Annotated in this window: 105 protein-coding genes and 2 pseudogenes (2 of these 107 only partly in view); 40 read left to right on the plus strand and 67 right to left on the minus strand. The window is 66.3% G+C overall.

What is annotated here, in order from left to right; all coding sequences use genetic code 11:
• Nucleotides 1-758, plus strand: the 3' portion of a protein-coding gene (locus ARTH_RS16545; protein WP_011693090.1) for an SGNH/GDSL hydrolase family protein. Its footprint begins 139 nt before the window's first position; the window shows 758 of its 897 coding nt (coding positions 140-897); the start codon falls outside the window, past its left edge; the stop codon is at nt 756-758.
• A 56-nt stretch (nt 759-814) separates the two neighbouring features.
• Here ARTH_RS16545 and ARTH_RS16550 read toward each other — a convergent pair whose 3' ends face one another.
• Nucleotides 815-1,423 (minus strand): GNAT family N-acetyltransferase, encoded by a 609-nt coding sequence (locus ARTH_RS16550; RefSeq protein WP_011693091.1) that lies wholly within the window; start codon nt 1,421-1,423, stop codon nt 815-817.
• A gap of 35 nt (nt 1,424-1,458) precedes the next feature.
• Between ARTH_RS16550 and ARTH_RS16555 the strand changes: the two genes are divergently transcribed.
• Nucleotides 1,459-1,899 carry an SRPBCC family protein gene (locus tag ARTH_RS16555; RefSeq protein ID WP_011693092.1) on the plus strand — a complete coding sequence of 147 codons (441 nt, stop codon included), beginning with the start codon at nt 1,459-1,461 and terminating at the stop codon, nt 1,897-1,899.
• A 39-nt stretch (nt 1,900-1,938) separates the two neighbouring features.
• Here ARTH_RS16555 and ARTH_RS16560 read toward each other — a convergent pair whose 3' ends face one another.
• From ARTH_RS16560 to ARTH_RS16580, 5 genes are all read right to left on the minus strand, one after another.
• On the minus strand, nt 1,939-2,811 hold the full coding sequence (locus ARTH_RS16560) for a 3-hydroxyacyl-CoA dehydrogenase family protein (RefSeq protein WP_011693093.1): 873 nt from the start codon (nt 2,809-2,811) through the stop codon (nt 1,939-1,941).
• 2 nt (nt 2,812-2,813) lie between these two features.
• Nucleotides 2,814-3,647, minus strand: coding sequence for an enoyl-CoA hydratase/isomerase family protein (locus ARTH_RS16565; RefSeq protein WP_011693094.1), 834 nt, complete (start codon nt 3,645-3,647; stop codon nt 2,814-2,816).
• Entirely contained in the window at nt 3,647-4,876 is a 1,230-nt protein-coding gene (locus tag ARTH_RS16570; protein ID WP_011693095.1) for a thiolase family protein, read from the minus strand. Before ARTH_RS16570 ends, ARTH_RS16565 begins: the two co-directional genes overlap by 1 nt.
• Nucleotides 4,877-5,004: 128 nt before the next feature.
• Entirely contained in the window at nt 5,005-5,691 is a 687-nt protein-coding gene (locus ARTH_RS16575) for a pentapeptide repeat-containing protein (RefSeq protein ID WP_011693096.1), read from the minus strand.
• Nucleotides 5,691-6,164, minus strand: a complete 474-nt coding sequence (locus ARTH_RS16580; RefSeq protein ID WP_043429993.1) for an SRPBCC family protein — start codon at nt 6,162-6,164, stop codon at nt 5,691-5,693. The genes ARTH_RS16575 and ARTH_RS16580 overlap by 1 nt, the downstream gene beginning before the upstream one ends.
• Nucleotides 6,165-6,344: 180 nt before the next feature.
• Here ARTH_RS16580 and ARTH_RS16585 point away from each other — a divergent pair, with 180 nt between their 5' ends.
• Both ARTH_RS16585 and ARTH_RS16590 read left to right on the plus strand, forming a co-directional pair.
• Nucleotides 6,345-6,521, plus strand: a complete 177-nt coding sequence (locus ARTH_RS16585) for a CsbD family protein (RefSeq protein ID WP_011693098.1) — start codon at nt 6,345-6,347, stop codon at nt 6,519-6,521.
• A gap of 122 nt (nt 6,522-6,643) precedes the next feature.
• On the plus strand, nt 6,644-7,393 hold the full coding sequence (locus tag ARTH_RS16590; protein WP_011693099.1) for a dienelactone hydrolase family protein: 750 nt from the start codon (nt 6,644-6,646) through the stop codon (nt 7,391-7,393).
• Nucleotides 7,394-7,528: 135 nt separating this feature from the next.
• Here ARTH_RS16590 and ARTH_RS16595 read toward each other — a convergent pair whose 3' ends face one another.
• From ARTH_RS16595 to ARTH_RS16630, 8 genes are all read right to left on the minus strand, one after another.
• Complete coding sequence (locus ARTH_RS16595; protein WP_011693100.1) at nt 7,529-8,989, minus strand: amino acid permease; 1,461 nt, start codon at nt 8,987-8,989, stop codon at nt 7,529-7,531.
• A gap of 206 nt (nt 8,990-9,195) precedes the next feature.
• On the minus strand, nt 9,196-9,513 hold the full coding sequence (locus ARTH_RS16600; RefSeq protein WP_011693101.1) for a Rieske (2Fe-2S) protein: 318 nt from the start codon (nt 9,511-9,513) through the stop codon (nt 9,196-9,198).
• Complete coding sequence (gene nirB / locus ARTH_RS16605; protein WP_011693102.1) at nt 9,510-12,050, minus strand: nitrite reductase large subunit NirB; 2,541 nt, start codon at nt 12,048-12,050, stop codon at nt 9,510-9,512. The genes ARTH_RS16600 and nirB overlap by 4 nt, the downstream gene beginning before the upstream one ends.
• A complete protein-coding gene (locus tag ARTH_RS16610) occupies nt 12,050-12,397 on the minus strand; it encodes a hypothetical protein (protein WP_011693103.1) in 348 nt (115 codons plus the stop codon). Before ARTH_RS16610 ends, nirB begins: the two co-directional genes overlap by 1 nt.
• Before the next feature lie 192 nt (nt 12,398-12,589).
• Complete coding sequence (locus ARTH_RS16615; protein WP_011693104.1) at nt 12,590-14,281, minus strand: ABC-F family ATP-binding cassette domain-containing protein; 1,692 nt, start codon at nt 14,279-14,281, stop codon at nt 12,590-12,592.
• A gap of 136 nt (nt 14,282-14,417) precedes the next feature.
• Nucleotides 14,418-15,293, minus strand: coding sequence for a metal ABC transporter permease (locus ARTH_RS16620; protein ID WP_011693105.1), 876 nt, complete (start codon nt 15,291-15,293; stop codon nt 14,418-14,420).
• A 3-nt stretch (nt 15,294-15,296) separates the two neighbouring features.
• Nucleotides 15,297-16,100 (minus strand): metal ABC transporter ATP-binding protein, encoded by an 804-nt coding sequence (locus ARTH_RS16625; protein WP_011693106.1) that lies wholly within the window; start codon nt 16,098-16,100, stop codon nt 15,297-15,299.
• Nucleotides 16,097-17,077, minus strand: a complete 981-nt coding sequence (locus ARTH_RS16630) for a metal ABC transporter substrate-binding protein (RefSeq protein WP_011693107.1) — start codon at nt 17,075-17,077, stop codon at nt 16,097-16,099. The genes ARTH_RS16625 and ARTH_RS16630 overlap by 4 nt, the downstream gene beginning before the upstream one ends.
• Before the next feature lie 137 nt (nt 17,078-17,214).
• Between ARTH_RS16630 and ARTH_RS16635 the strand changes: the two genes are divergently transcribed.
• From ARTH_RS16635 to ARTH_RS16655, 5 genes are all read left to right on the plus strand, one after another.
• On the plus strand, nt 17,215-17,976 hold the full coding sequence (locus tag ARTH_RS16635; RefSeq protein WP_011693108.1) for a CPBP family intramembrane glutamic endopeptidase: 762 nt from the start codon (nt 17,215-17,217) through the stop codon (nt 17,974-17,976).
• 147 nt (nt 17,977-18,123) lie between these two features.
• The gene (locus ARTH_RS16640; RefSeq protein ID WP_011693109.1) at nt 18,124-18,564 is read left to right on the plus strand and encodes a VOC family protein; all 441 of its coding nucleotides are present in this window, start codon (nt 18,124-18,126) and stop codon (nt 18,562-18,564) included.
• 21 nt (nt 18,565-18,585) lie between these two features.
• Entirely contained in the window at nt 18,586-19,539 is a 954-nt protein-coding gene (locus ARTH_RS16645) for a 1,4-dihydroxy-2-naphthoyl-CoA synthase (protein ID WP_011693110.1), read from the plus strand.
• A 25-nt stretch (nt 19,540-19,564) separates the two neighbouring features.
• Nucleotides 19,565-20,722 carry an AMP-binding protein gene (locus tag ARTH_RS16650; RefSeq protein WP_011693111.1) on the plus strand — a complete coding sequence of 386 codons (1,158 nt, stop codon included), beginning with the start codon at nt 19,565-19,567 and terminating at the stop codon, nt 20,720-20,722.
• A 103-nt stretch (nt 20,723-20,825) separates the two neighbouring features.
• Nucleotides 20,826-21,707, plus strand: a complete 882-nt coding sequence (locus ARTH_RS16655) for a 1,4-dihydroxy-2-naphthoate polyprenyltransferase (protein WP_011693112.1) — start codon at nt 20,826-20,828, stop codon at nt 21,705-21,707.
• A gap of 2 nt (nt 21,708-21,709) precedes the next feature.
• Here ARTH_RS16655 and ARTH_RS16660 read toward each other — a convergent pair whose 3' ends face one another.
• Nucleotides 21,710-22,039 (minus strand): DUF4229 domain-containing protein, encoded by a 330-nt coding sequence (locus ARTH_RS16660; protein WP_011693113.1) that lies wholly within the window; start codon nt 22,037-22,039, stop codon nt 21,710-21,712.
• Nucleotides 22,040-22,099: 60 nt separating this feature from the next.
• On the opposite strand from ARTH_RS16660, the gene ARTH_RS16665 reads away from it, so the two are divergent.
• Together ARTH_RS16665 and ARTH_RS16670 are read left to right on the plus strand one after the other, a co-directional pair.
• Nucleotides 22,100-22,564, plus strand: a complete 465-nt coding sequence (locus ARTH_RS16665; protein WP_011693114.1) for a PLDc N-terminal domain-containing protein — start codon at nt 22,100-22,102, stop codon at nt 22,562-22,564.
• Between the two features lie 380 nt (nt 22,565-22,944).
• Nucleotides 22,945-23,886, plus strand: a complete 942-nt coding sequence (locus ARTH_RS16670; protein ID WP_011693115.1) for a hypothetical protein — start codon at nt 22,945-22,947, stop codon at nt 23,884-23,886.
• A 170-nt stretch (nt 23,887-24,056) separates the two neighbouring features.
• On the opposite strand, the gene ccsB is transcribed toward ARTH_RS16670, so the two are convergent.
• The 5 genes from ccsB to ARTH_RS16695 are packed head-to-tail and all read right to left on the minus strand — an operon-like array spanning nt 24,057 to nt 29,100.
• A complete protein-coding gene (gene ccsB / locus ARTH_RS16675) occupies nt 24,057-25,202 on the minus strand; it encodes a c-type cytochrome biogenesis protein CcsB (protein ID WP_011693116.1) in 1,146 nt (381 codons plus the stop codon).
• Nucleotides 25,202-27,019: a cytochrome c biogenesis protein ResB gene (gene resB / locus ARTH_RS16680; protein ID WP_043429996.1), complete on the minus strand. Its 1,818-nt coding sequence runs from the start codon at nt 27,017-27,019 to the stop codon at nt 25,202-25,204. Before resB ends, ccsB begins: the two co-directional genes overlap by 1 nt.
• Nucleotides 27,019-27,774 carry a cytochrome c biogenesis CcdA family protein gene (locus ARTH_RS16685; RefSeq protein ID WP_011693118.1) on the minus strand — a complete coding sequence of 252 codons (756 nt, stop codon included), beginning with the start codon at nt 27,772-27,774 and terminating at the stop codon, nt 27,019-27,021. The genes resB and ARTH_RS16685 overlap by 1 nt, the downstream gene beginning before the upstream one ends.
• A gap of 16 nt (nt 27,775-27,790) precedes the next feature.
• The gene (locus ARTH_RS16690; RefSeq protein WP_011693119.1) at nt 27,791-28,393 is read right to left on the minus strand and encodes a TlpA family protein disulfide reductase; all 603 of its coding nucleotides are present in this window, start codon (nt 28,391-28,393) and stop codon (nt 27,791-27,793) included.
• Nucleotides 28,394-28,434: 41 nt separating this feature from the next.
• Nucleotides 28,435-29,100 carry a histidine phosphatase family protein gene (locus ARTH_RS16695; protein ID WP_011693120.1) on the minus strand — a complete coding sequence of 222 codons (666 nt, stop codon included), beginning with the start codon at nt 29,098-29,100 and terminating at the stop codon, nt 28,435-28,437.
• Nucleotides 29,101-29,320: 220 nt separating this feature from the next.
• Here ARTH_RS16695 and ARTH_RS16700 point away from each other — a divergent pair, with 220 nt between their 5' ends.
• The 3 genes from ARTH_RS16700 to ARTH_RS16710 all read left to right on the plus strand — a co-directional run bounded on the left by ARTH_RS16700 (nt 29,321) and on the right by ARTH_RS16710 (nt 32,070).
• A complete protein-coding gene (locus ARTH_RS16700) occupies nt 29,321-29,869 on the plus strand; it encodes a YceI family protein (RefSeq protein WP_011693121.1) in 549 nt (182 codons plus the stop codon).
• A gap of 236 nt (nt 29,870-30,105) precedes the next feature.
• Nucleotides 30,106-31,008 carry a hypothetical protein gene (locus ARTH_RS16705; RefSeq protein ID WP_011693122.1) on the plus strand — a complete coding sequence of 301 codons (903 nt, stop codon included), beginning with the start codon at nt 30,106-30,108 and terminating at the stop codon, nt 31,006-31,008.
• A 249-nt stretch (nt 31,009-31,257) separates the two neighbouring features.
• A complete protein-coding gene (locus tag ARTH_RS16710; protein WP_011693123.1) occupies nt 31,258-32,070 on the plus strand; it encodes a hypothetical protein in 813 nt (270 codons plus the stop codon).
• Nucleotides 32,071-32,078: 8 nt separating this feature from the next.
• Here ARTH_RS16710 and ARTH_RS16715 read toward each other — a convergent pair whose 3' ends face one another.
• Together ARTH_RS16715 and ARTH_RS16720 are read right to left on the minus strand one after the other, a co-directional pair.
• Nucleotides 32,079-32,774: a redox-sensing transcriptional repressor Rex gene (locus ARTH_RS16715; RefSeq protein ID WP_011693124.1), complete on the minus strand. Its 696-nt coding sequence runs from the start codon at nt 32,772-32,774 to the stop codon at nt 32,079-32,081.
• 78 nt (nt 32,775-32,852) lie between these two features.
• Nucleotides 32,853-33,107, minus strand: a complete 255-nt coding sequence (locus ARTH_RS16720) for a glutaredoxin family protein (protein ID WP_011693125.1) — start codon at nt 33,105-33,107, stop codon at nt 32,853-32,855.
• 84 nt (nt 33,108-33,191) lie between these two features.
• Here ARTH_RS16720 and ARTH_RS16725 point away from each other — a divergent pair, with 84 nt between their 5' ends.
• On the plus strand, nt 33,192-34,010 hold the full coding sequence (locus tag ARTH_RS16725; protein ID WP_011693126.1) for an HAD family hydrolase: 819 nt from the start codon (nt 33,192-33,194) through the stop codon (nt 34,008-34,010).
• Nucleotides 34,011-34,129: 119 nt separating this feature from the next.
• On the opposite strand, the gene ARTH_RS23590 is transcribed toward ARTH_RS16725, so the two are convergent.
• From ARTH_RS23590 to ARTH_RS16760, 8 genes are all read right to left on the minus strand, one after another.
• Nucleotides 34,130-34,228, minus strand: a complete 99-nt coding sequence (locus ARTH_RS23590; RefSeq protein ID WP_003792170.1) for a 30S ribosomal protein bS22 — start codon at nt 34,226-34,228, stop codon at nt 34,130-34,132.
• Between the two features lie 163 nt (nt 34,229-34,391).
• The gene (locus ARTH_RS16730) at nt 34,392-34,604 is read right to left on the minus strand and encodes a helix-turn-helix domain-containing protein (protein ID WP_043429999.1); all 213 of its coding nucleotides are present in this window, start codon (nt 34,602-34,604) and stop codon (nt 34,392-34,394) included.
• 168 nt (nt 34,605-34,772) lie between these two features.
• Nucleotides 34,773-35,945 (minus strand): 3-deoxy-7-phosphoheptulonate synthase, encoded by a 1,173-nt coding sequence (locus tag ARTH_RS16735; RefSeq protein WP_011693128.1) that lies wholly within the window; start codon nt 35,943-35,945, stop codon nt 34,773-34,775.
• 256 nt (nt 35,946-36,201) lie between these two features.
• Nucleotides 36,202-37,233, minus strand: coding sequence for an acetylxylan esterase (locus ARTH_RS16740; RefSeq protein ID WP_011693129.1), 1,032 nt, complete (start codon nt 37,231-37,233; stop codon nt 36,202-36,204).
• Nucleotides 37,234-37,384: 151 nt separating this feature from the next.
• The gene (locus tag ARTH_RS16745) at nt 37,385-38,884 is read right to left on the minus strand and encodes a rhamnulokinase (protein ID WP_011693130.1); all 1,500 of its coding nucleotides are present in this window, start codon (nt 38,882-38,884) and stop codon (nt 37,385-37,387) included.
• A gap of 5 nt (nt 38,885-38,889) precedes the next feature.
• The gene (locus ARTH_RS16750) at nt 38,890-40,932 is read right to left on the minus strand and encodes a bifunctional rhamnulose-1-phosphate aldolase/short-chain dehydrogenase (protein ID WP_011693131.1); all 2,043 of its coding nucleotides are present in this window, start codon (nt 40,930-40,932) and stop codon (nt 38,890-38,892) included.
• Nucleotides 40,933-40,936: 4 nt separating this feature from the next.
• Nucleotides 40,937-42,103, minus strand: a complete 1,167-nt coding sequence (rhaI, locus tag ARTH_RS16755; protein WP_011693132.1) for an L-rhamnose isomerase — start codon at nt 42,101-42,103, stop codon at nt 40,937-40,939.
• A 78-nt stretch (nt 42,104-42,181) separates the two neighbouring features.
• The gene (locus tag ARTH_RS16760) at nt 42,182-42,538 is read right to left on the minus strand and encodes an L-rhamnose mutarotase (protein WP_011693133.1); all 357 of its coding nucleotides are present in this window, start codon (nt 42,536-42,538) and stop codon (nt 42,182-42,184) included.
• Nucleotides 42,539-42,765: 227 nt separating this feature from the next.
• On the opposite strand from ARTH_RS16760, the gene ARTH_RS16765 reads away from it, so the two are divergent.
• The 4 genes from ARTH_RS16765 (at nt 42,766) to ARTH_RS16780 (ending at nt 46,998) form a co-directional block, all read left to right on the plus strand.
• Nucleotides 42,766-43,806 (plus strand): LacI family DNA-binding transcriptional regulator, encoded by a 1,041-nt coding sequence (locus ARTH_RS16765; protein WP_011693134.1) that lies wholly within the window; start codon nt 42,766-42,768, stop codon nt 43,804-43,806.
• A gap of 59 nt (nt 43,807-43,865) precedes the next feature.
• The gene (locus ARTH_RS16770) at nt 43,866-44,897 is read left to right on the plus strand and encodes an alpha/beta fold hydrolase (RefSeq protein WP_011693135.1); all 1,032 of its coding nucleotides are present in this window, start codon (nt 43,866-43,868) and stop codon (nt 44,895-44,897) included.
• Between the two features lie 298 nt (nt 44,898-45,195).
• Nucleotides 45,196-46,026: an oxidoreductase gene (locus tag ARTH_RS16775; protein WP_011693136.1), complete on the plus strand. Its 831-nt coding sequence runs from the start codon at nt 45,196-45,198 to the stop codon at nt 46,024-46,026.
• Nucleotides 46,027-46,029: 3 nt separating this feature from the next.
• Nucleotides 46,030-46,998 (plus strand): aldo/keto reductase, encoded by a 969-nt coding sequence (locus ARTH_RS16780; RefSeq protein ID WP_011693137.1) that lies wholly within the window; start codon nt 46,030-46,032, stop codon nt 46,996-46,998.
• A 35-nt stretch (nt 46,999-47,033) separates the two neighbouring features.
• Here ARTH_RS16780 and ARTH_RS16785 read toward each other — a convergent pair whose 3' ends face one another.
• The 6 genes from ARTH_RS16785 to ARTH_RS16810 form a co-directional block, all read right to left on the minus strand.
• A complete protein-coding gene (locus ARTH_RS16785) occupies nt 47,034-47,705 on the minus strand; it encodes a DUF1961 family protein (RefSeq protein WP_011693138.1) in 672 nt (223 codons plus the stop codon).
• Complete coding sequence (locus ARTH_RS16790; RefSeq protein ID WP_011693139.1) at nt 47,706-48,407, minus strand: rhamnogalacturonan acetylesterase; 702 nt, start codon at nt 48,405-48,407, stop codon at nt 47,706-47,708. It abuts the gene before it with no gap.
• A gap of 44 nt (nt 48,408-48,451) precedes the next feature.
• Complete coding sequence (locus ARTH_RS16795) at nt 48,452-49,324, minus strand: carbohydrate ABC transporter permease (protein WP_011693140.1); 873 nt, start codon at nt 49,322-49,324, stop codon at nt 48,452-48,454.
• A complete protein-coding gene (locus tag ARTH_RS16800; protein ID WP_011693141.1) occupies nt 49,324-50,298 on the minus strand; it encodes an ABC transporter permease in 975 nt (324 codons plus the stop codon). Before ARTH_RS16800 ends, ARTH_RS16795 begins: the two co-directional genes overlap by 1 nt.
• On the minus strand, nt 50,295-51,824 hold the full coding sequence (locus ARTH_RS16805) for an extracellular solute-binding protein (RefSeq protein ID WP_011693142.1): 1,530 nt from the start codon (nt 51,822-51,824) through the stop codon (nt 50,295-50,297). Before ARTH_RS16805 ends, ARTH_RS16800 begins: the two co-directional genes overlap by 4 nt.
• A 178-nt stretch (nt 51,825-52,002) precedes the next feature.
• Nucleotides 52,003-52,698: a YesL family protein gene (locus tag ARTH_RS16810; RefSeq protein ID WP_011693143.1), complete on the minus strand. Its 696-nt coding sequence runs from the start codon at nt 52,696-52,698 to the stop codon at nt 52,003-52,005.
• 308 nt (nt 52,699-53,006) lie between these two features.
• On the opposite strand from ARTH_RS16810, the gene ARTH_RS16815 reads away from it, so the two are divergent.
• The gene (locus ARTH_RS16815) at nt 53,007-55,109 is read left to right on the plus strand and encodes a DUF6807 family protein (protein ID WP_011693144.1); all 2,103 of its coding nucleotides are present in this window, start codon (nt 53,007-53,009) and stop codon (nt 55,107-55,109) included.
• Between the two features lie 57 nt (nt 55,110-55,166).
• Here ARTH_RS16815 and ARTH_RS16820 read toward each other — a convergent pair.
• The 7 genes and pseudogenes from ARTH_RS16820 to ARTH_RS16845 all read right to left on the minus strand — a co-directional run.
• Nucleotides 55,167-56,201: pseudogene (locus tag ARTH_RS16820) on the minus strand (ABC transporter substrate-binding protein); the annotation flags it as partial.
• A 12-nt stretch (nt 56,202-56,213) separates the two neighbouring features.
• Nucleotides 56,214-56,456 (minus strand): hypothetical protein, encoded by a 243-nt coding sequence (locus tag ARTH_RS24315; protein WP_232223540.1) that lies wholly within the window; start codon nt 56,454-56,456, stop codon nt 56,214-56,216.
• Between the two features lie 186 nt (nt 56,457-56,642).
• Nucleotides 56,643-57,920, minus strand: a complete 1,278-nt coding sequence (locus ARTH_RS16825) for an MFS transporter (protein ID WP_011693145.1) — start codon at nt 57,918-57,920, stop codon at nt 56,643-56,645.
• A gap of 59 nt (nt 57,921-57,979) precedes the next feature.
• Complete coding sequence (locus tag ARTH_RS16830) at nt 57,980-58,606, minus strand: hypothetical protein (protein ID WP_011693146.1); 627 nt, start codon at nt 58,604-58,606, stop codon at nt 57,980-57,982.
• 6 nt (nt 58,607-58,612) lie between these two features.
• Nucleotides 58,613-59,542, minus strand: a complete 930-nt coding sequence (locus ARTH_RS16835; RefSeq protein WP_011693147.1) for a carbohydrate ABC transporter permease — start codon at nt 59,540-59,542, stop codon at nt 58,613-58,615.
• Nucleotides 59,539-60,492 carry a carbohydrate ABC transporter permease gene (locus ARTH_RS16840; protein ID WP_011693148.1) on the minus strand — a complete coding sequence of 318 codons (954 nt, stop codon included), beginning with the start codon at nt 60,490-60,492 and terminating at the stop codon, nt 59,539-59,541. The genes ARTH_RS16835 and ARTH_RS16840 overlap by 4 nt, the downstream gene beginning before the upstream one ends.
• 45 nt (nt 60,493-60,537) lie before the next feature.
• Nucleotides 60,538-61,821, minus strand: a complete 1,284-nt coding sequence (locus ARTH_RS16845) for an ABC transporter substrate-binding protein (protein WP_011693149.1) — start codon at nt 61,819-61,821, stop codon at nt 60,538-60,540.
• A gap of 183 nt (nt 61,822-62,004) precedes the next feature.
• On the opposite strand from ARTH_RS16845, the gene ARTH_RS16850 reads away from it, so the two are divergent.
• Complete coding sequence (locus ARTH_RS16850) at nt 62,005-64,020, plus strand: beta-galactosidase (RefSeq protein ID WP_011693150.1); 2,016 nt, start codon at nt 62,005-62,007, stop codon at nt 64,018-64,020.
• 156 nt (nt 64,021-64,176) lie between these two features.
• On the opposite strand, the gene ARTH_RS16855 is transcribed toward ARTH_RS16850, so the two are convergent.
• The 3 genes from ARTH_RS16855 to ARTH_RS16865 form a co-directional block, all read right to left on the minus strand.
• Nucleotides 64,177-65,538, minus strand: a complete 1,362-nt coding sequence (locus ARTH_RS16855; protein WP_011693151.1) for an ABC transporter substrate-binding protein — start codon at nt 65,536-65,538, stop codon at nt 64,177-64,179.
• Between the two features lie 228 nt (nt 65,539-65,766).
• The gene (locus ARTH_RS16860; protein WP_011693152.1) at nt 65,767-66,711 is read right to left on the minus strand and encodes a carbohydrate ABC transporter permease; all 945 of its coding nucleotides are present in this window, start codon (nt 66,709-66,711) and stop codon (nt 65,767-65,769) included.
• A complete protein-coding gene (locus tag ARTH_RS16865; protein WP_011693153.1) occupies nt 66,701-67,645 on the minus strand; it encodes a carbohydrate ABC transporter permease in 945 nt (314 codons plus the stop codon). Before ARTH_RS16865 ends, ARTH_RS16860 begins: the two co-directional genes overlap by 11 nt.
• Nucleotides 67,646-68,026: 381 nt before the next feature.
• Here ARTH_RS16865 and ARTH_RS16870 point away from each other — a divergent pair, with 381 nt between their 5' ends.
• From ARTH_RS16870 to ARTH_RS16890, 5 genes are all read left to right on the plus strand, one after another.
• Nucleotides 68,027-69,295, plus strand: coding sequence for an ABC transporter substrate-binding protein (locus tag ARTH_RS16870; protein ID WP_043430001.1), 1,269 nt, complete (start codon nt 68,027-68,029; stop codon nt 69,293-69,295).
• Between the two features lie 82 nt (nt 69,296-69,377).
• Nucleotides 69,378-70,568 carry an acetylxylan esterase gene (locus ARTH_RS16875; RefSeq protein WP_011693155.1) on the plus strand — a complete coding sequence of 397 codons (1,191 nt, stop codon included), beginning with the start codon at nt 69,378-69,380 and terminating at the stop codon, nt 70,566-70,568.
• Nucleotides 70,565-72,676 carry a DUF6807 family protein gene (locus ARTH_RS16880; RefSeq protein ID WP_011693156.1) on the plus strand — a complete coding sequence of 704 codons (2,112 nt, stop codon included), beginning with the start codon at nt 70,565-70,567 and terminating at the stop codon, nt 72,674-72,676. The genes ARTH_RS16875 and ARTH_RS16880 overlap by 4 nt, the downstream gene beginning before the upstream one ends.
• Nucleotides 72,673-73,788, plus strand: a complete 1,116-nt coding sequence (locus ARTH_RS16885; RefSeq protein ID WP_011693157.1) for a M24 family metallopeptidase — start codon at nt 72,673-72,675, stop codon at nt 73,786-73,788. Before ARTH_RS16880 ends, ARTH_RS16885 begins: the two co-directional genes overlap by 4 nt.
• 408 nt (nt 73,789-74,196) lie before the next feature.
• Nucleotides 74,197-76,548 (plus strand): SulP family inorganic anion transporter, encoded by a 2,352-nt coding sequence (locus ARTH_RS16890; protein WP_011693158.1) that lies wholly within the window; start codon nt 74,197-74,199, stop codon nt 76,546-76,548.
• A gap of 11 nt (nt 76,549-76,559) precedes the next feature.
• Here ARTH_RS16890 and ARTH_RS24320 read toward each other — a convergent pair whose 3' ends face one another.
• The 6 genes from ARTH_RS24320 to ARTH_RS16920 form a co-directional block, all read right to left on the minus strand.
• Nucleotides 76,560-76,799 carry a hypothetical protein gene (locus tag ARTH_RS24320; RefSeq protein WP_232223541.1) on the minus strand — a complete coding sequence of 80 codons (240 nt, stop codon included), beginning with the start codon at nt 76,797-76,799 and terminating at the stop codon, nt 76,560-76,562.
• 215 nt (nt 76,800-77,014) lie between these two features.
• Entirely contained in the window at nt 77,015-78,484 is a 1,470-nt protein-coding gene (locus tag ARTH_RS16900) for an aldehyde dehydrogenase (NADP(+)) (RefSeq protein WP_011693160.1), read from the minus strand.
• Nucleotides 78,481-79,626 carry a mandelate racemase/muconate lactonizing enzyme family protein gene (locus ARTH_RS16905; protein ID WP_011693161.1) on the minus strand — a complete coding sequence of 382 codons (1,146 nt, stop codon included), beginning with the start codon at nt 79,624-79,626 and terminating at the stop codon, nt 78,481-78,483. The genes ARTH_RS16900 and ARTH_RS16905 overlap by 4 nt, the downstream gene beginning before the upstream one ends.
• The gene (locus ARTH_RS16910) at nt 79,626-80,531 is read right to left on the minus strand and encodes a 5-dehydro-4-deoxyglucarate dehydratase (RefSeq protein ID WP_011693162.1); all 906 of its coding nucleotides are present in this window, start codon (nt 80,529-80,531) and stop codon (nt 79,626-79,628) included. The genes ARTH_RS16905 and ARTH_RS16910 overlap by 1 nt, the downstream gene beginning before the upstream one ends.
• Entirely contained in the window at nt 80,528-81,496 is a 969-nt protein-coding gene (locus ARTH_RS16915; protein ID WP_011693163.1) for an NAD-dependent epimerase/dehydratase family protein, read from the minus strand. Before ARTH_RS16915 ends, ARTH_RS16910 begins: the two co-directional genes overlap by 4 nt.
• Nucleotides 81,497-81,531: 35 nt before the next feature.
• On the minus strand, nt 81,532-83,019 hold the full coding sequence (locus ARTH_RS16920) for a Gfo/Idh/MocA family protein (RefSeq protein WP_011693164.1): 1,488 nt from the start codon (nt 83,017-83,019) through the stop codon (nt 81,532-81,534).
• Between the two features lie 202 nt (nt 83,020-83,221).
• Between ARTH_RS16920 and ARTH_RS16925 the strand changes: the two genes are divergently transcribed.
• Nucleotides 83,222-84,244, plus strand: coding sequence for a LacI family DNA-binding transcriptional regulator (locus ARTH_RS16925; RefSeq protein ID WP_011693165.1), 1,023 nt, complete (start codon nt 83,222-83,224; stop codon nt 84,242-84,244).
• 9 nt (nt 84,245-84,253) lie between these two features.
• Here ARTH_RS16925 and ARTH_RS16930 read toward each other — a convergent pair whose 3' ends face one another.
• The gene (locus ARTH_RS16930) at nt 84,254-84,844 is read right to left on the minus strand and encodes a TetR/AcrR family transcriptional regulator (RefSeq protein ID WP_011693166.1); all 591 of its coding nucleotides are present in this window, start codon (nt 84,842-84,844) and stop codon (nt 84,254-84,256) included.
• Between the two features lie 273 nt (nt 84,845-85,117).
• Nucleotides 85,118-85,825 (minus strand): FadR/GntR family transcriptional regulator, encoded by a 708-nt coding sequence (locus ARTH_RS16940; RefSeq protein WP_043430996.1) that lies wholly within the window; start codon nt 85,823-85,825, stop codon nt 85,118-85,120.
• A gap of 118 nt (nt 85,826-85,943) precedes the next feature.
• Between ARTH_RS16940 and ARTH_RS16945 the strand changes: the two genes are divergently transcribed.
• Nucleotides 85,944-87,323 (plus strand): alpha-hydroxy acid oxidase, encoded by a 1,380-nt coding sequence (locus ARTH_RS16945; RefSeq protein WP_011693168.1) that lies wholly within the window; start codon nt 85,944-85,946, stop codon nt 87,321-87,323.
• 105 nt (nt 87,324-87,428) lie between these two features.
• On the opposite strand, the gene ARTH_RS16950 is transcribed toward ARTH_RS16945, so the two are convergent.
• Complete coding sequence (locus ARTH_RS16950) at nt 87,429-87,986, minus strand: ArsR/SmtB family transcription factor (RefSeq protein WP_043430998.1); 558 nt, start codon at nt 87,984-87,986, stop codon at nt 87,429-87,431.
• Nucleotides 87,987-88,146: 160 nt separating this feature from the next.
• On the opposite strand from ARTH_RS16950, the gene ARTH_RS16955 reads away from it, so the two are divergent.
• Entirely contained in the window at nt 88,147-88,647 is a 501-nt protein-coding gene (locus ARTH_RS16955) for a hypothetical protein (protein WP_232223542.1), read from the plus strand.
• A 60-nt stretch (nt 88,648-88,707) separates the two neighbouring features.
• Here ARTH_RS16955 and ARTH_RS16960 read toward each other — a convergent pair whose 3' ends face one another.
• A complete protein-coding gene (locus tag ARTH_RS16960; RefSeq protein ID WP_011693170.1) occupies nt 88,708-89,931 on the minus strand; it encodes an acetoin utilization protein AcuC in 1,224 nt (407 codons plus the stop codon).
• A gap of 104 nt (nt 89,932-90,035) precedes the next feature.
• Between ARTH_RS16960 and ARTH_RS16965 the strand changes: the two genes are divergently transcribed.
• Nucleotides 90,036-91,469, plus strand: coding sequence for a TrkH family potassium uptake protein (locus ARTH_RS16965; protein WP_011693171.1), 1,434 nt, complete (start codon nt 90,036-90,038; stop codon nt 91,467-91,469).
• 40 nt (nt 91,470-91,509) lie between these two features.
• Nucleotides 91,510-92,148 carry a potassium channel family protein gene (locus ARTH_RS16970; protein ID WP_198011609.1) on the plus strand — a complete coding sequence of 213 codons (639 nt, stop codon included), beginning with the start codon at nt 91,510-91,512 and terminating at the stop codon, nt 92,146-92,148.
• Nucleotides 92,149-92,168: 20 nt separating this feature from the next.
• Here the strand turns inward: ARTH_RS16970 and proC are convergent, their stop codons facing one another.
• From proC to ARTH_RS17015, 9 genes are all read right to left on the minus strand, one after another.
• Nucleotides 92,169-93,002, minus strand: coding sequence for a pyrroline-5-carboxylate reductase (proC, locus tag ARTH_RS16975; protein WP_011693173.1), 834 nt, complete (start codon nt 93,000-93,002; stop codon nt 92,169-92,171).
• 491 nt (nt 93,003-93,493) lie between these two features.
• Nucleotides 93,494-94,804 carry an RNA polymerase sigma factor gene (locus ARTH_RS16980; protein ID WP_011693174.1) on the minus strand — a complete coding sequence of 437 codons (1,311 nt, stop codon included), beginning with the start codon at nt 94,802-94,804 and terminating at the stop codon, nt 93,494-93,496.
• 18 nt (nt 94,805-94,822) lie between these two features.
• Complete coding sequence (locus ARTH_RS16985) at nt 94,823-95,164, minus strand: YciI family protein (RefSeq protein WP_011693175.1); 342 nt, start codon at nt 95,162-95,164, stop codon at nt 94,823-94,825.
• Nucleotides 95,165-95,277: 113 nt separating this feature from the next.
• Nucleotides 95,278-96,114, minus strand: coding sequence for a sugar phosphate isomerase/epimerase family protein (locus ARTH_RS16990; protein WP_011693176.1), 837 nt, complete (start codon nt 96,112-96,114; stop codon nt 95,278-95,280).
• Between the two features lies 1 nt (nt 96,115).
• On the minus strand, nt 96,116-97,162 hold the full coding sequence (locus ARTH_RS16995; RefSeq protein ID WP_011693177.1) for a Ppx/GppA phosphatase family protein: 1,047 nt from the start codon (nt 97,160-97,162) through the stop codon (nt 96,116-96,118).
• An 80-nt stretch (nt 97,163-97,242) separates the two neighbouring features.
• Complete coding sequence (locus tag ARTH_RS17000; protein ID WP_043431006.1) at nt 97,243-97,692, minus strand: SseB family protein; 450 nt, start codon at nt 97,690-97,692, stop codon at nt 97,243-97,245.
• A 121-nt stretch (nt 97,693-97,813) separates the two neighbouring features.
• On the minus strand, nt 97,814-98,938 hold the full coding sequence (locus ARTH_RS17005; protein WP_011693179.1) for a hypothetical protein: 1,125 nt from the start codon (nt 98,936-98,938) through the stop codon (nt 97,814-97,816).
• 134 nt (nt 98,939-99,072) lie between these two features.
• Nucleotides 99,073-101,808: a type I DNA topoisomerase gene (gene topA / locus ARTH_RS17010; RefSeq protein WP_011693180.1), complete on the minus strand. Its 2,736-nt coding sequence runs from the start codon at nt 101,806-101,808 to the stop codon at nt 99,073-99,075.
• A 107-nt stretch (nt 101,809-101,915) separates the two neighbouring features.
• Entirely contained in the window at nt 101,916-102,551 is a 636-nt protein-coding gene (locus tag ARTH_RS17015; protein ID WP_011693181.1) for an ArsR/SmtB family transcription factor, read from the minus strand.
• Between the two features lie 190 nt (nt 102,552-102,741).
• Here ARTH_RS17015 and ARTH_RS23595 point away from each other — a divergent pair.
• A pseudogene (locus ARTH_RS23595) lies at nt 102,742-103,911 on the plus strand (MFS transporter); the annotation flags it as partial.
• Nucleotides 103,912-103,965: 54 nt separating this feature from the next.
• Here the strand turns inward: ARTH_RS23595 and ARTH_RS24325 are convergent.
• The gene (locus tag ARTH_RS24325) at nt 103,966-105,609 is read right to left on the minus strand and encodes a DUF7059 domain-containing protein (RefSeq protein ID WP_011693183.1); all 1,644 of its coding nucleotides are present in this window, start codon (nt 105,607-105,609) and stop codon (nt 103,966-103,968) included.
• Between the two features lie 116 nt (nt 105,610-105,725).
• Between ARTH_RS24325 and ARTH_RS17025 the strand changes: the two genes are divergently transcribed.
• The 6 genes from ARTH_RS17025 to ARTH_RS17050 all read left to right on the plus strand — a co-directional run bounded on the left by ARTH_RS17025 (nt 105,726) and on the right by ARTH_RS17050 (nt 110,901).
• Entirely contained in the window at nt 105,726-106,910 is a 1,185-nt protein-coding gene (locus tag ARTH_RS17025) for an NYN domain-containing protein (RefSeq protein ID WP_043431010.1), read from the plus strand.
• A gap of 236 nt (nt 106,911-107,146) precedes the next feature.
• On the plus strand, nt 107,147-108,304 hold the full coding sequence (gene srmL / locus ARTH_RS17030; RefSeq protein WP_011693185.1) for a PheS-related mystery ligase SrmL: 1,158 nt from the start codon (nt 107,147-107,149) through the stop codon (nt 108,302-108,304).
• 40 nt (nt 108,305-108,344) lie between these two features.
• A complete protein-coding gene (locus tag ARTH_RS17035; protein ID WP_011693186.1) occupies nt 108,345-108,806 on the plus strand; it encodes a hypothetical protein in 462 nt (153 codons plus the stop codon).
• A 44-nt stretch (nt 108,807-108,850) separates the two neighbouring features.
• The gene (locus ARTH_RS17040; RefSeq protein WP_156810698.1) at nt 108,851-109,732 is read left to right on the plus strand and encodes a hypothetical protein; all 882 of its coding nucleotides are present in this window, start codon (nt 108,851-108,853) and stop codon (nt 109,730-109,732) included.
• Entirely contained in the window at nt 109,732-110,289 is a 558-nt protein-coding gene (locus ARTH_RS17045; RefSeq protein ID WP_011693188.1) for a hypothetical protein, read from the plus strand. Before ARTH_RS17040 ends, ARTH_RS17045 begins: the two co-directional genes overlap by 1 nt.
• Nucleotides 110,290-110,361: 72 nt before the next feature.
• Nucleotides 110,362-110,901 (plus strand): hypothetical protein, encoded by a 540-nt coding sequence (locus ARTH_RS17050; RefSeq protein WP_043430008.1) that lies wholly within the window; start codon nt 110,362-110,364, stop codon nt 110,899-110,901.
• 15 nt (nt 110,902-110,916) lie between these two features.
• Here ARTH_RS17050 and trhO read toward each other — a convergent pair whose 3' ends face one another.
• On the minus strand, nt 110,917-111,810 hold the full coding sequence (trhO, locus tag ARTH_RS17055; protein ID WP_011693190.1) for an oxygen-dependent tRNA uridine(34) hydroxylase TrhO: 894 nt from the start codon (nt 111,808-111,810) through the stop codon (nt 110,917-110,919).
• A gap of 143 nt (nt 111,811-111,953) precedes the next feature.
• Here trhO and ARTH_RS17060 point away from each other — a divergent pair, with 143 nt between their 5' ends.
• Together ARTH_RS17060 and ARTH_RS17065 are read left to right on the plus strand one after the other, a co-directional pair.
• Nucleotides 111,954-112,646, plus strand: coding sequence for a GNAT family N-acetyltransferase (locus ARTH_RS17060; protein WP_011693191.1), 693 nt, complete (start codon nt 111,954-111,956; stop codon nt 112,644-112,646).
• Between the two features lie 79 nt (nt 112,647-112,725).
• Nucleotides 112,726-113,536, plus strand: the 5' portion of a protein-coding gene (locus ARTH_RS17065; RefSeq protein WP_011693192.1) for a DEAD/DEAH box helicase. The gene runs 1,604 nt beyond the window's last position; only the first 811 of its 2,415 coding nucleotides appear in the window; it begins with the start codon at nt 112,726-112,728; the stop codon falls past the right edge of the window.

Genomic DNA, 113,536 nt, shown 5'->3' on the forward strand with positions numbered 1-113,536 from the left:
CCTACACCGCGGGAACCGGTGCGGGTGCGGCCGTCAGACCACCCGAAGCGACGTGCTGGCAGAGCAGCCCGGGGTATGTTGCCGACGTCGACAAAACAGGCCGAGTGTCCCTGGTGGTCAATGCCGCCTGCCACGGGGCACTCCTTTTTTCGGGCGATGACCCGCTCCAGAAACAAATCAGCGTCACCACCCAGCTCACGGGCCTCGTCGGCGCAGGGAAACTGAATCCCTCCACCGGAATAGTCACCATCACCGCCGGAGCCAACGACGCCGGGGTGAGTCAGGTGCTGGGTGCCTGCGCGGCCTACGGCGTTGAAGTGTGCGCCGGTGCTGTGGCGTCTTCCGAAAGCGGGATGGGTCAGGTGGGTGAGGCGCTCGCTTACATCTACGGGCAGATTCACACGGCGGCTCCGTCCGCGAAGATCGCTGTCCTGGGGTATCCGCGGCTGTTCGAGCCGGCTGACGGGAATCCGTACTTCTCCGTGGACGAACAGCGGCTGATCAACCAGGCCACGGACAAGCTCAATGCCGCCATCGCCACGGCAGTCTCCAGTGCCAATGCTTACGGGGCGAACGCGCAGTTCGTCGACGTCACAGCGAGGTTTGCCGGGCATGCCGTGAACTCCGCCGATCCGTGGATCGCGTACGACGGCGGGAATCCTCTGGCGGATTCCAACTTCCACCCCACTCCCACCGGGCACCGCGCCTATGCCACGGCCGTGATGAGCGACGTCAAGCCGGGCACCTTGGCGAGGTAGGGCCGGACCACGCCGGACCGCGCGGGCCAGGGCTCCCCGCCCCGGGGGCGCCGGCCCTAGCGTTGCTTGGCCAGCCTGAACTCCAGGCCGGCACGGACCATGGGCCACTCATGTTCGAGGATCGAGAACACCACAGTGTCCCGGAGCTGCCCGTCAGCCGTCCGGGTGTGGCTGCGCAGTACGCCGTCCTGCTTCGCTCCCAGCCGCGCGATCGCCTCCCGGGACTGGTGGTTGAGCCAGTGCGTCCGGAACTCGACGGCCGGGCACCCCAGCGTTTCAAAGGCATGCCGGAGCAGGAGCAGCTTGGAGTCCGCGTTCGTCCCCGTGCCGTGCGAAGAAGCCGCATTCCACGTGGAACCGATCTCCACGCGGGGAGTGGCGGCGTCGATATTCATGTACGTGGTCATCCCGATCACCCGGCCGGGACCACCGGCGGCGGGATCAAGGAGTCGCGTGGTGAACGGGAGCATGGAGCCGGCTTCCTGGAGCCGGAGGCGGCGGTCGATCTCCGCGGCCATGCCCTCCGGTCCGGGCACGGTTGTGTACCAGAGCTTCCAGAGTTCACCGTCGCGGGCAGCCTCCACCAGGCCGTCGTGGTGCGCGTGGCTCAGCGGTTCGAGAACGACGTGTTGACCGGTCAGCGTGATGGGATCGATGGAAGTCACCGGACCATCCTAGGGGCAGCGGCTAGGCTGTTGGGATGATCACAGTAGCGGGAACCGTCAGCTCTCCCCTCGGGGCAGAGGAAGCCTTCAACTACCTGTCGGCCTTCGAGCACACCGCGGAGTGGGATCCGGGCACCCCCGTGGTGAAGAAGCTCTCCGAGGGCCCCGTCGCCGTGGGCCACCGGTACCACGCCGAAGCGGAATTCCGTGGCAAGCGGCAGACCCTCATCTACGAGGTGGTGGAGCTGACCGGCAACCACATCAAGCTCCGGGGCGAAAACAAAACGGTCATATCCGAGGACTCGATCGACGTCTCCCCGGACGGGACCGGCTGCACGGTGCAATACACGGCCGAATTCCAGCTCAAGGGCGCGCTCAGGCTCATTGAACCGTTCATGAAGCCGGCGTTCATGTCACTCCGGGACCCCGCAATGAACGGCCTGAAGTCCGCCCTCGACGCGCGGGCCGGGCGCTAGGCCCGGACCCCTAAGGCCGCGGGCCCTTCGCCGCAGGCCCTAAGCCGGCCAGTCGAAGAATCCCTTGCCGGTCTTCCGGCCCAGTTCGCCGCGGGCCACCTTGTCGCGGAGGATCTGCGGCGGAGCGAAGCGCTCCCCCAGGGTGGACTGCAGGTACTCCGCGATGCCCAGCCGGACGTCCAGGCCCACAATGTCCGTGGTCCGCAGCGGGCCGGTGGGGTGCTTGTAGCCCAGCACCATGGCGTTGTCGATGTCCTCGGCGGACGCGACGCCTTCCTCCACCATGCGCATGGCTTCCAGGGCAATGGCCACGCCAAGGCGCGACGAGGCAAAGCCGGGAGCGTCATTGACGACGACGGCGGTCTTGCCGAGCGCCTCCACCCACCTTTTCGCCGCAGCGGCCAGGTCCGGGGACGTCTGCTCGCCGAGCACCACCTCGATGAGCGTGGACGCGGGTACCGGGTTGAAGAAGTGCAGGCCCAGGAAGTTCCCCGGGCGCTTGAGTTCGCGGGCCAGTCCGTTCACGGACAGGGACGACGTGTTGGAGGCGAGGTAGGCGTCGTCGGATAGTCGCGCCTCGATTTCCCGGAGGGAGGCGACCTTCAGCTCCCAGTCCTCCGGAACGGCCTCAACCACCAGCTCGCGGTCCTTGAAGTCGTCATAGTCCACCGTCACTGAGAGCCGCGACACCATTTCGTCCAGGTTGCCGTCCGTGGCGCCGCGCTCGATGCTCTTGGCGGCCGCGGACTCCACCCGTTCCCGTGCGGCTTCGGCCGAGGCCTCGTCCCGCTCCACCACCAGGACGTTGGCACCGTTGATCAGGAAGGCGTGGGCGATGCCCGCCCCCATCCGGCCGCCGCCGAGGACGCCCACCGTGGCGGGAAGGCCCGCCGGAAGTACGGAATTGCTCATGGTTACTTCGTCCCGTCTTGCTGGTCTGAATTCTTGGCGGTTTTCTTATCTGTCTTCTTGACTGTTTTCTTATCCAGGAAGGCCTGCATCCGGTCGAACTTCGCCTGGGATTCGAAAAGGATCCCCTGTGCCAGCTGGTCGATCAGCGGGTGTGCCTCGGCGGGGGCATGGAACACGGACTTGGTGATCCGCACGGCCAGCGGATCCTGCCGCGCAATGCGGTCCGCCAGGCTATGCGCGCCGTCCATGAGGACGGGGGCTTCGTGGATCTCGGTGATGAGGTTGACGGCGAGGGCCTGTTCGGCCCGCAGCACCAGGCCGGCCAGCAGGATCTGCTTGGCAACGGGTTCGCCCACAAGTTCCTTCAGCCGCCAGCTGGCACCGGCCGCGGCGAGGATGCCCAGGCCGGTTTCGGGGTTGCCGATGCGGACGCTGGGCGTTCCGATCCTGAAGTCCGCGGCGTACGCCAGCTCCGCGCCGCCGCCCAGGCAGTAGCCGTCCAGCGCCGCAATCACGGGCATGGGCAGCTTCGCGATCCGGACGAAGATCGTGGAGTTGATGCCCTGCAGGGCATCGTCCCGGCGACGTTCACGCAGCTGGGCGATGTCCGCGCCCGAGGCGAAGACGCCGTCCGGGCCCGCAATGATGAGCACCTTGGGGTTCTGTTCCAGCGCGGCGCAGACGATGTGGAGCTCGTCCACCATCTGCTGGTCGATGGCGTTCCGGACCTCGGGGCGGTTGAGGAGCACCACCACGCGGTCCTCCCGCTCCTCGACCAGGAGGGTTTTGAAGTCCAGCGTGCTCAAGTGTCCGTTCGCGCTTCCCGGGGCCGGCATTACACGCGCTCCAGCAGCATCGCGGTGCCCTGGCCGACGCCGATGCACATGGTGGCGAGGCCCAGCTTGGCGTCCTCGCGTTCCATCCGTCCCAGCAGGGTGATGGCGATCCGTGAGCCGCTGGAACCGAGCGGATGTCCGAGGCTGATGGCGCCGCCGTCGCGGTTCACAATCTCCGGATCCAGCCCGAGCCGGCGCATGCTGGCAAGCGACTGGGTTGCGAACGCTTCGTTAAGTTCGACGGCGCCGAGGTCGCCCACGCTGTAGCCGCTCCGGCCCAGGACTTTCTGGGTGGCGGGGACGGGGCCGATGCCCATGATCTCGGGTTCGCAGCCGGCGGAGGCGCCGTCAACGATGCGCGCCCGCGGGGTGAGGCCGAGCTTCCGGATGGCCGCCTCGGACGCCACGATAATGGCGGAGGCGCCATCATTCAGCGTGGAGGAGTTGCCGGCCGTGACAATCGAGCCGCCCTTGACCACGGGGCGCAGCCCGGCGAGCACGTCCATGGTGGTCCCGGCGCGGGGGCCCTCGTCCGTGTCAACCACGGTTTCGCCCTTGCGGGTCTTCACCGTCACCGGGACGATTTCGTCCTTGAACCGGCCGGCGGCGATGGCCGCGAGCGAACGTTCATGGGAGCGGACCGCGAAGGCGTCGGCGTCCTCTCGGGAAATGCCGTCCACCCGGCCCACTTCCTCGGCGGTTTCCGGCATGGAGTACGTCATTTTGCCGTCCCGGGACAGCTCGCCCTTCTGGAACAGCGGGTTGGCGAACCGCCAGCCGATGGACGTGTCGAAGATGGCGCCGGGCTTCGCGAACGCCGTCTGCGGTTTTTCCTGAACCCAGGGCGCCCGGCTCATGGATTCAACGCCGCCGGCAATGACGATGTCCGCGGCTCCTGATTTGATCATGTGGCTGGCCATGATGATGGCGCTCAGGCCGGAGGCGCACAGCCGGTTGACCGTGATGCCGGGGATGTGGAGGGGAAGCCCGGCCAGCAGGGTGGCCATGCGGGCCACGTTGCGGTTTTCCTCGCCGGCGCCGTTGGCGTTGCCGAGGATCACTTCGTCGATGGAATCCGGGTCAAGGCCGGCGCGGGCGACGGCCTCGCGGACCACGAGTGCGGCAAGGTCGTCGGGGCGGACCGCTGAAAGCGCCCCTCCGTAGCGGCCCACCGGTGTGCGGGCACCGCCCACCAAAAATGCCTGCGGTCCTGCTACTGCTGAGGCCATGGAAACACCCTTCACGCGATTAACGGCAATGTCATCTGCGGCGGCAAGAGCCTGGCGACTAATTTACCGACCGTTCGTTCTATAAAGATTACACTGCGGCCGCAAGGGGTCAACCAAGTTCCCGGTACTTACAGGACAGTGACGCCAAGGTGGGCTGCCAGCAGCGGCGCCAGCAGGCTCAGCTGGTAGTCGTCGATCACCACACCGGACAGGCTTCCGAGTCCGCTGATGGTGCGGAAATCCGTGCCGCGGAGGTCGAAGTCCTTGAGCTTGGCACCGGCGAGGTCGAGCGTGCCGATGGTGCAGTTCTTCAGCGCCACCCGGGTTCCCGTCACCGAGCCCAGGTCCAGCTCATTGATGATGCAGTCGCTGATCTGCACATCCGTGAGCCGTGAGCCGCGCAGGTTCACGTAGTCCAGCTTCCCGCCGTCGATCCGCACCGACGTCCAGCCGCTCTCGTACAGCTCCGCCGAACCCCACCGGGGATTGCCGATCTCCACATCCCGCAGCGTGGCCCGCGCCGCGGTCAGCACCGGGGAGTACATTTCGGCCAGGACGCAGTCCCGGAACGTCGCGCCGCGCAGCTGCGTCTCATTGAAGGAGACCCCTTCAAATGCGCACTCGGCGAAATCCGTGCCGCTGAGCTCGAGGCCGTCGGCATCGGCGCGGCTAAACCTGAGGCCGTCGTACCGCCCGCCCCGCTGGAAATCCGGCGCGGGATCGTCCCGCAACTCCTCCAGCCTGACCGGGGAAAGCCTGGGGGCCGTCACCTTGGGCGCCTTGGTTGCCCTTCCTGCCGCGCGACCGTCCGCCATCAGAGGGACTCGGCCTTCGCTGCAATCTCGGCGACGTCCTTGGCCAGCGCCTTCCGGGTGATGCTCATGCCGATCCTGCCGAACAGTGCCAGCATGACCTTGCTAAGAAGGGTGGGCCTGACCACTTTGGCGCCGAAGGTCAGCGTGAGGTCGGTCCCGCCGTCCCGCTCCGCGAGGATGAACCGCGTGGTGTAGTCGGCACCGCCCTGGAGCGCCTTGACCGTGGTGGTTCCGGCCCGCGTGGGCGACGGCGGCTCAGCCTGGGACACCCACATCTCGACGGTTTCCGCCCGGCCCATCATGGTCCGGGTTTCCTTCCACCGGGTCCCTTCACCGTATGCGCCCTCGCTGAGCATCTGGATGGAGTCGACTCCGGAGAGCGTGGCGGCGGAGCCCGGGATGTCCGAGATCACGGTCCAGACCTTGTCCGGACTGGCATTGACGTGATGCGTGAGCGTGGTCTTGTGGTCCATGCCTTCGAGCCTATCCGGGAGCGCCGACAAGCGTCAGCGGCGGCGCTGCACTGAACGCTGCGCGGACGCGCCGAAAGTGGCGGAGGGGCGCCCGCTCCGGCCCGCTTGATTTAGTAAGCATGCTTCGTGCTAGGGTGAATATGCTTAGTTTTTTACCGGAAACGAGAGGTGGAACACACCATGGGTATCGGAGACAAAATTCAGAACGAAGCAGAGCACCTTGGCGGCAAGGCCAAGGAAGCGGCCGGCAACGCCACGGACAATGACCGTCTGCGCGCAGAGGGTCAGAAGGACCAGGTTGTTGCCGACGCCAAGAAAGTTGGCGAAAACGTGAAGGACGAGTTCAAAAGAGACTAAAGCACCACAGGCGGCGGCCACGGCCACTGTCCTGGAAAAACGGCGGGCATTCCTTTGGGGGATGCCCGCCGTTTTTGTGAGATTCTCGGGTGGACAGCAACCGCCAACGGAAGGTCCGCACCATGACGATCATCGACCTCAGCGGTGCCGGCAGTACCGCGGCCACGCCCTCAGGCGCCGCCGGAACCGGATCCCCGAACCTGCGCGGGTACCTGGCCGAGCCACCGGGACCGGGCCCGTTCCCCGCCGTCCTGATGATCCACGAAGCATTCGGCCTCAACGACATTTCACGCCGCCAGGCGGACCGGCTGGCAGCCGCCGGCTACCTGACGTTGGCGGTGGACCTTTTCAGCAACGGCGGCATGCGGCGTTGCATAGTCTCCACCATGCGGTCGATGGCGTCCGGCTCCGGCCAGGCCTTCACGGACCTGGCCATTGCGCAGGCCTGGCTGGAGAAGTCCGGCCGGACCAACGGCAAGGTGGGCGTAATCGGCTTCTGCATGGGCGGCGGCTTCGCCCTGCTGCTCGCCAACAAAGGCTTTGACGCCGCCGCCGTCAACTACGGCAGGCTGCCGAAGAATCCGGAAGACGCCTTGGCGGGGGCTTGCCCCGTGGTGGGCAACTTCGGCAACGCGGACCGCTCCCTGCCCGGAGCCGCAGCGAAACTCGAAGCAACGTTGGAGAACCTGGGCATCGAGCACGACATCAAGGAATTCGACGGCGCCGGCCACGCCTTCATGAATGACGCCGAGGAGGGCCCCCGGCTCCTCCGCCCGTTGTTCCGGGTGATGGGCATCAAGCCGGACCCGGACGCGGCTGCAGAAGCCTGGCAACGGATCGAAGACCATTTCGCCCGGTACCTGAAGGGCTGAACCCCCGTGCGCGAAGTGTCCGTTCGCGCTCCCCCGGGGAGAACGACGGCGGCGGCCACCTTGTGAGGTGACCGCCGCCGTCGTCGTACTTGCCGCCGTCGTACTTCCACGACGCGGCGTGCCGCCGGCAAGTGGCTAGCTGAAGAGCTCGCTCTTCGGCTCGTTGTCCTTGACCTTCTTCCAGCCAAGCCACAGCACCAGCACGAAGAACGGGATGGTGGCGAGGGTCCACAGGCCGAGGTGGAAGACCTCACCGGTCTTGCTGGTCATGGTGTCGAAGCCGATCAGCACGGTGATGGCCAGCAGGGCAACCAGGCCGGCCCAGCTGCTCCAGGTTCCGCCGGGCGCGGGCAGGGACGAGACCTTGCCCTTCGTTTTGCGCAGCGCGATCTGGCTGGCGAAGATGGCGCCCCAGGTGAAGATCACGCCGATTGATGCGGAGTTGAGCGCGAGGTCGAACGCGTGGGAGCCGCCCAGCCAGATGTTCAGCAGGATGCCGACGAGGTAGACGCCGCCGATGGCCAGGATGGCCGCGTACGGCACGTGGCTCTTGGACATCCGGGTCAGCCACTCCGGAGCGTGGCCGTTGTTGGCCATGGTGCGGAAGATCCGGCCGATCGAGTACAGGCCCGAGTTGCAGGAGGAGAGCGCGGCGGTGATGACGATCATGTTCATGACATCGCCCATCCAGCCCAGGCCCATCTGGCCGAACACGGTGACGAACGGCGAGGTGCCTGCCACGTACTGGTCCGAGGGCAGCAGCATGGCCAGCAGCGTGACGGAACCGACATAGAACACCACGATGCGGAAGACCACGGCGCGGATCGCTTTGGGCACTTCCTTGGCCGGATCCTGCATTTCACCGGCCGTGATGCCGACGAGCTCAATCCCGTTGTAGGCAAAGATCACGGCGTTCAGGACCAGGATCATCACCAGCGCACCCTTGGGGAACATTCCGCCTTCGGCTGCGAAGAGGTTGTTGACCGAGGCGTGGCCGTCGCCCACCTGGGCGTTGGTGACCACCATGAAGGTGCCTACGGCCAGGAAGATGAGGATGGCGCCGACCTTGAGGCAGGACGCCCAGAATTCGAATTCGCCGAACGCCTTCACGCTCATGAGGTTCACGCCCACGAGCAGCAGCAGGGCGGCGATGGCGGTCAGTTCAACCGGCACGTTCGGGAAGAAGAACTGGAAGTACAGGCCGATGGCGATGAGCTCGGCGATGCCGGTCATGGCCCAGTTGATGAAGTACATCCAGCCGGACACATACGCGCCCTTCTTGCCGAACATTTCGCCGGCGTAGCTGACGAACGAGCCCGACGTCTGGCGGTACATGATGAGCTCGCCCAGGGCGCGCATCAACAGGTAAGCGATGACGCCGGCAATGGCGTAGGAGAAAATCAGTGCGGGGCCCGTGGAGGCCAGGCGTCCGCCGGCACCCATGAAGAGGCCGACGCCGATGGCGCCGCCCATGGCGATCATGGTGACCTGGCGGCCGCTCAGGGACTTCTTGTAGCCCTCGGCACTGAGGGTGGAGTCGACGACGGCGGATTGCGCCGTCGGGCTCTTAAGTTCTGTTGGGGTACTTTGTGGCACAACTGTTCCTTGTGGGTCGGAGTATGGCCGGCTCAGGAACGCAGAGCTATTGTCCGGATAATTCGGGTTTGTCCCTCATCTGGGGCAATTATCCGGACCAAACTCGCAAGGCGTCGAAGGTTGCGCGGCCTCCCCAGTTTACAAGGCCCGCGGAACCGTCAGTGACGCAGACAACAGTAGAAACAGGATATGCCGAATTAATTTAGCTACCTTGCGGAGGTTCGCAGAATAATATTCTGATGATTATCGATCTGGACGTCGTAGCTAGTCAGAGGTTCGGCACCGGTGGTGGAGCACCCGGTGTCCAGCCTGAAGGCGTTCTGATGCAGCGGGCACAGGACCACGTCCTGGTCGATGGTGCCGTCCGCGATCGGGCCGCCCTTGTGTGGGCAGACAGCGGACAGGGCCCGCAGGCTGCCGTCCCGGAGCCGGAACACCGCCACCTGTTCGCCGTCGACGCCGAACGCCCTCCCCTCCCCGAAGGGGACCTGGCTTACGGGGCCCAGGTTGTGGCCGGCATTCATCGGACCGGAACCTGGGGAAGCACCGTGAGCGGCAGCGAAGTGCGGAACTGACCGGGTGTGAGCGGATCGTCCCGTTCGGTCCAGGGATCCACGTAGCTGTCCACGGACGCCTGCATGGCGGCGTCCAACCCGGCTGCGAGGCCTTCCGCGTCGTCCACCACCACGGCACGGATGCGGTCAATGCCCACCCGTGGCACAAACGAGTAGGTCCGCTCGAGCCAGTTGGCGTTCTCCCGGTAGTACTGCATAAACCGGCCGGTCAGCACCTTGACTTCCTCGGGGTCCCCGACGGTGGCGAGGAGGTCGCCCTTGCGGATGTGGGCGCCGGCCGCTCCCCCGATATAGATCTCCCAGCGGCCGCCTTCCACCGCCACCACGCCCACGTCTTTGACCAGCGACTCGGCGCAGTTCCGCGGGCAGCCCGAGACGGCCAGCTTCAGCTTGGCCGGTGCCTCGATCCCTTGGAACCGCGATTCGATCTCGATGCCCAGCTTGGTGGAGTCGCCGGTGCCGTAGCGGCAGAAGTCCTTGCCCACGCAGGTTTTGACGGTACGAAAGCTCTTCCCGTAGGCATAGCCGGAAGGCATGTCCAGGTCCGCCCAGACCTGTGGCAGGTCCTCCTTGGGCACGCCCAGCAGGTCGATGCGCTGCCCGCCGGTCAGCTTGATCAGCGGAATGTTGTGTTTCTCGGCGACGTCGGCAATCCGGCGCAGCTGCTGCACGGACGTCACGCCGCCCTTCATCTGCGGCACCACGGAGAACGTGCCGTCGCGCTGGATGTTCGCGTGCACGCGGTCGTTGATGAACCGGGCGTCCCGCTCGTCGATGTACTGGTCCGCGAGCATCATCTTCATGAGTGAAGCGAGGCCCATTTTGGATTTCGCGTCCTCGGCGCTGCCCGGCGCCAGCGCTGCGAACACGGCGGACACGGAGCGGAGTCCCTGTTTGCGGATGGCCGCCATCAGCGAGGTCTTGTCCAGTGGAATGCCCGGCACGTAGAAGCTGGCGGCGGGGTCCTCCTCCACCGCGCCGTCGGCAGCCCATTCCACCACCTGCTTCACCAGCAGCTTGCAGGAACCGCAGCCTTTGCCTGCCCGGGTGGCGTCCATGGCTCCGGTCAGGGTGTTGCACCCGCCCTTGACCACGTCCACGAGTGACTTCTTGCTGACGCCGTTGCAGTTGCAGACCTGGGCGTCGTCGTCGAGTTCGGCCACGCCCTGTTCCTCCGCGGGGCCGCCCAGGTCGAACATCAGCGAGATCCGCTCCTCCGGCAGGGGCAGCCCCTTGTCGAAGGCCTGGGTCAGGTAGGCCACCTTGCGGCTGTCACCGAGCAGGGTGGCGCCCACCATCTTGTTGTCCCGGATGACGATGGACTTGAACACGCCGCGGCTGGGCTCGGAGAACACGATGTGCTCGTCCGTGTCCCGCTCCGGGCCCTGCAGGCCCATGGACGCGACCTCGACGCCGGCCACCTTGAGTTTCGTGGCGATGCGGGATCCCAGGTATACCGAGGAAGTGTCAGCGCCGGTCACGTGGTCGGCGAGCACCACGGCCTGTTCCCACAGCGGTGCCACCAGGCCGTAGACCTCGCCGCGGTGCTGGACGCATTCGCCCACCGCATAGATGTCGTCCTCGTCCACCACCCGCAGCTGGTCATCCACCACGATGGCGCGTTCCACGTGCAGTCCGCTGAGCACGGCGAGATCCACGTTGGGCCGGATTCCTGCGGCCACCACCACCATGTCGCAGCTGATGTCCGGCTTGTCCCGCAGCCGGACGCCCGTGACTTTATCCGCACCCAGGACCGCGGTGGTGCGGCTTCCGGTGTGCACCCGTATTCCGAGGGCCTCCACGCTCCGCCGGAGGATGGCTCCGCCGTCGGGTCCCATCTGGGCATTCATGAGGTGGCCGCCGGAGTGCACCACGTCGACGTCGATGCCATGGCTTTGGAGCCCCCGCGCGGCTTCCAGGCCCAGGAGGCCGCCGCCGATCACCACGGCCGTGTGGTGGTGATCGTGCTGCGCGTGCTGGACCATGTTGCGGGTGTCGTCAATGGTGCGGAACGTGAAAACGCCGGGTTTGATCGAGCCGCTGGGCGTATACAGGCCGTCCATCGGCGGCATGAACGATTGGCTGCCCGTGGCGATGATCAGCACGTCGTACGGCACCACGTGGCCGTTATTGGCGAAGACATATTTGGTGAAGCGGTCGATCCGTTCCACCCGGACGCCTGCGTGGAGCGTGATGTCGTTGTCCTGGTACCAGTGCAGGGAGTTTAGGAAGATGTCCGCGTCGCTTTCCTCGCCGGAGAGGACGTGGCTGAGCATGATCCTGTTGTAGTTGCCGTACGGCTCGTCTCCGAACATGGTGATGGTGAACTGTTCGGCGCCGCCGCGGGCCAGGATCTCTTCCACTGCCCGGGCACCGGCCATGCCGTTGCCGATCACCACCAGCCGACGGCGGTCGTTCGGCTTGCCCTGCGGGACCTTGCCCTTCGGAAGGGGCCCGCGCTGGCGACTATCGAGGGTTGCTGTCATCAGTGTTCCACCATGCCCAGGTCGACGACCACGAAGCCCGTGACGCCGTCTGCCGCCAGAAGGTACACCTCGATCACGGAGCCGCCCTCAATGTCCTCCACCACGCGGAGCGGCACGTGGACGTCGCTCTTGGCGCCGATAGGGAAATACCGCATGGGCACGCCGTCGCGCATCAGGACCACGGTGATCAGCTCGGAACTGGAGTTGCCGCCGCGAAAGTAGAGTGTCTGGTTGATGATTCCGTCCGGAACGAAGTGCGCGAGCTCACGGTGGATGGGAGCGGGCTTTTCAAGTCCGGCCCCCACAAAGGGGAAGACGCCCTGCAGGAAAAGGTTCTTGGTGATCACGGGACGGATCCTTTCGGCCGGCTGGGTAGGCCCGGCGGCGGACCGCGCGGGTGCTACTTGAGCGTGGGAATCACTGACTCCCTTCCATCCTGCTCCGCAGTTGTTTCGGCCCGGCGCGCAGGGAGTAACGATCCCTTAACGCAAACCTCACCGTTTTTGGGGCCCTCTTCCGTGGCCCGCACAGTCCCGGAGCTAGACGAGCGCGCCGTCCCGCATGGTGTACCGCAGCCAGCTTCCGGCCCCGCGTGCCGCACATTTGTTGAACCACTCCCCCAGGGCGCGGTCGTGGCTCACCATGATGAGCGTTCCGCCGAACTCCGACAGTGCCGCTTCCAGCTGTTCTACCAGCACGGGCGCCAGGTGGTTGGTGGGTTCATCAACCAGCATCGTTCCGTAGCCGCCAAGCAGAAGCCGGGCAAGGGCCAGCCGGCGCTGTTGACCGGCGGAAAGGCTGCCGACCGGAACGTGGAATTCGGTGGTCCGGAAGAGGCCCAGCCGCAGCAGCGCCTCGGCATGCTCGTCAATGTTGCCGCCCAGGCCGGACACGAAGGCCGGGAGAAGCCGTTGCCCGGGGCGGAGCGGCGGCTCCAGTTCCTGCTGCAGATAGCCGATCCGGCCGTGCCGTTCCACCGTGCCCGCGTCCGGCTCCAGCGTGCCCGCGAGGACGGACAGCAGCGTGGATTTACCGGCACCGTTGGGACCCGTGATCAGGATCTTTTGGCCGGCCTCCACCCGGAAATCCGTCCGTTCCAGCCGCCCGTGCACCTCCACGCCGCGGACTTCCAGCGCAGGGTCGTCGCTCTCGCCGGCGCCGGCGGTGGCGCCACCCGCGCCGGGAGCCGCTCCTTCACCGACGCCGGGCTGCCCGGGCTGCTGGAGGTCCACCGCCAGTTTCAAGGGAACCGGCGGGCGGTCCACCGGGCTGGCTTCGAGCCGGCGCAGCCGTTCCTGGGCGTTGCGGACCTTGCTGCTGGCCGCCCGCTGCCAGGTGCCGGCTTTGAAGTCGAAGCCCATTTTGTCGCCGTCGCGGCGGCGGGCGTAGCCCATCTTCCCGGCTACGGTGTCCGCCTGAAGCCGTTCGGCGGCCATCGCGTCCAGCCAGCCGCGGTATTGCTGCACCCAGCGCTCACGCTCTGCGGCCTTCTCCCGCAGGTACCCTTCGTAGCCGTTCCCGTAGCGATTGACGGCGCACCGTTCGGCGTCCACCTCGATGATGGAGGACGCCACCGTGCGCAGCAGCGCCCGGTCGTGGGAGACCACGACGACGGTCCCCCGGTGGGCGGCCAGCCGCGCCTCGAGCCAGGCCGTTCCGCTGGCGTCCAGATGGTTGGTGGGTTCGTCGAAGAGGAGGATGTCCGCGGGATCTGCGAGCACACAGGCCAGCGCCACCCGGTGCTGCTCACCGCCGGAGAGCGAACCCAGCGTCCGCCGCCGGTCCAGCCCGCCCAGTCCAAGGCGGTCCAGTGCCGCTTCCACCCGCGACTCCGCGGCATAGCCTTCCCGGAGCTGGTACTGGGTCTGCAGGTTGCCGTAGCGTTCCAGCAGCTCCTCGTCGGCATCGGCCAGGCCGGCTTCCAGGCCGTCCAGCTCCGCCTCCAGGGCGCGGAGTGACGCCAGCGCATCGTCGACGGCGTCGCCCACGGTGAACGTCGCCGGCAGGCCGGTGGTCTGGGCCAGGTAGCCGACGCGGCCGTGGCTGACGGCAGTGCCTTCGTCCGGGGCCTCGATCCCGGCCAGGATGCGGAGCAGGGTCGATTTTCCGGCGCCGTTCTCGCCGACGACGGCCACATGTTCACCGGCACCGACGGAGAGATGGACGTCGGTAAAAAGCCGGCGGTCGCCGTAGCCATGGGTGACGCCGGTCAGGGAAAGATGTTCAGTCAAGGGAAAAGTCCTAACGGGGTCCGAAGAAATGGGCGCTGCTGGTTAGGACTTCATCGCTCCAGCCTGCCCGGCCGGGCCCCCCGCGTCAAGCGCCGCCGTCGGAGTCCCCAGACTGCGAGCGCTACCGCCGGAGTCCTCAGACGGCGAGCGCTACCGCTTTCCTGCGTCGGGCCTTCGCCAGCCGGGTGCCGATCAGTCCCTGGCGCGGGCTGAAGAGGTAGACCGCGGCGAACACCACACCCTGGGTGAGCACCACCATCGCGCCCGAGGCGGTGTCGAGGTAGTAGCTCAGGTAGATGCCGGTGATCGAGCACACCGCCGAGATCACGGGGGCGATCACCAGCATGCGGGAGAAGCGGTCCGTCAGCAGGTACGCCGTGGCTCCGGGGATGATCAGCATGGCCACCACCAGCACGACACCCACGGTCTGCAGGGCCACCACAGAGGTCAGCGCCAGCAGGCCCAGCAGCAGCGCCCCCAGCCGCTTCGGTGACAGGCCGATGGCGTGGGCGTGCGTGGGGTCGAAGGCGTACAGCGTCAGGTCCCGGCGCTTGAGGATGAGGATGGCGAACGCCACCACGCCCAGCACCAGCACCTGGATGAGGTCCGGAATGCTGACGCCCAGCAGGTTGCCAAAGATGATGTGGTTGAGGTCGGTCTGGCTCGGCGTGACGGAGATGAGCACCAGGCCCAGGGCGAACAGCGAGCTGAACACGATGCCGATCGCGGCGTCCTCCTTGACCCGGCTGGTGTTCCGAACCACCCCGATCAGGGTGACGGCGATCAGCGCGAAGACCAGCGCCCCGATCGCGAACGGCGCCCCGACGATGTAGGCCAGGACGACGCCGGGCAGCACGGCGTGGGAGACGGCGTCGCCCATGAGTGACCAGCCGATGAGCACCAGCCAGCAGCTCAGCACGGCACAGACGATGGCCGCGAGCGCCGTGGTGATGATGGCGCGCACCATGAAGTCGTAGCTCAAGGGTTCAAGCACGAGGTCGAAGAGGTCCATGGCTTAGTTCCTGCCCTGTTGCCGGAAAAGGTCCGTGGCTGGAAGGTCCGGGATTGGACGGTCCGTAGCTGGGAGGTCCCGGTTGAGGACGTCCAGGCCGAAGGCCATGGCCAGGTGCTCGGGCTGCAGGACCACCTCGGGCGGGCCGTGCATGAGGACCTTGCGCATCAGCAGCACGGCTTCGTCGCAGAGCTGGGGCAGGGCGTGGAGATCGTGGGTGGAGATGAGGATGGTGCAGCCGTCCGAGGCGAGTTCACGCAGCAGGCGCGTGATGGTGGCTTCTGAGCGCTTGTCCACCCCGGCGAACGGCTCGTCCAGGAGCATCATGGTGGCACCTTGGGCGATGCCGCGCGCCACGAACGCGCGCTTCTTCTGGCCGCCGGACAGCTGGCCGATCTGCCGGTTCGCGAACTCGGACAGTTCCACCCGGTCCAGCGCGAGGTCGACGGCCTCGCGGTCGGCCTTGGAGGGGCGGCGGGTGAAGCCCTGGTGCCCGTAGCGGCCCATCATCACCACGTCGCGGACGGACAGCGGGAACTGCCAGTCTACGTCTTCGCTTTGCGGGACGTAGCCGATTCCCCCTTCCTTGCGGGCCTTGGCAGGTGACGCTCCGTTGATGAGGACGCGGCCGGCGTCGGGCTTGATCATTCCCATGATCACCTTGAACAGCGTGGACTTGCCGGAGCCGTTCATGCCGATCAGGCCGCAGATCCGGGCGGAGTCCAACGTCAGGGACGCGGCATCCAGCGCCAGGACCTCCCCGTAGTGGACCGTGACGTTTTCAACCAGGATGGCCGGGCTGCTCATGATGCCGCCCCCGCCTGAGCACCAGCGAGTGCTTCGGTGATGATCCTGGAGTCGTGCCGGATCAGGTCCAGGTACGTGGGCACGGGACCGTCCGCCTCAGACAGGGAATCGACGTAGAGCACTCCGCCGAATTTCGCTCCCGTGGCTCCCACCACCTGGCGCATGGGGGCGTCGGACACCGTGGACTCGCAGAAGACAGCCGGGACCTTGTTGGCCTTGACGAATTCGATGGCCCGGGCGATCTGCTGCGGCGTGGCCTGCTGCTCGGCGTTGACGGCCCAGATGTAGACCTCCTTGAGGCCTGCGTCGCGGGTCAGGTAGGAGAAGGCGCCTTCACAGGTCACCAGGGCACGCTGTGCCTCGGGGACGGTTGCGAGCTTCTGCACCATCTCGTCCTTCACGGCCTGCAGTTTGGCCTTGTAGGCGGCACCGTTGGCCTCGAAGGTGGAGGCATTGTCCGGATCGAGCTTGGAGAAGGCCTTCACCATGTTGTCCACGTAGATCTGCACGTTCACCGGCGACATCCAGGCGTGCGGGTTCGGCTTGCCCTGATAGGAGTCTTCGCTGATGGACATCACCTTCACGCCCTCGCTCACCACGGCGTGCGGAACATCCAGGCCCTCGACGAACTGGGCGAACCAGGCCTCCAGGTTCAGCCCGTTGTCCAGGATCAGGTCCGCCTTGGAGGCCTTCCGGATGTCCCCGGGCGTGGGCTCATAGCCGTGGATTTCGGCGCCGGCCTTGGTGATGGATTCGACCTGCAGCTTGTCCCCTGCCACGTTCTGCGCCACGTCGGCCAGCACGGTGAAGGTGGTCAGCACCACGGGCTTCTCATCGCCTGGGCCTTGGCCGGGGGCGGCACCCCCGCACGCGGTGAGGGACAGGCAAAGGGAAAGGGCGACGGCGGCGGCCCCAGCAGAGCGAAGGACCCCGGTTCGGCGGACTACTTTGGCGCACCGAAACAGAAATTTAGGCATACCGAATATTCTACCCGGCGCCGGAAGTCCGCTGCAACGCCGGGGTCCAGCTCCACCCGCCGACTCGCATATGGCGTCGCCTTTTGCCGTTTTCACGACGTCAACTGCCAGGCAGTCGGGGAAGCTAGGCTGGAACCATGGGAACAGCTGTCCGCAATTCCCCGGCGCCACAGCCGGAGCTCTACCGTTTCTCTGCGCTCGATTACACCACCGTGGGGCTGTACGTGGCTGTCGCTGCGCTTTTTGCCGTTGCGGGCCCGCTGTTGCAGCCGCTGCTGCTTCAGCTGTCCCCGGACCCCACCACGGCCGTGTACTCGGTCAACCTGCTGTTCTACGGCGGCGTGGGAATCCTGGCCGTGGCCGCCGCCCGCCGCGTTGCCTCCCGCGACCTGCGCGTGCTGGCCACCAGGCCCTGGTTCACGCTCATCATGATTCCGGTGGCAGTGGTGGCCATGCTGATCCTGACGGCCATCCTGGTGGCACTTACCGGGCCCGTGCAGGGCTCCGCCAACCAGGCCAACGTGCAGGCACTCGTGCAGCAGGTTCCGCCGTGGCTGATCGTCCCCCTGCCGGTCATTGTGGGTCCGTTCGTGGAGGAGTACATCTTCCGACACCTGCTGATCGGCAAGCTGAGCCGGCGGGTGAACATCTGGGTGTGCTGTGTCCTCTCCACTTTCCTCTTCGCGGCACTGCACATCGTAGGCCAGGAAACCCTGACCCTGCCCGTGCTGATGCCGTACCTGGCCATGGGCGCCACCCTGGTGTTTGTGTACGTGTGGACCGGGAAGAACCTGATGTTCTCCTACTTCGTCCACGCCGCAAAGAACCTGCTGGCAGTGGTGTTCATCTACGCCATCCCGCCCGAACTGATGGAACAGCTGCAGCAGGTCCAGCCCTAAACGCGGACATCCCGCGTCGAGGGTGGCAGATCACGGCAGTTCCAGGCGGAAACACCGCCGCTAAGTGCGCACTCGCGGGGCACTTGCAGCCCCCGAACCGTCCTCCAGCCCCTTTCGGCGGGGACGCCGCCGTCGTAGTTTTGACCCATGGGACTCAACATTCAGATAGCAATCGACTGCCGGAACCCGCACGAACTCGCCGACTGGTGGGCGGAAACCCTGGACTGGGCGGTGGAGCCCCAGGACGAGGCGTTCATCCGGTCCATGATCGACCAGGGCTATGCCACCGAAGCCGAGACCAAGTCGCACAACGGCAAGCTTGTCTGGGCGACCGGCGCCGCCATCCGCCCGGTGGAAGAAATCGACGCCAAGGCACCCGCCCGCCGCATGCTCTTCCAGACCGCACCGGAGGAAAAGACCGTCAAGAACCGCGTGCACTGGGACGTCCGCCTTGAGGGCAAGGACAAGGATGTGGCCCGCCAGGAGCTCGAAGCGCGGGGTGCAACGTTCCTCTGGACGGCCAGCCAGGGGCCGCATTCGTGGCACACCATGGCGGACCCGGAAGGCAACGAGTTCTGCATCAGCTGAGGCGATTACTAGACTCGGTCTGTGAGCAACGTATTCCCAGCCAAGGTATCCGACGTCTTTGACCCCACCCGGTGGCGCACCGTGGCCGGCTTTGACGACTTCCAGGACATGACGTACCACCGGCAGGTGGAGCGGGATGCGGACGGCGCGGTGCTGCGGGACCTCCCCACGGTCCGCATTGCCTTCAACCGCCCGGAGGTCCGGAACGCGTTCCGCCCCGGCACGGTGGATGAGCTCTACCGCGCCATGGACCACGCCCGGATGACCCCCAATGTGGCCACCGTGCTGCTCACCGGCAACGGGCCCTCGCCCAAGGACGGCGGGCACTCGTTCTGCTCCGGCGGTGACCAGCGGATCCGCGGGCGGGACGGCTACCGCTACGCAGAGGGCGAGACCAAGGAAACCATCGATCCTGCCCGTGCCGGCCGGCTCCACATCCTGGAAGTCCAGCGGCTCATGCGAACCATGCCCAAGGTGGTCATCGCCGTCGTCAACGGCTGGGCCGCCGGCGGCGGGCACTCGCTGCACGTGGTCTCCGACCTCACCATCGCCTCGCGCCAGCACGGCAAGTTCAAGCAGACGGACGCCACGGTGGGAAGTTTCGACGCCGGGTACGGCTCGGCGCTGCTGGCCCGCCAGATCGGCCAGAAGGCCGCGCGGGAGATCTTCTTCCTGGCCCGGGAATACTCGGCCGAGGACATGGTGCGGATGGGCGCCGTGAACGAGGCCGTGGACCACGAACGCCTCGAGGACGTCGCACTGGAATACGCGGCGGACATCGCCCGGCAGTCGCCTCAGGCCATCCGGATGCTCAAGTTCGCCTTCAACCTGGCCGACGACGGGCTGGCCGGGCAGCAGGTGTTCGCCGGCGAAGCGACCCGGCTGGCCTACATGACCGATGAGGCCGTGGAGGGCAAGGAAGCCTTCCTCGAGAAGCGCGATCCCGACTGGTCGCAGTTCCCGTATTACTTTTAGCCCGTCCTACTCTGAAGGCAGCCCCGTGACTTCCCAGCCCCCGAACATCGAACCCGCACTTAAGGCGCTGGCGGATGCCCTCCATGGTGAGGGACCCGCCGTCGAACTTTCCGCCGACGCCGGCGGGAATGTTGTGGTCTCCGCCGTGGAAACGCCGGGGTATGAGGATGCCGCCGTGGTGGTGCGCACTTCCGGTTCCACGGGTGTGCCCAAGGCGACGGTCCTCACCGTGGACGCCCTGGCGGCCTCCTCCGTGGCAACCGCCTTCGCGCTCAAGGGCGAAGGCCAGTGGCTGCTCGCCCTCCCCCTGCAGTATGTGGCCGGGGTCCAGGTCCTGGTGCGTTCCCTCTTCGCCGGCACCCGGCCGTGGGCCATGGACCTCTCGGACGGGTTTACGCCGGAGGCGTTTACCGCGGCCGCGCAGGAACTCACGGACAAGATCCGCTTCACCTCGCTGGTTCCCACGCAGCTGCAGCGGCTGCTGGATTCGCCGTCGGCCGAGACGCTGGCCGTTCTGCGCCGGTTCAACGGCATCCTGCTGGGCGGCGGGCCCGCTTCGCCCGAACTGCTGTCCGCTGCCCGCGATGCCGGCGCCCGGGTGATCACCACCTACGGCTCCGCGGAAACCTGCGGCGGCTGCGTGTACGACGGCTTCCCGCTCGAGGACGTGCTGGCCCGGGTGGACGGGGACGGCCGGATCCTGCTGGGCGGCGCCACCCTGGCCGCCGGGTACCTTCACGAGCCCGGCCTCACTGCCGAGGCCTTCTTCGAGGAGGACGGCATCCGCTGGTACCGCACCAGCGACCTCGGCTCCATCGACGCCACCGGCAAGCTCACCGTTCTGGGCAGGGCCGACGACGTCATCATCACCGGAGGCGTGAAGGTTTCCGCTACGCACGTCCAGGCAGAGCTGGAAAAGCTCGACGGCGTGCTGGCGGCTTTTGTTGCCGGCGTCCCCTCGGCGGAGTGGGGCCAGGCCGTGGCCGCCTACGTCGCCGTGGAGGACAGCTCCCCCGCCGGCGTCGAAAGCTTCACCGCCAGGCGGCACGACGTCCTGGGCGTTTTGGGTGCCTTGGCGCCGAAAACCGTCCTCGCGGCCGGTGAACTCATGATGCTCCCCAATGGCAAACCGGACCGGCTGGGCATGACTGTTCAGCTGGACGCCCTGCATCAGGGAAAATAGAGAAGCCCCTCTCCGGACTGAAGCCGGGAACACACACCTTTTCGGCGGGTGGAACCCGCCTGCCAGACCGAACCGAACAACGAACCACATCGGAGTACTGACCGTGGCTACAGCCGCACAATGGATCCAAGGCGCCCGACCGCGCACCCTGCCGGCTGCCATCGCACCGGTCCTGATCGGCACCGCCGCGGCCTTCGACCTGGACGCGTTCAAGCCCCTCAACGCCATCCTGGCCGCACTGGTGGCGCTGCTGCTCCAAGTGGGCGTCAACTACGCCAACGATTACTCGGACGGCATCCGCGGCACTGACGAGGACCGGGTGGGCCCGCTCCGCCTGGTGGGCTCCGGTGCCGCGAAGCCGGAAATGGTGAAGCGCGCGGCATTCGCCGCATTCGGCGCGGCCATGCTGTTCGGCCTGGTCCTGGTGCTTATCACGCAGGCGTGGTGGCTGATTCTGGTGGGACTGGGCTGTGTCCTGGCCGCCTGGGGCTACACCGGGGGCAAGAACCCCTACGGCTACATGGGCCTGGGCGACGTGTTCGTGTTTGTGTTCTTCGGCCTGGTGGCGACGCTCGGCACCACCTACACGCAGGCGGGACAGATCAGCCTGCCTGCCGTCATCGGCGCGATCGGCACGGGGCTGATCGCCTGCGCGCTCCTGATGGCAAACAACGTCCGGGACATCCCCACAGACACGCAGGCCGGCAAGAAAACCCTGGCCGTGCGGCTGGGCGACAAGCACGCCCGCGAAAGCTACGTCCTGATGCTCGCCGTCGCCATCCTGCTGGTGGTCGTCCTGGCGCCGGGGCGTCCGTGGATACTCATCGTGCTGCTGCTGATACCCGCCAGCCTGATGCCGTCATGGCTGATGATCAACGGCCGGAAGCGCAAGAGCCTCATTCCGGTCCTGAAGCAGACGGGCCTGATCAACCTGGGCTACAGCGTGCTGTTTTCCCTGGGCCTGGTGCTCAGCCACGGCCTCTAGGGTCAGGCTTCCTTGCAGGGAGACTCTGTGCGAAGCGCTTCCGTGCGGGGAATTTCGGAACGGACGGTGATGTCCGGGTTCGCGTCCACCAGGGTGTCCTCGGCGTCCGCGTCTTCAACCTCTCCTGCGCTGCGGATGGGCTTGGCCCGGCCGGAGAACCGCTCGTGCAAGGTGGCCGTGGCGGCGTCGCGCTGCTTCTGGAAGAACAGGTAGCTGATGGCGAATGCGATCAGTCCGGCGCATACTGCGGAAAGCAAAATGCCGATTTGGAGGACGCTGAACAGCACGAACAGCGGCACAAAGAGTGCCAGTCGGATCAGGGAGTATTTCATAAAGGCCACAGTCCAAGTTTAGCCGTCCGGCGCCTGCGCCCCTGACGGTAGACTGGTGGTATGCCCCGTGTATTGGTCGCCGTTGCCGTTCTAGCCATATTCGTCTATGGCCTCGTGGACGTGATCCGGACTGACAAGCACCTCACCAGGGGCATCTCCAAGACAGCCTGGATCGTCGTCATGGTTGTCCTTCCCGTAGTGGGAGCGGCACTGTGGTTCATCATCGGACGGCCGCGCGGAAGCCGCCCGGCCCCGCAGTCGTACAGCCACATGACGGCACCGGATGATGACCCCGATTTCCTGCGCAACCTGGAAATCCGCCGCCGCAACCAGGCTGAAGCGGACCGCCTCAAGAAGCTCAAGGAAGAGCTCGAAGCCAAGCAACGCAAGACCAACGGAGGCGCCTCCGGCACGGGCACAGCTGAGGGCAAGGGGAAGCCCAACGGCAACCACCGTGGCGACAACCACCCCGAAGAATCGCACCACCCCGAAACCGACGCGCACGGCACCGACGAGGTCAAGTAAGCCCTTCCCCGGTCGCGCCTGCGCCCCGGTCCCTTCACACCGTTGCCCGGCCGCGGCTCCGGCCCGCGGCTCCGGCCCGCGGCTCCAGCCCGCGGCTCCTCAGCCCGCGGCTCCGGCCCGCGCCTCCGGCCCGCGGCTCCAGCCCGCGGTTCCTCAGCCCGCGGTTCCAGCCCGCGGTTCCTCAGCCCTTTGCCACTTTTGGCCGCTAAACCTCGCGCAGAGCGGCCAAAAGCGGCAAAGGGCCAGGTCAGAGTGCGGCGCGAGCAGAAAGCGGCGCACGGCCCGCCCGCCAAACATTCCGGACCCTCACTTGTCCTCCACACCGACGTCGGATTGTGGATACCCGCTATACCCGCACGCCGCCGGGACACAATGCTCCTATGCGCCGTCCACCAGAGCTCCCCGAGGCCCTCCGCCACCGGCCCTTCACACTGGAGCAGGCCCGATCAGCAGGCCTGACCCCGCGCCGGTTACGCGCCGGCGACCTGGTGCGGCCCTGTACCGGGGCACGGGTTTCAGCAGCGGCGGAGGAAACCCTGCTGCTCCGCGTCGCTGCCGTTGGCGCGGTCACTGGTGCAATTGCCAGCCATCTTTCGGCAGCCCTGCTCTGGGGATTTCCGTTGCCCTTGGCCTGCCAAAACAGGGACGAGATCCATCTGACCTTGCCCGTGGGCAGGCGGGCCCTCCGGCGCACGGGAGTTATCGGCCACCAACTGGACCTGGAACCTGCGGAAATCACAGCGGGAAGACACGTGCAATGCACCTCTGCCCTGCGAACCTGGTTCGATCTTGCCGGAATGCTCGAGCTCGAGGACCTGGTAGCCGCCGGTGATTTCCTGCTCCGGCGGAGGAATCCGCTGTCCACCCTTGCCGAGCTTGACGGCTTCCTGGCTGCCAAGGCGGCTAAGCCCGGTTACCGTAAGGCCATGCGGGCCCGTGTCCTGTTGCGGGCCAACACCGACTCAGCCAAGGAGACGGAAGTCAGGCTGATGCTGCGCCGCTACGGTCTTCCCGAGCCTGCCATCAACGTACCCATGTTCGATGAAACGGGCCGGTGGATCCAGGACCCGGACATGTCCTACGAGCGCGAGAAAGTGGCCATCCAGTACGACGGTGCGCATCACACTTCGGCTGTCCAGCGGCGGAGCGATATCTTCCGCGACGAGAATGCGCGGGAGGCAGGTTGGCGGGTGGTGGTGTTGACCCAGGCGGACCTCGACGTACTCGCGCCCGGCATGGAGCCGCGCGCCGTCACACGGGTCCGCAAGGCCCTCATGGAACGGGACTGGGCACCGGAGCCGGCCCGCCGTCGTCGCCGTTGACCTGGCGCAGCTCATCGCCCCTTTGCCACTTTTGGCCGCTAAGCCCGGGGCTTAGCGGCCAAAAGTGGCAAATCGTGCGTCAAGGAGCGGCGTCAAGGAGCGCGTGCGCCCGAGCCGCGAGTCGGCCCGAAGTCCCGAGCCGCGCGGCGTCACCGGAGTCCTGCGCCCGCCTACAGACCCGAGTAGGAGTGCAGGCCGTTGAAGAACTGGTTGACGATGGTGAAGTTGAAGATCACACAGAGGTAGCCCACGATCGACAGCCATGCGGCACGGGTGCCGGTCCAGCCGCGTGTGGCGCGGGCGTGCAGGTAGCCTGCGTAAACCACCCAGATGACGAAGGTCCACACTTCCTTGGTGTCCCAGCCCCAGAAGCGGCCCCAGGCCTTTTCGGCCCAGATGGCGCCGAACATCAGGGTGAACGTCCAGCCCACGAACGCGATTGCGTTGATGCGGTAGGACAGGTTTTCCAGGCTCAGCGCGGACGGTACCAGGCGCATGAAGCCCAGCTTGTCCTCGCCGCCGGCCGCGATGGCCTTCTGCCGGTGCGCCTGGACAAGCTGCAGGGCGGACATCGCGAACGTCAGTGTGAAGAGCGCGGACGACATCACGGCGATGGACACGTGGATGATCAGCCAGTAGCTCTGGAGCGCCGGCACCAGGTGGCCCACGGGCGTCCAGTAGGCCACGGACGCCGCGACTAGCATGATGATGGCCAGGCCGATCACGAACGTTCCCAGGAAGCGCAGGTCGCGGCGGATCAGCACCAGCAGGAAGACGGCAACAGCCACGAAGGCGCCGGTGGTGAGGAACTCGTACATGTTGCCCCACGGCACCCGGCCCGCACCAAGGGCACGCGTGACCACACCGGCGGCGTGGATCGCGGCGCCCAGCACCGTCAGGGCAACGGCAACGCGGGCGGGAACGCGGCGTTCAGCGGCATAGCGCATGTCGCCGTCGGCCGTCTGCCCGGCGCCTGAACCGGTCGTTTTGGACGCCCGGCCGGTAGCCGACGACGGCCGCTCGGCGCGGCCGGCCGGTCCGCTGACGTCCGAAGCGGCACGGTCGACGTCGGCATGGCTGGCATCGGCACGCTCAACAAAGGCTCCGGCCCCCACGCCGGCGCCCACCGGAACCTTGGCGGCGGCGGAGGCCGACGCCTGCGCCGCGGCGGCGGCTTTGAGGTCAATCGCCCGGAGCGCCTTGCTGCTCTTGGCCAGGTCCCAGGCAAAGGCGATAAAGGCAACGGTGTACGTGCCGGCGGCCAGCAGCATAAAGAGCTCGCTGTACTGGCCCATGGTTTCGTTGATGGGGAACATTACTGGTCCTTCTTCGACTCGGCTGAGCCTGCTGTTGACTGGATGAAGTCTTCTGTGCGCGATTCCGTGGAGGCTTCGTTGGGAACAGTGCCTGAAGACGCACTGTCCGCCGGGCCATTATCCCCCTGCCCGCTGTGAGCTTTCTGGGAGTCCAGGCCCCATTCGTCCGCCAGCAGTCCACGGATCGTCTCCGCTTCGGCCGCGAGGCGGTGGTCTTCGCCGCGGGCCAGGAGCCCGTACTCCACCATGGTGCGACCATCGGGGTGCGATCCCGTGCGGACCCAGACCCGGCGGCGGTTCACATACAGGGATGTCACCAGCCCGGCCACGGCGAGCAGCGCGAAAATCAGGGCGTACAGCTGGCCCGGGTTGTGGTGGATGTCCACGCCGATGTAGCGCTTCACGCCGTCGAAGCTGATGGAGCCTTTGCCGTCCGGGAGCGTGTAGGTGCTGCCGGGAGCCAGGGTGATGCCTCCGGCGTCGAGGTTCCGGGCGTTGAGCGGCGTCAGCTTCTTCACGTCGAGCTCGAAGACGTTCTGCGGGGAGCCCGCGTCGAGCCCGAGGTCGCCGAAGTACGAGTTCAGGGTGAGCTGCGGGTTGATCAGCTCGGGGTCCCCGCTGAAGGACACGCCTTCCTCGGTAACGAAGGCGGTGGGCAGGAAGAACCCGGCGAAGCCCAGCTGATCCGGCTTGGCGTCGGGAACCTTAATCACCACGGAAGAGTAATAGTTGTCGCCCTGCAGCTTGGCCACCACCGGGCCCTGCATGGCGACGTTGCCGGCGCCGTCGCGGATGGTCACCACGGGGGCGTAGCCGTTGCCGGTGAGGTAGATGCTGGTGCCGCCCAGGCTGACGGGATCGTTGACCTTCAGCACCTGCTTCTCCGCCGGCGCGTCCGGGGTTTCCCGGGTGGTCACGTCCGCTTTGAAGTCGATGGGCTGCCCGAACTTGCCCTTGGACTCACGGTCAAACGTGATCTGGAACTTGTCCAGCTGGATGGAGTACGGCTGGAGCTGGCTGCTCTGGAAGTTGGTGCCGGGGGTGAACTGGTCGTAGCCCACCAGGGTGTTCACGAAGGTGTCGCCCTCCACCAGGATCCGCTGCCCGCTGTACCCGAACAGGCCGCCGGCGGCCACGGACACCAGCACGCCGATCAGCGAGGTGTGGAACACCAGGTTCCCCACTTCCCTCAGGAAGCCGCGCTCGGCCCCCAAAGAGGGCCGCGCGCCGTCGTCGTCCCTGACATCCACGCGGTAACCGCGCTTCTTCAGCTTCGCGGCAGCGTCCGCAATAGCGCGCGACGCCGGGATCCCGGCGTCCGCGGGGATCACCAGTGTGCCGTACTCGGGCAGGCGGGAGAGCCTGGCCGGAGTGCGCGGTGGCTGGGAGCGCATTGCCTTGTAGTGGGCAATCGCCCGGGGAACCACGCAGCCGATCAGCGAGATGAACAGCAGGATGTAGATGGCGGAGAACCAGGCGGAGGAGTAGACGTCGTAGAGCTGGAGGGAGTCCAAGATCTTGCCGTACTCGGGGTGGTCCTTGATGTACTGCGTGACGATGGAGGGGTTCGCCGGACGCTGCGGAAACAGGGACCCGGGCACCGCGGCAACGGCCAGCAGCAGCAACAGGAACAGCGCGGTGCGCATGCTGGTCAGCTGGGTCCAGGCCCACCGGAGCATGCCCTTGAGTCCCAGCGCAGGAAGGGCGGCTTCCGCCTTGGCCTTGGCCACGGGGGTCGCTGCCGCGTTGTCGGGGGAAGCGTTCTCCGCTTTGTCTGCAGGAGCAGGTCTCTTCTTTTCGTTCACTCGCTCGCTCATCAGATCGGCAATTTCACATCGGTTTGGAACCAGTACTGCAGCCCGGAAACCCAGGCACCCCATACCCCGCTGGCCATCAGCAGGCCGAGGACCACCAGGATTCCCCCGCCGATCCGCTGGATGGCGAGCCGGTGCTTGCGGAAGAAGGACATCACTCCGACGCCGCGGCGCACGGCCAGGGCAATCAGCAGGAACGGGATGCCCAGGCCCAGGCTGTAGACGAAGGCAAGGAACGCGCCCTTGGCGGCGGAGGACCCACCGGACATGCTGAGCAGCTGGACCGCGGAGTACGTGGGCCCGATGCATGGCGCCCACCCCAGTCCGAAGGTGATGCCCAGCAGCGGTGCGCCCCATAGCCCGGCAGGGGGTTTGGCGTGGATCTTGGCGTCCCGCTGCAGCCAGCTGAAGCCGCCCATGAACACCACGCCCATGATGATCACGAGGATGCCCAGCACCTGGGTGATCCAGGCGTTCTGGCCGCCGCTGATCATGGATCCCAGCTGTCCGAACGCTCCGCCCAGCAGGACGAAGATCACCGAGAAACCGAGCACGAACAGGCCGATTCCGGCCAACATCCGGCCGCGCTTCTGCTTCTCCAGGTCCACGCCCGTCAGTCCGGTGACATAGCCCAGGTAGCCCGGAACCAGCGGCAGGACGCACGGCGATAGGAAGGAGACGAGTCCGGCGAGCAGTGCCACGGGAATGGCAAGCAGCAGGGAACCGTTCAGGATGGCTTCGGCGAAGGGGCTGTTCACGGTGTGGGCGCCGCCGTTACTCTGCCACGGCGGCGGTAATGAGGGCCTTGAGCGTGCCCTTTTGGATTTCGCCCAGGACCCGGGACGCTACCCGGCCCTGCTTGTCCAGCACCAGCGTGGTGGGGACGGCCCCGGGAGGAACCAGCCCGGAGACGGCCAGGAGTACGCCGCCGTCCTTGTCATTGAAGCTGGGGTAGGTCAGGTTGAAGGTCTTGTCGAATGCCTCGGCGGCGGCCTTCTCATCGCGGAGGTTCACGCCGTAGAACTGCACGCCCTGCTCCTTGAATTCCTGGTGGAGGGCTTCCAGCGACGGGGCTTCGACACGGCACGGCGCACAGGCAGCGAACCAGAAGTTGAGCACGGTCACCTTGCCGACGAAGTCCGCGGGTTCCACGGCGGTGCCGTCGAAGAGAGTCCCCTTGATGGTGACGGCGGATTTCCGGTCGGCAGCGGCGAATTCGGTCACGGAGCCGTCACCGGCCACATAGTTCTTGTTGTCCCCGGCCTTGGCCTGTTTGGCCAGTGCATCCTCCTGGGCGCACGCGGAAAGCCCCAGGGTAAGGGCGGCCAGCCCCAGGCCGCCCGCGGCCAGGACACTGCGGCGCGAGGCGGAGCGCATCACGTCATCACCTGCATTGCGGGATTTGAATCCGGCCACCGTCAGGCCCCCGGAGTGTTTGAAGCGCCGGGCAGGAGTGCGGCAGCAGGCTCGCTGTATTCCACGCGGAGCAGGGTGCCGTCGTCGTCGAACACCAGGGAGGTGATGGACGTCAGGGTGCACTCGCGCTTGCGCGGGTCATGCCAGAGAGGCTTGCCTTCGGCGCTCAGGCGGGTGGACCAGATGGGGAGCTGGTGGCTGACCAGGATTGCCTCGGCCTGGTCGCCACCCAGCTCGATGGCACGGCGGCGGGCGTCCTGCACCGCGGCGATGACGCGGGCCGCCTGGTCCTTGTACGGCTCACCCCAGGACGGGACAAACGGGTTGCGCAGGTACGGCCAGTGCTTGGGCTTGAGGAGCTCGGCCTTGTTGACCCGGGTGCCTTCGAAGTGGTTGCCGGCTTCGATGATGCGGGCCTCGGTGTGGATTTCGAGGTTCAGCGCGTCTGCAATGGGCAGGGCGGTTTCCTGCGCGCGGGTAAGCGGCGAGGCCACCAGGTGCACGATCTTAGCCCCGCCGGCCACGCGGTCGCTGAAGTGCGCAGCGAGCGTCCTGGCCATCTGCTGCCCGAGTTCGGAGAGGTGGAATTCCGGCAGCCGTCCGTAGAGGATGCCGTCCGGATTATGGACCTCGCCGTGACGAAGGAGATGAACAGTGGCTTGGGGCATGTGTACCAGTTTCTCAAAGATGTCGGGCGATCTGAAATCTTCTACAAGAAGTAGAACTGAGAAGTTTTGAAGAATGTTCCCCGGAGTTGGAATAAAAGATGCAAATGCATGTTTATACTGGGTGAAGCAGTTAGTTGAGACTTCAACCAAGACGTCTCGGCTGGCGATCAGATGTCCTTCCGCAAGAGACTTTCCATCCAAGATCACAAGGAGCAACACCATGGCACTGCCCGCCAACACCACCACCGGCACCTGGACCCTCGACAACTCGCACAGCGAAATCGGCTTCACCGTACGCCATGCAGGGATCAGCAAGGTCCGCGGCCAGTTCAAGGACGCCGCAGCCACCCTGGAACTTTCCGAGAACGTTGCCGACTCCAAGGTCAACGCCACCATCCAGACCGCCAGCTTCGACTCGGGCGACGCCAACCGCGACGGCCACGTCCGCGGTGAAGACTTCTTCGACGTCGAGAAGTTCCCGGAAATCTCCTTCGTTTCCAACGCGATCGTGCCCAAGGGCGACGCCTACGAACTCCAGGGCGATCTGACCATCAAGGGCGTCACCCGCCCCGTGGCGCTCGAAACCGAGCTCCACGGTGTGGCCGTGGATCCCTTCGGCAACACCCGCGCCGGCCTCACCGCCGAAACCACCATCAGCCGCAAGGACTTCGGCCTGACCTGGAACGCTGTCCTCGAAGCCGGTGGCGTGCTGGTCAGCGACAAGGTTGCCATCAACCTCGAGCTCGCGTTCATCGCACCTGCCGCGTAGTTTCTTCGCTTCGTAGCTGCTCAGCACCCCGCTCCGCCACCACGACGGAGCGGGGTGCTGCGTTTAACCCGGCCGCTTCCGCCGCGCGGCCAAATCGGCCCGCCAGAATACCTCCTCCGAATGATCCACCGCCGGGCCGGAGCGCGGTACGGTTGAACCAAACCATGCTGGGGGCAGGGAACCGTTACTGATCCCGGTACCCGTTTAATCAGTAGTCGACCCGCAAAGGACCAACTATGAGCACGCCTCCAGCAAACCCGGCCAACCCGAACGAACCTGAAAACGGAAAGCCCGGCCCCGACGCCCCCCAGTACGGGCAGAACGCACCGGAATCCCCCGCAGCGCCGCAGTACGGGCAGCAGCCTCCGGCAACACCCCAGTACGGGCAGAACGCACCGGAATCCCCCGCAGCGCCGCAGTACGGGCAGCAGCCTCCGGCAACACCCCAGTACGGGCAGAACGCGCCACAGTATGGCCAGCAGCAGTACGGCCAGCAGCCCTCCGCAGCACCCCAGTACGGCCAGAACGCACCGCAATACGGCCAGCAGCAGTACGGCCAGCAGCCCCCTGCCGCACCCCAGTACGGGCAGCAGCCGGCCTTCGGACAGGCGCCGCAGCAGTACGGCCAGTCCCCGTATGCCCAGTACCCGTCCGAACAGCCGCAGGGTGGCGCCGCGGGCGGCGTGCCGAAAATGGTCAACAACGCGTTCTGGATGATCATCGCAGCGGGCGTCCTGTACGTCATTTCCATGCTGGTGGCCATTCCCGCCCTGAACGATCCCGCCATGCGGAGCCAGTTCGAGGACCAGATGAGGGCCAGCGGGGCGGACGTCGACTTTGAGTCCATCAAGGGTCTTGTGATCGGCATGATGGTGGTCATCGGCCTCATCGGCGCCGGCCTCTACGCCCTGGTTGCCTTCAATGTGCGCAAGGGCAAGAACTGGGCCCGCATCCTCGGCACCGTCCTCGCGGCACTGTCGATCTTCAGCCTGTTTCCCTTCAGCATCGGCACCATCTCGGCTTTGCTTGGCATCGCCGCCATCGTGATGCTTTACCTCCCGGCGTCAGCGCCGTACTTCCGGAAGCAGCAGCCTTTCGGCAGCCCCTACTCGCAGCCGGGCAACCCGTACGGCCGCTAATCCTGACAGCACCACGGTTCCAGCCAGAGGGCGTGGACTTTGGTGGGCCCGGGCGACTATTGTCGCCGGCCCCCGGAGTCCGCGCCCTCTGCGTTTGCCCGGCTGTTCCTTGAGCCGAAATTGAGCCGCAAACTATGCACAGAAGGCCCCTGCACACGGTACCGTGTTAGCAAAATCACGCTGGGGGCAGGAAGACGTGGCTGATCCCGGTGGCTGATTGCCCAGTAGCCGACTCGCAAAGGATCAACCATGAGCACTCCGCCCGTCCCGCCGTCGTACCCCGGCGATTCCTCATCCGGCGGGCAATACGGCCAGCAGCCGCAATACGGCCAGCAGCCGCAGTACGGGCAGGGCCCGTCGCCCTTCGCGCAGGAGCCCTCGCCCTTCGGGCAGGGCCCGTCGCCCTTCGCGCAGGCGCCGGAGTACGCTCAGGCGCCCCAGTACGGCCAACCTGCCCAGTACGGCCCGCCGGCGGCTCAGTACAGTCAGCCACCGTACAGTCAGCCGCAGTACGCGCAGGCACAACAGCCGCAGCAGTTCGGGAACCAGCAGTACACGGTGTACCCCTCGGAGCTGCCGCAGCGGGGAACCTCCGAGGCAAGCGCCGCTCCCCCGCTGGTGAACATCTCCTTCTGGCTGCTAATCGTCGCTTGCCTCCTTTGGGTTGGCTCGGTGCTCCTCTCGCTGGGATCCATCGACGATCCCGCCATGCGCCGGGCGTTCGAGGCGAGGCTGGCCACCAGCCGGGCTGACCTGGATTTCGAGGCCCTCAAGGGCATCATCGTGGGAATGGTGGTGCTGATCGCGGCCGTCGGAGTGCTGCTGTATGCGCTGGTGGCGTTCAACATCCGGAAGGGCCGGAACTGGGCCAGGATTCTCGGCACCATCCTGGCGGCTTTCTCACTGCTGGGAGTTTTCCAGATGGGGCTCGGAACGCCGTCCATCCTCGCCGGAGTGGCCGCAATGGTGCTCCTCTACCTTCCCTCCGCCGCACCGTATTTCAGGAAGTACCACCCGTTCGGAAGCCCGTACGGCCAGCCGGGCTATCCTTACGGCCGCTGACGGCAGTACTACTCCGCGTCTTCCGGGGCCTGGATCCGCTGGGCGTGATAGGCCAGGATCTGCAGCTCGGTGGCCATGTCCACCTTGCGCAGGTTCACGCCCGGCGGGACCTGGAGCATGACCGGCGCAAAGCTGAGGATGCTCCGCACTCCTGCGGCGATGACGCGGTCGCACACGCCCTGCGCCACGGCGGCAGGCAGTGCCAGCACCACCATGTTGGCGCCGGTCCGCTGGAGGACCGTTTCGAGGTCCGCGACGTCGCTGACCCGCAGCCAGCCCACCTCGTTGCCCACCACCATCTGGTCTGCATCGAAAATGGCCACGACGTCGAATCCCCGCGATTCGAAGCCGCCGTACCGCGCGAGGGCCTTGCCGAGGTTGCCGGCGCCCACGATTGCCACTTTCCAGTCGCGGGTAAGCCCGAGCGCGGCGGAGATGTTGCGGCTGAGGTACTGCACTTCATAGCCAACGCCGCGGGTGCCGTAGGACCCAACGTGCGAGAGGTCTTTCCGGAGGGTGGACGAGCTGACACCGGAAGCTTCGGCCAGGGACTCTGAGGAGACGCGTTCGACGCCTTCGGTCAGCATGGTGGTGAGGGCGCGCAAGTAGATGGTCAGCCGTGCCACGGCCGCGGGCGGAATCTGCTTGGCCGCAGTTCCGCTGTCCCCGTGAACAGCCTCGGGGGATGAATCCAGCGAAGTCACTATCTGCTCCATTGCGTCGCGTTGTGAGTCCACTCTAGAGCCACGTCCGCACTGTCAACAAAGCAGAAGTCGCCGCGCCTATTTGGCGGCAGCCTGACGAAGGATCCGCTCAAGGCGGGTTTCGTCGATCTTCCAGAAGTCACGCTGGATGCCGTCCACCAGGACCACGGGGATCTCTTCGGCGTAACGCTCGCGCAGCTCGGGCTGGTTGTCCACCAGTTGTTCCGTCCACTCAAGTCCCAGGGAGGCAGTGACCCGTTCGACGGCGTCGCGGGCCTCCTCGCACAGGTGGCAGTCAGCTTTGGTGATGAGGACGACGTCGGGTTTTGCCATATCTCAACCGTAGCCCGGGCCGCCGCTCCACCGCGACGGCGGGCCTGTGACAGCGTGGACTGGCCCATTGACTAGACTCGAGTCATGCCCGAGGAGAAGTACGTCGCCGTAGTCCGGCAGCCGGCCGGTGCGTTGCAGCACGGCGAGGCCGCCTTCTTCGACGTTGACAACACCCTCATGAAGGGCGCCAGCCTTTTCCACGTGGCCCGGAAAATGCACCAGCGCGGCGCGTTCACCCTGCCGCAGGCGGCCGGGATGGCCTGGAAGCAGTTCAAGTTCGTCCTCCGCGGCGAGAACATGGATGACGTCCACGCGGTCCGGGACTCGGCCTTGACGCTGGCCGCCGGAATCACGGTGGAGGACATCAAGGCCCTCGGCGAAGAAGTCTTCGACGAAATGATCGAGTCCAGGATCTGGCCCGGCGCCAAGGCACTGGCCCAGCAGCACCTCCGCGTGGGACGCATGGTGTGGTTAGTGACCGCTACTCCCATCGAAGTGGCCACGGTGATCTCCACCCGGCTGGGCCTGACCGGCGCACTGGGAACAGTGGGCGAGATCGAGAACGGTGCTTACACCGGCCGGCTGGTGGGCGACATCCTGCACGGCCAGGCCAAGGCGGTGGCTGTCCAGGGCATCGCGGATGCCGAGGGACTGGACCTCAAACGGTGCTGGGCCTACAGCGATTCCCACAATGACATTCCGCTGCTGAGCATGGTGGGTCATCCCGTGGCCATCAATCCCGACGCGCGGCTACGCCGCCACGCCCGCGAAAACAACTGGCCGGTGTACGACTTCCGCTCGGGGCGCCGTGCCGCCACGCTCGGACTGAAGGCGGCCACGGTTGGCGGGGCCGTGTACGGCCTCTGGAGGGGCTTCACGCGGTTCCGCGGCCCCACGGTCTAACCCGCGGCCTGCCTCAGCTCCAGGGCCGCCCTTGCAGCGGACGTCGCAGGATTCACGCGGGACAAAGAAAAATGCCCGCTGCCAAAGGCAACGGGCATCTCACGCTGTAGGAAGTATCTCTACTTCTTGTTACGGCGCTGGTGGCGGGTCTTACGAAGCAACTTGCGGTGCTTCTTCTTGGCCATACGCTTGCGACGCTTCTTAATAACTGAACCCACGAAAGTTCCTTACAAACTAGATGGAGTACCTGTCTGATGGAAGAGGTCCGTGGACTAGGCAACAGACTAAACAACAAACAGATTCTTACAATAACGAAAAACGTTCCCTAACAGGGTACCGCTTATCCGGCGCACCCACTGACCGCACTCCGTTTGTGGCAGTTCAGGCGGTGTCCGACTGGCCTTCCACGACAGCACCTTTGACGTACTGTTCGACGGCGGACTCCGGTACCCGGAAGGACCGGCCGAAGCGGACGGCCGGCATCTCTCCGGAATGGACAAGGCGGTACACGGTCATTTTGGAAACGCGCATGAGCTCGGCCACTTCGGCCACAGTCAAGAACTGAGCGTTCGAGAAGTTCGACTCTGCGGACATTTCCCTTATTCCTTTGTTAACAGCTGATAAAGGCAACCCCATTGAAACCCCATTGCGGTGTGCCGATGCTGAGCCATCAACCTACCCTGTGCTAGTTACTCTAGTGGCTGATGGTGCCATTGTGAAAGTCATTGGGCGGTACCAGTTTTCCGTGGATCCGGGGGAAAATCAGCCCTCCAGGGCGCCCCGCCGCTTGCGGGCGGATGCTGCCAGCTGGCCGAGCACCGACGCCGTGACGTCCCATTCCATGCAGGCATCCGTCACGCTCTGGCCGTAGACCAGTTCGCCGGTGCCGGCCGCGTGCTCGGCCACATCGAGGTTCTGCGCCCCGCCCACCAGGAAGCTCTCCAGCATGACGCCGGCAATCGCCGCAGCCGCTGCCCCGCCGTCTTCCAGCTGCGCGCCGATTTCGAGCGCCACTTCGGCCTGGCGGTGGTGGCTCTTGCCGCTGTTGGCGTGGCTGGCGTCCACGATCAGCCGGGGGTTGAGCTGCTTGCCGGCCAGTTTCGCCGAGGCCGCTTCGACATCCGCCGCGGAGTAGTTGGGGCCCTTGCGTCCGCCGCGGAGGATCACGTGCGTGTCCGGGTTGCCGGCGGTGGCCACGAGTGCGGCCCGGCCGTCGCCGTCGATCCCCAGGAAGGCCTGAGATGCCGCGGCGGCGCTGCAGGCATCGACCGCAACCTGGAGGTCGCCGTCGGTCCCGTTCTTGAATCCGATGGGCATGGACAGCCCGGAGGCCAGCTGGCGGTGGATCTGGCTTTCGGTGGTGCGGGCACCGATGGCGCCCCAGGAGACGAGGTCGGCCATGTACTGCGGGCTGATGGGTTCCAGGAACTCCGTTGCGGTGGGGAGGCCCAGCGACGTGACTTGCTTCAGGAACTGGCGTGCTGCCCGCAGTCCGGTGGCGATGTCATGGCTGCCATCCAGGTGGGGATCGTTGATGAGGCCCTTCCAGCCCACCGTGGTGCGCGGCTTCTCGAAGTAAGTCCGCATGACGATCAGCAGGTCTTCCTTGTGCTTCTCCGCCTGGCTCACCAGCCGGCGGGCGTACTCCAAGCCGGCTTTGGGGTCGTGGATGGAGCAGGGTCCCACGATCACCAGCAGGCGGTCGTCCACGCCGTCCATGATGGCCCGGACTTCGTCCCTGCCGCGTTCGACGACGTCTGCCACCCGGGCGTCCAGCGGCAGTGCAGCGATCATGTCCTGGGGGGACGGCAGGGCCTGGAATTCGCTGACGCGCAGGTTCGAGGTGGATTTCTGCGCGGTCTCGGGGCCTTCCGGGGAACCGTTGGCTTCCGGGGAAGTGGAAGGCTGTGTCTCGGTGGCTGCTGCGGTGCTCATGGGTGCGGGTCCTGTTCCGGATGGTGCGGAGCGGGCCCAGATCAGAACCCGCCGGAGAAATGGCGAAGGGCAGAGAATGATCTCTGCCCTGTTGGCTCTGAAGGAAAGTTGGATGCGTGTCAGTTAGACGCGGGCCCCTCCAGAGCCAACGAAAAATACGCATACCAACGGTTAGTCATAGCCATGACCATAACGGCAGGACGCACCGTCCGCAAATTCACCCTGAATATTTCGGGGCACCCAGGGGCGCGGAACCTCAGCCGAGCATCTTGCGCAGGTACTCCAACTGGCGGTTCCACTGGTGTTCTTGGCCGCCCTCATGGTTGTTGAAGCGGTACACCTCGATGTCCTTCGCCGGAGCGCCTCGGCCGCTGGCCGGGTCGGCCGTTGCCGGTTTCGTTCCGTAGGCATTGAAGCTGGCAAAGACCGTCGACGGCGGGCAGATGTCGTCCGCCTGCGCGGCTGAGAACAGCGCCGGGGCCGTTGCCGCCCGTCCCAGGTTGACGCCGTCGAAGTAGTTGAGTACCGCCAGGATCGACTCGTAGCGGTCGCGGTGGCGGGCAAGGAATGCGGCGATCTCGGGATAGGGTCCACGCGGCGTGATGTCGATGGCGCGGGGAAAGTCCTGCAGGAACGGCACATCCGGCAGCGCGGCGATCACGCCGTCGAGCCTTCCGGCCGCCAGACCGGCCACGGCAACGCTGATACCGCCGCCCTGGCTGACGCCCGCCACTACAACCCTTGAGGCATCGACGGCGGGATGGGCCTGCGCCGCTTCCACCGCGCGGAAGGCGTCCACGTAGACCCGGCGATAGTAGTAGTCCTCGCGGCTTCCGACACCGCGGGTCATCAGTCCAGCGTGCGCCACATCGCCCGCGGAAGGGTGCGGGTCCGCCGTGTGGCCCAGGAGCCCGCCGTAACCCTGCCCACGGTTATCCATGATGAAGTGCGCATAGCCGGCCTGCGCCCACTTGGTGTCCTGGTTCGACAGCCCGCGGCCGCCCGAATACCCCACGTACTGCACGACGACGGGAAGCGGCTCGTCCGCGGGCCGGTTCGACGGCAGGTGCAGCCAGCCCTTCACCGGGGAACCGCCGAAGCCGGCGAACGTGACGTCGAAGGTGTCGATCACTGTCAGGTAGTTGTCCACGGGTTCGAAGACTGCGTCCAGCGGGTACTCCCGGGCTTCGCTGATGGTGCGGTCCCAGAAGGCGTCAAGATCCGCGGGTGCGGTGACGCCGGACGTGTAGTTTCGGAGCTGCTCAAGCGGTAGGTCGAAGAGGGGCATCGGGATTCCGGTTCTGTGGAGCGGGCTGATAAGTGCTATGAGGTGATCGTGTCAGGCAGGCGCTGCAGTATCCAGCCGCCACGACGCCTGGTTGAGGATTGCACCCAGGTGGGGCCTCAGGGTGAAGGTCCTGGACACGCTTTCGCGCCGCTCAGACCAGCGCCGCCTGGTAGTTTTCCAATGGCTGCGAGCCGCGCACCAGTGCCCTCAGGTCAGCCAGGCCTCCGGACACCACACCGGCCGCCCGTGCCTGGATCAGGACGTTGCCCAAGGCGGTGGCCTCGACCGGTCCCGCGATGACGCGCTTGCCGGTGGCGTCGGCGGTGAGCTGGCAGAGGAGCCGGTTTTGCGAGCCGCCGCCTACGATGTGGACCACGTCGACGGGCACGTCCGCCAGGCGTTCGGCGTCGGCGATGGTCCGGGCGTAGCCGGCCGCGAGGCTGTCCAGAATGCAGCGGGTGATCGCCGCGGGGTTGCCGGTGAGGACGTCGCCGGTGTTGCGGACGGCGGCCTGGATGCGTTCGGGCATGTTGTCCGGGGCGATGAAGTAGGGATCGTCGGCGTTGATCTGGGGTCCGCCGAAAGGCAGCGCGGCGGCGCCGGCCAGCAGGTCGTCCAGCGTCGCCGTATATCCCTGCTGCGCCCAGGTGCGCTGGCATTCGCTGAGCAGCCAGAGCCCGCCGACGTTGCGGAGGTAGCGGACGGTGCCGTCCACGCCGCGTTCGTTGGTGAAGTTGGCCTGCCGGCTCGCCTCGGTGAGCACCGGCTTCCGGAGTTCGACGCCCACCAGAGACCAGGTCCCTGAAGAGATGTAGGCGAAGTTCCCGTGTTCGGCGGGCACGGCGGCGACGGCGGAGGCGGTGTCGTGCGAGCCGACGGCCACCACCTTCGTGGCCTGGTGCAGCCCGGTGCGGGCGGCGAGGCCGGGCAGCAGGGTACCGACGGTTTCGCCGGGCTGGATTAGCGGCGGGAACAGGTTCTTCGGGAGCCCGAGGGCCGTAAGGAATTCGGTGGCCCACTCCCCCGCGACGGCATCAAAGAGCCCCGTAGTGGAAGCGTTGGTGGCCTCGGTGCGGCGCTGACCCGTGAGCAGGAACGCGATCAGGTCCGGGATGAGCAGCGCCTGCAGACCGTCCAGGTCCGGTTCGCTGGCCAGCTGGTAGAGGGTGTTGAACTGCAGGAACTGCAGCCCGGTGGTGGCGTAGAGCCGGGCCGGGTCCAGTTTCCGGTGGACCCGGGCGACGGCGGCGCGGCTGCGGTCATCGCGGTAGCTGAAGGGCTGCGCAATGAGCTCCCCGGCAGCGTTCACCAGGCCGTAGTCCACCGCCCAGGTGTCGATCCCGATGCTGCTGATGGCCTCGCCCCGCTCCCCGGCGACGCGGGCCGCGGCAGCGAGGCCGGTGAGTACCTCGGCGAAGAGGGCGTCGAAATCCCAGCGTAGACCGTCGTCGGACTCCACCACACCGTTCGGGAAGCGGTGGACCGTCTCCAGCGTGGCACTTTCCGAACCGGCGACGCCGGAGACACGGCCGAGGATGACCCGTCCGGAAGAGGCGCCAATGTCGACGGCCGCGAAAACACTGCCGGCGGCCACTGCCCCGGCGTTGGCCGGGACAGTGTCCGCTGATGCACCGTCCGGTGCTGGGGGCATGGTGCTCACCGCAGGAAGGCGGCGGCCACGCCGGCGTCCACGGGGATGTGGAGGCCGGTGGTGTGGGAGAGTTCGGCGCTGGTGAGCACGGCGGCGGCGTTGGCCACGTTCTCCGGCAGGACTTCGCGCTTGAGCAGGGTGCGCTGGGCGTAGTACTTGCCCAGTTCCTGCTCGTCCACCCCGTAGACAGCGGCGCGCTTGGCGCCCCAGCCGCCGGCGAAGATCCCGGAGCCGCGGACCACGCCGTCGGGGTTGATGCCGTTGACGCGGATACCGTATTCGCCCAATTCCGCCGCAAGGAGCCGGACCTGGTGGGCCTGGTCGGCCTTGGTGGCGGAGTACGCGATGTTGTTCGGGCCGGCGAAGACGGAGTTCTTCGAGGAGATGTAGATGATGTCCCCGCCCATGTCCTGGCCGATCATGACCTTCGCCGCAGCTTTGGACACCAGGAAGGAGCCCTTGGCCATGACGTTGTGCTGGAGGTCCCAGTCCTTTTCGGTGGTTTCCAGCAGCGGCTTGGAGATGGAGAGCCCGGCGTTGTTGACCACCAGGTCCACGCCGCCGAACGCCAGCACCGCTTCCTGGATGGCGGCGGCGATCTGGGCTTCGTCCGTGACATCCGCCTGCACGCCGATGGCCACGTCCGGGCCGCCGAGTTCCGCGGCGACGGCCCGGGCGTTCTCCAGGTTCAGGTCGGCGATGACTACGCAGGCGCCTTCCGCGGCGAGGCGGGTGGCGATGGCCTTGCCGATCCCCGAGGCTGCGCCCGTGACCAGCGCGATGCGGGTGGCGTGGGATTTGGGCTTGGGCAGGCGGGCGAGCTTGGCTTCCTCGAGGGACCAGTACTCGATCCGGAACTTCTCGGATTCCCCGATCGGGGCGTAGGTGGAGATCGCCTCGGCGCCGCGCATCACGTTGATGGCGTTGAGATAGAACTCACCGGCCACGCGTGCCGTCTGCTTGTTCGCGCCGAAGGAGAACATGCCCACACCCGGCACCAGCACGATCGCCGGGTCCGCGCCGCGCAGCGCCGGGGACTCCGGAACCGCGTGACGGTCGTAGTAGGCCTGGTAGTCCTCGCGGTAGTCGGCGTGGAGTTCCTGCAGCCGGGTGATCGAATCCTCAACGGACGCATCCGCGGGCAGGTCCAGGATCAGCGGCTTGACCTTGGTGCGCAGGAAGTGGTCCGGGCAGGACGTGCCCAGCGCGCCCAGGCGCGGGTGTTCGGCGGCTTCCAGGAAGTCAAGGACGACGGCGTCATCGCTGAAGTGCCCCAGCTGCGGTTTGTCCGTGGACGCCAGCCCGCGGATCACCGGCGCCAGCGCGGCAGCCTTGGCGCGGCGCTCTGCCTCCGGCAGGGCCCCGTAGCCGGGCAGCTTCGGACCGAAGGGTTCGGGGCGTCCGTTTTCCGCGATGAATTTCTCAGCTTGGTCGATGATCCACAGCGAGTTGGCTTCGGCTTCTTCGCTGGTGGCGCCCCAGGCGGTGATGCCGTGGCCGCCCAGGATGGTGCCCACGGCATGCGGGTTGGCTTCCTTGATCGCGGCGATGTCCATGCCCAGCTGGAACCCGGGGCGGCGCCAGGGAACCCACACCACCTTGTCACCGAAGATCTTGGTGGTCAGCGACTCCCCGTCCACGGCCGTGGCAATCGCGATGCCGGAATCCGGGTGCAGGTGGTCCACGTGCGCGGCGTCCACGAGCCCGTGCATGGCGGTATCGATCGACGGTGCAGCGCCGCCCTTGCCGTGCAGGCAGTAGTCAAAAGCAGCCACCATTTCATCTTCGCGGTCCACCCCGGGGTAGACGTTCTTCAGTGCGTTCAGCCGGTCCAGGCGGAGCACGGCAAGGTTTTCCGGCTTCAGCGTTCCCAGGTCCCCGCCGGAACCCTTCACCCAGAGGAGCTGGACGTCCTCGCCGGTGACCGGATCCTTCTCGGCGCCCTTCGCCGAGGTGTTGCCGCCGGCGAAGTTGGTGTTCCGCTTGTCCGCCCCCAGGCGGTTGGACCGGGCAATCAGGTCTTCAACAGTCTTGTTCGTGCTGCTCATGCTCTTATGCGCCCCATCCGGCCTGGTGACCGCCCACGCGGTCCTCGTTGATCTGTTTCTGGTAGCCGCTGGCCTTGAAGGCGGCCATCGGGTCCGCGGGCAGGCCGCGGGATTCACGCCATGCCGCCAGGGCCGGGCGGACATCCGTGTAGAAGGCGTCGTTGAAGACGGCGTTGGCTGCCAGCACGTCACCGGCGCGCTGGGCCTCGCCCAGGGCGGCGGTGTCCACCAGCAGGGCACGCGCCGTCATTTCCTGGACGTTGAGCACCGAGCGGATCTGGCCCGGAATCTTCTCCTCCAGGTTGTGGCACTGGTCCAGCATGAGCGCCACACCGGAGTCCTTGCCGAACCCGCCGCCGCGGATCACCTCATACATGATCCGGAACAGCTGGAACGGATCCGCCGCACCCACAATCAGGTCATCATCCGCGTAGAAGCGCGAGTTGAAGTCGAAGGAGCCCAGCTTGCCCAGGCGCAGCAGCTGCATCACGATGAACTCGATGTTGGTGCCCGGGGCGTGGTGGCCGGTGTCGAGGCAGACGTACGCCTTCTCCCCCAGCGCCAGGGTCTGGGCGTAGGACGTGCCCCAGTCCGGAACGTCGGTGTGGTAAAAAGCCGGCTCGAAGAACTTGTACTCCAGCACCAGCCGCTGGGCATCGCCCAAGCCGGCGTAGATCTCCCGCAGGGACTCGGCCAGGCGGTCCTGCCGGCCGCGCATGTCGTCCTGGCCCGGGTAATTCGTGCCGTCCGCCAGCCAGATCTTCAGGTCCCGCGAGCCGGTGGCGTGCATGATGTCGATGCATTCGAGGTGGTGGTCGATCGCACGGCGACGGACCGATTCGCTCGAGGACGTCAGGGAACCGAACTTGTACTCGTCATCCTGGAAGGTGTTCGAGTTGATGGTGCCCAGGCCCACGCCCAGGCCCGCCGCATACTCGCGCAGTGCGGCGTAGTCATCCACCTTGTCCCACGGAATATGCAGCGCAACGGTGGGCGCCAGGCCCGTCAGTTCGTGGACTTTGGCGGCGTCCGCGATCTTCTCCTGCACGGTCCGGGGAGTGCCCGGCGTGCCGAACACCTTGAAGCGCGTACCCGAATTTCCATAGGCCCACGAAGGGACCTCGATGGCAAGCTCCTCGAGCCTGCCCAGCGCCGTTGCTACGTCATTCATGATGGTTCTTTCCAATGTCTTGTGCTGCTGCGGTATTTGGGGAGGGTGCTGCGGCCCCGCTGCTGGAGCCTGGGTGATTCAGCTCGCGGTGGACTCCGCCGCCGCAAGCTGATCGTCAAGATTGAAGACTTCTTCGAGGACCTGGAACCCTTCATCGGGTGCCCGGTCCGGGTTTTCCGGGTTGTCAAAAAGCGAAGCCATTTCCGCCTGCCACCGGGCGTTGACTTCGGTGAGCGCCATCCGCGCCCTGACGGCGTCGAAGTCGTCGCATTCCACGTAGCCCACCAGCAGGCCGTCCGCGCCCAGGAAGAGCGAGTAGTTGTGCCAGCCTGCATCCTTCAGCGCACGGAGCATCTCCGGCCAGACGGCGGCGTGCCGGCGCCTGTACTCATCGATCAGTCCGGGCTGGACTGAGGAGCGAAAACACACCCTCATCTGCGACTCTCCTGAATTTCCGATTCTTTGAATCGTTTCATTGTTACGATTCAAAGTACTCTTGAAGTCGAGCAGGTGTCAAGCAATTGTCAGTGGATGGAAAGCCCTTTTTCCGACCGTATGCCGTTTCGCTAGTCAGGGAACGCGGACCGGGCAAGGACAATTGGGCCGGGGGAGGTGATCCCGCGGTTGCACACGCCGCCCCGCAAGAGAGAGCTTGGAGAAACATGTCACGGTCAGCCAGCATCAAGGATGTTGCGAACCATGCCCGCGTAGCGGTGGGAACGGTGTCCAACGTCCTGAATTACCCGGACCGGGTTTCACAGCGGACCAAGGACCGCGTTCTGCAGGCGATCGACGAGCTTGGCTTCGTCCGCAACGACGCAGCCCGGCAGCTCCGGGCCGGACACAGCCGCACCATCGGCCTGATTGTGCTGGATGTGGGCAACCCCTTCTTCACCTCCGTGGTCCGGGCCGCCGAGGACGCCGCCGCCCTGCAGGGAAGCGCCGTCCTGCTCGGGGACAGCGGGCACGATGCCGGCCGGGAGTCGAACTACATCGACCTCTTCCAGGAGCAGAGGGTCCAGGGCCTGCTGATCTCGCCCGTGGGTGACGTCACTGAGCGCCTCGACCAGCTGCGTGAGCGCGGCGTCCCCACCGTTCTGGTGGACCGGCTGGCCGATGAGACGAAGTACAGCTCAGTTTCCGTTGACGACGACGCCGGCGGTTACCTCGCCGCACGGCACCTGCTGGACATCGGCCGCCGTCGGCTGGCTTTCGTGGGAGGCCCGACGTCGATACGCCAGGTGGCGGACCGCCTCCAGGGGGCGCAACGCGCCGTCGCTGAAGTTCCGGACGCTTCACTTGAAATTCTGGATTCGGCCGGACAGACCGTCCTGGCGGGCCGGGGCGTGGGCGACCAGCTGGTGCGCCGCAGCTCCGGCGAACTGCCGGACGGCGTGTTCTGCGCCAACGACCTGCTCGCCCTCGGCGTAATGCAGTCCCTCACCATGCTGCACACTCTGCGGATCCCGGAAGACATCGCCCTGATCGGCTATGACGACATCGACTTCGCCGTGTCAGCCGTGGTGCCGCTGTCCTCGATCCGCCAGCCAACGGAAGCGCTCGGCCGGACCGCCATCGAGCTGCTGGCCGAGGAAGTGGACGCCATGGGGCCCGCCTCGGTGCGGCCCCACCACCGCGCCGTGATCTTCACTCCCGAACTGGTGGTGCGGCAAAGCACCGCGGGCGCCGCCACCCCGGCCTAGACGCACTGGGAGCTTGCTCAGACCCTTGTCTTTAATACCCCCAGGGGGTATCTTCAAGTATGCCGTTGCGCTTCTTCTTCCGCCGCACCCGTTCAGCGCAGGGCGGCCCGCTGCCCCGCGGAAAACGACGACGGCGCGCACTCCGGATCGCCGGTGCGGCGGTTCTGACGGTCATCGGTTTGCTGGTGGCCTCCACGGCGGCGAATCTCGTCCTGGAAAGGATTGAACGCTCGAATGCCGCGGCGTACGGGGAGAAAGTCCGAATCGACCAGGGCACCGTCAATGTCTCCCTTTCCGGGGAAACCGGACCGACGATCGTGCTGCTCAGCGGACTGGGCACGCCCGCCCCGGTGCTGGACTTCGCCCCGCTCGTGCGGGAACTCACCGGTTTCCGGGTGGTGACGGTGGAGGGCTTCGGATACGGCTACAGCGACATGACCGCCCGGCCCCGGACCATCGAAAACATGAGCGAGGAACTTCATTCGGTGCTGTCCAAACTCGCCGTCGACCGCCCGTATATCCTTGCCGGCCATTCAATAGCAGGGTTTACCACCCTGTACTACGCCAACGAATACCCTGCGGAAGTGTCTGCCGTCATCGGCATCGACCCCTCGGTACCCGCCGGGATGGCCTCCGCCGAAGATCCTGCCCACACCGATGCGCCGGCCCCAGGCAACTTCTGGGAACGGCTTCCCTCGACCACCGGCCTGGTCCGCTGGGCCGCGGCGGTGGGCTTGGCAGACCCGGCAGGCGATAACTACACGCAGGTGGAACGCGAGCAGATGCGCATGCTGGCTAGCTGGAACTACGGCAACGAGGCGCTGACCGACGAAACGAACCGGATGGCGGAGAACGCGGCGAAGCTCCACACGCTCCGCTACCCTGACAACGTTCCCGTCCTTGAATTCCTGTCCCGGGAAACGGTCAACCAGCAACCTGAATGGCTGGGCTCCCACGAGCGGCAACTGCTGAATGTCACACGCCACGAGCTGGTGGTCCTCGACGGGAACCACTACCTGCACTGGACGCAGTCCAAGGCCATGGCGACGAAAATAGCCGGATTTCTGAGCCCGGCCGGCACCGATCCCTGACCACCCGCAGCTCCGGAGACAGCCCATCATGCGCCGGTAGTCCCCGCCGCTCGGGCCGGACAGCCAGTCTTTGGCGGGCGGAGTAAAAAGATGCCTGGGCTGATGGTGTTAATCCGTGTGCCGCGTTTGCGTACGTCCACCCTACGAGCCTTCCACCCCTGGCGGGAGGCACTGGGAGTACCCGTATCATCAGTGCCTTCCAGCTGTGGGCCATCTGCTGTTCTATGGAAACGAAGGACCGAAGGCGGTGCCTCCGTCCCGCCCGTACCGCGCACCACCCCACGAAAGGTACACCCTCATGGCTACATGGCTCATCACAGGATGCTCCACCGGACTCGGCAGGGCCCTCGCCCAGGCAGTGCTCGCACACGGCCACAACGCGATCGTCACGGCACGGGACGCCGCCACGCTGCAGGACATCGCAGCTGACTACCCGGACACAGCGCTTGCCCTCCCCCTCGACGTCACCGATCGGGCACAGATCAGTTCGGCGGTGGAGCAGGCCCGAACACGCTTTGGCGGCGTCGACGTGCTCGTCAACAATGCCGGCTACGGCTACCGCGCCGCCGTCGAGGAAGCGGACGACGCCGACATCCGGCGATTGTTCGACACGAATGTTTTCGGCGTCGTCGACATGATCAAAGCGGTCCTTCCGGATATGCGCGCGAAAAGGGGCGGACACATCCTGAACATCTCCTCCATCGGAGCCCGGATCAAACCGGCAGGGTCCGGCTATTACTCGGCCACCAAGGCGGCCCTGGAGGGCCTGTCCGGATCACTCCACAAGGAACTGCAGCCGCTCGGCGTCAACGTGACCGTCATCGAGCCCGGAGCCTTCCGCACCGACTTCGCCGGCCGCTCACTCACGCAGTCTGCGACGGCGATCGAGGACTACACGGAGACGGCAGGGAAACGGCGCAAGGAGAACGACACGATCCACGGCACGCAGCCCGGCGACCCGGCCAAGGCCGCTGAAGCCATCGTGGCCATCGCCGAAAGCAAGAACCCGCCGTCCTTACTGGTGCTGGGGGCGGACGCGTTCAACGCGTTTGGTGCCGTGGCCGAGTCGGAGCGCGCGGAACTGGATCAATGGCGGGACCTGAGCCTCAGCACAGGCATCGAGGGCTGAGGAATGGAGTACACACGGCTGGGCCAGTCCGGCCTGAAGGTCAGCCGCATCGCCCTGGGCTGCATGAGTTTCGGGGACACGTCCCAAGGTTTCAACGAATGGGCACTGGGCGACGACGAAGCCGAGCCGATCTTCCGCCAGGCGGTGGAGCTCGGAATTACGTTCTGGGACACCGCCAACGTCTACGGATTTGGCAGCTCGGAGGAAATCGTGGGACGTGCCATCAGGAAATACACCCGCCGCGAAGACGTGGTGCTCGCCACCAAGGTGCACTTCAAGATGCATGACGGCCCCGGTGGATCCGGCCTGTCCCGCAAAGCCATCATGGAACAAGTGGATGCGTCATTGTCCCGCCTGGGTACCGACTACGTGGACCTCTACCAGATCCACCGCTTCGATCCCGAGGTGCCGATCGAGGAAACGATGGAAGCCCTGCACGACGTCGTCAAGACCGGCAAGGCGCGGTACATCGGCGCCTCGTCGATGTGGGCGTGGCAGTTCGCGAAGATGCAGCACACCGCGGAGCTGCACGGCTGGACGAGATTCGTCTCAATGCAGAACCAGTACAGCCTGATGCAGCGGGAGGAGGAACGCGAGATGTTCCCGCTGCTGGCGGACCAGGGCGTCGGCAGCATCCCGTGGAGCCCGCTCGCCAAGGGGCGCCTCACGAGGCCCTGGGGCGAAGCCACCAAACGCGCCGACTCCGACCCCATGCAGCACCGCTTCTTCAGCGACGGCGACCAACCCATTGCTGATGCCGTGCAGCACGTGGCCCGGGACCTCGGTGTGCCCATGGCCCAGGTGGCGCTGGCATGGGTGCTGCGGAACCCCGCTGTGGCTGCCCCGATCGTCGGCGCCACCAAGACACGCCACCTCACGGACGCGGCGGCTGCCTTGGACATCCGGCTCACCGATGAGGAGGCCCGCCGGCTCGAAGATCCGTACACGGTCCGGATGCCGACCGGTTACTGAACGGCCGTCCTGTCTTGTCGGCCGTAGTGTGGCGGTCAGATCTTCTCGACGGTGAGGTTCCGGTAGGCGGCACGCAGCGGTGCCATCTGCCGGAATCCGAGATAGCCTCCGCCCAGCACCCTGTCCGAGGTGTCCGTCCACGCAAAAAGGGGCAGCCCGTTGATGGAGAACGCCACGCCGGGGCCGTCCTTGACGAGTTCCATGCGGTAGAAATCCCGGGCATCCTCCGTGGGCGGCAACGGATCCGCACCCTGGGCCACCAGTTCAAACCCGGCGCTTTTTCGCAGGTTGCAGGTCCGGAAGGCCCGTTCGGAGTGGTGCTTATGCCGGAAGTAGGAAACATGGAGGGCATCGATGTCCCCCGAGTGGTACTGCGGGTAGTAACCGGTGCGCGGCGCGAGGTCTGCCGAAAACAGGTCCCGGCCGGCGTGGCCGGTTGCCGAAAAGAACACCATGGCCAGTCCCGGCTCCGCGAGGGGCAGGAACTCCCAGCTGACTCGGATGCCGTCCGGGAACTCCACCGGGCACCAGAATGTCCAGTGCGCGTGGTCCCCGAGCTCTTCATCGTCCGCCGGGCCTGATAGTTCGAGTGCGCCGTCGCGGGTGCCCAGGCGCAGGGGTCCTTCCGCCACCCAGCCGGACACGTCGCGCGGCCCGGCAAGCGGATTCGTGTACAGCAGTTCCGGGCCGGGCCGTGTCACACCCACCTAGCCCCTTCCCGCCGCCGCAAGTCCCGCCGTCGAGCCCTTTCGGGAGTCCGCCAGGGCATCCCCGCCGAATCCAAGCAGCGCAAGCCTGCCGGCAACTTCCCCGGCGACCAGCGACGCACCGCGCTGGGAAAAATGCGTGTTGTCCGCCAGCCCGTCCGGCCAGTGGGCGTGCTCGCCGGGAGCGAAATGGCAGAAGAGCGATTTCGATTCCTCGACGCCCAGCTCCGTGTACAGGCCGCGGGTCCAGGTGTTGAGGTCGACGACGGAGAGGTGCAGCTCGAGCGCTATCTCGCGGACCACTTCGGGATAGTCCTCCAGGCTTTCCTCCAGTGCGCCGTCCAGGAAGTGCCGGCGCTCCACCGACGTGCAGAGCACCGGCACCGCACCGAGCGCCCGGACCTCCGCCACCATGCGGCGCAGGTTCGCTGCGAACCCGGTCCTGGCGGCAAGGTGAGGGCGCTTCTGGTCGTTATGGCCGAACTGGATGAGCACCAGGTCGCCCGCTCCTGCTGTTTCCAGGAGCAGGCCCCAGAGCCCTTCGTCGCGGAAGGACTCCGTGCTGGCCCCGCCCTTGGCGAAGTTGTGCACGGCGGCCCAGCTGTAGACATGCCGCGGCAGCCGGGCGCCCCAGCCGCTCATGGGGTACTCATGGGTGGGACAGTTGGCCACCGTGGAATCTCCGGCGAGCAGGATTTTCATGCTGTGCTTTCTATTGGTTGGGCGGGCGTCGGCGGTTCGGTGGCTTAGCCCTTGACGGAGCCGATGAGCATGCCCTTTGCGAAGTGTTTCTGCAGGAACGGGTAGAAGATCAGGATGGGCAGCGTGGCCACCACGATCACGGCGAATTTGATGCCTTGTTCCGGGGGGATGTAGTTCGGGTCCACGTTGCCGGTGCCGAGGAGGTCGGAGGAGGCGGTGACCTGGCGGAGGTACATCTGCAGGGTCCATTTGGAGTTGTCGCTCAGGTAGAGCAGCGGTGACATGAAGTCGTTCCAGATGCCCACGGCGTAGAACAGCGCGAACGTGGCCAGCACGGGTTTGGACAGCGGCAGCAGGATCCGCCAGAGGATCCCGATTTCCGTGGCGCCGTCCATCTTGGCGGACTCTTCGAGTTCGGCGGGGAGTTCCTGGAAGAAGTTCTTGATGATGATCAGGCTGAACGGGTTGATCGCGGCCGGCAGGATCAGTGCCCAGTAGCTGTTGAGCAGGCCGAGGTCCTTGATCAGCAGGAACGTGGGGATCATGCCGCCGGAGAACACCATGGCGAAGACCACCAGGGACAGGATCAGCTGGCGGCCGCGGAGGTTCCGCTTGGCCAGCGGGTAGGCCATGGTGACGGTCAGAATGAGCTGGATGACGGTGCCCACGGCGGTGACCAGCACCGTGGTGATGAGCGCGCGGACGAACGCCGGGGTGGAGAAGATGTATTCGTAGGAACCCAGGCTGAACTGCTCCGGCCAGACGAAGAAGGCCCGGCGGGTGATTTCCGCTTCGGTGGCGAAGGAGCCGGCGAACACGTAGATGAAGGGCAGCAGCGTCAGGACGCCGATCAGTGTCAGGAAGACGTAGTTGGCGCCGTCAAATATCCGGCCGCCGGTGGTGTTGTGGATCTTCATTAGAACAGTCCGCTCTGGTTGAACCGCTTGGCCAGGGCGTTGGTGCCGAAGATCAGCACGATGCCCACCAGGGACTTGAACAGGCCCACCGCGGTGGAGTAAGAGTAGGCGCCCTGGGTGATGCCGACGAAGTACACGTAGGTGTCGAAGACGTCCGCCACGTCGCGGTTGAGCGCGTTGGTCATGAGGTAGATCTGTTCGAACCCGGTGTTCAGCATCTGCCCGATCGCCAGGATGAGCATCACGATGATGGTGGACCGGATGCCCGGAAGCGTAATGTGCCAGACGCGGCGGAACCTGCCAGCGCCGTCGATGATCGCCGCCTCGTACTGGTCCTGGTCCACCGTGGCCAGGGCGGCCAGGAAGATGATGGTTCCCCAGCCGGTGTTCTTCCAGATCTCCTGGAGCACAATGAGCGGCCGGAACCAGGCGGGATCGGACAGGAAATCAATGTCGGTGCCCAAAACGTTGTTGATGAACAGGAACAGCGGCCCGAAATCCAGGGCGAACAACAGGAAGCTCAGCGACGCCACGATGGTCCAGGACAAGAAGTGCGGGATGTAGACCAGGGTCTGGACCGTGCGCTTCAGGATGGACAGCCGGACCTCGTTCAGCAACAACGCCAGCACGATGGTCAGCGGAAACGCGATCCCTAGGTTCAGGAACGCCAGGATCAGGGTGTTGCCCAGCAGCCGGCCGAAATCAGGGTTACCGAAGAAGTCCTGGAAATGCTGGAAACCCACCCACGGGCTGGCATTGACGCCCAGGAACGGGACGTAGTCCTTGAACGCGATGCTGACCCCGTACATCGGGGCGTACCGGAAGACCGCAAAGTAGATGACCCCCGGCAGCAGCAAGAGATAGAGCCACTTGTAGTGCGCGAAGTGGACGGCGAAGCGGCGTCGCCGCCCCGGGGCAGGCGCTGGTGGCGGCGCCTGCTCCGGGGTTTTGACGTCAACGGTGGACGTTGTCACTTGCTGTCCTGCCAGAGCTTGTTGATCTCTTCCTGGACCTTGTCGCCCCCGCTGGTCTTCCACAGCTTGATGGCGTCCTTCAGGCCCTGCTCATCGATCTGGCCGGCCAGGTACTTGATCCGGGCATCGGCCACGATGTTGTCCAGCTGCGCGCCCTTGGCCACGTAGGTAGGCGACACGAAGGCCGCGGCCGGGTTGTAGACGGCACTCTTCAGGTCCTGGGCCATGACCTCAACGCGCTTGTCGAAGACTTTCTGTTCGTAGTCCGAGGCCTGCTTGACGGGGTAGAAGTTGTTGCCGGTGACGTTGGTGCCCAGCTGCGCGTAGCTCTTGATGTCCGTGGCCACAGCCTTGCCTTCAGGGGTTTCGGGCTTGATGGTGGCGGCCTTGCCGTCCTCCACGGTGAAGTTCACGCCTTCGATGCCGTTGTTGAGGAGCACGGCCACGTCCTTGCCGTTCATCGTGTTCAGGAATTCCAGGACGTTCTTCAGTTCAGCCTCGGTGCGGACGCTGGTCTTGGGAATAGCAAGGAACCCGGAGTAGCCGTCCGTCGGGTGTGCGTGCAGTTCGCCGTCCGGTCCCTTGAGGTTGCCGACGAAGCCCACCTTGTTCTGGAAATCGTTCGGGTTGGCCTGCTTGAACAGGTTGATCAGCACGCTGACGCGGGAGTCGACGTCGACAATAATGCCGCCCTTGCCGTTGAAGAATGGCTCGTTCCACTTGGTGCCGTCGAAGGTGGCGAAGTCCGGGTTGATGAGCTTTTCGTCCACCATCTTCTTGACGAACCGGTTGGCTTCCAGGAACTCCTCGGTTTCGAAGCTGGGGATCAGCTTGCCGTCCTTGTCGGTCCAGCGGTTACCGGCCCCGTACCACTCCTCGATGATGTCGTAGGGGCTGTTGGAGCCCAGGGCACCCCACTTGGGAATGGTGATGCCCCAGGTGTCGTTCTGGCCGTTGCCGTCCGGGTCCTGCTCGGTGAAGGCCTTGGCCACGGTGTAGAGGTCCTCGGTGGTTTCGGGTGCCTTCAGTCCCAGCTTGTCCAGCCAGTCCTGGCGGAACATCACTGCTGCGCGGATGGGGTTGCGGGCCCGGAAGACGCCGTAAACCTTGCCGTTCACGCTGGCGTTCTTCTCGACGTCCGGGAAAGTGGTCTTCAGGTTGGGGTACTCGTCAATTTTGTCCGTGAGGTCCCAGAATGCGCCCGCCTCGGCGTTCTTCACGAAGCCCGGCGACTTGCTTTGCACCACCATGACCTGGGGGATTTCGGAGGATGCCAGGGTGATGTTCATCTTGTCCTCGTAGGAGGCGTTCGGCGTCCACGTGATGTTCACGTCCTTGCCGGTGAGCTCCTCGAGCTTCTTCTGCACGGCGCCGTCAGCGGACGGTGGCTGCGCCTCCAGGAACGGCGCCATGACGCTGATCTTCGAGGAATCCGCGGCCGGTGCTTCACCCCCGCTGCACGCTGTGAGGGTAAGTGCGGCGGCGGTCACGACGGCGGCAGCCAGGCTGAGTTTTCTACGGGTCATAGTGTTTTCCTTTTCCACTTCTTCGGGGTTGGTTCCGGATCTAGTCAGTGCAGGTCAGGTGGTGCAGGTGAGGAGGGGCAGTTCAAGAGGTGCAGGTCGGTTGGTGCAGGTCAGGTGGTGCAGCGGGGCGGCAAGATATTGATACGTTTCATTCATGCTCCGGCATATGCCCGGCGCCTCAGGCAGCGGGGGCTCCGGCCATTACCGCCGGGCGCGCGGTGCCGGCGGCATCCCTGGCCGCGGCATCCCCGGCCGCGCCGGTCACGGATTCGTCGTTCGCAGTGAAGAACCGGTCGCACAGCCAGCCGGTCACGTAGAGCCACGCTCCGACGCTGAAGAACGGGATCAGCCCGGGGAGGGCCTGGCTGGCGAACAGCACTGCGGCGGTCACGAAGAGCAGGATTGCCGTGCCCGCGAGGTGCCTGAGCGCAAACCGCGAGGACATCAGGAGGTACTGCGGGAGCGGAAGCTCATAGCGGGCAAACATCGGGAAGAGGTGGCAGGCCACGGCCACCAGGAAAATCGCGGCCACGAACGCGCCGGCAGCCATCAGCTGGGACAGGAGGTCGCCGGAGCGGGAGAAGTAGTTCCAGTTCAGGGCCAGGGCCGCTCCGGCAAGCAGGACCGGCAGCGCCAGTCCGTTGCCGCGGCCGAAGTTGCGGCCATATTCCACGGTGAAGGAGCGAAGCAGCGGAGCAGCCTCGCCCCGGACCCTGCGGCGCACCAGGATCTGCGCCGCCGCCGTGGCGGGGCCCACGCCCAGTACACCCAGGCCGGCAAGCGAGAACACCAGCCACAGCAGATTCAGGCATGCAATCCACAGCACGGTGTCGAAGAATGAATATGCCTTGGCGCTAAAACTTCCAGCCAGCACAGCTAGCCCCCTTCGGATCTCCATCGTTGCAGAAACGGGGGCCGCAGTGGTCCACGTCACGTTAGTAAGCGGTTTCTCGAAAATCTAGACGCTTTTGAAGCGGCGGTCAAGGTGAATTTTGAATCGTTACATAATGAACCTGCTGGGGTTAGACTGATGGCGAGAGCAATTTGGAAAGCGCTTACCACAACTGTCAGCGGGCCGAACCGGCCTACGCTGATAGCACCCGGTAGCGGGCCTCCGCCCGGCGATTTCCGGCAAACGACACCGACGTCAATACCCCGTCCCGGGGACAGAAGAGGAGAGCCATGGGCACCCTGTCCGCGCCAGTCCCGGAAGAACGCAAAATCCCCACAACGGAACGCACAATCATCTCCGCCGCGGCGAGGGTTGCACTGGTGGGAGTCCACGGCTTCGGAACCCACCACCTCCGCAACCTCGAAAGGCTCCAGAAGGACGGGGCCGTTACCCTCGTGGCTGTTGCCGACCCGAATCCGCCGGCCAGCGGCGCTCTCCCTCCCGAAACGGCAGTCTTTGGCAATCTCGACGACCTCCTGGCCGCAACACCGGAACTCGACCTCGTCATTGTGGCCACGCCCATTCAGACGCACGCACCCTTGGCGCTCACGACCCTCCCCCACGCCGACCTGTACCTGGAAAAGCCCCCGGTCTCTTCCCTGGCCGACTTCAACCGGCTGCAGGAGGCCGCCGCGGCTGCCGGACGGAGTGTCCAGGTCGGCTTCCAGAGCCTCGGCTCCCATGCCCTCAAGGCGATCGAGGACCTGCTCAACGCCGGCGAAATCGGCACCCTCCTGGGAATCTCCGCCACCGGCCGCTGGGTGCGGGACCGCGCGTACTACAAGCGGTCCCGCTGGGCCGGGAAGCGAAGCCTGGACGGCGTCGACGTCGTGGACGGCGTGGCCACCAACCCGCTGGCGCACGCCATCGCCACTGCCTTGAGGATCGCCGGCGCACGGACCGTGGGCGACCTCGCCTCCGTGGAAACGGACCTCTACCGGGCCAACGACATCGAATCCGACGACACCTCCGTCATCCGCGTACGCACCGCCTCCGGCCTTCCCGTCACCTGCGCGCTGACCCTCTGCGCCACGGAGTCCGTGGAACCGTACGTCACCCTGCAGGGCAGCGAAGGAACCGCGGTGTTCCACTACACCGAAGACCGCCTCAGCGTCAGCACCGCAGCCGGCGAACGCCACGAGGTGTTTGGCCGGGACGACCTCACCGGGAACCTGCTGGACCATCTGCGGCACCGCCGCCACGACCAGCACGGACGCGCGCCGCTGATCAGCTCGCTCGCGGACAGCGGCGCGTTCATGCGTGTGCTGGAAGCCATCCGCACCGCCGAAGCCCCGGCTCTCATCGCCGGGCAGCACCTGGAGTGGGTGGGCGACGGCGACTCGGCCCACGCCGTGGTCTCCGGTATCGAAGATGCCCTGGAACGCGCGACGGCGGCGCACGCCACCTTCAGCGAACTGGGCCTGCCCTGGGCCCGGCCTGCGGCTGATGATGCGGATACGTTGTCGCTTTCCGTGCGGGACGCCGGGCACGACGGCGGAGCAGCAACCGGCGCGCACAGCGGCGCCACTGCGCTGGCCACCCTGCGGAACGGCTCGGGCGTCGCAGCCCGGCTCTCTCCCCGTCCCTACCTGCATCCGGTGCGTTCGCTCGGCGGCGTCATCGTCACCGACCACTTACCGGCGGACCACCCGTGGCACCTCGGCGCCGGCATCGCCCTGCAGGATGTGAACGGCACGAACTTCTGGGGCGGGAAAACCTACACCCGCGCTTCCGGGCGATATGAGGAACACCCGGACCACGGCCGGATCGTGCAGCTGTCCGCAGAGCCCGGACCGCCGGGCGGCGACTCGTTCCACCAGGAACTCAGCTGGCAGGCACTGGACGGCCTCGAACTGCTGCGCGAGCACCGGACCGTCCGCGCCCGCCGGGTGGACGCCCGCACCTGGCGGCTGGACCTGGCAACGGAACTTACCGCCGTCGTCGACGCTTCGCTGGGTGGTCCTGGCTCCAACGGCGCCGCCGGAAGCGGCTACGGCGGGTTCTTCTGGCGGCTGCCCGCGTGTTCCGCCGTGAATGTCTTTACTGCCGACCGGCAGGGCGAGGCAGCTGTCCACGGCGCCGCCGCGCCGTGGCTGGCCTGGACAGGGACCTTCCCCGGCGGCGCGGCCAGCCTGGTGTTCGCCGCCCCTGCCGAGGCGCCGGACCCCTGGTTCGTCCGCCTGTCCGGCTACCCCGGTGTGGGCTCCGCCCTGGCCTGGGACCGGCCCGCGATCCTCGCCGCGGGAGAATCCGTCCGGCGCTCTTTCACGGTGTGGATCGCCGACGGCACGCTGTCCCCCGCGGAAGCTGCGGTAGTGGCCGATCACCGGTGACCTGGCACGCCAGGCCGGAACAGCCGCACCGCGTTGGCTGAATGCTGACCGAGTGCGCTAGCTCAGTGCGCTCTTGAGTTCCTCCATCGACTTCTTCGCGGCTTCCTCCGGGCTCACCCTGCCAAAGTGGACCTCGGTGGTGAAGCGGGTGAGGATCTCCGAGGCGGGGCTGGACCCTGCCGGCGGGACAACAGGAGCATCGCCCACTTCATCCGCAATGTCGTTGATGAAGGCGGCCGTGGCGGCGTCCGCCGCGCTCAGCTTGGGCGTAATGGCATCGCGCACTTCGGTATTGCCGGGGATGCCGCGGTCAGCCAGCGCAATTTCGCCGGCCTCGACGCTGTTGGACAGGAAGTCGATGAACTGCTGGGCTTCCTTCGGGTGCTTGGTCCGCGAGCTTGCGGACCAGAGCTGGGACGCTTTGTAGTATTGCTGCGCCGATTTGGCGTTACCGTCGGTGCTCGGCGGGCGCTTTATTTCCAGCGCCTGGCCGGAGGCCTTGGTCAGGGCGCCGAGCTGGTTGGACCACAGCCAGCCCATGGCGAACTTGTTCGTGGCCAGTCCCGTCTGGTCCAGCGCGGCGGTGGCCTCTTCGGTCATGACCGAAGCCGGCGGCACCGCCTTCGCATCGCGAAGGCCGGCCTGGAACTCGAAGTATTCCGTGGCGTCAGCCTCATCGAACCCCAACTTTCCGTCCGAAGAGAAGAGGGACTTGCCATGCTGGCGCAACCAAAGATTGAAGGATGCATCGCCGGTGATTGATCCGGAACCGTAGATGCCGGCCTTGCTGTTGGCCGTGATGTCTGCAGCCGTCTTCTCGTACTCCTGCCAGGTCCAGGACTCGTCGTCCGGCAGGGCCACGCCGCTGGCGGACACCAGTGCGGGGTTGGCCACTACCACCAGCGCATTCATGCCGGCTGTCACCGCAAACTGCCCTTCCGGTGTCTTGCCGGCATCGGCTGCAGCCTTGTCGAACTTGGACAGATCCACGTCCTTCAGGTTCAGGAGCGCCCCGCGCTTGGCGTACTCACCGAGGTACTGAAGGTCCATCTGGATGATGTCCGGGGCCTGCTGCGATGCCACCTGGGTGGCGAGTTTGTCCCACTAGCCGGACCACTCCCCGTATTCACCCTCGATCTTGATGTTCGGGTTCTTGGCCTCGAACGCGTCAATCAACTTCTGGGTCATCTTGTGCCGCACGTCCGAGCCCCACCAGGTAAACCGCAGGGTCACCGGGCCGCCCGCTTCGGACTGCGCACCGCCCCCGCAGCCTGAGAGGGTCAGTGCCAGGGCGGCTGCCACCGCCGCAATCTTGGGAGTCCGGGATTTCAGGGCGCGAAAAATCATTCGATGTCCTCTGTGACGGCTGGGTTTGGCGGGATTCGTTTAGGCGAGAAAACGCTTTCTCACCTACCCTAAATGTGCGCCGCGTCACAGTCAAGGAGTAGCTTGCCTTTTGCCGGTTTTGGCCGGAATGGCCCGCGCTTGGCGGCCGTTACCGGCAAATGGCGGCAGAAAAACGTGCCTGCGTGGTCAGGCAGCAGCAGCCCGCCGTCGGGCGTTCAGCCACATCAGCAGCCCGATGACTGCGGCGGAGAGCATGCCGAGAGCGCCCGTCACAACGAGGCCGGCACGGACACCGAACTCTTCCGTCAGCCAGCCGGCCAGCAGCCCGCCGAGGGCGTGGCCGCCCAGCAGCAGCGGCAGGTAGAGCGCCAGGACGCGCCCGCGGACTTCCGCGCCGGCTTCCAGCTGGACGGTGGTGGCCGCGCTGGTAAGGAAAAGCAGCGTCATGACCCCAACCAGGACCAGCATGGCCACGAACAGCTCCTGCGTGGGCATGAGCGCGGCCACGAGCTGGGTCAGCCCGAACAGCCCGGCACTCACCACGATCCCCCGCCGTCCCAAAGTCCGCAGCCGCGCGGCCAGCAGCGCGCCCGCAAGGGCACCAGCGGCGCTGAACGTATTGAAGATGCCGAAGCCCGCCGCGCCGCTGTGCCACACATCTTCGGCGAACGCCGCCAGTACCACCGGCCCGTTCATGCCAAACGCGCCGAGGAGCCCGGCCAGCAGCATCACCAGCAGGAGGGAAGGCCGGCCTCGGACGTAGCGGAAGCCAGCGAGGACCTGCCCGCGGCCCCGGAGAGGCGGCGGGCCGGGATAGAGCCGGGACGTCCGGATCGCTGCGATCAAGCCAATAACCGCCAGGCACACCGCAGCGTTCGCGGCGAAGGCAGCTGCGGAACCTGCCTTGGCGATCAGCAGGCCGCCGAGGGCGGGTCCCGCCATCGCGCCGAGCTGGCCGATCGCGTTGTTCAACCCGATCGCGGGGCGCAGTGCGGCGTCCCCCACCACCTCGTTCACGAACACCTGGCGGGCCGGACCATCGACGGCGGACGTGATGCCCAGCGCCACGCAACAGGCGTACACGGCCCAGACGGTGATGCCGCCGCCGGCGTCGAGGGCCGCGAGGGCCAGGGCCAGCAGCGCGGTGATGGACTGGCAGATCAGCAGGATGCGGCGCTTCGGGAACAGGTCCACCAGGATGCCGCTGAGCGGGCCCACCACCAGCATGGGCAGGAACTGAAGCGCCACCGCCACGCCCACGGCGGCGGGACTGCCTGTCAGTTGCAGGACCAGCCAGTCCTGGGCCAGGCGCTGCATCCAGACGCCGGTGCTGCCTGCGAGCTGAATGGCGATGAAGAGCCGGTAGTTGCGCTGCGCCAGCGGGTGGTACCAACGCAGCGGCCCGTCTGATGCTTGTCTTGCGTTTTGGAGGGACTCGGCGGACTGGGTGCGGTCGGAAGACACGTCTGGCTCAACTCGGTAGTGAAGTGGACCTGCTGGAACGGGATGTGGCGCTGGTGGTGCTACGCGCGTGCCGAGCGCATCTTGACGGCGGCCGAGGCAAGGATCAGGGTGCCGGGAACCACAACGAACAGGGCTGCCAGCATCCAGACGAACACAACTCCGGCGAAGAGGGCGGCGGCCAGCAGGAGGGAACCCGTCCAGTCGCGGAGCGAAATAGTCTTGGCGGCCTCAATGGCCGCTGTCCAGGCGATGCCTGGAGCCGGGCTGCCCGCAACGTCAGCCCATGCAGCAGCGGTGCGCAGCAGCAGGACGGCTGCGGCGGCAGCGAGGACGAGGGTTGCCGGCAGGACCACTTCCCGGCCCGGCAGTTGCCCCACCCATGCGAGCAACAGGTTAAGGACAATCACGACGGCGGCTGCCGCCGTCGTGATTCCAATCTTCCAGCTGCCCGGGAGCGCCGAACGGAAGGTGTCCCAGAGGGCGCGGAGGGAGTCATCCTTGCCGGAAAGGTGGCGTTCGAGGTGCGCAATGCCGGCGGCATAGGCGGCGGGGATGGTGACCAGCGGAATGGACAGCACCAGCACCAGCACTCCGGCCAGGAGGGTCTCGGAAAACAGGGCGAAGCGGTTTACCGGGATACGGTCGTCGTGGCCTGACGCGGGTGTGGTGCTGTCCATGATGCTCATTTCCTGTCAGCCCTTGAGGCCCTGGGTGGAGACGCCTTCAACAATGTAGCGCTGGAAGACCAGGAAGAAGATCAACACCGGCAGCAGTGCCAGGACGGACATGGCGATCATGGCTCCGTAGTCAGAGGACTGGGTCTGATCCACGAAGAGGCGCAGGGCAAGTGGCAGCGGGTACTTTTCCGGGGTGTTGAGGTAGAGCAGGGGGCCCAGGAAGTCGTTCCAGCTCCAGATGAAGGAGAAGATCGACGTCGAAATCAGGGCAGGTTTCATCAGCGGCAGCATGATCGAGGTGAAGATCCGGACGTGGCCGGCGCCGTCGATGCGTGCCGCTTCATCCAGTTCCGCCGGCAGGTTCCGCATGAACTGGACCATCAGGAACACGAAGAACGCGTCGGCGGCGAGGAACTTGCCGATCAGCAGAGGGATGTAGGTGTCCACGAGGCCCAGCTGCTGGAAGATGATGTACTGCGGGATGATCACCACGTGGAACGGCAGCAGCAGGGTGGCAATCATCATGCCGAAGAGCGCGCTGCGGCCCGGGAACTTGATCCGCGCGAACGCGTAGGCCGAAACGCTGGCCGAGAGGATGGTGCCCACGACGGCGCCGATGGCCAGGACCAGCGAGTTGGTGAAGAACTGCAGGGTGGACACCCCGCCGATCCCCTCCATGGCGGTGGTGAAGTTGTCGAAGCTGAAGTTGCTGGACCACAGGGAGGTGTTGGTGCCGCCGATTTCAGCGTTCGGCTTGAAGGATGAGGCCACCATCCAGAGCGCCGGGTAGAGGACGACGGCCGTCAGGGCAAGCGCCACGATGTGGAAGATGAGGCTCTTGGCGCGCTTGGCACCCACGGACTCGGACTTCGGGTTGTAGTCGGGTGCCGGAGCGGGGACGGTGCCGCCGGCTTTCGGTTGGGTGGGTGTTGCCATGGTTGTCATTTCGAATCACCGCTGTAGTGGACCCAGGACTTGGAGGTCTTGAAGAAGATGAGCGTGATGATGCCGACCACGATCACCAGGAGCCAGGCCATCGCCGAGGCGTAGCCCATCCGGAAGTCGGAGAAGCCGCGCAGGTAGAGGTAGAGGGTGTAGAAGAGGGTGGACCCGGCCGGGCCGCCTTCACCGTTGGAGATGATGTAGGCCGAGGCGAAGATCTGGAACGCGTGGATGGTTTCCATCAGCAGGTTGAAGAAGATCACCGGGGAGAGCATGGGCCAGGTGATGTTGAAGAACTTCCGCACCGGGCCGGCACCGTCCATGGAGGCGGCTTCGTAGAGGTCGGCGGGGATTTGCTTCAGGCCGGCGAGGAAGATCACCATCGGGGCGCCGAACTGCCAGACGGTCAGGAGGATCATCATGGGCATGGTCATGGAGGGGTTGCCCACCCAGCCGCCGAGGTTGATCCCGAAGAAGGACAGGCCCTGGTCCACCGGGCCGGCGTCGCCGAACATCGCCTTCCAGACGATAGCGATCGAGACGGACGCGCCGATCAGGGAGGGGGCGTAGAACGCCGAGCGGTAGAACCCCTGCCCCTTGCGCTTGCTGTTCAGCAGCATGGCCACTGCCAGTGCGGCGGCGAGCTTGAGCGGGGTGCCGAAGACCACGTAGGACAGGGTCACGCCCACCGACTGCAGGAACCGTTCGTCCTGGAACAGGGTGGTGTAGTTGTCCAGGCCGATCCATTTGGGCGGTTCGAAGAGGTTGTAGTTGGTGAAGGACAGGTAGAGCGAGGAGATCATCGGGCCCACGGTCAGGGCGATGAATCCCAGCAGCCAGGGCAGCAGGAAGGTGTAGCCGGCGCGGGCATCCGCCCCCCGCTGCCGCGACTTGCGCGGCAGCGGTGGGGTGGACGACGTCGAACGCCTACTCAGGGTTGGGATTTGAGTCACGAGTTCATTCCGTCAGTTGTGAACGTCGGGCAGACAATACGCTGCTCAGGCGTTCTGCTTGATGAGGTCTTCGGCTTCCTTGAACCAGGCGTCGGCCGCCGAGTCAACGGTCAGCTTGCCGAAGTTGAGGTCCGAGCTGATGCGCTTGAAGGAGGCTTCCAGGGTGCCGAAACCGACGATGGGCGGCTCGGGTGCATCCTTGAGGTACTTTTCGATGGACTTCTCGTAGTCCACCACGATCTTGTCGGTGCCCTCGAAGGTGGTGCCGTCGCGTTGTTTCTTCGAGGCGGGAACGCCGCGGGAGGTCTTGAAGATCTGGCCCACCTCGGGGTCGTTGATCATGAAGTCGATGAAGCGTGCGGAGGCATCCTTGAACTTTGTCTTGGCGCTGGCCACCATGAGCATCGAGGGCTTGAGGAACAGGCCCAGATTGTCCGGGTCGTCGGAGGGAACGGGGACAATCTTCAGTTCCTTGGCGCCACTGTCCGCGAGGTAGCCGGCCATGAAGTTGTCCCAGGTGTTTTCCGCAACGGTCACCTTGGAGCCAAAAGGCGACTTGGGTGCCAGCTGGGTGACCCGTTCCTCGGAGACCAGGGCAGGGGTACCGCGCAGGTCCGAAGCCATGTTCCACCAGGTCTTCAGGTCGTCCTTGCTGAAGCCGAGCTTGCCGTCCTCGGTGAAGGCTTCAATGTTCTTCTGGCGGAGCCAGATGTTGAACTGCCACCAGATGCCGGTGAAGTCCGTGGAACCGAAGATGGTGCCGTTGCCCTTGGCGCCGACCTCCTTGAGCCAGGCCTTGTATTCGTCATAGGTCCAGCTGCCGTCGGGCTCGGAAACGCCGAGGGTCTTGAGCTTGGCAGGATCATAGTAGACGGCGAAAGCGTTGGTGCTGGTGGGGATGCCGTAGGTCTTGCCCTTGATCTGGCCGGACGGCAGCAGCGACTTGTCGAAGCCCGAAGTGTCAATCTTTACGGTGCCGAGGTCCAGGAGCTGGTTCCGCTGGCCATAGTCCCGCAGGTAGGAGAGGTCCCACTGCATCACGTCAGGCAGGCCGCCGCCGGCAGCTTCGGTGGCGCGCTTCTGCCAGTAGCCGGCAAAGTCGGTGAAGTTGCCGTTGACCTTGATGTCGGGGTTCTTCGACTCGAACAGTTCGATGGCCTTGCGGGTGCGGGCGGCACGGTCATCGTTGCCCCACCAGGTGTAATTGATGGTGACAGGATTCTGCGCCGATCCGGTCTGTGCGGGAGCGGACTGTCCGCATGCAGCCAGGGCAGCGGCAGATGCGGTGCCCAGCGCCACGGTGGTGAGGAAATTCCTTCTGCTGATCATTAGAGCCTCCTTGCTCGGTTGTGTAAGCCCGACTCCCTGTGATTCTCTTCGACGAGGGTAGTGACCTGTCTTACACGTGCTTTCTGAAACGATACAATATCCTCATTCCCACATTTGGGCAAGCGTTTTCCAAACATCTGCTTTCATGCCATGATCGTGCACCGGCCTCGACGAAGGAGTCACATGTCATCCCAGGAAAATCCCACTCCACCCGCAGTGTGGAGCAGCCTCGAAGGTATCGCCTACGGGGGCGACTACAACCCCGAGCAGTGGCCTGTCAGCACCCGGCAGGAAGACCTGGACCTCATGAAGGAAGCCGGCGTCACGTTCCTCAGCGTGGGCATTTTTTCCTGGGGCCTGCTGGAACCGTCCGAGGGCGACTACGATTTTGGCTGGCTGGACGACGCCCTGGACAACCTGGCAGCAGCAGGCATCAAGGTGGCCCTCGCGACCGCAACCGCCGCGCCCCCGGCATGGTTGGTGCGCAAGCACCCGGAAATCCTCCCGGTCACCGCTGACGGAACCGTGCTGGGGCCGGGCTCCCGGCGGCACTACACGCCGTCGTCGGCCGTTTACCGGCGGTACGCAACCGGCATCACCCGGGTGCTGGCAGAGCGCTACAAGGACCACCCGGCACTGGCGCTGTGGCACGTGGACAACGAACTCGGCTGCCACGTTTCGGAGTTCTACGGCGACGAGGACGCCACTGCCTTCCGCCGTTGGCTTGAGCGTCGGTACGGGAGCATCGATGCCCTGAACGCGGCGTGGGGAACGGCGTTCTGGTCCCAGCACTACTCCTCGTTCGAGGAGGTCCTGCCGCCAGCGGCGGCGCCGTCCACGCTTAATCCGGGGCAGCAGCTGGACTTCCAGCGCTTCAGCTCCTGGGCCCTGATGGACTATTACCGCGCCCTCCTCGAGGTGCTGCGCGACGTAACGCCCGGGGTGCCTGCCACCACCAACCTCATGGTTTCCAGCGCCACCAAATCCATGGACTACTTCGACTGGGCCAAGGACCTGGACGTGATCGCCAACGACCACTACCTCGTGGCCGCCGATCCGGAGCGTCAGATCGAACTTGCGTTCAGTGCGGACCTCACGCGCGGCGTTGCCGGCGGTGACCCGTGGATACTGATGGAACATTCGACGTCGGCAGTGAACTGGCAGCCCCGCAACCAGCCCAAGATGCCCGGCGAAATGCTGCGCAACTCCCTGGCGCACGTGGCCCGCGGCGCTGATGCCGTTATGTTCTTCCAGTGGCGGCAGAGCTTCGCCGGTTCGGAGAAGTTCCACTCCGCTATGGTGCCCCACGGCGGACGGGACACCCGCATCTTCCACGAGGTGGTGGGGCTCGGCGCCGCACTCCAGAAGCTGGCCGCGGTGCGGGGATCGCGCGTTGAGTCGCGCGTGGCCATCGTCTTCGACTACGAGGCCTGGTGGGCCAGCGAACTCGATTCCCACCCCAGCCAGGACGTGAAATACCTCGACCTGATGCGCGCCTTCCACCGCTCGCTGTTCCTGCGCGGGGTTTCGACGGATTTTGTGCACCCTTCCGCCTCCCTGGAGGGCTACGACCTGGTGCTGGTGTGCACCCTGTACAACGTCACCGACCCGGCTGCCGCCAGCATCGCATCGGCTGCCCGCGCCGGCGCAACAGTCCTGGTGAGCTATTTCAGCGGGATTGTGGACGAACAGGACCACATCCGCCTCGGCGGGTACCCGGGCGCCTTCCGGGAGCTGCTGGGCATCAGGGTGGAGGAATTCCACCCCCTGCTGACCGGTGCCACGGCCAAGCTCAGCGACGGCCGAGTGGGCACGGTATGGAGCGAGCACGTGCACTTGGCCGGGGCTGAACCGGTACAGACGTTCACTGAATACCCGTTGGAGGGCGTCCCCGCCCTGACCCGGCGCTCCGTCGGAACGGGCTCGGCCTGGTACCTGGCCACCTTCCCGGACCGCGACGGCATCGAGGCGCTGGTGGACCGGTTGCTCGCTGATTCCGGAGTTTCCGCAGTGGCGGAGGCGGACCAGGGCGTTGAACTGACGCGACGCCGCACCGGCGACGGCACCAGCTTCATCTTCGCCATCAACCACTCACGCGCCGATGCCACGGTCCGCGTGGCAGGGGCAGAGCTGCTGTCCGGCGAGCGGTTCACCGGCACGGTTCCGGCTGGCGGCGTGGCGGTGATCGCGGAGGACTGACCCGGAACGGGAAGGCTTGGGCGGCCTAAGGCAGCCCAGGCGGTACGGCCGGGACGCTCCACCGCACCATGACAAAGGCCTGTCCGCAGAGCCTGGCCTAAAAGGTCAGGCGCTGCGGACAGGCCCCGGGGTTTTCCGGCTATTCAGCCCTGCGTTCTAGCTGCTGATGGCTGATTTCATTTCATCGACTGCCTTCTTGCCGGCTTCCTCCGTGGACAGCCGGTTGAAGAGAACCTCCGAGGTGTAGCGCTTGACGATTTCCTGGATGGCACCCGCGCCCTTCGGCGGCGGTGCCGGAGCCTCGCCAAGTTCGCCCTTGATCTGGTCAATGAACTTGACCACCTTGATGTCGGCGGGGGTCAGCTTGGGTGCGATTGCCGCCCGGACATCGGAGTTGGGATAAACGCCGCGGTCGGCCAGGAGGGTTTCGCCGGCCTTGGTGTTGTTGGCCAGGAAGTTGATGAATTTCGCGGTTTCTTCCGGATGCTTGGTGCGTGAAGAAGCTGACCAGAACTGCGAGGCCTTGTACCAAAGCTTGGCGTCCGCGGAGCTGCCGGTCTTGGACGGGAACCGCAGGATCTGAAGTTCTCCGCCGGCAGCCTTCTCCAGCGCCGGCAGCTGGTTGGACCACCAGAACGCGAGCCCGTTCTTGCCTGTCGCCAGGCCGCTCTGGTCCAGCGGTGCCGCCTCGGCCTCAACCACCTCCGAGGCTGAGGGCACGGCCTTCTTCTCGCTGAGTTCCTTCAGGAACGCCCACCATTCGGCGATGTCGCCCGGCTCGAAGCCCAGCTTGCCGTCGCTGGTGTACAGCGACTTGCCGTTCTGCCGCAGCCATACGCCGAGCGAGGCTTCATCGGTGCCGTAGGCGGCAGCGCCGTAGGTGCCCTTTGGCGACTTCGCAGTGACCTCGGCAGCGATGCGCTCGAAGTCCTCCCAGGTCCAGGTCTTGTCGTCCGGCAGCGCAACGCCTGCGGCCTTGAAGACTGCCGGGTTGGCCAGGATGGTTGCAGCGTTGATGCCGGCGGCAATCCCCGTCAGGCCGTCCTCGCTCTTCCCGGCGTTGAGGGCGGCTTCGTCAAACTTTGACGTGTCAATGTCGTACTTGGAAAGGTCCAGCAGGGCGCCGCGGCTGGAGTACTCCGTGATGTATTTTTCGTCCATCTGGATGATGTCCGGGGCGTCGTTGGCAGCAACCTGCGTGGCGAGCTTGTCCCAGTAACCGCTCCAGTCGCCGAACTCCGGCTTGATCTTGATGTTCGGGTTCTCAGCCTCGAATGCCGCGATCGCGGCCTGCGTCAGTTGCGCCCGCTTGTCTCCTCCCCACCAGGAGAAGCGGAGTTCAACCTTGCCATCGGCACTTTGCGGGGCGGCTCCCCCGCCGCAGGCACTGAGGGCAAGTACGACGGCGGCAGCTGCGGCGACTGCGCCGGTTCGGCGAAGCCTCCGCCCGGCCCGGGCGGATGTGGCCTCTGCTACGCCACGACTGGCGGCTGAGGCAGGGCGGGAAAATAGCGGCACTGGATTCTCCGATCTTCTTTGATCTTGAAAGCTGATTGAGTTCGACATTGAGTGAGCTGGAAAGTTGCGAGAAAACGCTTTCTCATCACTGATAATACAAGCAAGCCACTTGTATTACAAGACGTTTGGCCAGCTGTTTTAAACAGCTGATTTATGCAGCGCCCAACAAAACGGGGTGGACGGGCGACGAACGCCCATCCACCCCGCGCAGACGTGAGCCGGCAGGCTTTATTTGATGCCCGTCGTCGCGATTCCCTTGATCAGGAAGCGCTGCCCGAACAGGAACACCAGGAACACCGGCAGCAGGGACACGATGGACATCGCGAAGAGAGAACCCCAGCTCGTGGCTGACTGCGAGTCCACGAAGGCCCGCAACGCCACCGGAACGGTGAACATGTCCGGATCAGTCAGGTAGATGAGCGCCCCGAAGAAGTCGTTCCACGTCCAGATGAACGTGAAGATGGTGGTGGTAGCCAGGGCCGGCACCATCAGCGGCAGGATGACCCGCAGGAAGATGCGCGGATGCCCGGCGCCGTCGATCCTCGCGGCCTCATCCAGCTCCTTGGGAATGCCCCGAATGAACTGCACCATGAGGAACACGAAGAACGCGTCCGTCGCCAGGAGCTTGGGCACAATGAGCGGCCAGAAGGTGTTCACCCAGCCGATCTGCGAGAACAGGATGTACTGCGGAACGATGATCACGTGGAATGGCAGCATGATGGTCAAGAGCATGATGCCGAAAAACAGCTTCTTGCCGGTGAACTGAAGCCGGGCGAACGCATAGGCCGCCATGGAGCAGGAGATCAGGTTCCCCAGGATGGACCCCAGCACCACGATCGCGGAGTTGAGCATGTAATGTCCGAACGGGTGGGTCAGGGCAGACCAGCCGTCGGTGTAGTTGCCCATTTCCAGACTGTTCAGCCACAGTCCCGGCTCGCGGAAGATCAGCTCATTGGGCCGCAGCGACGACACAACCATCCACAGGAGCGGATAAATCATCAGGCCGCCGGCGACGATCAGGATGGCGTGCTTCATCAGCGCCTTGCTGCGCTGCGTCCGGCTGAACGCCAGGGTCCCCCTGGACTCCCGCACCTTGGGCTTGCGGTTCGTAGGCTTGCCGGCACCGGGCGTCTTCTTGTCCGGAGCGGGCAGCGTCTCAAGCTTAGTCGTCATAGAAAACCCAATACTTAGAAGCGATGAAGTTGATGGCGGTGAACACGCCGATGATGACCAGCAGGAACCAGGCCATGGCGGAGGCGTAGCCCATGTCGAACTGGCCGAAGCCCTTTTGGTAGAGGTACAGGGTGAAGAACATCGTCGAATCGGAAGGACCGCCATTGCCGCCGGAGACGATGAACGCCTGGGTGAATGACTGGAATGAGCCGATGATCTGGAGCACCAGGTTGAAGAAGATGATGGGGCTGAGCATCGGCATGGTGATCCGCCGGAACTGCTGCAGCGTACTTGCACCGTCGACCTTGGCCGCCTCGTAGTACATGACCGGGATCTGCCGCAGGCCGGCCAGGAAGATGATCATCGGAGCGCCGAACGTCCAGACGTGCAGCAGGATGATCGACCCCAGGGCAGTGCTGGGATCCGAGATCCAGCCGGGCCCTTGGACGCCGAACATGGCCAGGACCTGGTTCACCAGGCCCGTGGTGCCGAAGATCTGCTTCCAGAGGATGGCCACAGCCACTGAGCCGCCCAGGAGGGAGGGCAGGTAGAACACCGAACGGTAGAACGGCAGTCCGCGCAGGCCTTTATCAAGAACCAGCGCGATCAACAGCGCGACGGCCAGCTGGAGCGGTACGCCAACGAAGACGTACGTGAACGTCACCCGCAGCGAATTGTGCAGCCGGGCGTCGCTGAGCATGCGGGTGAAGTTGTCCAGTCCGGTCCATTCCGGCGGCTGGAGCAGGTTGTAGTCCGTAAAGGACAGGTACAGGGACATCAGCATGGGGCCGATGGTGATGGCGACGAGCCCCACCAGCCATGGCAGCAGGAAGATATAGGCAGCCTTGTTGTCGCGGCCGTTGGCCTTCTTCTCCTCAGCGGTGGCTTTGCCCTTGCGGCGGGAGATCGAGCTGAGTTCGCTAATGGCGCTCACTGCGTCAACTCCGTCCGGCAGAGCAGGCCCGCTGCCGCCGGCATGTGTGCCGGGCGCGTAGCCCTGGGGATGTGTTTAGCGGCCATGTGGTCTCCTTTGGTCATCGTGGCCCTCCACGTCTTGGCGATCGTCTGCGCGATCAGTGTATGCACCGCCCTTGTGGCCGATCCGGCCGTCCTGCAGGATCTCCCGCAACGGCCTCTTCCGGCACCTTGCGAGGGTGCTGAACAACAGCGGCTTTGTACCAAAGTAAACGGTTTCTTGACTCCTGTATAGCCCTTTGTTAGTTTTTGAGAAAACGTTTTCTGCTACGCGGGGCAGCACCCGCCGTAGCAACAACTGAGGGGCGGGACAATGAGGTTGGCTCTCAAGAAGTCTGTAATGGGTGTCGCCGGCGCCACGGCTGCGCTGGCGTTGGTACTGACGGGCTGCGGCAACAGCCCGCAGGCCGGGAAGGTGGGAACGGCGGAGGACCCGGTGACCATCAGGTTCGCATGGTGGGGCAATGACTCCCGCGCCAAGACCACCCTGGAAGTGATCAAGGACTTCGAGGCTGCCAACCCCACCATCAAGGTGCAGGGTGAGAACACCGAGTTCAGCTCCTACTGGGACAAGATGGCAACCCAGATCGCCGGCGGAACGACGCCGGACGTGTTCGCCATGAGCGGCGCCTACCCCAGCGAATACGCCAGCCGCGGTGTGCTCCTGGACTTGGACAAGGTCAAAGACCAGATCGATACCTCCAAGTTCGCCGAGGGAACGGTGGACCTGGGCAAGATCGACGGCAAGCAGTACACCATCACGGCAGGCGTGAACTCGATGTCCATGGTCATCGACCCCCAGGTCTTCGAGGCTGCCGGGGTGCCGCTGCCGAACGACGAAACCTGGACTTGGGACGACTACGTGGACATTGCCGCGGAGATCGCGAAGAAGTCGCCGGCGGGCACGTTCGGCACCACGCCCATGGCCAATGATTCCTTCCTGGCCGTCTGGGCACGCCAGAACAACGAGGCCCTCTACACGGATGACGGCAAGAAGATGGGAATCAGCGAAGGCACCCTGACCCGCTGGTTTGAACTGAACAAGAAGCTCATGGACACCGGCGGCGCCCCGTCGGCCTCCCAGACCGTGGAGGACGGCTCGGCCCAGCCCGAACTGACCCTCATGGGCCAAGGCAAACAGGCCATGAAGATTTCGTGGAGCAACCAGATGACGTCCTATTCCGGTTTCCCGCTGGTCATGATGAAGATGCCCGGTGAAAGCAAGCAGCCCGGAGCCTGGCTGCGTTCCTCCATGGAATATGCCATTTCCTCGAAATCCGCGCAGTCGAAGGAAGCCGCACTGTTCATCAACTACCTGGTCAACAACATGGACGCCGCCACCAAGATCAAGAGCGACCGTGGCATGCCCGCCAACACGGACTTGAAGGCCGGTATCACCCCGTTGCTGAAGGAAGGCCAGCAGAAGGAGGCCGCCTACCTGGACCGGATCGCGGAGCTGAATGTGGCCCCGCCCAAGCCGTTCCCGGCCGGTTCTTCCGCCACCCTTGAGGTGCTGAATCGCTACAACACGGACGTTTTGTTCGGGAAGATATCCCCGCAGGACGCTGCGAAGGGCTTCATTTCCGAGGTCAACCAGAACCTGGGCTGAGCATTCTCGCCGGTATCCTCCTCCACCATTGAGCATCGTCTGTCCACCAGGACAGCACCTTCCCTGAACAGTAGGCAGGCCCGTGAACGAAACCATCCAGCCGCTCCGGCCCAGTGCGATCGCCGGTTATGAGGACTGGCCCGGCTGGGTCCGGCAGCACCCCCGTTACCAGGCTTCCGGACCTGGCGCGCAGGAACTCTCGGACGCCCTCGGCGTGCCGGTTCCCTCCGTCCCGGAGGACCTGCAAGTCCACTGGGAGGACACGCACGACGGCGTCACCACGTCCCAGCTGAGCTGGCAGTTGGGATTCGGCCCCCGGACTACGGGCTGGCTGGTCCGCCCGGCAGGAATCACCAAGCGCCTGCCGGGCGTTCTTGGCCTGCACTGCCACGGCGGTAACAAGTTCGGTGGGGCGGACCGGCTCGTGGAGCTTCCCCAAACACACCCTTCCGCCGCGGCTGCCCGCGCCGGCCATTATGACGGGCAGGCGCTGGCAACAGACGTGGCGCGGCAGGGCTTCGCAGTCCTGGCACATGACACGTTCGCCTGGGGCAGCCGCCGCTTCGACCTGGCGGATCCGCCGTGGCGGACAGCCTCCGCCGTGGACTCACGCAAAGCGCAGTGGCGGGAGGACGGCGTCGAGCCCTCCGAAGCGGACGTCTACAATGCGGCCGCCGGCTTCCACGAGGATACGGTGGCCAAGGCCGCCGGACTGCTTGGCACCAGCCTCGCCGGAATGGTGGCGCACGACGACCTCTCCGCCTTGGAAGTGCTCGCCGGCCTCCCTGACGTCGACCAGGACCGGCTGGGCTGCATCGGGTTTTCCGGCGGCGGCGGCCGGTCGCTGACCTTGGCCGCCCTGAGCCCCCGGATCCGGACCTACGTGGTGACCTGCATGATGACCACCTTCCAATCCCTTCTGCCCGCATACCTGGACGCGCATTCCTGGTTGCTGCAGACCCCGGGGCTGTGGAAGCTCGGTGACTGGCCGGAACTGACCACCCGGTCCGGCGCCGGCAGCTTCCTGGTCCAGTACGCGCTGGCGGACCCGCTCTTCCCCGAGGCGGGCATGCGGGACGCCCACACCAAGCTGGAGTCACTTCATCCCCCGGGCGCCTACACGGGAAGTTTCTGGCCCGGCGGCCACGTCTTCACCGCCCGGATGCAGCAGGAAGCGATCAGTTTCCTGTCGGCAGCCCTGGACGCCCGGGGCCCAGCGGCCTCAGAACCGTCCCACCTTCCAACCCCTAAGCCTTTGAGGACCACGTCATGACTCAGCAATCCGTCGCCGCGGATTTTGGCAGCCGCACCGCTGCTGACTCCGCAGATCCGGCCGCCCGCCCGCGCATCGCCCTGGTGGGCGTGCACGGCTTCGGTGAGCGGCACCTGGCCAACCTCGCACGGCTCCAGGAAGCCGGAGCCCTGGAACTGGTGGCCGTAGCGGACCCCACTCCCCCTGCGCCCGGGAGGCTCGCGGACTCTGTGGCCGTCTTCCCGGACCTGGAACAGCTGCTGGGCTCCGGTCCGGCCCCTGACGTCATCATCCTGGCCACCCCCATCCAGACGCACGCGCCGCTCGCCCTTGCGGCGATCGCCGCCGGGGCCGATGTCTACGTGGAGAAGCCGCCCATGGCGTCCCTGGCCCAGTTCGACGCCGTCCTTGCCGCGGCGCAGGAGGCCGGCCGGCTGGTTCAGGTCGGCTTCCAGAGCCTGGGCTCCCACGCCCTGCCGGCGCTGGACCGCCTGGTGGCGTCCGGTGATATCGGCGAGGTCCGCGGCGTGAGCGCCGTCGGTACGTGGGTGCGCACCAAGGGCTATTTCAAGCGATCACGCTGGGCGGGCAAACGCAGCCTGGACGGCACCGATGTGGTGGACGGCGTAGCCACCAATGCCCTTGCGCATGCGGTGGCCACCGGGCTGAAGATCGCCGGGGCGGAATTGGCCCACGACGTCCTTTCCGTGGAGACGGATCTGTACCGTGCCCACGCGACCGAAAGCGACGACACCTCGGTGATCCGGGTCCGCACGGCCGGCGGCGCCGTCCTCCTCTGCGCCCTGACCTTGTGTGCCGACGAACAGACCCCGCCCTCCGTCACTGTCCACGGCACACTGGGCCGGGCAGACTTCTTCTACACCGAGGACCGGCTGACCGTTACCACACCCGACGGCGAGCGCACCGAAACGTTCGGCCGCACCGATCTGCTGGAAAACCTCCTGGCCGCCCGCCGCGCGCCCGGCGGCGCGAGCCAGCTGCTCAGCCCGCTGGCCGGGAACGGCGCTTTCATCAAGGTACTGGAAGCCATCCGGACGGCGGAGCAGCCCCGCGCGATCGGCGCAACGCATGTGGACTGGGAAGGCGAGGGCGATGATGCCCACCCCGTGGTCCGCGGAATCCGCCGGCTGGTGCGCCGGGCCGCAGCAGCGCAGGCCACCTTCGCGGAGCTCGGCGCGCCGTGGGCCCGCGAGCTGCCCGCAGCCGGGCAGCAACCCGTATTCAGGGTGAACGGGACAGTGGTGGCGACGCCGGCAGACGGCAGCCGGGTAACACCCACGTCATCGCCCCGGCCCTACCTCCATCCGGTCAGCACGATGGCCGGCACCGTCGTGACCGATCATCTCCCCGAAGACCACGTGTGGCACCTCGGGGCCGGCGTTGCCATCCAGGACGTGAATGGTGTCAATTTCTGGGGCGGCCGCACGTACACCCGCGACGCCGGGGCCTACATCTGGCGGAAGGACCACGGCCGGATCGCCACCCTCGCGGTGGAAGACGGCGCCCGTGGGGACTCGCGGACCGAAACCCTGAGCTGGCTGGCACCGGCGGATTCCACCGGGCCCGGCGCTCCCCTGCTCAGCGAACGCCGTACGTGGAGCTGGGCCGCCGTCGGCTCCTCCTCGTGGCAGCTCACGCTGGACTTCACACTGACGCCGTCCGGACCGGCCCCGGTCACGCTGGGCAGCCCGGGCTCGAACGGCCGGCCGCAGGGCGGGTACGGCGGCTTCTTCTGGCGCCTTCCCGCCGTCGACGGCGCCAGGGTGTGGACAGCGTCCGCGGAAGGGGAAGAGGCGGTCCACGGCGCCCTCCCCTCCGCTGCGGCGCCGTGGCTGGCGTGGTCCGGAAATTTCCGGACCGGAGAGCCCGACGGCGGCCCGGCCACGCTCGTCTTCCTGCCCCGGCCGGTGCCGGAGCAGCCCGGCGATCCTTGGTTTGTCCGCGTGGCGGGCTATCCCGGCGTCGGACTGTCCCTGGCGTGGGAGCGGCCGGCAACAGCCAGCCAAGCCAGCCCGCTGCACCGCACCGTCACCGTCCTGGTGGCCGACGGCCTCCTGTCCACCGGCGATATCGAACAGCTCATCACCACTTTGGGGGAATCCAAATGAACACCGCTACCCAACAGGCACAGCAGGCGACCACCGGCACCACCACGGGACCGTGGAACCCCGCAGACCGGGCCGTCAAGCGCCGGCGGGTCCTGGACATCCTGGATGCCGCGGGCAGGGACTCCCTGCTCCTGACCACCAACACGGCGCTGACCTGGTACCTGGACGGGAGCCGCGTCCACATCAGCCTCGCCGGCGACCCCGTCGCCGCCATGCTGGTCGACCGTGACGGTGACCATCTGGTCACCTACAACAACGAAGCCGCCCGGATTGCGGCAGAGGAACTGCCCGACGGCGTGAACCTCCACACGGTGCCCTGGCACGGGCAGCTGCACGCCGCCGCAGCCATGCTCGCACCTGACGGAAGGCCCCTTGCGGAGACTGATGTGGCCGCCGAGCTGAGGACCGCCCGCCAGCCGTTCCTGCCCGGCGAGAGCGCCCGGTACGCCCGGCTGTGCGCCGATGCCGCTGCAGCGATGACAGCCGTCCTTTCCGGCACCACCCCGGAAACCACCGAGTTCGCTGTGGCCTCCGCCCTGGCTGCACGGATCGTGGCGATGGGGGCCGAGCCGCTGGTGCTTCTGTGCAGCGGCGCCGGACGCAGCGGGTTCCGGCACCCGCTGCCTACCCACGCGCCGATCGGCCGGCGGGCCATGGCGGTGGTGTGCGCGCGGCGCAACGGACTGGTGGCCAATGTGACCCGCTGGGTGCGGTTTGACGCCGGAACCCCGGGCGAACTCGACGCCGAAGCCCGGATTGCCGCAGTAGAAGCGGACATTTTCGACGCCACTGTGCCCGGTGCACGGTTGGACGGCATCTTCGCTGAAATCCAGGAAGCCTACCTCCGCCACGGCTTCGGCGCAGACCAATGGACCCTCCACCATCAGGGCGGCCCGGCCGGTTACGCGGGCCGCGATCCCCGGGCGACGCCCGGCACCGACGATGCCGTGGTCCTCAATCAGACCTTCACCTGGAATCCTTCCGGTCCCGGAGTGAAGATCGAAGACACGGTCCAGCTGACGGAGACGGGGATCACCGTCCTCAGCGTGGACCCGAACTGGCCGGCCGCCGTCGTTAACGGCATCCGGCGGCCGCTGACCCTGGAGCTGTGAGCGGCCGCCTGCTGCCGGCGCCCGCTTCCTGGCAACGGCACCGGCACCGGCACCGGCACACGATGGAACGGGTGCCAAACTGCTGCCGCAACACGGAGTCACTGGTATAGACCGGCAGGCCCGTTCGAGAAAAAACCAAGGAACTTTTTCCGCGCCTGGCGCCGATTTGATGCCCCGTCGATTGGATTTGACTTGAAAACCGAGTCCCGTTCGGTGGGCCTCCCTGTGCCTCCCGGGAGCGGGCAAGCGGGTGGCGCCGCAATCCGCCGCGGCGGCAATGTTGAGCCTCCATTACGCGGCCCGGAGAGGATTCCGGGCGTGTTCTTTCTCACGATCGGTTCCCTTGCGGGCTGAACTGGAGCGTCAATAGCGTGGCACGGGACCGCGACGTACCAGCGAAGGACTGCAATGCCATCAGCACCCGCCAAGACGGACCCGCCCGCACCGCAACGGACCGCCCCATCAGGCCACCACCCCGCTGAAAAGGATCCCGGGGGCCTTCGGGAATTCCTGACCACCGGGCTCCGCTGGGACCTGCCGGCGTCGCTGGTGGTGTTCCTGGTGGCCGTCCCGCTGTCGCTGGGCATCGCGGCCGCCTCCGGCGCCCCGGTGATGGCCGGCCTGATTGCCGCCGCCGTGGGCGGGATCGTCGCCGGCAGCCTGGGTGGTTCCCCGCTGCAGGTCAGCGGGCCAGCCGCCGGACTGACAGTCATCGTTGCCGGCCTGATTGAACAGTTCGGCTGGCCGGTCACCTGCGCCATCACCGCGGCAGCCGGCGTGCTCCAGGCACTGCTCGGACTGGCACGGGTGGGCCGCGTCGCGCTGGCCATCGCACCGGTGGTGGTCCATGCCATGCTCGCGGGCATCGGCATCACCATTGTGCTGCAGCAGCTGCACGTGATGCTCGGCGCCGAGTCGGCCAGCGAGGCCTGGGAGAACATCATGGGCATGCCGGGCAGCTTCCTTGCCGCCGACATCGCCGCTGCAGTCCTTGGTGCTGTAGTTATCGCCCTGCTGCTCGGCTGGAAGCACCTTCCTCCCGCTGTCCGCCGGGTTCCCGGGCCCCTTGTTGCGGTCATCGCGGCCACCGCCCTCTCCCTGCCCTTCAACGTGGACCGGATCACCTTTGACGGCTCCCTGCTGGGCGCACTTGCCTTTCCCGAGCTGCCCGACGGGAACTGGACCGCGGTTGTCCTGGGCGTGGTGACCATCGCGCTGATCGCCAGTGTGGAATCCCTGCTCTCGGCCGTGGCCGTCGACAAGATGCACCACGGGAGGCGAACGGACTTCAACCGCGAACTCCTGGGGCAGGGCGCCGCCAATGTGACCTCCGGGATGCTTGGAGGCCTGCCCGTGACCGGGGTGATCGTCCGGAGCGCCACCAACCTTGAGGCCGGTGCCCGGACGCGCAAGTCCGCAATCCTCCACGGTGTCTGGGTGCTGGTCTTCTCGCTGCTGCTGGCGGGCCTGATCCAGCTGATTCCGCAGGCTGTCCTCGCAGGACTGCTCATCGTGATCGGTTCGCGCCTGGTCCGGGCGGCCGACATCAGGACGGCACGGCGGACGGGCGACCTGACCGTCTACGGTGTGACCCTGTTCTGCGTGGTGTTCGTCAATCTGCTCGTGGGAGTTTTGACCGGCCTGGTCCTGGCCGTTGCGCTGGTTCTCTGGCGTGTGGCGAGGGCCAGCATCCACGCTGAACCGGCAGGCACCGGCGACGGGAAGCGCTGGCGGGTGGTGATCGACGGCTCATGCAGCTTCCTCTCCCTCCCGCGGCTGAGCGCCGTGCTGGCCTCGGTTCCGGCCGGGGCGCACGTCACGGTGGAGCTGGAGGTGGACTTCCTGGACCATCCCGTCCACGACACCCTTGACGCCTGGCGCAACAGGCACGTGGGCAACGGCGGCACGGTGGTCGTTGAGGAAAGCGGCACGGCCACGCTCCACGACGCACAGGCCGGCCCGCCGAGCCGCGGCAGTTCACGCTCCGCCCTTCGGAGCGGCTTCGCCCCCTGGCGCAGCTGGCAGCAGCGGCTCACCGGGCACGCGGCCTCCGGGACTGAGGCTGCGCGGCCGAACGTTGCGGGACCGCGGGTTCCAGGGCCCGATGTTCCCGGGCCGCTGCGGTCGGTGCTGGACGGTGTGGACAACTACCACCGGCGGAACGCCCATCTGGTGCGTCCCCATGTGCAGGAGCTGTCCTCGTACCAGGATCCGGGCACGCTGTTCGTGGCCTGCTCGGACTCCCGCCTGGTGCCGAACCTGATCACCAGCAGCGGCCCGGGTGATCTCTTCACCGTGCGGAACGTGGGCAATGTGGTGGGCGACGACGGCCGGGACGCCTCCATCGAGGCAGCCCTGGAGTTTGCCCTCAACGAACTCTCGGTGGAGTCGATTGTGGTCTGCGGGCATTCGGGCTGCGGTGCCATGACCGCCCTGTGGGCGGACCCGGACGGCGCGGGCGATCGAGGCGCCATCGACGTCTGGCTCGACCACGCCCGGCCAAGCCTGATGGCTTTCCGCGACGGGCACCCCGTCCAGGCAGCTGCAGCCGAGGCGGGTTTCGGTGCCGTGGACCAGCTGGCCATGGTGAACGTTGCGGTCCAGCTGGACAGGCTCCTGGGCCACCCGGGATTGCGGGAACCGCTGGACTCAGGACGCGTCCACGTCGCAGGGCTGTTCTACGACATCTCCACGGCCCGCGTCCTGCAGATCACGCCCGACGGCATCGGCCACCTGGACGCCTCCCGGGAGAGCCGCTAAGCGGGCCTGCTTCAGGCGTTGGAGAACCACACGGTGTGCGGTTCCCGCCGGGCGGCGCGCGGAGCGGCGAGCCGCCTGGCCGGCTCAGGTCTCGCGGGCTTAGCAGTCACGGGCTCCGCCCGGGCGGTTTCAACCGCAACCGTCTTTTCGACCCTGACGATATCCAGCGCCTCCACGTCCAGCAGCTTGCGCGCCCCCGTTCGCGAATCCACGATCCAGAACAGGTCCGTGGAAGGAATTGTCTCTGTCACGCTCCCCCGGTGGAACAACCGGCCCTTGTGCCAGGCCTCGATTTCTTCCCCGACCGCCAAGTCCGAAGACGTCCGGATGGTTGAATTCCCGCTTGCTTCCACTGTGTGCCTCCCCTGGCGATACTCCTGAAAACAGCTTCCCCCAGCAAGATTGCGGCAACGTTTCCGGACGGTGACTTTCCTGTGTCGCCTGCCCGTGAACTGACCTAATGAACCTAGGGAAGCACCAGGACGCCGTCCACACGCCGCGGGATTCCCAGCGGGTTGGCTTCCCGGAGGGCGGGATGCAGCACGGCTTCGGGAGCGTCCTGGTAGGCCACGGGGCGCTGGAAGCGGCGCACCGCCGTCGCCCCCACCGAGGTGAACAGCGAGGTGGTGGCCGGGTAGGGCCCGCCATGCTGCTGGGCCCAGTTCACTGCAACACCGGTGGGCCAGCCGTCGAACAGCACCCGGCCGGCGAGACCGGACAGCTGCTCCACCAGCTCCGACACGTCTTGGTCCGGCTGCGCGTGGACAGTGGCGGTCAGGCTGCCGGGCACCAGGGCCAGCGCCTCGGCCAGCTCATCGTGGCCGGAGTATTCGATCAACAGCGTGGTGGGGCCGAAACACTCCTCCAGCAGTTCCGCCGGGCGCTCCAGCACGCTGGCCGCGGAGGTCAGGAAGACCACCGGTGCCGCACCGTTCGCTGTTGCGTCCTGGTCAACCGACCCGCTGACCACCTGCACGGCAGGCCGGCCCGACGCATCCGTCAGTGCGGCCACCGCCCGGAGTCCGTCCGGGTAGGCGTCGGCGATGCGCTCGGTCAGCATCGGAGCCGCGCCCTTGTCCTTGGCGGCTTCCGCCAGCAGCGCCGGGAAGTCGGTTCCGGCCGGGATGAACACGAGCCCCGGCTTGGTGCAGAACTGCCCGGCGCCGAGGGTGAAGGAACCTGCCAGGCCTGCCGCCAGCTCGCCGCCACGGGCCTTCAGTGCCTCGGCCGTGATCACCACGGGGTTGAGGCTGCCGAGTTCGCCGTAGAACGGAATGGGTTCGGGCCGGGCAACCGCGAGGTCGAACAACGCCCGGCCGCCGGGAATGGATCCGGTGAAGCCCACGGCCTTGATGGCGGGATCCTGCACCAGCGCGGTGCCGGCGTCCCGTCCGCTGACCAGGGCAAACAGACCGTCGGGAGCACCGGCTGCAGCCAGCGCATCCCTGACGATTTCCGCTGTCCGTTCGGAGAGCCTGAGGTGGCCGGAGTGCGCCTTCACAACGACTGAACAGCCGACGGCGAGCGCCGACGCAGTGTCGCCGCCTGCCACCGAGAACGCGAACGGGAAGTTCGATGCCGAGAAGACAGCCACCGGGCCGAGCGGCTTCAGCAACCGCCGCAGGTCAGGCTTGGGCGGAGTGGACGACGGGTCGGCGTGGTCGATGACGGCCTCAAGGTAGGAACCTTCGGTGATCACCGTGGCGAAAAGCCGCAGCTGCCCGGAGGTGCGGGCCACCTCGCCGGTGAGCCGCGCGGCGCCCAGCCGGGTTTCCGCGTCGGCGAGGGCCACCAGTTCCGTCACGTTGGCGTCCAGCGCATCGGCGACGGCGTTCAACCAGGCGGCCCGTTCGACGTCTGACGCGGCTGCGGCGGATTTGGCCGCCCTGGTGGCGGCGGCGGTCAGGGCGGTGAGTTCGAGGGTTGCTGTTGTCACAGTGAGTTCCTGTTCTGGTGATCGGCGGATGCCCCGGAGAAGACGAACCCCAGCCCGGGCCTGCCAGTGAGTGTGAGCCGGCTGTTGCCGACCTGCACGGGTGAGGGCGCGTCCAGCACGCCAAGTTGTTCGAAGGAGGCGTCCTCGACGTCCTCCACCAGGGTGGGCTCGGCCATGGTCAGCGCGAGCTGGCCGGAGAGTTCCGGCAGCAGGTGCGGCATGACCCTGATGCTGTGCGTGCGGGCGAGTTCCACGATGCGGCGGAACGGGGTGATGCCGCCGACACGGATGATGTTGGGTTGGATGATGTCCACCGCTCCCGCCTCGATGAAGTCGCGGAAGCGGTAGATGTTGTGCAGGTTCTCGCCCAGCGCGATGGGTACCGGCGAGTGTTGGCGCAGCCTGCGGTAGGCCCAGAGGTCGTCAGCCCGGAGGGGTTCTTCCAGCCATTCGAGGCCGAACTCCCCCAGCACCTCCAGGGCGCGGAATGTGGCGGGCAGGTCCCAGCGCTGGTTGGCGTCGATCATCAGCTTCCGGTGGGGGCCCAGGACCTTCCGGACAGCGGCCACGCGTTCCACGTCTTCGCGGATGTCCGGCTTGCCCACCTTGATCTTGACGGCGTTGTGCCCGGCAGCCACCCAGCGTTCCACCTGCGCCACGAGCTCCCCGATGGAGTAGTGCAGGTTCACGCCGGAACCGTACACCTCCACGGAGTCCTGGCGCTGGCCCAGAAGCCCGGTGACCGAGGTTCCGGCGCGGCGCGCCTGCAGGTCCCACAGGGCAAGATCCGCGCCGGCCATGGCGATGGTGGTCAGTCCCCCGCCCCCGGCTTCGTGCAGCCGCTTCCACAGCTGGTCCCACACACCCTCGGGGTTCGCTTCGAGCCCGGTAATGAAAGGCGCGACGTCGAAGTCCAGGAGCGCTTTGACCGCCTGCGGGCCGATGGTGGGGGTCCACGAAAACCCGTGACCCGTGCCGCCGTCGTCCGTCCGGACTTCGGTGACGATCACATGGTTTTCCGGTGCCTCCGCACCCCAGCTCCGCAGGAGCGGAACAGTCAGCAGGCGGCTCGACAGCCCGGTGATCCGGGGCAGCGTCCGCACCGCCGCGGCGACCGGCGCTTCGGCTACTGGCGATCCCATCAGCGTCCGGCCAGCTCGTAGCCCTTGGCCAGGATGGACTTGAGCTGGACGAGCTGTTCCTCGGTGGGGTCAACCAGCGGAGCCCGCACCGGTCCGACCGGCAGTCCGCCCAGGCGCAGCCCGGCCTTGATCAGGGAAACGCCGAAACCCGGGGTCTGGTCGCGGAGCCGCACCAGCGGCGCGTAGAAGCCGTCCAGCAGCGCGTGCCGGCGGTCTTCGTCGCCGGAGATGTAGGCGTCGTAGTAGGCCTTGGCGATTTCCGGGGCCATGGCGAACGCTGCCGAGGAGTAAAGCGGGATGCCCAGGCCGCGGTAGGCGCCCTGGGTCAGCTCCGCGGTGAGCAGGCCGTTGAAGAGCAGGAAGTCCGTGCGGCCGCTGGTGTTGATGGCGCTGACGATCTCCTGGGCCAGGCCGACGTCGCCCAGCCCGTCCTTGAAACCGATCACCTTGGGGTTGGCGGCGAGCCGTGCCATGGAGGCTGCCGTGTATTTGGCGTTGCCGCGGTGGTAGACGATCACCGGCAGGCTGCTGGCCGCGGCCACCGCTTCGATGTACGCCACCAAACCGTCGGTGGGGCCGGTCACAAGGTACGGCGGCAGGACCAGCAGCGCGTCGGCGCCCGCTTCCTCGGCCACGCGGGCGCAGGCAAGCGCATGGCCCAGCGGTCCGCCGGCGCCGGCAACTACCGGCACCTGCCCCGCCACGGCTTGGACGGCGGCGGTCACAACGGTGCGCACCTCGTCAATGCTCAGCGCGTGGAACTCGCCGGTGCCGCAGGCGGGGAACACTCCGCCGGGCCCATGCGGGAGACGGGAGGTGATGTGTTCCTTGAGGATGCCCACATCGACAGTCCCTTCCGGTGTGAAGGGTGTGACGGGGAAGAACAGTACGCCGTCGAAGTTCATGGGGTCTCCTTTGATCCTGTGCCGGCCGCGACCAGCACGGCAGGGGTCTCGTCGTTGAGCGTGGTTTCAGTCTTCAGTTCGGTCCGCCAGTTGCGTTTGGGTTCCCAGCCGAGCAGTTCACGGGCCTTGGTGATCGAGAATGCCGGGCTGGTGCCCGTGAGTCCCGCGGCAAGCTCCGAGCTGCCGGGCAGGAACCGGGGCATCAGCTCCGCAAGCGGTGCGGTGGCCAGCGCATCCGCTGCCCCCACGAAGAAGGTCTGGCCGTTGGGGATGCTATCCATCTTGGCGAGCAGCAGGTCCAGGAAGTCCGCCACATCCCGCGCATCCACGTAGTTGAAGAGCGCGGGCGCGGACAACGCGGGATCATCCAGCCGTTCACGGACGGTGTGGCCCTGCTGGGTGGGCGCGCCCGCCCATTCCTCGGGCGAGATCACATAGCAGGGCCGGAAGGCCGCATAGCGGATATCATCCCCCTGCGCTGCGGCGAACATCTGCACCGTCTGTTCAGCGATGAGTTTGGACAGTGCATAGGCGTTCCAGGGCCGCGGCGTGGTTTGCTCGTCCACCGGGAAGCTCTCCGGCAGCCAGCCCGCGGGCGAGCCATAGCCCAGTACCGTGGGGCTGCTTGCCGTGACGATCTTGCCGATACGCAGTTCGGTGGCCGCGCTGATGACGGCGTACGCCAGCCTTGTGTTGGTGCTGAAGATGACGTCTTCCGGCGCGCTGAACGGCACGGCGATCGCCGCGAGGTGGACGACGGCGTCGGGCGTTGTTTCGCGCAGGAGGCGTTCCGCCTCCCCGGGCGCCAGGAGGTCGGCCGTGCGCTGCTCGACGCCGTCGGGCAGCTGGGCGGCGGGAACAGCGTCGCGGTCCACGGAGATGACGTGGTGGCCTGCGCCGGCGAGGCCGGCAACAACACTGCGCCCAAGCCGGCCGGAGCCGCCGGTGACAAAAATCCTGCTCATGGTGATCGGGTCCTTATTCGGTCTGTGGGCTCAGGTCACTGGGCCCGGGTCTGTGGGGTTCTGCGGAGGTCGGTGCCGAGCCCCAGGTCCGCAGTGCGGACCGGCAGCCCGGACTCCAGGGACGCGTTGCCCGCGATGCCGACCGAGACGGAGCGAAGTCCGTCCACGTAGCCGGAGGGGCGTCCCAGCGGGTCCTCGCCGGGGCCGTTGAACAGATCGGACAGGAGGAGCTCGTCGCCGCCGCCGTGGCCGCCTTCGCCGTTGACGATGGGCACCTCGTAGGCCGCCTCCCAGTGGCGCTGTACCACCAGGCGTTCGCCGTTGCGGCGCACCGCGTCCTCTTCCTCGACGGGCGTCGCCGAAGGGTCCACCACGGTCTTCTTGTCCGTGCTGTGCAGGACAGCGGCGCGTTCCACCACTTCGAGTTCCGCCCGGCCCTCGGTGCCGTTGACTGCCACGCGGTAGCCTTCCCACGGGCTGTGGGCGTTGAGCGAGTAGCTGAGGATGGGGCCGCCGTGGTAGTCCACCACGAGGGCGAGGTTGTCCTCGATGGTGATGCCGGCCGTGAAGACGTCCTGGTCGCGGCGGTAGCCGTCGAAGTGCTCGTTGTCCAGGAAGAGCGCCTTGAGGCGTTCGTCTTCCCGCAGGTCCAGCGCGAACGGATCCTTTTCTGCCGAGCCTGTTCCGGCGTCGGGCGTTCCGCGTTCCGGGCGCGGGCCCAGGCCACGCTCGGCAGCGTTCTTATCGCCGTAGAACTTCAAGCCTCCGGAGGCGAAAACGCGTTCCGGGACGTCGTCGATCCACCAGTTGACCAGGTCGAAGTGGTGGGATGCCTTGTGGATCAGCAGGCCGCCGGAGTTCTTCTTCTCACGGTGCCAGCGGCGGAAGTAGTCCGCACCGTGGACCGTGTCCAGAACCCAGCTGAAGTCGATCGAGGTGACCTTGCCGATCACGCCGCTCTGGATGATCTCCTTCAGGGCGCTGTTGCGCGGCGAGTAGCGGTAGTTGAAGGTGACCACCACGTTCCGGCCGGTTTCTTCGACGGCCCTGGTGATCCGGCGGCAGCCTTCGGCATCGATGGTCAGCGGCTTTTCCACCACCACGTCGGCACCGGCTTCCAGGCCTTCCACGATGTAGTCGGCGTGGGTGTAGTCCGGCGTGGTCACCACAACGCGGTCAATGTCGTTGTCCCGGATGAACGCGGTCAGGTCGGCGGGATCAAATGCTGCGACGGGGCCGGGAGCGCCGAGTTCCTGGATGAGCTTCTGGTAGAACTCCACGCGGCCGGGGTTGACGTCGGAGAAGGCCACCAGTTCAGCGGTGTCCGAATGCTTGCCGAAGATCGCGCGGATGTACATTTCGGACCGGCCACCCGTGCCGATCAGGACGATCCGCGCTTTGCGGACCGCTTTGGCGGGGGCTGCGCCGGCGGGGTGGACAGCGCTGGCGGGGGCGGCGGCAGCGGCAGTGCTGGCCACGGCAGCACTGCTGCCCGGATTGACGGTGTTGGCTGTGTTGCCCATTGCGGTGTAACCCTTTCGGAAGGCAGGAAGTTGGCCGCTTGACGGCCGGTGGTGGTGCGGTGAGAATTATGAGAAAGCGTTTTCTCGGAACGTTATAAGCTTTGTATCAAGACTCTGGCGGTCACGTCAACCATCGTCCCGAACGGCAATGCCCGTAGGGGAAGACGGCGAAGGAGTCGGAGAAGCCCGGAAAGGGGCCACTTTGGGCAGGAGAGCCACCACCCGGCGAATCGGCATTGCCGACGTCGCCCTCAAGGCAGGCGTTTCACACGCGACCGTTTCGCGTGTGATGAACGGCAACTTCACTGTTGACCCCGCCATCGCCGAGCGCGTCAGGGCTGCGGCCACCGAACTGAACTACCAGCCGAACCCGGTGGGACGCAGCCTGGCGCTGGGAAAAACGGACACCATCGGCATTGTGGTGCCGGACCTCTCCAATCCCACCTTCCAGGCCATCCTCCGCGGCCTCAGCATGGCCGCCGCCCAGGACGGCTACCGGGTCCTGATCGCCGACTCCTCCGAAGTGTCCAGCGAGGAAGCCATCCTCGCCGGCGAGGCCCGCCGGCGCTGCGACGGACTGGTGCTCTGTGCGCCGCGCATGGGCGACGCCGAGCTGGAAGAGCTCGCGCCGTCACTCCAGCCCATGGTGCTGATCAACCGAACCACTGTGGACACGCACACGCCCAGCCTGATGGTGGACTACGGCCAGGGCATCCAGGAACTGGCCGAACACCTCGTGGACCTGGGCCACACGCGCCTCGCCTTCCTGGCCGGACCGGCCCGGAGCGCGTCGAACGGCCTGCGTCTCGTCGGACTGGAAAAGTTCACAGCGGCCCACCCGGAGATTGACCTCAAGATGCTCGACGGCGGCTCCACCTTCGAGGTAGGGCACCAGTCGGTGGATGCGGTCCTTGCCAGCGGAGCCACCGGCATCCTGGCCTTCAACGACCTCGTGGCCATGGGTCTGCTGAGCGGTCTCCACGAGCGCGGCGTCAGGGTCCCGGAGGACATTTCCGTCACCGGCTTCGACGACATCCCCTTTGCCCGCTACACCACTCCCACGCTCACCACGGCGGCGGTGCCCATCACCGAACTGGGCCAGCAGGCGTGGCACCGGATGCGGGACCTGATCCGCCACATCCCCTCCGATGCGGCCGCCGAAGGACCCACAGTGTTCCAGCCGCGGCTCGAAGTCCGCGGCAGCACGGGAGCGGTGAAGGGCTAGGGTCCGGGCCTAGGCTACGGGTGGCGCCAGGAGGACATCAACCAGCTGCGTCAGGCCGTCCGCCATGTCCACGTTCTTGTCATAAAGCCACTGCAACTGCAGGCCGTCAAACGCGGCCACCACCAGTCGCGCCAGTTTTTGCGCGGGCACGTCCCGGCGCACCTCACCGGCCTCCTGGCGTCGGCCAATGTCCTCGGCCAGTTCCGCCACCACCTGGGCGTAGCGCTCCTGGAAATAGGGGTGCGAATCATGCCCCGGATCATTCGCCGTCGCTGAAGCCACGGCATAAAGCGTGGTGAGCCCCGGCTCCCTGCGGTTGCGTTCGGCGATCGGCGCCATCAGCCGCAGGCCCACTTCCTCGTCTTCCCCGGCGGCCAGGCTCCTGCGGTCCCGTTCGGCGAGCACAGCGGTCAGCAGCTCCTGCTTGCCGCGAAAGTAATGGAACAGGGTGGCTTCCTTCACCCCCACCAGCTCGGCTACGCGTTTGAGCGCCGTACCCTCGAAGCCTTCTGTTGCAAAAACATCCGTGGCCGTCTGGATTATCTGTTCGCGGCGTTCCGCTCCCTTGGCGTACTGGCCGCGTGGCTTCGACGTTGACATTGAGTCAGTGTATTTCACTCCTTTCCACGAAAATCTAGTCAGACTTGGTTTTTGTCGCTACCATCATTGTCAGGACCCAACGGAGGGTCACTTTTCGTCAGGAGGCAATGTGGCCGTCAAGACCATTCCCCAGGATTCCGCTGCTTCTCCGGCCAGCGGAACGCCGGCTGGCAGTTTGAGCAGGGCGCGTTCCGCCTGCTGGTGGGCCGCCACGCGGCTGACGATTTCCAGGTACTGGAGATCGAACTGCGCTAACGCCCCCTCCCGCACGGGCTACGGCCGGGCCGGGTCCGAATCCTTCGGACCCAGCCCGGCCTCTTTGTAATACCCCTCGATGTGGGCTGCCACGAGCCCGGCCGCCCTGCCGCCGTCGTGGTGGTTAATGGCCGCGAGGATCTCGCGGTGTTCGGCGCGGAGCCGGGCGGCGGTGGCATCCCAGTCGGGAAGGTTCGCCGTGAGTTTGCCGGCGTAGCTTTGGATCGCTTCCCGCAGGGAGCCCATCATGGCGCTGACCACGGCGTTGCCGGCAGCTTCGGCGAGGGCCAGATGAAAGCGGACGTCGAGGGCCAGGAATTCGTCGGTGTCCGGGCACGCCTCCATCTTTTCCAGCAGCTCGGCGGCCTCTGCCAGCGCCGGGGAATCCGTGCGGGCGCGGGCAACCGCCCAGGATTCGAGCAGCACGCGGGTCTGCACAATATCCGCCACGGGCAGGTGCGAGGTGGCCACGTGGAGTCGCAGCGCCGATCCGAGCGCCGCCGTCGGGTCCGCAATGACCACCGTGCCGGCGTCGGGACCGGATCCCACCCCGGCGCGGACAACGCCCATGGCTTCCAGGATCCGGATCGCTTCACGGACTGATGTCCGCGAGACCTGCAGCTGTTCGGCCAGCGTCCGCTCAGCCGGCAGCCGGCCGCCCAGGGCCAGTTCGCCGCTGGAAAGCTGGTTCTCGATCCACTGCAGGACCAATTGATGGGTACGCATGGGCCAATGGTACTTGATGTGGTTGGACCACATCCTTTAGAGTGTGGTTAGACCACAGATCCATCTGTCCAGAGCGGCCCGTCCAGAGCCACTTCAGCCCGATGCCCCGGAGGCAGCAATGACGCACACCATCCAGCCCAACAACCCTGAGGCCACCCCGGCCCCCGACGCAACGGACGTGCCGTCCACGGCCGCCGGCAGCGCAGCCGTAGCATCCCAGACCGGCGCAGCGTTGTCCGGCGCAGTGAACCGGGCAGCAGCGGCAGTCCCGGCCGCGCTCAAGCGCCGCGTGCCGAAGCACTCGGACCTCGCCCCGCTGATGCAGTTCAAGAAACCCGAGTTCAGCCGTGCCGCGAAGCTGCAGCGCGCCAGCACCATCTGGGAACTGCGGGACATGGCCAAGCGCCGCACCCCGCAGGCACCGTTCGACTACACCGACGGCGCCGCCGAAGCCGAAATCACCCTGCGGCGCGCCCGTGAGGCCTTCCTGGACATCGAGTTCCGGCCGGGCGTCCTTCGGAACGTCTCCAGTATCGACCTGAGCACCGACATCCTGGGCAAGCCCTCCCGACTGCCCGTCGGCATCGCGCCCACCGGTTTCACCCGGATGATGCAGTCCGAAGGCGAGTACGCCGGATCCCAGGCCGCCGAAGCCGCCGGCATTCCCTACACGCTGTCCACCATGGGCACCGCATCCATCGAGGATGTCGCCGAGGCGGCGCCCAACGGACGCAACTGGTTCCAGCTGTACCTGTGGACGGACCGTGACCGCTCCCTCGAACTGATCGAGCGCGCCGCCAAGGCAGGAAACGACACCCTGATGGTCACCGTGGACACCGCCGTCGCCGGGGCCCGCCTCCGCGACGTCCGCAACGGCATGACAATTCCGCCGGCGCTGACCATCAAGACCGTGCTGGATGCGTCCTACCGACCGGCCTGGTGGTTCAACTTCCTCACCCACGAGCCGCTGACGTTTGCGTCGCTCTCCCGCTACACCGGCACCGTGGCGGACCTGATCAACTCCATGTTCGATCCCACCCTGACGTTCGAGGACCTGGACTGGCTGCGCGAAACCTGGAAGGGCAAGCTCGTGGTCAAGGGCATCCAGACCGTCGACGACGCCCGCAAGGTGGTGGACCACGGCGCCGACGGCGTGGTGCTGTCCAACCACGGCGGACGCCAGCTGGACCGTGCGCCCATCCCGTTCCACCTCCTGCCCGGCGTCAAGGAAGCCTTTACCAAGGACAACTCCGACGCCGCCATCATCCTGGACACCGGCATCATGAGCGGCGCCGACATCATTGCCGCGCTGGCCCAGGGCGCCGACTTCACGCTGATCGGCCGCGCTTACCTGTACGGCCTCATGGCCGGCGGCCGGGCCGGCGTGGACCGCGCCATCCAGATCCTGGAAAAGGACATGACCCGCACCATGGCGCTGCTGGGCGTCAGCAAGCTCTCCGAGCTCACCCCGGACCACGTCCGGATCCTCGGCAAGTAGGCCGGCACACCCGGCCACCAGCTGCCCCGCCCAACTGACTGGCAGTTAACGCACCCACAACGGGTTTTCACAGCGTTGTCTGCGAGTCAGTTGGGTGACGCGGGGCTACTTTTTGCGGCCGAACTTTGGCAGGTTCGCGATGAGGTCTGCGGCCTTCGTGGCGGCCCGGCCCACGGTGCGGCCGATCTGCTGCGGGACGGTGTCGTCCCCTGCCGTGGCCACCGGAATCGCCACGGCAGGGCTGAGCTGCCCGCCTTCCGAGGCGCCGGGCACCGCTGCGGCAGCCGGACGGCCGGGGCCCGTAGCGGCCGGCACCGGCGCGGCAGCCGCGGTTTCCGCTGCCTGCACCGTTTTTTCCTCCAGGACCTGCGCGGCCGGTGAGCTGACGGCGGCGGCACGCGGCCCGACGTCGAACGTCTCCAGCCAGCCGGCGACGCCGGCAAGCGGCTTGGGGTTGAGCGCGTAGTAGCGCTTCTGGCCCTGGGCGCGCATGCTGACCAGATCGGCCTCGCGAAGCACTTTCAAATGTTTGGAGATGGTGGGCTGGCTGGCGTCCAGTTCCTCGACCAGCTCCCCCACTGCTTTGTCCCCCGAGCGGAGGGATACCAGAATGTCACGCCGGGTTGCCTCAGCAATGACGGCAAATACGTCGTCTGTCACCATGGGATCCACCCTAGCGACATATACGCCGGATGGCATCCACTATTTCCTCCCGCGGACCTCCCGCGCACAACGGCCATTGCCCCGCATCTGCCGCAGTGCTACAACGGACTCACGGTTGCCCCGGGCTGTCCGGCTGCGGCCGCTCAAATATGAGGGGTGGATGGCCATGGATTTCCTGCGCCAGCAGCTGTTCAACATCATCGCTTTTGTGTTTTTGGGCCTGTTCGTAGCGGTCTGGGGATCCGTGCTGCTGCGCGTCGGCTTCTGGGTGCCGGACGGCAGGACGGTCGCGCCGCCCCTGAACGGAGCCCTGGTTACGGCAGCGGGCGTCCTGGCAACGTCCCTGAGCTCCCTGACCGCCTCGGCCCTGGGTTTCACCATTGCCGAAGTCCGCCGCGACGAGGAGGCCCGCCGCGATCTGAAACCCGGCCAAGCAGGCGCCACCGCCGCCTTCAACCCGGCCGAAGTCACGGCCCGGCTGTCCGGGCGGATCGTGGCCGCGGTGGTGGTTTACCTCGCAGTGGGGCTGCTGGTCCTGCTCCTCTGGCTGGTCAAGGGAACTGCGTCAACGGACCTTATTGGCGCCTTCGCACTGTCCCTGCTGGGCTGGCTCATCGGCGCCGCCGGGGTGGTGTTCCAGACGGAAAAACCGCTCACCTAATCGAACCAGGCGCTTGTCGAACCAGGCGCTTGTCCAACCAGGTGCTAGTCGAACCAGGCGCTAGTCGAACCAGGGGTCCAGGCCGTATAGCGGAAACACTTCCTTGCGCGTGGCCATCACGGTGCGGTCCACCTCGTCGTTGGGATCGAAGCCGACCTCCCATGAACGCCACCACAGGTCGACGTCATCGCCCATGAGTTCGGGCGCCGTCACCCCGTAGAGTGCCCCGTACTTGTCCTGGACGTACTTCCGCCAGTCCTCGGGAACGGGCGTCCGGAGCGGCACGGGCCTGCCGGCCGCGACGGCGATCAGGTGGCTCCAGGAGCGCGGCACCACGCTGATCACGTTGTAGCCGCCCCCGCCGGTGGCAATCCACCGGTTGCCGCAGTAGCGCGCTGCGAGATTCCCGACGGCGGTGGCCGCTTCACGCTGGCCGTCCACGCTGATGTTGAGGTGCGTCAGGGGATCAAGCCGGTGCGAGTCGCAGCCGTGCTGGCTCACAATCACTTCGGGTTCGAAGGCGCCGATCAGCTGCGGCACGACCGCATGGAAGGCCCGCAGCCAGCCGGCGTCGCCCGTTCCGGCCGGAAGGGCCACATTGACCGCACTGCCCTGGGCGTTGGGGCCGCCGATCTCGTTGGCGAAGCCCGTCCCGGGGAAAAGTGTCAGCCCGGTCTCGTGCAGGGAAATGGTGAGGACCCTCGGATCATCCCAGAAGATACTCTGCGTCCCGTCGCCATGGTGGGCGTCGACGTCGATATATGCCACGCGCTGCAAACCGCCGTCGAGCAGTTTTTGGATGGCCAGGGCGGCATCGTTGTAAATGCAGAAGCCGCTGGCCCGCTCCTTGGCGGCGTGGTGCATGCCGCCGCCGAAGTTGACCGCCCGGACGGCGCTGCCGTCAAGGATCGCACTGGCTGCCATCAGTGAACCGCCGGCAAGCCGCGCGCTGGCCTCATGCATGCCGGCAAAAGCGGGGTCATCCTCCGTGCCCAGGCCCCGCTCCAGGTCGGGCTCGTCCGGGTTCAGGCTGACCCGCCGGACCGCCGCAACGAATTCGGCGCTATGGACGGTGCACAGTTCGTCGTCACCGGCCACTTCCGGGGCAGCCACGGTTACGTGCCCCAGGTCCAGCAGGCCCAGGCTGCGGGCGAGGCGGGCAGTGAGCTCCATGCGTTCGGGTGCCATCGGGTGCCCGTGGCCGAAGTTATAAGCGGTCATGGCCATATCCCACACCACCATCGTTGGCAGTGCGGATTGAGCGAGTCCGGGCAGGAATGTCATCAAGGACAGGCTACCTGAGCCGGGCGCGCTGATTTCCCGGTCATCGCGCGGAATATAGTGGTTTACTACTGAAGGAAGCAGTTTCAACCGAGGAAAAGCCGCACATGACGCAAAGCCAGCCGAGGTCCAAGAGCCCGGCTAACTGGCACCCCGGCATGCCGGAGCGTGAAGGTCTGTGGATCTTCACGGGGATCCGCGACTTCATTGACAACATCGCCAACACGTCACCGGCGCGGCTGGCGCTGACTGCGTTCGGTGTTGTCATCATCCTGTTCACAGCTCTCCTGTCCATGCCGGCGGCGTCCGCCACCGGCAATTTCACTCCCCTGCACCAGGCCCTGTTCACCGCGGTGTCCGCCGTCTGCGTTACGGGCCTCACCGTCGTGTCCACGGCCGTGCACTGGTCCTTCTTCGGCCAGCTGGTCATCCTGATCGGCATATTCGTCGGCGGCCTGGGCACGCTGACCCTGGCCTCGCTGCTGGCCCTCATGGTCAGCAAGAAGCTCGGGGTTCGCGGCAAGCTCATTGCCCAGGAAGCCATGAACAATGCCGGGCGCCTTGGCGAAGTGGGCACGCTGCTGCGGATCGTCATCACCACGTCCGTGGTCATCGAAGGCAGCCTGGCACTGGCCCTTATCCCCCGCTTCCTGGCGCTGGGCGAGAGCTTTGGCCAGTCCGTGTGGCATGGCGTTTTCTATGCGATCTCCGCCTTCAACAACGCCGGTTTCACCCCGCACTCGGACGGGATCGTCCCGTACGAGACCGATCTGTGGATCCTGGTCCCGCTGATGCTCGGTGTGTTCCTGGGCAGCCTTGGTTTCCCTGTGGTGATGGTGCTGCAGCAGAACGGGCTGAACTGGAAGAAATGGAACCTGCACACCAAGCTGACCATCCAGGTGTCGTTCATCCTGCTGGCTGCCGGAACCGTGCTGTGGGGGCTGATGGAGTGGGAAAACGTGCGGACCATCGGTTCAATGGACGTCGGCGACAAAATCACGCACTCGCTCTTCGCCTCCGTCATGACCCGGTCCGGCGGCTTCAACCTGGTGGACCAGAACCACATGGAATCCACCACCATGCTCCTCACTGATGCCCTCATGTTCGCCGGCGGCGGTTCAGCTTCCACTGCGGGCGGCATCAAAGTGACCACCATCGCCGTCATGTTCCTGGCCATCGTGGCCGAGGCCCGCGGCGACGCCGACGTGAAGGTCTACGGCCGCACCATCCCGCAGGGAACCATGCGGGTTGCCATCTCGGTGATCGTCGCCGGCGCAACCCTGGTTTCCGTTTCTGCCTTCACGCTCCTGCATATCAGTGGCGCGCCCCTGGACCGCGTGCTGTTCGAGACCATCTCAGCCTTCGCCACCGTGGGCCTCAGCACCAACCTCAGTGCCGAGCTGCCGCCGTCGGGCGTTTATGTCCTGACCGCGCTGATGTTCGCCGGCCGTGTGGGAACCGTGACCCTTGCCGCTGCCCTGGCACTGCGCCAGCGCAGCCAGCTGTACCACTACCCGGAAGAGAGGCCCATCATTGGCTAATCCCTCAGGCGCCGTCAACCGCCCCGCCCACAATGCCCCCGTGCTGGTGATCGGGCTGGGCCGCTTTGGCTCGTCCACCGCCGAACAGCTGGTCAAGCAGGGGCGCGAGGTCCTGGCGATCGAACGCGACCGCAACCTGGTGCAGAAATGGGCGCCCGTACTCACGCACGTCGTCGAGGCCGACGCCACGAACATCGACGCACTCCGGCAGCTCGGTGCACAGGAGTTCAGCTCCGCAGTGGTGGGAGTGGGGACGTCCATCGAATCCTCGGTGCTGATCACCGTGAACCTCGTGGACCTCGGCATCGAGCACCTGTGGGTCAAGGCGATCACGCCCTCGCACGGCAAGATCCTCACCCGGATCGGCGCCAACCACGTGATCTACCCCGAGGCCGACGCCGGTGTCCGGGCCGCCCACCTGGTCTCCGGCCGCATGCTGGACTTCATCGAGTTCGACGACGACTTCGCGATCGTCAAGATGTACCCGCCGCGCGAAACCGTGGGCTTCACCCTGGACGAGTCCAAGGTCCGCTCCAAGTACGGCGTAACCATTGTCGGCGTAAAGTCACCGGGCGAAGACTTCACGTATGCCCGGCCGGAAACCAAGGTGTCCTCCCGGGACATGCTGATCGTGTCCGGCCACGTGGACCTGCTGGAACGGTTTGCCGCCCGCCCCTAGCCGGGCCGGCGGTTGAGCCGTTAGCCCAGTTGCTTCGTGATCTCGGCTGCGCGGGCTGCCGCGGCGCGGGCGCCGTCGGCGATGATCGCGGGCAGGCCCCGCTCGTCGAACGTGGCTATTGCGCGCTCTGTGGTCCCGTTCGGGCTGGTCACGGCCTTGCGCAGGGCAGTTGGGTCCGCGCCGGGCTCGGCCAGCATCAGGCCGCCTCCGGCAACCGTTTCCCGCGCCAGCAGCAGCGACAACTCCGGATCCAGCCCCAGCTCCACACCGGCGGCAGCCATCGCCTCGGCCAGGTAGAACACGTAGGCCGGCCCCGAACCGCTGATGGCCGACAGCGCGTCCACCTGTTCTTCGGGCACCTCCACCACGGTGCCCGCACCCTTGAGGATGTTCTTGGCCAACTGCAGCTGTTCGGCCGAGCAGTTGGTACCTGGTGAGACGGACACGACGCCGCGGCCCAGCTTGGCAGGGGTATTGGGCATGGTGCGGATCACCGGCTGGCCGGCTGGCAGGGCGGCTTCAAGTTGGGCAATGGACACCGCAGCGGCAACGCTGACCACGATGGCTTCCGGGGAAAGCGAACCGCTGATTTCCCGCGCGAGGTCGGTGATTCCCACAGGCTTGACACCCAGAATCACGACGTCGGCGCCGGTTGCCGCCTGCTTGTTGTTCTCCGGCTCCTCCTCGCCGGCAATGGCGGTGATGCCGGCGTGCCGCTGGGCGAGTTCGGCAGCACGCTCCGCGCGCCGGACAGTGGCCACGACGTCCGCCGGGTCCGTTCCGGCCTCCAGCATGCCGCTCATGACGGCCTCGTTCATGGATCCACAGCCAAGGAATGCGATTCGGTTGCTCATTGGTCCATCATTGCAGTTCGGCGCGCGTCGCCGCATCCGGGGGCTGCTATCCGGACGCCCTCCAGCCGCGCAGTGGCGGCCAGCGGCAAACGGGCCCGCCCCCATTCACAGCTGGCTCACATGATCGGCGCAGCTTCCTCACAAAGTCGGCGCCTACCGTAGTTATTACCTCATTGAGGGTGCGAGTGATGAGGCAAGCATGGGGATGTTTGCCCGGCACCGGTGGTCTGCAGCAGGTTCCCCCATTTTCCTGCGAGGCCGCCGGTGCTTCTCATTTAAGCCCTGGCCACCGCATTCAAGTCCCGCCCAGCGCACGGATTGCCAGCCAACGCACAGGGTAAACTCCCGAAACGCCCAAGGTGTGTCTGTAACTTGGAAAGTGCCTCACAGGTGCGAGTGATGACAGCCGGTTCTTCGGAACCGGCGGAGCGCCGGGCGGCTGCGGAAGGGTTCCCCCAATTCCTTCGGCAGGACCGCCCGGCGTTTTCTCGTTAACTCGGCCGGTCCGCCGCGGGCAGCCCAAGCAGCCGGCCTTCCAGGAACCGCCTCTCGGCCGCGTTGCCTGCCAGCCCCAGTGCGTCGCGGTATTCCTCCCTGGCTTCGGAAAAGCGGCCCAGGCGCCGGAGGAGATCCGCGCGCACGGAGTGGAACACCCCGTAGCCTGCCAGTTCCAGGGCGTCGACCAGGCCGAGGGCTGCCTCAGGGCCGTGCACTTCGGCAACGGCCACCGCGCGGTTGAGTGCCACCACCGGACCCGGCGACGCCTGCAGGAGCTGATCGTACAACTGTAGGATCTGCTCCCAGTCCGTTTCGCTGGCTGACGGGGAATCACTGTGCACAGCGTTGATGGCGGCCTGAAGTTGGTACGGTCCCGGCCGGTTCCGGCGAAGGCACCGGCGCACAAGGGCCTGCCCCTCAAGGATCAGGTCCTTGTCCCACAGCTGCCGGTCCTGGTCCGCCAACAGCACCATGCCGCCGTCGGGTGCCATCCTGGCTGCGCGCCGCGACTCCACCAGCAGCAGCAGCCCAAGAAGCCCCTGGGCTTCGGGTTCATCCGGCATCAGGGCCACCAGCAGCCGGGCCAGTCTGACGGCCTCCCCGCAGAGCTCGACCCGGACCAGTGCGTCGCCGGAGCTTGCGCTGTAGCCCTCATTGAAGATGAGGTAGACCACAGCGAGAACGGCCGTCAGTCTCTCCGGCAGCTCGGAACCGTGGGGCACGCGGTAGGGAATCCGGGCGTCCCGTATTTTCGCCTTGGCCCGGACCAGCCGCTGGGCCATGGTCTTTTCCGGCACCATGAAGGCGCGGGCTATCTCCGCGGTGCTCAGCCCGCCCAGGAGGCGTAGCGTCAGCGCCACGCGGGCCGGGGTTCCCAGGGCCGGGTGGCAGCAGGTGAAGATCAGCCGCAGCGTGTCATCGCGCACCCCGGCCTCCTCTTCCAGCTCATCCATCAGCAGATCCTCGGGCGCCGCGCCGGAGGCGTCTCCGGCGCGGGCATGCAGCAGGGCGGCCCTGGCGTATTTGTCGTCGCGGGCGGCGTCACGCCGGAGCCGGTCGACTGCCCTGTTGCGGGCCGTGGTGATAATCCATCCGGCCGGGCTGGGCGGGACGCCGCTGGAGGGCCAGCGTTGCACCGCCGCCGTGAACGCGTCCTGCACGGCGTCCTCGGCGAGGTCGATGCTGCCGAAGAGCCGGACCAGCACTGCCACGGCGCGGCCGTACTCCCGGCGGAAGATCCGGGCTATCTCGCTGCTGGAATTCCCCGAGGCGGAACCCCCGGCAGCGGAACCGCGCCCCGTCATCCGGACGTCTCCGAGGGCTTAGTGCTGGAAGGGACGGACTTCGACTGGCAAAGTCACGATCCTGGCTAGCCGGCGGGCCCAGTCAAGGGCTGCATCGAGATCATCCACATCGATGACGGTGAAGCCGCCCAGATGCTCCTTGCCTTCGGTGAACGGGCCGTCGGTGATAAGGACGTCGTCCCCCTCCGGCCGCAGGACGGTGGCAGTGTCGGCGGGATGGAGGCCGGCGGCGAACACCCAGGCGCCGGCCGCCTTCATTTCCTGGTTCAGGCCTTCAAGGCCGCGCATGATGGGCTCCAGGAACTCCGCGTCCGGGACGGGACCGTCAGGCTGGTAGATGCTCAGCAGATACTGTGACATTTGGTTTTCCTCCTTGAGGAGTCGGCCGGCCGGGTGCCCGCCTCTCACCTTCTATACGAATGGCTCCCGCCCGTATCGACACACCGCCCGCGTTCCTTCTGCGAAGAACCCTGCTACGCCTCGCGTGCACCGACCAACGGGTGGCTCAGGTGCTGGCGTGCGAACTTCAGGGTTTCGTTAAGCCACAGTTCGCGTTCACCTGCGAATTTTGCCCGTCGGGTGGAAATTTCCGCCACCACCACGCCGTCGAATCCGCTGCCCGCCAAGTGCTGCAGCGCTTCCGCACAGCCCTGGTTGCCGCGGCCGGGAATCAAGTGCTCGTCCCGGCCGGAACCGGATCCGTCCGTGAGGTGGATGTGCCTGAGCTTGCCGCCGAGTGCCTTGATCGCCTCAACGCTGTTGGCCCCCGCAGTGGCGGCGTGCGAGAAATCCCACGTGACGTCGTCGTAATCCTGGCCCAGCGGGTCCCAGTGCGGCAGGTAGGCAACAGTCTCCCGGCCCCGCACGCGCCACGGGTACATGTTTTCGACGGCGATCCGCACCTGGTACATGTCGGCGAGCTGGCGAATGCCTGCCGGAAAGTTCTCCGCGTAGTTGTTCTGCCAGCGGAACGGCGGATGGACCACCACGGTCCCGCAGCCCACTTCACGCGCCATCCGGCAGGACATTTCGATCTTGTTCCAGGCCGAGCCCCAGACCTTCTGGGTCAGCAGCAGCGTGGGCGCGTGGATGGACACGATCGGCTGCCGGTAACGGTGGCTGAGCTCCAGGAGGGAGTGCGGGCTCTGGCTGGTGGCGTTGTTGGTGACCATCACTTCCACGCCGTCAAAACCAAGGTCCTGGGCCACGGCGAAAGCATCGTGCACGCTCAGCGGGTAGACAGACGCGCTGGACAGCGCCACCGGGATCACGCGTTTTTCTTCCGGGGAACGTTCGACGGCGGCGCTCATCTCAGTCAGCCCTCCCGCCGGAGGCGGCGCGGGCCGGGGCGCCGGGCGCGGCAGCCGAAGCCGCGGCAGGGGCAGCAACCGGAGGCAGCACCACCTGGTGTACCGGTTCCAGTGGTCCTTCAAAGATCAACTGGTCCAGCCGGCGGAGGATCAGTCCTTCCCGCAGGGCCCACGGACAGATCTTGACCTTCTTGAACTCAAAGAGTTCCAAGGCCGCCTCTGCCACGAGGGCTCCTGCGAGGAGCTGGTTGGCGCGGGCTTCGGAGACACCGGGGAGGTGCAGGCGATCCTCGGTCTTCATGGCCGAGATCCGCTGCGCCCAGATGCCAAGATCCGTGGCGCCCAGTTCGCGTTTGACGTACGGTCCGGCCGCGCTGGGGGCTGCCCCGGCGATCCGGGCCAGGGAACGGAAGGTCTTGGACGTCCCGGCCACCACGTTGGCCCTGCCCAGTTCGTTGAAGCTCCGAACAGCAGGTTTGAGGGTTGCCCGGATGTAGCGCCGGAGCTCCTTGACGCTCTTCGCGGTGGGAGGGTCCTCCTGCAGCCAGTCCCGGGTGAGGCGGCTCGCGCCCAGCGGCACGGACGTGGCCAGCTCAGGGAGCTCGTCCTGGCCTAGCGCCATTTCGAAGGAGCCGCCGCCGATGTCGAGGTTCAGGATGGGTCCGGCACCCCAGCCGTACCAGCGCCGGACGGCAAAGAACGTCATGGACGCTTCTTCGCTGCCGGTGAGTTCCTGCAGCGTCACGGTGGTTTCGTGTTTGACCCGGGCGAGGACAGCAGGCCCGTTGGTGGCTTCCCGGATGGCAGAGGTGCAAAAGGCCAGCAGATCCTGGGCTTTGTGTTTGGCCGCGAACTCCCACGCTTCAAGGACGAATTCGATGAGTTCGTGCTGGCCGGCGTCGTTGATGTTTCCGTCGGCGTCGAGGAACTGCACCAGCGAAAGCGGGCGCTTATGCGAAGCGAAGGGCACCGGCCGCGCGCCGGGATGCGCGTCGACCAGGAGCAGGTGGACAGTGTTTGAACCGATGTCGAGGACGCCTAGACGCATTCTGCCATTATTCACCGATGGCAAGCCGCCGGCGCAACTGCGTCGGCGGCTTGCCCGTCCAAGTCGGAATGAGGCTGCAGCTACTCGGCTGCCGGTGTGCCGGAATCCTCTGCGGGCTGGTCGGCACGCTTGAAGTCGCGCCGGATGTTGGCCACGCCCTCGGGATCGATTTCGAAGCCGAAGGCGCTGCCCGGGTTGATCACCATGCCGAGCTCATCACCGAGGTTGCCGATGATCGCTGCTCCCTGGGTGCCCAGGACGTTGGGGGCTGCGTCGAGGAACTGCTGGTCCACCCGGCTCGGGTGCGAGAACACGGCCAGCACAGGCTTGCCCTCGGCGTTGGACAGCACCAGGGGTTCCACCTGCGCGTCCTCGCCCTCGAGCGCATCGGAGCTGATGATGTAGACCTCGTTGTTGAGGAAGGACAGGATGACGTCCACCGGGTTTGCATCCGGCTGGTCACCTGTGGCGAGCTTCTCTTCAAGGTCGTTCAGGGGCTGGATTTCCGCGGGTGCAGGCTGTTCAGTCATGCATCTACTCGACCACGTTTGCCGGGCAGGGCGCAATTCCTTCCCCATCCGGGCTTCGACTTCGTGGGTGCGGGCCGCAGGCTGCGTTCCCGAACACAGGCTCCGGCCGGCACCCACGATCTCAGCCACGCAGGAGCCGCAGTAGGCGCCCTTTCATTCCCCGTTCGTCGAACAGGTCCTTCCAGCCGATGCGCAGGATCCGCCACCCTTGTTCGGTCAACAGCTTCTCCCGTTCGCGCTCCTCATAGATCACTTGGGCTGTCGGTTTGTAGTCGAAGTACTTGGACTTTCCATCGAATTCCAGGGCGGCGCGAAGATCCGGCCACGCAAAGTCGAATCGGTAGGGGCCGCGGACTGTTTGAACCCGGAACTGGAGCACGGGAGCGGGGAACCTCAGCCGCGCAATGATGTCCCTGGCCAATGACTCGCCGGGAGACTCGGACATCGGGTCCGCAAAAGCCAGCGCCCGGCGGAAGCCTGCCACTCCCCGGACTCCGGCCAGTCCTGCGCAGGCCGATTCCAGTCGTTGCCGGTCGCATCCGCTGCGCAGCCCGTGGTCGAGGAGGATCAGGGCCTGCCGGTAGTTGAGCATCAGAGCGCAGTCAAGCACAGTCCGATCCAGTGAAGTTACTGGCAAACCGTCTATCTCGGTGCGGTCGCCAGGCAGGAGAAGAGCGGAATGGGCTTTGACGTCGGCCGCGTGAGAACCGCGGGCCGCGTGGTAGGGAACGATGACATGAATCAGTTGGTCAGGCCGCCACAGATACAGGCGATGCAGCCGCCCGGCGGACGTGTGGCTGAACGTAAGGCCGTCGCCAGCCGTGGCAGCCAGGGTCCGCTTGCTGTACGCGGCGAGCCGGGCACGCCCCCGGTCGCCGTCAGAAAGGGCATTCCAATGACTGCCGCGGGCCATAATGCCCGTGCGGACCCGGACAAGGGAGCCTGCGAGGAGGTGCTCATTGATGTGCCGCTTACTAAGCCCGCTGGCAAGCAACTCTTCCGTCCGCCACATGACTGAGCCGCCGGGCAGCGGACTCGCTGGTAAGGCGACGGGACCACGCGCCGGAGGCGATACGCGGGCGGAGGCACCGGAAGGGATCGGCGCAGCATCCGTCCGAAGCGCGGGGCGTCGGGGCGCCGTGGTTCCTGCTGCCCAGCCACCCGTACGTGTGCCCGCGATCTCTGCCCAGACGTCCGCGAGCGGGTCAATGGCTTCATGCGGCCGGGGGTTTCCCTGACTGTTCATTCCACCAGCCTCCACGGGCACCGGGGATCGTGAAAGCGCCCCGCCGGGCTATGTGGACAACCCAGAACGTGGGTGTGGGCCGGGGGCTGCGTTCCGGAACGCAGCCCCCGGCCCACACCCACGTTTTCGAGTGGCTACTTCTTGGCGACAGCCTTCTTCTTCGCCGGGGCCTTGCGCGCCGCGGGACGCTTGGCCGGGCCCTTGGCACGCTTTTCCGCGAGCAGTTCCACGGCCTGTTCGCGGGTCAGTTCCTCCAGCGAGGTGGACCGCGGAACAGTGATGTTGGTGATCCCGTCGGTGATGTAGGGGCCGAAGCGGCCTTCCTTCACCACGATGTTCTTCTCCGACACCGGGTCCGGACCGAACTCGGCGAGCGGCGGGACCGCCGCACGCGCTCCACGCTGCTTGGGCTGGGAGTAGATCTCCAGCGCCTGCTCCAGCGTGATCGTGAAGATTTCCTCTTCGGAACCGATGGAACGCGAGTCGGTGCCCTTTTTCAGGTAGGGGCCGAAGCGGCCGTTCTGCACGGTAATGACGTTGCCTTCGGCGTCCTGGCCGAGAGCGCGCGGCAGGCTCATGAGCTGCAGGGCCTCGTCCAGGCTGACGCTGTCCACGCTCATGGAGGCGAACAGCGAACCCGTGCGCGGCTTGGCCTTCACAGGCTTCTTCGGCGGCTTGGGCTTGCCGTTCTTGTAGTACTCGACGGGCTGGTTGGCCAGCTGCTCATCCGTCATCTCCGGAATGATTTCCGTGACGTAGGCACCGTAGCGCCCGTTCTTGGCCACGATCGTGTGGCCCGTGTGCGGGTCTTCGCCGAGGACCCTCTCCTCCGGCGCTGCTGTCTCCATCAGCTCTTTCGCCTTGGCGGCCGTCAGCTCGTCCGGGGCCAGGTCCTCAGGGACGTTGGCGCGGGCCGACTCCACCACTTCGCCGGTCTTGGGATCGATCGTGGGAACGGAGCTCTCCAGGTACGGGCCGAACTTACCCACGCGCAGGGTGATGCCTTCGGCGATCGGTACGGAGTTGATTTCCCTGGCGTCGATTTCGCCAAGGTTGTTCACGATGCTCAGCAGGCCGGGATCGGAGTCTTCGCCGTAATAGAAATGCTTGAGCCAGGCGGCGCCCACGGCCTGGCCGTTGGCGATCTTGTCCAGGTCGCCTTCCATGTCTGCGGTGAACTCGTAGTCCACGTAGTCATGGAAGTGCTGCTCGAGCAAGCGGATCACCGAGAAGGCTATCCAGCTCGGGACCAGCGCGGAACCCTGCTTACGCACGTAGCCGCGGTCCTGGATGGTGGAAATGGTGGACGCATAGGTGGACGGGCGTCCGATGCCCTTCTTTTCCAGCTCGGCTGTCAGGGAAGCTTCCGTGTAGCGCGGCGGCGGCGAGGTCTCATGGCCGACGGCGACGATCTCCGAGGCCGTAAGGGCGTCATCCTTGGCCACGTTGGGGAGGCGGCGGGCTTCCTCGGAGTCATCGTCCCCGCGGCTTTCGTCCTTGCCTTCCTCATAGGCGGCGAGGAATCCGGGGAAGGTGATGACGGTGCCGGAAGCGGAGAACTCGGCGTCGCGGCCGTCCGCAGCCACCGCGCCGAGGCGGATGGTGGCCGTGGAGCCCTTGGCGTCGCCCATCTGGGAGGCAACGGTGCGCTTCCAGATGAGCTCGTAGAGCCGGAATTCGTCACCCGAGAGCTGCTTGGCCACCTGCGCCGGGGTGCGGAAGGAGTCGCCGGCGGGGCGGATGGCCTCGTGGGCTTCCTGTGCGTTGGCTGCCTTGCCGGTGTAAACACGGGGCGACTGCGGTATGTACTCCGGCCCGTAGAGCTCGGAGGCCTGGCGCCGCGCAGCCGTCACGGCCTCATCACTCAGCGCGGACGAGTCCGTACGCATATAGGTGATGTAGCCGTTTTCGTAGAGGCGCTGGGCCACCTGCATGGTGCTCTTGGAGGAGAACCGCAGCTTGCGGCCCGCCTCCTGCTGCAGCGTAGACGTGGTGAAGGGAGCGGCCGGGCGGCGGGTGTACGGCTTGGTGTCGACGGAGCGGACACGGAATTCCGCGTTCTGCAGTCCCGCTGCCAGCGACGTGGCAAGTTCCTCATTCAGGTGTGTGACGTTGCGCGAGGTGAGTTCGCCGTCGTCGTTGAAGTCCCGGCCGCTGGCCACCTTGGCGCCGTCGACGGCAGCGAGCTTCGCCTTGAATGACGACGTCGCGCCGTTGCCGGCACCGAACTGGCCGGTGAGGTCCCAGTAGGACGCGGCCTTGAACGCCATGCGTTCCCGTTCGCGGTCCACCACCATGCGGGTGACCACGGACTGGACACGGCCGGCGGACAGGCCGCGGGCGACCTTGCGCCACAGCACCGGGGAAATTTCGTAGCCGTACAGGCGGTCAAGTACGCGTCGGGTTTCCTGGGCGTCCACGAGGTCCTGGTCGACATCGCGCAAGTTGCCCATGGCGCGCTGGATGGCTTCCTTGGTGATTTCGCCGAAGGTCATCCGGTAGACGGGGACCTTGGGCTTGAGTACTTCCAGCAGGTGCCACGCGATGGCTTCTCCCTCGCGGTCCCCATCGGTTGCGAGGTAGAGGGCGTCAGCGTCCTTGAGCGCAGCCTTGAGCTCAGTCACCTTTTTCTTCTTATCCGGGGACACCACGTAGTACGGCTTGAAGTCGTGTTCGATGTCGACCGCGAACTTACCGATGGAGGTTTTCTTGAGTTCGGCGGGGAGCTCGGACGGCTGCGGCAGATCACGAATGTGACCGATGGAGGCCTCAACGATGAAGCCCTCGCCCAGGTACTTGGCGATGGTCTTGCTCTTGGCCGGAGACTCCACAATCACGAGTTTCTTGCCGGTTTTGGCCTTGCTTGGCACGGTGCTCCTACAGAAAAAGGTTGGCTCGGGCAGATGAGCCCATACTCGCCTAGTTCACCATATTTTGGAGGATGATGCGCATTCATGTGGAAAACAGGTGCCGGGGATCACTTACGGTCGTCCGGAATCAGGGACCACATTGCGGCCGTGCGCTCGGCCCCTTCAGGGACATGGTCCGGGTCCTCGAGCTCGTATTCCTTGAGCAGCCCGAACACCCTCCCGGTCAGCTCCGCCCGCTGCGCCGGGGTCAGGTACAGCAGGTCGCTGGACAGGACCACCACGCCAGGCGCCTCGATGGATTCATTGTTTTTGCGGCGCTCGTCGCGGACCTTGGCGTAGGCGTCGACCCTGCGCCTGAACGCGTCCAGCTCGAGGTCCAGGACGGCGAACTCGGGACTGGCCACACCGCCGCCCGAGTTAATGGTGAAGTCCGTCCCGGCGGCACGCCACCGGCGTTCGCGCGCATCGCCCGCGGTAGCGGCCGGCTCCACGATGCCCCACTTCTGCAAGGCCCGCAGGTGGTAGCTCATGGCACTCGGCGTCAGGCCCGTCTGGGCAGCCAGCTCCGTGGCCGTCCGGCTGACCTGCGTGGAATACAGTTCCGAGATCACTTCCAGGCGTGCGGCGTGGGCCAGCGCGCGGATAGCCTTGGGGTCGGTGATCTCCACTTTCTTCTCCGGCCGGGCCCTGCGCCTGGCAGCCTCTGGCGCGGCCTGCGCCGGCTCCGGAGTTTCTGCATTCACGCCTCCATTCTATCGGCCCTCCGGCGGGTCTGAAAGAAACGCTTGACATCCCCGTTCGCCGCGGAGTAGCTTCGCGGACATGGGGGACACTGCAGGGCCATCGCCTGCCTTAGTACCAGCAAATGCACCGCTCTGGCGAAACCGGGATTTCCTGTTGGCGAGCAGCGCCCGTTTCATGGCTGCCGCCGGCATGGGGGCCGTTGTGGTCAGCGTGATGCTGCATCTGCAGGCCGCCACTGCGGCCGGCACTATTTCCCTTGCCGGTTCCTGGCTGGTGGCCGTTTATCTGCTGTGCTCGGCCCTGCCGCTGGTGGTCCTGGCCCCGTGGGCCGGCAGACTGGCGGATACCAGGGATTCCCGCACACTCGCCACGGCGGCCTCCGCGGGAAGTGCCGCCGCCGTTGCAGGCATGGGCCTGAGCATGTACTACCTGGAAGACCACATTCCCGCGCTCTTCGCACTGACTCTTGTGCTGAACGCCTGCCAGGCCGTGGCCGGCCCGACGTTCCAAGCCCTGGTGCCCCGGATCGTCGGCGAAGAGCGCACGCCACGCGCCGTGGGCACCATGCAGGCAACCATCATGATCGCGGGAATGGCCGGACCTGCGGCGGGGGGACTGCTGAGTGGCTGGGGAGGCTCCGTACTGGTGTTTTCCGTGGCAAGCGCCTGCTATGTCCTGATGGGGGCCGGCGCCTTCCTGATCCGGACCCGGAGGGGCACCGCAGCCGAACGGGCCGGGCGGAAGCAGCCCGCTTTGATGGACGGCCTCCGGCTTATCCGGCGGGACAGCCTGGTATGGGCACTGGTGCTTGGCGCGCTGTTCTTCATTGCCGTGGGGGAGGCAACCAACGTCCTCGAGGTGTTCCTGGTACGGGGCGAGATGGGCGCCTCCGAAACACAGTACGGACTGCTTGTTGCCGCTTTTGCCCTGGGAATGGCGGCGGGGGCAGTCCTGGCCGGCCAGATCAAGAGACCCCCGCTGCGGCTCCGCATGCTGCTGGGGTCGATGGCATTAACCTCAGCTGTCCTCGCCTTTATCGGCCTGGTGCCCACCGTGGACATCATGTTCGTCGCCTACACCGGGATGGGTGTTGCCTGCGGTGTCCTCAATGCCTGCTTCGGGGCAATCGTGATCCTCAGGATGCCCGAGGAAGGCCGCGGCCAGGCGATGTCCATGATCGGTGGAATGACCCGGGCCATCACCATTGCAGCGTTGGCGTTCGGCGGGCTCCTGGGTGCCCTGCTGCCGGTCCGGACCGGGTTCCTGCTGATCGGCGGGACCGGCGCAGCGGTGTCCCTGGCCATCGCCGTCACCGTCCTGTGGCGCTTCGGTTCCCAGGACCCGGCTCGGGCTCCGGCCCCGGCTCCGGCTCCGGCTGGACCGGACGGCTCCGCGCCCGCCGCCGTTACCGGGTCAAGCCGGCAGGAGGAACCCGTCGCGGACCAGGTTCCGGACTTCGGTGAGGAGCCCGTTCCGGAACGCTTCGCCGTCGAATCCGTCGCCCCCGCCCAGCAGCGCGTCAAGGGCGCCGATGATCTGCCCGGCGGACAGATCGCCGTCGCACGCTGACACGAAGCCGGCGAGCTCGGTGCTCAGCAGGTTGGTGCGCCGGAGTCCGGCGCCCTGGCGCAGCAGGATGACGCCGGGGTGTTCCGCACCCGGGCGCTGGTGTCTCTCCTCCGTTACGTCCTCCGCCACCAGTAGGTGGGCGGCGGAAAGATCGTTCGCCGCCAGCCAGTCGGCCCGTTCAACTGCTGCACCCAGGTGCGGGCCGATGGGCTGCTCGATGGGGTAGGTTATCTCCTCGAAGCGGCTGATGACCGGCCGTGCGCCGTCGGCGGGCCTCCGCAGGAAGATCATGCCGAAGCCGATCCCCTCCACGTTTCTTGAGGCAAAGTCGTCCAGGTAGGCGGCATAGGCGTCCTGGTAGCGCCGGCGGTCTCGGGACTCGGAGGCGTCCTGCAGCCAGGTTTCGGCATACTGTTCCGGCCCTACCAGTTCGCGCTGGATGAACCAGGTGTCGACATCCGGGCCCGCCCAGCTTTGCGGCCTTTCCTGCCACGGCGTCCCTGCGACGACCTCCCAGTTGCCCAGAAGCTGGGCTGTTCCGGCCGGGGTAAGGACGGACGGCAGTTCCCGGACCAGTGAGGCGACGATGTCGTCTCCGGGCAGGCCGCCGTCGCGGTAGGTGTACTGGTCCGCCGCGGCCTCCCCCACGCTTCGGGGTGTGATGACGAACGGCGGGTTGGACACCACCAGGTCGAAGGCCTCCCCCGCCACAGGTTCCAGCAGCGACCCCAGGCGCAGGCTCACCCGGTCTTCCGGCGTGGCCGGGTCGATACCGAGCGCCCCGGCGTTCAGGAGCAGGTTGAACCGGGTAAAGGCAAGCGCCCGGGCTGAGATGTCCGTGGCTGTCACGTGGTCTGCGTGGTGCAACAGGTGGAATGTCTGGATCCCGCAGCCGGTGCCCAGGTCCAAGGCTCTGGGCACCTGCCGGCGGATGGTGGTCTGCACCAAGGTGGTAGAAGCCTGCCCGATCCCCAGCACATGGTCGTGGCGGAGGACGCCGGGCTGCTGGTGCGCCGCGAGGTCGCTGGCCACCCAGAGGTCGGCGCCGCCCGCTCCCGTTGCAGCATCGCCGCTCCAGCCGTACGGCCGCAGATCTGCTTTTGCCCTGACGGTTCCCGAAGCCGGATCCGGGCCGGTCTCCCCTGCCGCAGAAGGTTCAACAAGTCCCAGCGTGAGGAGGCCCTCGGTGCGGACCCCCGGGAGGGCGGCGTCGAGCACTTCGGCGCGCTGTGGCACTGCCAGCAGCCACAGGCGCACGACGGCGGCAAGCGCCGCCGCCTCCGGGTCGCCTTTGGCGGCACTTTCGGTGGCGATCAACGACGGGATGATCTGGTCGCGGCCGAGGGCGGAATAGGCGGACTCGCCAAGCAATCCTGCCACTCCGTCCACGGTGTAACCGACGCCGCGCAGGTCCGCGGCGAGGGCGGACAGCAGTTCCGGGAGGTCGCTGCGCGGGGCGTCGGAAGTGTTGCCGGCCGTGAAATGCATAGCTGTTTCAGTCACCAGGCAAGTCTATGGTTCCGGGCTGCGCCCGCCAGGCCGGGCTTGTCCGGCTCAGCGCCGCCGGGGCGGGATTGTCAGCAGCACCACCTATGCTTCAGAGCATGAGCCGCAAAAGTGTGATCTTCATTGACGCAGGTTTCCTCCTGGCCACAGGCGGGCTCCGGGTCACCGGGAACTCGCTGCGCTCTGCCTTTTCCGTCCAGTACAAGAGCCTTGTGGACGGCATCCAGGGGTTTGTCAGCGAGCGCGACAGCCGGGACCTGCTGAGGATGTACTGGTATGACGCCGCCAAGGACGGCTTGTTCAGCGACGAACACAAGCGGATCGGACTGCTCCCGGGCGTGAAAGTCCGGCTCGGGCGCATGTCCTACAACGGCGAACAAAAAGGCGTGGACCTTAAGCTCGGGCTGGATCTGGTGGGAGTGGCCCGGAACCGGTCGGCTGACGTCGCCTACCTGCTCTCCGGGGACGATGACCTCGCAGAGGCTGTGGAAGCGGCGCAGGACCTCGGCATGAAGGTGGTGCTGCTGGGAATTGAGAACCAGGGCCACCGGCTGGGGGTCACCGCGGTGGCTGAGCATCTGGCACTGCAGGTTGACGACATTGCCACCCTGCCGCAGACGCTCCTGGACCGCTGCTTTGCGAAGTCGGCGCCAGTGGCTGAGCTTGCCGCCTACGCCCCCGCTTCGTCCGAAACCGGAACTACAGTCAGCATTTCCGGCAACGGTGCAGGCCATCTTCCCGGCAGGCGGCCTGTCCCCGGCCCGGGCGTTGTTCCCGCCCGCAGTGCCACCGCGGCTCCGGAAGCTGGCTCCGCGCCGGGTTCCGCTGCCGAGGCTGCCGGATCCGGCGCGCCTTCAGGGCCCGCGGCTGCTTCTGCCGCGGCTGCTGCGGGCACGGCAGGTTTATCCGGCAGGCCGGTCCCGACGCCCGGGCCGCGGCGTGTGCAGCCGGACCTGCGTCCGGTGCCCGCAGCCGGCGTTGCGCGCCGGGAACCGGTCTATTCCACGGCAACTGGCGCCCCTGCCGCCCAAAGCCCCTGGTTCGACCTGGTGGAAAGTGCCGAAGCGGTGGCTGTCAGCCTCGCCGATAACTGGCACGGCAGCGTCAGCCAGCGCGAACTCAACGAACTCCTCGCCGAGCGGCCGCTGCTGCCGCCGACGATTGACCGGGTGCTCATCAAGGACTGTGCCGCGAAGATCGGCGAAGCCAAGACGGACCTCCAGGACATCCGCAAGGCCATCCGGGCGGCGTTCTGGCGCCGGTTGGATGAGCTCGTCCAGTAGCAGCACCGTGGCAACCACGCGCTGCAGCGGCCTGTATTCCAGGAGGTTGCGGATCGCGCATGCCCCGGGGCACCATGGACCTATGCAACAGCCGCAACGATTTATCAGCCCTTGGCCGCTTTCCGGCCGCACGGGCTTCTTGTTGCGCGCATAACTGCGGCCGCCGGGGTCCGTCCGGTGCAGCGGCTGAGGGTGATTTCCTCCCCTTCCACACAGCTGCCCCTTAAGGAAACCCCATGAAGAACTATCTCTCCCTGACAGAACTCAACACCGCCCTCGCCCTGCGTGACCTGACTGACCCGGACGCCGGAGCACATGCCATGCAGCAGCTTCTGGCGGACGTGGTCACCGCACTCGAACGGCAGTGGGACATCCCGTCCGAAACCCACCGGCTGAACCCGCTGGTGGCCATCGCCGACAACTACGACAGGCTGGGCTATTCACCCGGCGATGCCACCCGGGAGTCGCGCTATTCACGCCATATCAGCCCCACGGTGATGCTCCGAAGCCACACCTCCGCGGGCATCCCGGCCATCCTCGACTCGCTCCGGGGCGAGCAGGGCCGCTACGACAGGCTGCACGTCCTGCCCGGGCTGGTCTACCGCCGGGACGCCGTAGACCGCACGCATGTGGGAACACCGCACCAGGTCGATGTGTGGCGCATCAAGGCGCGCGGCCTGCTGGGGCCCAGCCATCTGCAGGCGATGATGGCGGCGGTCGTGGACGCCGTGCTGCCGGCGGCTGACCACCCCGGCGTGCAGTGGCGGGCAACGCCGTCCGCCCACAGCTATACCGCCGCGGGCAGGCAGCTGGACGTCCTGGTCACCCTGCAGGACGGCCGGCGGGAATGGCTGGAACTCGCCGAGTGCGGCCTGGTGGCTGCCCCGGTCCTGCGCAGCTCCGGTCTCGATCCGCGGAGGTGGGCCGGCCTCGCGCTGGGCATGGGCTTGGACCGGGCACTCATGCTGCGCAAGGGCATCGACGACATCCGGCTGCTCCGCTCCAAGAATCCGGAGATCCAGGGGCAGTTGCTGGATCTTGCTCCCTACCGGCCGGTTTCACTCATGCCGCCGGTCCGCCGGGACCTCTCGCTAGTGCTGGCCGACCCTGCCGAGGCGGACATCGAACTGCTGGGCGACCGGGCGCGGCGGGTCCTTGGCGACGACGCGGAGGTCCTCGCGGCGTTGGAGATCAAAGCGGTGACGCCGACGGCGGAGCTGCCGCCTGCCGCCGTCGACCGCCTCCGCATGGCCCCTGGCGACGTCAACGTCCTGCTCCGGCTGGTGCTCCAGCCGCTCGAGCGGACACTGACCGATCAGCAGGCCAACCGGCTGCGCGACCGGGTGTACATCGCCCTCCACCAGGGAAAAGTGCAGGAGCTGATTGCCGGCTAGCACGGTCAGCGCGGCCCGCGTCACCGGGTAAGTTGGAGGTATGTTTTCACGTACCTCCGGGCCCCGGCCGCTGCCTGCACTGAGGCGCGTCCTCGGCACGGCGGCCGCGGGCACCTGCCTGCTGCTGGCCGCCTCGGCCTGCTCCTCAGCCGTTTCCATCGAGAACGCCGACGTCCCGGCCTGGAAGGCAACGGCACTGCCGACAGCCGGCGGAACGGTGCTTGAGGATGCCGGCAAGATCCTCAACCGCCAGCCGCTGGTCAAGGACGCCGCCGACGTCCCGGCCGGCGTGTACACCCTGACCATGACGTGCGACGGCGGTGGCAAGGCCTTCTTCACTGTCACCGCCGGCGGCACGAAGCTCGCCGAGGCCGGGGCCGCCTGCAACGGCAGCCGCGAGAGCGCCAAAATCACCGTGCCCGCCGCCGGCACCGTGCAGGTCAGCACCTCCAGCGTGGATGCTCCGCTCATCTACGCCTACCATCTGGCGGCCGGAAGCTAGTTCTGTGACTTGCCCCGCCGGCGAGGGTGCGTATGCTCAGGGACATGTCAGCTCTTTGGGGGAAGCGGATGATGGTCCTCGCCGCCGTTGTGCCGGGCCTGCTTGCGGCGGCGCTGAGCGGCTGTGAATACGCGGGCGACGGCAGTCCGCCGGGTCCTGCTGCGTCCCCGCCACGGTCGACTTCCGGACCGGACCGGCCGGACTCCGGGAACGCCCCGGACTCTCCCACGGTCCCGCCGGAGCGGACCAACGACGAGCAGTTGAGGCGGCTGCTGGGGCCGCCAGGAACGGATCAACTGCCCTACGTCACTGCAACGGGGGGCGCGGCCGCGTGGAGCACCGAGGTTCCCGCCGGCGACTACCTCCTCACGGCCGCCTGCGTTGCGGCACAGTATGCCGTGCTCGAGGTGCGCCTGGCCGGGGCCGCCCCGGAGGAGTCAAACCTCCTGTGCCACGCGCGGAGGTTCATGCGCCTCAATCATCAAGGCGGTCTCATCACAGCACGGGTTACTGCCGCTGCCGAGCCGCGGTTCGGCGCGAGCGGCTTCCGGCTGGAACCCTACCCTGACGCACCTGGTTCAACTGCGGAGCCGGCCGCAGGCTGGGCCGCGGAACAACTCGGCCCGGCGCAACCGGCTGAGGTGCGGGGCTATCCGGTGCCGGGCAGGTGGCATCGCTCCGGGCCGGTTGGGTCACCCGGAATGTTGACCCTCACCTTTGCCTGCGAAGGGACCGGCGCTGTTGAGATTACTGTGCTCAACCCGAATGGTGACGATCTGCTCTCCGGCAGCGGCTTTCCCTGCGGCGCGCCGCGTCCCACAGATATCCCGGTGGGGCCCGACGGCATCCTGGTGAGGGTGGATTCGATCCACGCTCCGGTGCGGACTGCGTACAGCCTGAAGCCCTCCGCCGGGAGTGGGTTCTGATGGTGCACAGGGGGCCGCAGCGCGCGTTGTTTCTGGCCGCAGGAGCCCTGGTCGCGGCCGGCCTGGCCGGCTGCGAATACGCAAACGACGTCGGGCCGGAGCCGTCCCTCCCGACCGCCCGGCAGGGACCCGCCACGGCTGCACCGCCCCTTCCGGTCGCCTCGATGGATCCCGGACTGAAAGCTGAACAGGACCGCAACATGGCGGCCGTTGAGCTGCTGCTGGCGGACGTCCCCTCTGGTGCGGGCGGCGTTGCCGGAGCTATCAGCGGGCACAGCGGAGCAGGAGGCGGCCTGACGTTCACCGGGGTCCTGACGGAGGCGGGCGCGTACACCGTCACGGCCGTCTGCGTGGGTGCGGCGGAGGCGCAGCTGGTGGTCACTTCCCGCGGATCCACCGGCACTACCCATCGTATTGATGTGCCCTGCGGGGAACCGGTCAGCGAGCAGGTCGAGCTGAATACCGGTCCGGTGACCGCCTATATCGTGAGTGCGGATGAGGACCGGGTCCACAAAGCGGCAATGGGGGCTGTCCGGCTTCTGGACCCCCGGCACTGACGCCCGGATGGGCTTTCGGCGTGCGTCCTGCCGCCTCTGGTTTGGGGATGGCGGCAGGCCTAGAGTCAGAGTATGCACACGGTGCAGGCACCCCGGGTGCCACGGCGCACTGCCGCGGCGGTCGCCGTCGCGCTTTGCGGTGCGCTGGCCGCCGGAGCGGCACTGAGCGGGTGCGAGTACGTGTACGACGACGGCCGCGGGCCGCTGCCCACCGCGACCGCGCCGCCCTTCACGGATGCAGCCCTCCCCCAGGACCCCCGGCGAAACCTCCCGGTGACCGGCGCGGAACTTGAGGCGTGGGTCGGGCGGGTCCTCCCGGACACGGCCGGCCAGGTTTTCCACACGGGTTTCGGCCTGCTCAAGGCGGGCACCGCACGCCAGGAGAGCACCGGACAGCTGCCCAGCGGCACATACTCGCTGACCCTCGCGTGCAAGAGCCCGCGCAGGGTGTCGTTCACCGTCCGCAACGGGGAGTTGGCTCTCGTGGACCTGAGCCTGCGGTGCGGAACGTCACGCGTGAACGTGATCCAGGTGTCCAACGACGCCGTGCTCAGCGTGGAAGTGGCGGCCCAGTCCGCAGCGAACTTCGCCTACCGGATCAGCAGGATCTGAACACGGGATGCCAAGCTATGCGGCGCAGCCTTCCGGGCAGCGCAGCGTCTCCGGGCTGGAGGCGCACTCTGTGCAGTAGAGCGTGAGCGTGCGGCAGCTCGGGTTGGAACAGTTCTCGAACTTGCTGGTCGGGGCCGAGCAGCGGACACACTCGCCGATCGTTTTGGCTTCGTCGCTGAATTCGAGGTGCATGCGCTTGTCGAAGACGTACAGCGACCCTTCCCAGAGGCCTTGGTCCTTGAAGGTCTCGCCGTAGCGGACAATCCCGCCATCGAGCTGGTAGACCTCCTTGAAGCCGCGGTTCACCATGAGGCTGGAGAGCACCTCGCAGCGGATTCCGCCCGTGCAGTAGGTAACGACCGGCTTGTCCTTGAGTGCGTCGTACTTGCCGGACTCAAGTTCCTTGATGAAGTCATGGGTGGTGGCCACGTCCGGGACGATAGCGTCCTTGAACTTGCCGATCTGGGCTTCGAAGGCGTTGCGGCCGTCGAAGAACACCACTTCCTCGCCGCGTTCCTTCTTGGCATCGACCAGCCGATGCAGTTCCTCGGGCTTGAGGTGGGTGCCCCCGCCCACCACACCGTTGGCGTCCACCTTGAGTTCACCCGGGGCACCGAAGGATACGATCTCGTCCCGCACCTTGACGCTGAGGCGGGGAAAGTCCTCCGCTCCGCCGTCGGACCATTTGACGTCGATGCCGTGGAAACCCTTGTATTCGCGGGTGGTCTTCACGTACTGCTTGACGGCGTTCAGCTCTCCGCCTACGGTCGCGTTGATGCCGTCCTTGGAGATGAGGATGCGTCCGGTCAGGCCCAGCTTCTCGCACAGGGCGCGCTGCCACAGGCGCACAGCGTCGGGGTCGGTGATCGGAGTAAAGCCGTAAAAGAGCACAATTCGGTTCAGAGCCACGTATTTAAGGGTACTTGCTGAGCGAAAGCGGCTTAACCGGGGCCTTAGCCTCTACCTGCGGTTCCGATCACAATTCAATAAGCAAGACCACTTCCGGGACCCTACCCCTGTTGCTCGCGTCAGGGCTGGAATACTCTCATCACATGAGTCCAGACGCCATGGTTGAAGACATCACCCGCCTCGTGGAAATCTGGGTGACCGGATGGGCCGGTTGCCGGGGCTACGAGACGCGAACGGAAGGCCGCTTTCCGGCCGCGCTGCGCGCGGACACCACGAAGGAATGGGAATATTTCGCCCACGATCCCTCGGACACCGAATTCGCCGAGCTGGCTGCCAAGACGGCCGAGGCGCCGGCCAGGATCCTCACCATCCTTACCAACGACGTCGCACGATATACCTACCTCGCCCAGCAGCACGGCCTGAACGTCACCTCCGCCTCGCAGACCATGATGATCGTGGACATGGAGACTCAGGACTCCGAGGATCCCTGGCTTTCCGACGATGACCTGAAGCTGACTACCTTCAAGAAGGACGGCGTCCACCATGCAGTGGTGAATGCCGGGGAATCCGTGGCAGCCAGCGGCCGTGTGTTCGTGGTGGGCCACACGGCAGTGTTCGACAAGATCGTCACCGAACCGGCCTACCAGCGGCGTGGGCTGGGGAGTTTCATCATGAAGGCACTGGCTGCGCAGGCGTTCGAACACGACGTGGAAAACGGCCTGTTGCTGGCTTCCCTGGACGGGCAGAAACTGTACTCGCACCTGGGCTGGACCACCCTGTGCCACGTGCTGATGCTGTCGTCATCGAACGAAGGCGCTGACCTTTCCGTAGGTTAGGACTGCTGCAGCCGGGCGGGGTTGCCAGTGCCGGGGTGCTAATGCCCGGCGATTTGAGACCGGATGAAACAATGTTGAAGTGAACCCCCATGACTCCCTGATTCCGCTGCTGGGCCGTGGCCCGGACCCGGAACAGTTGCGTCATGTCCGAATCATTCCGGCCCGCCAGGCCGTGAACGAGCCGTGGCCGGAATGGGCCCACCCCGACCTCGTCGAGGCCTACGGTGCACTGGGCATCCACGAGCCGTACCGCCACCAGATCCAGGCGGCCAACCTTGCCCACGGCGGGGAACATGTAGTGATCGCCACCGGGACCGCCTCCGGAAAGTCGCTGGCATATCAGCTGCCTGCGCTGGACGCGATCCACCGCTCGGAGCTGCGGGTGCTTTCCGAACCGGGAAAAATCCACGACGACGGCGCCGTGGCGTTGTACCTATCCCCCACCAAGGCCCTGGCTGCCGACCAGCTTGCCGCCATCCGTTCGCTCAGGCTCCCGACTGTCAGGGCCGAAACGTACGACGGCGACACCGACCCGGCGTCCCGGCGCTGGATCAGGGACCACGCCAACGTGATCCTGGCCAACCCCGACATGCTGCACTTTGGCATCCTGCCCAACCACGCCTGGTGGGCGAGTTTCTTCCGCCGGCTCAAGTACGTGATTGTCGATGAGGCCCACAGCTACCGGGGCGTCTTCGGCTCCCATGTGGCAAACCTGATGCGTCGGTTGCGACGCATCTGCGCCTATTACGGCTCCAGCGGCCCCCAGCCAGGTCCGGTGTTCATTGCCGCCTCGGCGACCGCATCCGAGCCGGGAACGTCCTTCGGCCGGCTCATCGGCGCCCCGGTCCGCGCCGTATCCGAGGATTCCTCGCCGCACGGCTCCACCACCG

Source organism: Arthrobacter sp. FB24, from assembly GCF_000196235.1.
Taxonomy (GTDB): Bacteria; Actinomycetota; Actinomycetes; order Actinomycetales; family Micrococcaceae; genus Arthrobacter.

Excerpts from the sequence above, each read along its gene's own strand:
- ARTH_RS16555 (WP_011693092.1), top strand. The coding sequence starts at position 1,459 with ATGATCACAGTAGCGGGAACCGTCAGCTCTCCCCTCGGGGCAGAGGAA.
- ARTH_RS16560 (WP_011693093.1), bottom strand. The coding sequence starts at position 2,811 with ATGAGCAATTCCGTACTTCCGGCGGGCCTTCCCGCCACGGTGGGCGTC.
- ARTH_RS16565 (WP_011693094.1), bottom strand. The coding sequence starts at position 3,647 with ATGCCGGCCCCGGGAAGCGCGAACGGACACTTGAGCACGCTGGACTTC.
- ARTH_RS16570 (WP_011693095.1), bottom strand. The coding sequence starts at position 4,876 with ATGGCCTCAGCAGTAGCAGGACCGCAGGCATTTTTGGTGGGCGGTGCC.
- ARTH_RS16575 (WP_011693096.1), bottom strand. The coding sequence starts at position 5,691 with ATGGCGGACGGTCGCGCGGCAGGAAGGGCAACCAAGGCGCCCAAGGTG.
- ARTH_RS16580 (WP_043429993.1), bottom strand. The coding sequence starts at position 6,164 with ATGGACCACAAGACCACGCTCACGCATCACGTCAATGCCAGTCCGGAC.
- ARTH_RS16585 (WP_011693098.1), top strand. The coding sequence starts at position 6,345 with ATGGGTATCGGAGACAAAATTCAGAACGAAGCAGAGCACCTTGGCGGC.
- ARTH_RS16590 (WP_011693099.1), top strand. The coding sequence starts at position 6,644 with ATGACGATCATCGACCTCAGCGGTGCCGGCAGTACCGCGGCCACGCCC.
- ARTH_RS16600 (WP_011693101.1), bottom strand. The coding sequence starts at position 9,513 with ATGAATGCCGGCCACAACCTGGGCCCCGTAAGCCAGGTCCCCTTCGGG.
- nirB (WP_011693102.1), bottom strand. The coding sequence starts at position 12,050 with ATGACAGCAACCCTCGATAGTCGCCAGCGCGGGCCCCTTCCGAAGGGC.
- ARTH_RS16620 (WP_011693105.1), bottom strand. The coding sequence starts at position 15,293 with ATGGACCTCTTCGACCTCGTGCTTGAACCCTTGAGCTACGACTTCATG.
- ARTH_RS16625 (WP_011693106.1), bottom strand. The coding sequence starts at position 16,100 with ATGAGCAGCCCGGCCATCCTGGTTGAAAACGTCACGGTCCACTACGGG.
- ARTH_RS16630 (WP_011693107.1), bottom strand. The coding sequence starts at position 17,077 with ATGCCTAAATTTCTGTTTCGGTGCGCCAAAGTAGTCCGCCGAACCGGG.
- ARTH_RS16635 (WP_011693108.1), top strand. The coding sequence starts at position 17,215 with ATGGGAACAGCTGTCCGCAATTCCCCGGCGCCACAGCCGGAGCTCTAC.
- ARTH_RS16640 (WP_011693109.1), top strand. The coding sequence starts at position 18,124 with ATGGGACTCAACATTCAGATAGCAATCGACTGCCGGAACCCGCACGAA.
- ARTH_RS16660 (WP_011693113.1), bottom strand. The coding sequence starts at position 22,039 with ATGAAATACTCCCTGATCCGACTGGCACTCTTTGTGCCGCTGTTCGTG.
- ARTH_RS16665 (WP_011693114.1), top strand. The coding sequence starts at position 22,100 with ATGCCCCGTGTATTGGTCGCCGTTGCCGTTCTAGCCATATTCGTCTAT.
- ARTH_RS16670 (WP_011693115.1), top strand. The coding sequence starts at position 22,945 with ATGCGCCGTCCACCAGAGCTCCCCGAGGCCCTCCGCCACCGGCCCTTC.
- ccsB (WP_011693116.1), bottom strand. The coding sequence starts at position 25,202 with ATGTTCCCCATCAACGAAACCATGGGCCAGTACAGCGAGCTCTTTATG.
- resB (WP_043429996.1), bottom strand. The coding sequence starts at position 27,019 with ATGAGCGAGCGAGTGAACGAAAAGAAGAGACCTGCTCCTGCAGACAAA.
- ARTH_RS16690 (WP_011693119.1), bottom strand. The coding sequence starts at position 28,393 with ATGCGCTCCGCCTCGCGCCGCAGTGTCCTGGCCGCGGGCGGCCTGGGG.
- ARTH_RS16695 (WP_011693120.1), bottom strand. The coding sequence starts at position 29,100 with ATGCCCCAAGCCACTGTTCATCTCCTTCGTCACGGCGAGGTCCATAAT.
- ARTH_RS16700 (WP_011693121.1), top strand. The coding sequence starts at position 29,321 with ATGGCACTGCCCGCCAACACCACCACCGGCACCTGGACCCTCGACAAC.
- ARTH_RS16705 (WP_011693122.1), top strand. The coding sequence starts at position 30,106 with ATGAGCACGCCTCCAGCAAACCCGGCCAACCCGAACGAACCTGAAAAC.
- ARTH_RS16710 (WP_011693123.1), top strand. The coding sequence starts at position 31,258 with ATGAGCACTCCGCCCGTCCCGCCGTCGTACCCCGGCGATTCCTCATCC.
- ARTH_RS16720 (WP_011693125.1), bottom strand. The coding sequence starts at position 33,107 with ATGGCAAAACCCGACGTCGTCCTCATCACCAAAGCTGACTGCCACCTG.
- ARTH_RS16725 (WP_011693126.1), top strand. The coding sequence starts at position 33,192 with ATGCCCGAGGAGAAGTACGTCGCCGTAGTCCGGCAGCCGGCCGGTGCG.
- ARTH_RS16730 (WP_043429999.1), bottom strand. The coding sequence starts at position 34,604 with ATGTCCGCAGAGTCGAACTTCTCGAACGCTCAGTTCTTGACTGTGGCC.
- ARTH_RS16735 (WP_011693128.1), bottom strand. The coding sequence starts at position 35,945 with ATGAGCACCGCAGCAGCCACCGAGACACAGCCTTCCACTTCCCCGGAA.
- ARTH_RS16740 (WP_011693129.1), bottom strand. The coding sequence starts at position 37,233 with ATGCCCCTCTTCGACCTACCGCTTGAGCAGCTCCGAAACTACACGTCC.
- ARTH_RS16745 (WP_011693130.1), bottom strand. The coding sequence starts at position 38,884 with ATGCCCCCAGCACCGGACGGTGCATCAGCGGACACTGTCCCGGCCAAC.
- ARTH_RS16750 (WP_011693131.1), bottom strand. The coding sequence starts at position 40,932 with ATGAGCAGCACGAACAAGACTGTTGAAGACCTGATTGCCCGGTCCAAC.
- rhaI (WP_011693132.1), bottom strand. The coding sequence starts at position 42,103 with ATGAATGACGTAGCAACGGCGCTGGGCAGGCTCGAGGAGCTTGCCATC.
- ARTH_RS16760 (WP_011693133.1), bottom strand. The coding sequence starts at position 42,538 with ATGAGGGTGTGTTTTCGCTCCTCAGTCCAGCCCGGACTGATCGATGAG.
- ARTH_RS16765 (WP_011693134.1), top strand. The coding sequence starts at position 42,766 with ATGTCACGGTCAGCCAGCATCAAGGATGTTGCGAACCATGCCCGCGTA.
- ARTH_RS16770 (WP_011693135.1), top strand. The coding sequence starts at position 43,866 with ATGCCGTTGCGCTTCTTCTTCCGCCGCACCCGTTCAGCGCAGGGCGGC.
- ARTH_RS16775 (WP_011693136.1), top strand. The coding sequence starts at position 45,196 with ATGGCTACATGGCTCATCACAGGATGCTCCACCGGACTCGGCAGGGCC.
- ARTH_RS16780 (WP_011693137.1), top strand. The coding sequence starts at position 46,030 with ATGGAGTACACACGGCTGGGCCAGTCCGGCCTGAAGGTCAGCCGCATC.
- ARTH_RS16790 (WP_011693139.1), bottom strand. The coding sequence starts at position 48,407 with ATGAAAATCCTGCTCGCCGGAGATTCCACGGTGGCCAACTGTCCCACC.
- ARTH_RS16795 (WP_011693140.1), bottom strand. The coding sequence starts at position 49,324 with ATGAAGATCCACAACACCACCGGCGGCCGGATATTTGACGGCGCCAAC.
- ARTH_RS16805 (WP_011693142.1), bottom strand. The coding sequence starts at position 51,824 with ATGACCCGTAGAAAACTCAGCCTGGCTGCCGCCGTCGTGACCGCCGCC.
- ARTH_RS16815 (WP_011693144.1), top strand. The coding sequence starts at position 53,007 with ATGGGCACCCTGTCCGCGCCAGTCCCGGAAGAACGCAAAATCCCCACA.
- ARTH_RS24315 (WP_232223540.1), bottom strand. The coding sequence starts at position 56,456 with ATGATTTTTCGCGCCCTGAAATCCCGGACTCCCAAGATTGCGGCGGTG.
- ARTH_RS16830 (WP_011693146.1), bottom strand. The coding sequence starts at position 58,606 with ATGAGCATCATGGACAGCACCACACCCGCGTCAGGCCACGACGACCGT.
- ARTH_RS16835 (WP_011693147.1), bottom strand. The coding sequence starts at position 59,542 with ATGACAACCATGGCAACACCCACCCAACCGAAAGCCGGCGGCACCGTC.
- ARTH_RS16845 (WP_011693149.1), bottom strand. The coding sequence starts at position 61,821 with ATGATCAGCAGAAGGAATTTCCTCACCACCGTGGCGCTGGGCACCGCA.
- ARTH_RS16850 (WP_011693150.1), top strand. The coding sequence starts at position 62,005 with ATGTCATCCCAGGAAAATCCCACTCCACCCGCAGTGTGGAGCAGCCTC.
- ARTH_RS16860 (WP_011693152.1), bottom strand. The coding sequence starts at position 66,711 with ATGACGACTAAGCTTGAGACGCTGCCCGCTCCGGACAAGAAGACGCCC.
- ARTH_RS16870 (WP_043430001.1), top strand. The coding sequence starts at position 68,027 with ATGGGTGTCGCCGGCGCCACGGCTGCGCTGGCGTTGGTACTGACGGGC.
- ARTH_RS16880 (WP_011693156.1), top strand. The coding sequence starts at position 70,565 with ATGACTCAGCAATCCGTCGCCGCGGATTTTGGCAGCCGCACCGCTGCT.
- ARTH_RS16885 (WP_011693157.1), top strand. The coding sequence starts at position 72,673 with ATGAACACCGCTACCCAACAGGCACAGCAGGCGACCACCGGCACCACC.
- ARTH_RS16890 (WP_011693158.1), top strand. The coding sequence starts at position 74,197 with ATGCCATCAGCACCCGCCAAGACGGACCCGCCCGCACCGCAACGGACC.
- ARTH_RS16905 (WP_011693161.1), bottom strand. The coding sequence starts at position 79,626 with ATGGGATCGCCAGTAGCCGAAGCGCCGGTCGCCGCGGCGGTGCGGACG.
- ARTH_RS16910 (WP_011693162.1), bottom strand. The coding sequence starts at position 80,531 with ATGAACTTCGACGGCGTACTGTTCTTCCCCGTCACACCCTTCACACCG.
- ARTH_RS16915 (WP_011693163.1), bottom strand. The coding sequence starts at position 81,496 with ATGAGCAGGATTTTTGTCACCGGCGGCTCCGGCCGGCTTGGGCGCAGT.
- ARTH_RS16920 (WP_011693164.1), bottom strand. The coding sequence starts at position 83,019 with ATGGGCAACACAGCCAACACCGTCAATCCGGGCAGCAGTGCTGCCGTG.
- ARTH_RS16930 (WP_011693166.1), bottom strand. The coding sequence starts at position 84,844 with ATGTCAACGTCGAAGCCACGCGGCCAGTACGCCAAGGGAGCGGAACGC.
- ARTH_RS16940 (WP_043430996.1), bottom strand. The coding sequence starts at position 85,825 with ATGCGTACCCATCAATTGGTCCTGCAGTGGATCGAGAACCAGCTTTCC.
- ARTH_RS16945 (WP_011693168.1), top strand. The coding sequence starts at position 85,944 with ATGACGCACACCATCCAGCCCAACAACCCTGAGGCCACCCCGGCCCCC.
- ARTH_RS16950 (WP_043430998.1), bottom strand. The coding sequence starts at position 87,986 with ATGGTGACAGACGACGTATTTGCCGTCATTGCTGAGGCAACCCGGCGT.
- ARTH_RS16955 (WP_232223542.1), top strand. The coding sequence starts at position 88,147 with ATGGCCATGGATTTCCTGCGCCAGCAGCTGTTCAACATCATCGCTTTT.
- ARTH_RS16960 (WP_011693170.1), bottom strand. The coding sequence starts at position 89,931 with ATGACATTCCTGCCCGGACTCGCTCAATCCGCACTGCCAACGATGGTG.
- ARTH_RS16965 (WP_011693171.1), top strand. The coding sequence starts at position 90,036 with ATGACGCAAAGCCAGCCGAGGTCCAAGAGCCCGGCTAACTGGCACCCC.
- proC (WP_011693173.1), bottom strand. The coding sequence starts at position 93,002 with ATGAGCAACCGAATCGCATTCCTTGGCTGTGGATCCATGAACGAGGCC.
- ARTH_RS16980 (WP_011693174.1), bottom strand. The coding sequence starts at position 94,804 with ATGACGGGGCGCGGTTCCGCTGCCGGGGGTTCCGCCTCGGGGAATTCC.
- ARTH_RS16985 (WP_011693175.1), bottom strand. The coding sequence starts at position 95,164 with ATGTCACAGTATCTGCTGAGCATCTACCAGCCTGACGGTCCCGTCCCG.
- ARTH_RS16990 (WP_011693176.1), bottom strand. The coding sequence starts at position 96,114 with ATGAGCGCCGCCGTCGAACGTTCCCCGGAAGAAAAACGCGTGATCCCG.
- ARTH_RS16995 (WP_011693177.1), bottom strand. The coding sequence starts at position 97,162 with ATGCGTCTAGGCGTCCTCGACATCGGTTCAAACACTGTCCACCTGCTC.
- ARTH_RS17000 (WP_043431006.1), bottom strand. The coding sequence starts at position 97,692 with ATGACTGAACAGCCTGCACCCGCGGAAATCCAGCCCCTGAACGACCTT.
- ARTH_RS17005 (WP_011693179.1), bottom strand. The coding sequence starts at position 98,938 with ATGAACAGTCAGGGAAACCCCCGGCCGCATGAAGCCATTGACCCGCTC.
- ARTH_RS24325 (WP_011693183.1), bottom strand. The coding sequence starts at position 105,609 with ATGCATTTCACGGCCGGCAACACTTCCGACGCCCCGCGCAGCGACCTC.
- ARTH_RS17025 (WP_043431010.1), top strand. The coding sequence starts at position 105,726 with ATGAGCCGCAAAAGTGTGATCTTCATTGACGCAGGTTTCCTCCTGGCC.
- srmL (WP_011693185.1), top strand. The coding sequence starts at position 107,147 with ATGAAGAACTATCTCTCCCTGACAGAACTCAACACCGCCCTCGCCCTG.
- ARTH_RS17035 (WP_011693186.1), top strand. The coding sequence starts at position 108,345 with ATGTTTTCACGTACCTCCGGGCCCCGGCCGCTGCCTGCACTGAGGCGC.
- ARTH_RS17040 (WP_156810698.1), top strand. The coding sequence starts at position 108,851 with ATGTCAGCTCTTTGGGGGAAGCGGATGATGGTCCTCGCCGCCGTTGTG.
- ARTH_RS17045 (WP_011693188.1), top strand. The coding sequence starts at position 109,732 with ATGGTGCACAGGGGGCCGCAGCGCGCGTTGTTTCTGGCCGCAGGAGCC.
- ARTH_RS17050 (WP_043430008.1), top strand. The coding sequence starts at position 110,362 with ATGCACACGGTGCAGGCACCCCGGGTGCCACGGCGCACTGCCGCGGCG.
- ARTH_RS17060 (WP_011693191.1), top strand. The coding sequence starts at position 111,954 with ATGAGTCCAGACGCCATGGTTGAAGACATCACCCGCCTCGTGGAAATC.